This is a genomic window from Nocardia callitridis, from assembly GCF_039543305.1.
Taxonomy (GTDB): Bacteria; Actinomycetota; Actinomycetes; order Mycobacteriales; family Mycobacteriaceae; genus Nocardia; species Nocardia callitridis.
Window position 1 is genome coordinate 1 of sequence record NZ_BAABJM010000009.1, and the last position, 115343, is coordinate 115343.

Below are 115343 nucleotides of genomic sequence, written 5' to 3' on the forward strand. Positions count from 1 at the left end.
AGCTCCCACTGCCTGTCCGTCAGAACCCGATACCGATCACCGACCACCGTAGCCACGGCGAACATGATGCCCGCCACAACGACCTACCGCACACAGACCGCAAAACCCATTGGGAGACACGCCCTAGCGCGATCCCGGCCCCGAAAGCGGCGAGAGCGAGTGAGCGAGCATGCGCGGCCGATGAGGCGGGCAAGCGCCGAGCGCGCTGGCGGTCAATCGCGAGCGAGGTGGCAGGCGCGGTCAATGGCAAGTGAGCGAGCCAGGCAATCACGGGTGAGCCCTCGCGAAACGAGGGGCCCTCGACCCAACCTGGCACCCCAACACGACCTGCCCCCAACTCGACCACCTTTCAAGATCACCAGGACACACCACCCGCGCACACCACGCCTCGGACGCAACAGCATTCACCGAAACACCACACCCCGAAGATCACCAGGCACGAACCGCCCTCAACTGGATGCCCCTACGCCCACGAGCGACGCACCCCCAGCGGCAACCGCGACTCGGCTCCCACACCAAAGATCGCAAGATCACCAGGACAGCGACGTGCAATGAGCGGATGCGCGACGCAAGGATGTCCCGATGATCTTCGCCTTCGCTGGAGGCGCGGCCCGCCGCTGACGCCTCGGGCGCGAAGCGCCACCACCCCTGGTGCGCACCGCCCACCCCGAAGCCGAACGACGACGAAAGCGCCCGCCTACCCGCAAACGGCGGCGTGAACTTCCTGGCCACCAGGACAACAGCGGAGAATCGTCGGGTGTGGGGCGCCGTGTGGTCCTGGTGATCGTCGTGCAGGTGGGGTGTGGATGAGTTCGGGGGGTGTGGATAGGTGGGGGTGGTGGGAGGGGTGGGGGCTTTGGGGGTGGCATTGTTGGGGTATGGGGGAAATTGATGAACCGTTTTTGGGGAGTTGTGCGGTGCGGGGAGGGCGGGTTAGTCGGTGGGAGCTGCGTACGGGGTACTGGCGGGTGTATCCGGATGTGTATGTGCGCAAGGGGGTTCAGCTCGATGCGCGGGGGTGCTCGCGGCTTGGAGGTGGGCGAGAGGGGCGGGGGTGCTTGTGGGGTACTCCGCGGCGGCGATGCACGGATGCCGGTGGCTCGAGGGCAAACCGGCTGAGATCATGCTGCCCGGGCATGTCCGGAATCCCGGAAACCTTCGCGTCTATCAGGGCTCGGTCCTCGATGACGTGTGGTCGTCCCATGGAGTGCGCTACACAGGACCGGCGCGCACCGCATTCGACCTCGGCCGCCGCCTCCCGTTCTCCGAAGCTGTCGAGGTTCTCGACGCGCTCGCCAACGCCACTCACCTGAGACCGGATGCCCTCGAGCTGCTGCTCGAGCACCACCCCGGTTACCGCGGCAACGCGAACCTCCGAAAGGTTCTGCCCTACATCGACGGTGGCGCCGAGTCCATCCAGGAAACACGCACGCGGCTACTGCTGCGCCAGGCCGGATTTCCACCTCCGCAAACTCAGATTCCTGTCTACGATCACCATGACGAATTCGTCGCTCGTCTCGACATGGGTTGGCGCCGTTGGAAAGTCGCCGTCGAATACGACGGAGCCCACCACTGGACCGACCCCACCCAACGAACACGAGACATCAACCGCACCGCACACCTCGATGCCCTCGGCTGGACCCTGATCCGAGCCAACTCAACCCTCCTCACCAAAACCCCCCACCTAATCCTCACCCGCACCCACCAAGCCCTCACCACCCACGGCGCCCCCCTAACCAAACCCCCCACCCCACCCCCTGGTGACCGCCCCCCAGAAATTTCATAATCACCAGGACACACTGGCGGAGCGATCCGACAGCCGTCACCCCGACGCCCTGCTCACCGACAAGACCACCGGGCGGCGCGCCTCCGTGAGGCTCTTCTGGGCTCTCGGCCGACATCTACCCCAGAAGGCGAGACCTTCTAGTCACCAGGACATCTCACGGGCGACACACGAACCACGCCACCCCAGTGTCCTGGTGATCGAGGAGACCCGCACCCGAAGGGAACGCGCGACACCCAGGCGACGAGGCTCCGTGGGGTGCGGCCGGCCTCGGCTCCAGTGGGGTCTCGAGTCGAGACTGTCGGTCACCAGGACGTTCCGCGGGCGACAGCAGGACAGCACGACCCCAACGTCCTGGTGATCATGGAGACTCGCGTTTACGGAAGCGCGCGATGCCAAGGGTGCGGCTCTGCGAAGTCCGGCTGGCCCCGAAGCCGACACCTACCCAGGCGGGCCAGAGTCGAAATCTTCTGGTCACCAGGACATCTCACGGGCGGCGCTCGGACCACGCCACCCCAGTGTCCTGGTGATCGAGGAGGCCCGCGCCCGAAGGGAACGCGCGGCACCCAAGGCGACGAGGCTCCGTCGGCCTCGGCCGCAGAAGGGGGCAAGGCGAGAGCTTCTGGTCACCAGGACATCTCACGGGCGACACACGAACCACGCCACCCCAGTGTCCTGGTGATCGAGGAGGCCCGCGCCCGAAGGGAACGCGCGGCACCCAAGGCGACGAGGCTCCGTCGGCCTCGGCCGCAGAAGGGGGCAAGGCGAGAGCTTCTGGTCACCAGGACATCTCACGGGCGACACACGAACCACGCCACCCCAGTGTCCTGGTGATCGAGGAGGCCGCGCCCGAAGGGAACGCGCGGCACCCAAGGCGACGAGGCTCCGTCGGCCTCGGCCGCAGAAGGGGGCAAGGCGAGAGCTTCTGGTCACCAGGACATCTCACGGGCGACACACGGACGGCGCCGCCCTGGTGTCCTGGTGGTCGTGGGGCTCGCGTGCGTGCGAGCACCAGTGGGTGGTCGATGTGTGGGAGGCGGGTCGGGGGCGTGGCGACCTGGAGGTGGTGCTTACGGGTTGTCTGCCCGGGGGCGGGGGGCTTGGATATGTCGTCCGGGTCGGGGGCGTTGGGGGTGGGTCTTGTCGTCGGGGGGCTCGGGGGCGGGGGTTTGGGTCGTTCTGGGGTGTGGGGGTTAGGTGAAGGTGTTGCGGAGTTTGGTCCAGAGGCCTTGGGGTGGGTCTTGGGTGAAGGGGTCTTCTTCTAGGGGGGCTGCCGGGTCTACGGCGGTGCGGTATTGCATGATGTGGTACGGGGTGCCTATCGCTGTGTTCCATTGGGAGACAGCTAGGTTCAGATTCTCCAGGGTGGAGTTCGGCATGATGAAGCCGCCGTAGTTCTGGGGGACCGACTCCTGGGTCACCTCGGTTTTGGCATCCGACCACGGGCCGTAGGGGGCGGGGGCGGTGCGGGTTTCGATGTTCGCGGTGTCGGGGTTGAAGACGGCGAGGACCCAGGTGCCTTGGATTCGGCGCACGGAGGGTTCGCCGAAGCGGCCGGTCAGGGTGGCTGTGGGGGTGCCCGGGGACCATGTGCCGTCGATCCAGGTTTCGTATTTCGCCGGGTCGAGGAGTTGGTTTACCGCTACCCGCTGGAGGTAGAGGCCGTCAGTACGATGGCGGCCGTTCGACGTGCTGAAGCAGTAGGCGTATCCGTCGTGCACCTCCCATGCCTGCATCTGGAGGACATCGGTGTGGTCGGGGTTGTTCCACCAGCGGCGGTCCGGGTCTACCCAGGTTTTGCCGTAGTCGTCGGAGTAATACAGTGCGGCACAATTGGTTTCCCAGGTTTCGTCGGCCCAGTTGTTCACCGAGAACACGCTCATCCACTGTCGTGTGCCGATACGGAACCCGGCATTCGGGATCTGCGTGACCTCGCCGACGTACCACTCCTGATGCTTGTTCGGGATCAGCTCCCGCGCCGAGCGACCACCAACCGCACGCGTGATGTTCACCTCGGCGTCCGGCGCCACGAAGTCCGACTTCACCAGCAACGGACTGCGCCACCACCCCGGCGACCCCGGCGCACCGCCTTGGAAGGTGTCACCGAGCAGATACGCACACTCCCCGTTACCCATCCGCCAACCGACCCCCAGATCGGTACCCCCGATCTGCGCGAGCGGTGGACACGAGGTGCCGACCAGGTTCTTCACGAATGTCGCTGTCATGGATCCCGCTCCCCGTTGAGTTTTTGCGTCGCGGTCCGACGGTGGTACTTCCGCGCACGGAAGCCGTGCCTCCGGTCTACCACCGACACACCCGACGAGTTCCCACCGAGGATGACATGGTGGACCTACTCCTGGTCAACCATGCGCAGTGCCGGACACTAGGTGGTCCGCACTTTACTAACGAAAACCCTTGTACGCCTGACATATTCAGCTGCGAGGGCGCTTCCGTCCATTTCCTGTGCCAGAAATGCCACGGGACACCCGTCACACCCCATCACCGGGATCGAGCGGGCCGGGTCGAGCGGTGCGTGGATCAGGGGCGGACGACGGTCTCGCCGCTACCACCAGCGGAATTGTCACTCGTAGGGTGGGGCATCCGTCAGCTCCGCATGGACGCTGCGAGAACAGGTCCGGGCGAACCGACTCGATGTGGACGAGCCGTGCACGACAACGACAATCGCGGCGCACCGTCACGTTTCCCCGCCGTCATGCTTCCGGAGGATCGCATTCGGCGGGAATCGCCGAATTCCATTGTGCTGACGGTTATCCTGGTGGAGTATGTTCAGCATCGGGAGGCCGCGATGGGACTCATACCGCGTCGACGGAACCGCGTTCCGGCACATCTCGAACGTCGCCAACGGGATGCGCTGCGATTATTGGATACGGGCAGCAACTCCTCGGCCGAACTCGCGCTGACCGAATTGTCGATCGACGCCGAAGACCAGATCGGACCGGAGCACCCGTTCACGATCACCGTGATCGACACCATCGGAACCGCCTGCTACCAGCAGCGGAAATTTCCCACTTCGGCCCGATGGCACCGCGAGGCCTACCACCGCGCTATCGCGGCCCTCGGCCCCGAGCATCCCCTCACCCTGGGGGCCGGGCACAACCTGGGTGCCGCACTCGTGCTCATGCACCAGTGGACCGAGGGAGTCCCTCTCCTTCTGACCGTTCTGGAAGGCAAGAAGAAGGCGCTGGGGAGCGAGCACCCCGACACCCTGGACACCGCCCAGGCGGTCGGAGCCGCTCTGTTCAAGTCCGGCGACGCGCAGAGTGCCCTGTTCATCCTGGATCAGGCATACCAAACGGCCCTGCGTGCTTATGGATCCGACGATCCGACCGTGCTCGACCTGCGGCACAATCTCGATGTGGTGCTCCGCAATGCCCACTGAGCGATTCACCGACCGAACGGCCGAAAGAACCCTTGAACGTACGGTTCATCGAGCCTCGCGACGTCCCCCGCCGGGCCCGCCGCGACGACCCACCCTTCCCGCATCACAACGATTCGATCGGCGACGGCCAGCGCGACGAGCATCTGCACGTTCTGCGTAATGGTCAACACCGCGGGGCCGCTGTCGGCATATTTGCGCAGCGTCCGCCACACCGCCACCCCCGTCTCGGTGTCGAGGGACTCGGTTGGTTCGTCCACGACCAACAGGCTGGGCGCCGAGAGTAGCGCGGCCGCCAACGCCGCACGCTGAATCTGCCCGCCGGAATGCTGATCAGGATTCAGCTCCGACATTTCAACCGGATACCTCGCCGCCTCGCACGCCCGCTCGACACTCCACCGCCCGAACCGCTGCGCCCGCTCCCGCAACTGACCCCCCACCCCCTTCCCCGCCGCGAACGCCTCGATCCCCGCCTGCGGCAAGTATCCGATCCTGCCGTCCTCCCACAGCGCCCGCGCCGACCCCCCGACCCGAACTTCCCCAGAACTCGCCGCCGTCCCAGGCAAATGCCCGGTCAACGCCCGCGCCACCATCGACTTCCCACACCCGGATTCACCGAGCAGCGCGGTGATCTGCCGGTCAGGAACCTGGAGATCGATTGAGCGAAGGACAGTTTCGGACCATCGGCCCGTGTCGATGCGCACGGTGAAGTCGATCAACTCAGCGGTCATCTACCAGCCACTCCCCAAAAGTTCACCGCTACCCACAGTTCCGTGAGTTGGGACTGAGGATTGTTCCAGCGCCCCGCACCATCAGCCCACTCCCTTCGTGGGCAGCACGCGATCCGCGAAGCCAAGCACGGAAACCGGCCCCGGTCTCTCACGGTTCCGACACCGTCGTGAAGCTAACCCTCAACTCGTCCACAACAACCTCGAGTAAGATTCTGACTCGCCCGATCGAAAAAGTAACCTCTGAAAGCTTGCCAGCTATCCGACCACCCCCCTCAACCATATCTATCCGCTGCCCGATTTAGGAGCCAAAATCCCCACCGACCTCGGCAACGTCCTGCAACCCAAGCTGTTGATTCTCGGAAAGCAGTGCCACATCCACGGTGTCTGCGATATCGGATACTGAGATTACGTGTCGCGCATTGAGCTCATAGAGCTTGTAGGCAAGGTAGTCAGCGTCCGAGTCGTCTCCGCGGCCCCCGAGATTCTCTAGCACAGCGAGAACACCATCCACGCCACCGAATCGTGCCAGCGCCTCAGCTGCGTCAACCTCAACAGTTACGTTGTCATCGTCCAGCATCTCAACAAGCCTATCTTTAGCACGCAAATCTTCAATATTCTGCGACAAAACCACAACTGCGGATAAGCGAACTCCGGTGTTCTCATCGCGGGACGACGTGAGTGCATGTAGCAGATCTGATTCCAGATCGGAACTCATCAGGGGATCTCCTCCGGCAGAGCTGGTCGTGTAGTACTTGGATCCGTTTGAGTAAACACCCTCCCTGTTGCAGGGTCAGTGTGCCTCGTTATATCTACAACATGAGGCGTAGGTATATCCCTGCCCGCACCTTTGTCGTAGTGAGATTTTCCGGACAGATCTACCCGCTTAGTGGCGATTCCATCCGCATCATAGTAACTATACCTCGTAATATTACCCTGCGGGTCACGCTTCACTAGATAACCATTCCTTGGGCCATTTTCAGTTGGAAGGTTTCTCCGGGTCCAGGTGGTGGCATTGTCTAGTTCATTCTTCAGAGAATTCTTAGGAACCCGCTTGATCTTAGAACCTAAATTCTTCCCAAGGTCGATGATCCGTTGCAGCTTATCGCGGATCGTTTGGGTCGCCTTCTTCACCGCGACCTTTCTGATGAGGGCGACCGCTTCGACGATGTCTTTGATTCTGGTGGCGTACTTCCGGACCTTTTCGGCGATCTTGCCCGCGCGGAAGGCGGCGACGGCGGCGGCGCCGAAACCGGCGGAGAACGCGCCTGCGACAACGGAGAAGAGGAGGGTTACGGCGACTTCCTGGGCGATGTCTTCGGCCAGTTGGGTGAGCAGGTCTTTCAGGCGGGTGCGTAGGTCGTCGATGGCGGCCTTCTGCTCGCGGCAGGATTGGGCCAGGTCGGTGAAGGTGGTGATGACGTCTTCGGCGGCGGTCTTCATCTCGCGGAGGTCTTCGTCGATGAAGGATGCTTCGGGTGCGGTGACGGTTTCGAAGCTCCGCGCGACACCTTCGATTTTCGCTGGAAGTCCCGCGATACCACCGCTTTTCGCCAAAGCGTCCCAGATGTCGGCGGTAGCGAGGAGTTTGTCGGGGTCGCCGTCGGGGATCGGGATGCCCACCATGCTGGCCAGTTCGAAGCCGTCGTCGACCAGGCCGCCGCCCGGCCCGCCCGCCGATCCGGGGGGTCGCGGACAGGATCCCCAGGCGGGGGCCAGCGGTTTCGGTTCCACCGGTGCGGGACGGCTACTGCGCTTCTCGTGGTCGGCGACCGCGTAGTTGTATCCGGCCTGTTGCAGCACACCGGCATAGTTATCGACCGCCTGCACCAGGGAACCGGCCAGGTGATAGGCGTCCACCGCGATGACGTCGTAGGAGCTCGACCAGTCCTTGCACGCCCCGTGCCGTGCCACCCATCTCTGTGATGTCCGCCAGGTTCGTCATGTAGGTGCTGAAGTCGTGGTGGAAATCGACGGCGTAGGTGTGCAGGTTCGACCCGGACAACGCGTAGATCAGCGGATCGACATTGAACTGAGTCACGCGGACTCCTACCCTCGGCCGAGCATCCGAAGGTTCGCCTGGGCCGCCGAACTGTACCGGTCGTGTGCGGCGATGGCGGCCTGTTTCATCGCGGCGATCCCCTCGGCCACCTCGGTCGCACCGGTCATCCATTGCCGAAACGCGTCGCTTTGCGCGTCGGCTGCCGCGCCGTTCCAGTTCTGTTGCACGGCATCGATCCGCTGTTGCAGGCCCGACAGACTGTCGGACAGGAATCCCACGAAGCCGTCGACTCGCGTGGTGATCTGCTCCAGTTCCGCCAGATTTACCCGAAACGCTTGGGAGTCGGTCATTTCCACCCCTTGTTACGGCAGATCGAGCGAACTCGTCGTCTGCGCCCGTGTTCGGTCTTGGTCTTCGACCGCCTTACTCGCCACCCCGAGTAGCTCAGCCATCGCCGTCAGCGAGCCCAGCACCTCCGCGGCACCATGGCGAGCCTCGTCCCATCCCAGCCGGTAGGCGTCGGCCGATCCGCCCGTCCATGATTCGAGCAGCGTGGTGATATCGGTGTCCAACGACCGCAGACCATCGACCAGCGAATCAGCGGTCATCTGCACGAATTTTCCCGCGTCGGTCACCTCGGCGGGAACCATCGCGAAGTCTCCCGCAGTACCTCCAGGATTCGGCATACTCCCCCCTTCGATCGGTGCTCGCGAGTCTAATGCGGTGTTCGAGTGCGTGTGCGCGTTGGTGCACCCTATATACGCTCGGTGGTGGACTCCGATCACCATGCCACCCCGCGCGACGCACGAGCGCTCGACGCTTTTCAGCTCTCTCGAATCCAGCCACGGTGCCGCCGAATCGACGCTGAGTACGGCTCACCGCTACATATCCGTACTCACCCAGCGGGGACCACTCGGTAATGAGTTCTCTGCGTGAGGTATTCGAGCTCGGCGCGACCAGGGGCGACGGGAAGGTCGGGGGTTGCCGCGTTGACATCGAATAGGTCGACTGCCGCCGCGCGGGCCGCACCATCGAGAGCTTCGCAGGCGACGACAATGCGCGCGAATACAGGTCATCGACGGTGAATTGCTCGACCTCGCACACGGAGCTTTTTCATCCTCGTGCGGATTGACCTCGCGGTCCCGCAAAACGTGGATCGCCTTGGCCGGGGTGCCGGTCTTGTGCGGACGGATCTTGCTGCGAGCGAGTGGGTTCGACACATGACTCCGATGTGGCGAGCTGCTGGTCTGCCGGTGTAGCGGTCGGGAGTCTGCGACGGCCCAGGGACAGCTCTGTGGCCAAATCCTCGTAGGCGAGGGATATTTCGGCGAGGCGTTCCCAGGCGAACCAGAGGTCCCATTCGTCGTCTGCGGCCAGAGCCGCGTGGGCGGTGGCGGTGTAGTTGGCGATGCGGTCGATTACTGTGCCGAGGGTTTCGGAGTGTAGGTAGGCGCCGCCTGGTGGGCGGGGGAGGTTGGTGGCTGTCCAGCGGTCGATCGTGCGGATGTAGTCGGCGCGGGCGATGAGTCGTTGGCGGCATGCGGTGACTGTCGAATCATGCTGTATAGCAGTCGCATTCGGATACTCGCTCGACGCTCTCCGGCATCTGGAACGTTCTTCGCCGGCGGCGGTCGCCGCTGCCACGGACAGGGTGGTTTCCCACACCGCGTCGCACAGCGCTTCGCTGGTGGTGGCGGCTGCCTCGCACGGCAGTGCCGCTCGCGTGGCCTGGTGCAGCACGGTGAGAGCACGGGCGGCGAGTAGGAGGGGGTGGGCGGTGGTGGTTTCGCCTCGGCAGGCGCGCAGGAGGTCGGATCGGGTGGGGAGGCTCGGTGTCATCGGCAATTTTTCCTGGTAGTGCGGGCTCGGACCGCGGCGAGGAGTACCGCCCCGGAAGGGCGGAAGGTGTCGCGGGGTGGGATCACCCAGGCGCGGCGGGGGGTTCGTGCGTCCGAGGGTGAGGGCAGTGCGATGTCGGCGCCGAAGGGTGCGACGCAGATATCGAGGCGCATCAGTTCGGCGAACAGGTGGATGTCGGTGGGTAGGTCGGGGCGGCAGAGGAAAGTCCAACGGCGCGAACGGATGTGGGCGATCACCGGGCCGAGGGCGGCGCCGCGAAAGCGCATATCGTCGCGGACGAATTGGCCGAATCGGTCGGGCATGGTGATCGCGCCGACAACGCCCGCCTTGAGGATGATGCGGTCCGCGGTCGGGTCGACGCAGGCGGGTAGACCGCAGGTGCGGCGGTAGAACGCGCATTGCGAAACGGACGTATTTGCAAAAGCTGGGTACTCCATTCGAACCTCGACTTATCGTGAACGGTCGCTGGGTGCGCCCGGTGTAGACCTGAAGCCATTGTCGCCATTAAGCTTTCAGGCAGTCGAAGAACATGGCCGGTGCGCTCGCCAAGTACAGCACCGGAATTGCGCGGCGGGGACGTTCAGAAGTGTGGAACCAGGGGTGATTTCGCAAGGTTCCAAGGATTCCCGTCAAGAGGTTCCAGTTTGCAACCCACATACTCGAAACCCACGAAAGGGAACTCCCGTGACCCCCACCGGTTCCACCCTCCCCCGCCGCATGCTCGGCCGCCAGTTGCGCCGCCTGCGCGAAACCTCCGGAGTGAGCGCCGAAACCGCCCGCGACGCCATCGGTGTTGGGAAACAGACACTTTGGCGGATGGAGACAGGGCAGCCCGGGCGGCTCAATCCGTTGTTCATCGAGACGTTGTGCAGGGTGTATCGGGCCAGCGAGGAGGAGACGGAAGCGCTCCTCGGGCTGGTCGAGGAGACGAAGCGAACCGGGTGGTGGCACGCGTACGGGGACACCTCGCCTACGGATTTCAACCTGTTTCTTGGTCTGGAAGAGGCTGCCAAAAGGCTGGTATCCTACCAAACCACCCTCCTGCCAGTTCTTTTACAAACAGAGGCTTACCGCAGAGCACTCACCTGGGTCGACTTCCCCAGCTTACCCACGGAAGACGTCGAGCGACGCATCGAACTGTTCAGTCACCGGAAGGCGAGGTTGAAGGGCGCGACGAACCCATTGACAATGGAAGCAATCGTGGATGAATCAGTGATTCGTCGGACGATCGGCGGCCCGGCGGTCATGACTGATCAGCTCGAACACCTTGCGAGAGCCGGTGAGCAACAAAATATTTCGATACGTGTCGTGCCGCTCAGTGCGGATGCCTACTGCGGCCTGCGTGTCGGCCCATTCGTCATGCTCGAGTTTCCAAAGCATCCGACAGCACATCTCACGGAGCCACCAGTCATATACGTGCAGGGGTATACGGGCGACCTGTACCTTGAAAAGGCCGATGAAGTACGGCAGTACAAGCAGGCGTACGCCGACCTTCAACGGCGGTCACTGGACGAGACTCGCAGCCGAGCACTCATCCGCAAGGTCGCGAAGGAGCACGCCGCGTGAACGCTAACACTCCAAAAACCCTGTGGTTCAAGAGCAGCTACAGCAGCTCGGACAGGGACTGTGTCGAAGTCGCCTTCCTCGAGCAAGGCGCCGTCGGCGTCAGGGACTCGAAGAACCCCACCGGGCCAGCACTTGTCTTCGACTCGCGCGGCTGGGACACCTTTACGACCAACGTCGTACGCGGGCGGTTCTGCGAGTAGAACCTTCGGCAGGTTCATGTGGGCACGTTGCGCGGCCGGGCTTCCAGCCACACAGCGTGCCCAACGAGGAAGCTAGCCTCCGCTCGAGCAACCGCGACACGACCCACGGCAGAGACCTGCAACTGCTCGGCCTTCGACTCGCTTGCACGTCAGGAGCTCCGGCGGTAGCGTCAGTTCGAGCTGACTAGGGGGCGGAGAAGCCGGTCCAGCCCCGGTGCAATCAGGCAATGTACCGGCGTGCGAAGGTCTCGATGACGAGCAGGTCGAACTCCTTGCGGTTAGTGGTGCTAGCACTTGGCGCCGCTCTCACCTTGTCAGGGTGCGGATCATCCACTGATGGCGACCCGAAAGCCGAAGGTAGCGGGGATAATTCGGCCAGCCAAGAAGTTGCCGCCGACGTACCCACTGGTTACAACGCGTGCACCGACGTGCCCCAGTCCGTTATCGACTCTGAGAAGTGGCGCGGCGGCTCGATACCTGATGATTCGTACGCCTCTGGTGGAATTAAATGGAGGGGCTGTCAATGGGTAAAGGGAAACGGGTACTCAATAAGCATACGGACTACGAACATCACTGTTGACATGGTGCGCGAAAAGAACTTCCCGAATGCCCAGGAACTCACCCTGGGCACCAGGAAAGCGATTACTACACGGCAGATAGAAAATGTTCAATCAAATTGTGTGGTCAACGTGGAGATGAATGGTGGAAGTCTCGAGCTTGCCCTCGACAATCCGCCTGCGTCACGTGAGACCGGAAGCCTTGATGCTTGCGATCTCGTGAATGACGTTGCAGAGAAGGTCACTCCGTCGATCCCTGCCGCCGCGTGACTCATCGGCATCGTTCTTGAGCCCATGGGAGGGGACATAAGATATGAGCGAAGATAGTCAGCCTCGACCAATGGGCTCGCTGCTAAATTCAGCGCGCGATGGTCAGTTCGCAATCGAGATGAAGCCAGAAGATTTCATCTATTTAGATCGCGACTGCGAGCATTTCAAGGACCTAATTGTGCGAATCCAGGGCCTCGCAAGCGAGGTCTCACGACAGGGCACGTGGGGTTTGGGGGAAGACAACAAAAAAATGGTATCTGGGGGAACTTTGGTGAGTCGCTTCAAGACCAAAGCAGCGGGAGCCGGTGACGGCAACGACGTCAACGCGATCATGGCACAGCACTTCAAGATCGTTGAAGACATTCAAGAAGCTCACCGCCTAGTGCGAGAGCGCATCATGCAGAACGACAGCGACTGGGCAGCTGACTTCAATCAAAAGAACGAGACTCTCCCCGATCGCCCTCCGGTCGGACCGAAGGCTGGCCCGTACCTCCTCCCTGGCGGGAGCACGAGGTGAGCGGCTACGAACCACCGAGAATCCCTGGTGGCGGCGAGAATTCGAAGAGTTGGGATCACCACACGATCAAGAATTCCTTCGAACCGCTGAACCCGACGGACGCGCACGCGCAGGCGGACCAGTACTGGAAGATGCATCAACTGTGGGACGAGGGCGTCGAGACCTTCGCTCGCTCCATCCAGGCATCAATCGCCCAAGCCTGGTCCGGCCCAGCCGCCGAGGCCTCCAAAAAGTCCATCGCCGACTACACAACCGACGCCAAGAACCTGTCGCCAGCACTGGCTGAGCTGCACACTGGCGTTCGTGACGCGGCGAATGCGATCACCAATACCAAGAGTGCGATCCCCGGCGCGGTCGACACCTCATGGCCGACCGCAGGCTTCTCGCTTGGCATACACAACGCAGCCAAAAATGAGGCGAGTGAGGCGGAAGAGACCGCGCGGACGGCGATGACTGAGCATTACGTCACGCCGTTCGGTCAGGTCGACGGCAAGATCCCCGTGCTCCCAACACCTTTGCAACCCACCGACAAGCCTGACACTCCGGCGCCACCGGTCCCAGGCGGCACTCCCGGTGACAGCACCACGGGCCCAGGCGGACCGAGCACCCCCGGTGAAACCCCGGAAACCCCCACCGCTCCGGGCGACACAGACGGCGACGGCCAGCCCGACACTCCGCAGGAGCAGTCGACGCAGCAGGCCAGCGCGACAACCCCGAGCGCGACACCCACGTTGCCCACCGATCCGAGCGCCACAACTCCCGGCACCAACACACCCGGTGCGCCGAATACCGTTGCCGCGAGCACCACTTCGCCGAATATTCCGGGCGGCACCAAGCTGGGGTCGCCAGGTGGGCTCACACCGGGCTCACCGGGAGCACCGCAGCCGGGCAAGAGTCTTCCCGGTGTGCCGACGGCGCCTGGCACGCAGGGTAATCCAGCGGCGGCCGCCGCAGCCGCTCGTGGTGCGGCAGGGCCGGGGATGATGGGGCCCGGTATGGGGCCGGGCAAGGGGAAGTCGGAGGAGAACGAGCACAAGGCTCCCGAGTACCTGGTCACGCAGGAGAACACCGATGAATTGATCGGTGAGATTCCGAAGACGGTGCCCGGCGGTGTGATCGGCGGCGAACCACCCGCCTGATCGCACTCCCCCAGCACACCGGCCCGGCCCGCACCGGGCCGGTCGAGTTCGAGGCGTCCGAGCCGAAGCGGGCGCGAGCAGCCTGAGCGACGTCGGCGACGTGGCATGCGCAGATTGGATCGTAATGTCTGAATGGAAGTGGGACGCCGAGGATTTCGCGGCGTTGTGGTACGGCCCCGCGCACGACCGCTTTCCTCGACCGCTCCGCTTTACCAGTCGTTTCCCTTTGCGCGACCAGGCCGCCGCACACGCACGCGCCGTACGCGACCGCTACAGCCCCGACGAGATGGAGGAGATCCAACTCGCGTTGCACACCCTCGGCGCCTCCGATCTGCGGATCGAAATCTTCGGGGGCACAAGCAAACACAAGAACAGCACCGGTCAGCAAGACTTGCGCGAGTACCGCATCGTCGGCGCACGCACGCCCTATCGCGCCGTGACCCTGATGCAGCCGGGCACCGACCATGAGCACGGTCCGATCCGTCTGCGCATGATCCGCACCGAGGACCTGCCCGCACACCTCGTGAAGTCCATTCCCGCCTGCCAGCCCGGCTCCGAGAAGCCGCAAACCTTCCACCCCGACGAATTGCGGCCCCGCGGCGACAGCTACTTCGAAGACAATTCCCGCAACACCCCGCGCGAACGCTACGCCCGCCTCCTGCACCGCCCCCTCGACGGCCGAGGCTGCGCCCTCCTCTACGCCGCCCCGCTGCACTCCCGTCCGAAACCGTGGAATGTCCTGGAATGGCACGACATCACCGACGACGGCCGCTACACCGAACTCCGGGGCGAACACATCACTGTCCGCCCCACCGTCGCCGCCGAACTCTCCGGTCAGTTCGCGAACTGGCTCGAGCGCGCGAACAAGCGCCTCGCGGAAGCTCGGGACGACGCCTGGTGATCGCGACCAATCCCGGTTGGACAACAGCATAATTGGCATTGATGACACAGGGGGATCCATGAGGCGCAGCCTCACTTTTTGGCGCGCTGCCGCGCTCGGGCTGGGCACCGTCATGACATTGGCGGCGTGCGGATCATCTATCCCCGGCCGATCTCTGCCGATGCAAGCCGGGACGGAAGGCTCCGGCATGGCAGCCGAGGCGCCCGCAGGATTCAAACCATGTGACGACCTCCCCCAATCGTTCATTGACTCCGCACGATTGAAGGGGAAGATACTTAGCAATTCGAGCGCCTCAGGTGGCATTGAATGGCGCGGTTGCCAATGGACGACGTCGGATATTGACGTATTGGCCATTCATTCCACGAATATCACCCTCGATATGGTGCGGTGGAAGAAGTTTGCGTACACCCGAGACCTCGTGATCGACGGTCGACAGGCAGTGGTCACTCGACAACTCGAAGACACTCCGGACGAATGCCTCGTCAACGTGGAGTTGAAGGGTGGGAGCCTGGAGATCGTGTTCGACGGCTTCAGCTCCTCACGCGGACCCGCAGCTCTCGATTCTTGTGACTTGGCCGTCGACCTCGCGCAGCAGCTGGCGCCGTCACTTCCCGCAATGGCATAACACGCTGCATCGCTGCTGGCACAGCTGTGCCCGACCACTGACGACGGAGCAGACTCCTGCCAAACGATTCAGCCGGGCTCGTACCCGTCGTGGCAGATCAAGGAATCCTCGGTGCCGATGTCGCCGTCACCGCCGAGTGTGACGACTGGTTGGCAGTGCCGCCGCACATGAAACAGTCGCCGATGCTGCCGATCTGGGGCCAGCAGCAAGCCGAGATGATCATCCTTGCTGGTCAACGGAACTGCGGCGATCGCTGTTCAGCTATGTCGAACGCCAACTCTATGTTGCCGACACAGAGATGTTGTAACGTCAGTTGTGCAAAGGCGCATACCGCTCGGGCACTGCCGCTAGGTGCGTCCACTCCGCGAGTGAGCGGAATCTTGCAGCGCCCGAGGATATTTGGCTGGCCGCAGTGAATCAGTCGCTAGACGAGGAGTATGAAATCTTGACTCAGCAGCAGACCCACATACCCGCGACGAATTCGGCGACGCGGCGAGCCAAGTCATTCGGCGAGCACTCCAGACAACGCCAACTCTTCGCGTTGATCGTCGCGCCGATCATCTTCGGCGCACTCGCCGGACCGACGCTGAAATGGTCGGTGGTGGCGTGGTGGACAGTGCAGGTCATCGGTGTACTCGGCGCGATCCTCGCGGGGCACGAGCACCGATACGGGTGGTCGGCCGCCGCACGCGGGGCCGTTGCCGGGCTGATCGCCGCGGGCGTCGTGGTCGGAATCCACGCCGTCATGACCGGTGCCGACGTGAAGAGCTTCGACGCCGTGCCCTATCTGCTCCAAGCAGCCGCCGCATCCGCCGTGCTGCACCTGATCGGCGCCGCGCCCGGCAGGCTTCGTCGACGTATCGAGGAAAGGTAATCCCATGCGGGAATGGAATGGTTCGGTCGCCTTCATTACCGGAGGCGGTCAAGGGATCGGCCTGGGGATCGCGCGTGCGCTGAGCAAACGTGGCGTGCGGCTCGCCTTGGCCGACATCGACGCCGACGCATTGAAGCGCGCAGGCGAGGAACTCTCGCACGTCACCGAGACGCAGACGGTGCCGCTGGATGTCCGTGACCGCGACGCGTTCGCCGCTGCTGCCGATTCGGTCGAATCAGCCCTCGGCCCAGTCGATTTGCTGTTCAACAACGCGGGTATCGCACCGTCGGCGCCGGTATCGCAGTGGACCTACGAGAAGTGGGATGTCGCGCTCGGCGTCAACCTCAACGGTGTGATCAATGGTTTGCAGACATTTCTGCCACGCATGATCGAACGCGGCACGGGCGGCTATGTCGTCAATACCGGTTCGGGCGCGGGCCTGATCCCCAACCGGAGCGTGCTGTATACGACAGCGAAGTTCGCCGTGGTCGGGCTCTCGGAGTCGCTGCGGCTGGAGCTGAGTGAGCACGGCATCGACGTGAGCGTGCTGTGCCCTGGCCCCGTGAACACCGAAATCCTCAGCAACACCGGTTCGGTCGAAGCAAGTCTTTCCGTGCTCCGCGGCACGGAAGCCAGCAGAAACAGCGTGAGTTACCTGAAGAACGGCACCAGCATCGACGACGTCGGCGAGATGGTGATCGCGGGCATGCAGGCACGGGCGATGTGGATTCATACCGACGATTTCGTGCGGGACGTGCTGCGCACCAGAGTGGAAGCCCTCTTCGACTCTTTCCCCACTCCGGCGGGCGCGGAAAACGCCTGAGCGGTCGATGCCGAGGGCGGCTCACCCGTCGCGGTCGCCTTCGGTATCCCAGACATTGCGCAGATTCCTGTCGAACTCGGCGGCGACCATGCGCAATGCCTCGTCGAAATCGACACTCTCCCGGTCGACGAGCGCCTGGAGATGGATCCCGAACAGCGTTCCCGTGAACGCCACCGCGAACGCGCGCTCGCGTTTCGTGGCGATCTCGGGATCAACGGCGGCGGGACGCTGTGCGCGCAGCCAGAGTTCGAGGCGGCGACGGCGTTCGGCGAAGAGCTCGCGGTATTGGTCGTGCACGGGACCGGTGCTGGCCATGGCCTCGGTCAGCGCCATGAACACCAGTGTCGTATTGCCGGTCCGCACCCAGTTGGCGTAATCCTCGGCCAGTTCGGTGAGTGTCGGTGAGGTCGGGTAGGACTCCGGCGCCATCGTCCGGTCCAGTGCACGGTCGACCACAGCGATGAAAAGTCCGTGCTTGTTCTTGAAATGCCACGGGATAGAGCCACGACTGATCCCCGACAGTTTGGCGATATCGACGAACGACGTGCGGTCGAACCCGCGCTCGGCGAACAGCGACTCCGCCGCGTCGAGAATGCGTCGACGACTCTCGTCCCCGATCTCATCGATTCGTCGCCGCTCGTGTGTGCTCACAGGGTCATTCTGCCGCCCAAGAGCCTGCGCACACGAAAACGCACATCCCGCCACGATTTGTCGGCAGGAAGGGACAAACACCGGGAGCCGACAGCTCGACCTGGCTCGCAGCACCTGCCACACCGAGGGTGTTCGAATCAGCCACTGCGCCAAGGGAATAGATCGTGTCGCGGATCTCGGTCGGTCAGGCAGAATCAGCCGAAGATCTGATCCAGACGCTCGATTGTCAGCCTCCACAGTCGGACCACGCGGCTGCTCGGCGTTTCCCGCTCGGACCGCGACGACCACATCGTCGGTAAGAAATCCGAAGGTTCGGCGTCGCAGTGCGAGGAGGGCCTCAACGCGGGATCTCGCGCTGCGAGGCGTTGCGGACACCCTCCTCGGCATCTGATCCCGTCCGTGAAGCGTATTGCCGCGGTGACGATCTCGTCGCACAACCAACCACCCGCCTCGCGAGCCTGCGCGTGCGAGATGGATTTTGGGCCTCCCATCAGGACTTTGACCTAACAACTCAAAACTTACACGCGTTAGCTCTTGCGCTACGCGGGCTTACATGCGTAGGGTTACACCTGTTAGCTCAACAGCTCGGAGAACGGAAAGCTCATGACGAACAGCACTTCGGCTCAGCTTCTCTCGCTCCCGCCGCTGGCTCCCACGACATCGCACACCGTGAATCACACCCACAACTTGGAGGCTTCCGCCATGACCACCGCACTGCTCACCCGCCCCACCATCGCCACCCCGACCACCGTCGATACCGCCACGGTTACTCCCGCCACCGAGGCCACACCGGCCCCCGCCGTCACCAGCGACGGTGACGTCGACTACCGCGCCACCTACATCAGCTTCGGCCTCGCCTACCTCTTCGGCCACGGCTCCGCCGCCCTCGCCGGCGGCGACACCCCCCTCGTCGCCATGCCCGGCTGGATGCCCATGGCCCTACTCGGCATCGGCATGGCCATCGGCACCGTCAACGCCACCCGCGCCGCCCTGCGAGCCCAACGCGGCGCCAGCGACAACGACGTCCGCAGCGCAAAACTCCTCGGCATGTCCTGGGTCGTCGGCTTCACCGCCCTGTTCCTCGCCATCACCGGCCTCTCCGCCAGCATCGGCGCCCCCGAACTGCAAACCATGCTCTGGCCCGCCGGATCCGGCCTCATCGTCGGCCTCATCTACCTCAGCGAAGGCGCCACCCGCCGCAACACCCTGCACTACACCTTCGGCGCCTACCTCGCCCTCGTCTCCACCACCGCCCTCTTCTTCGGCACCACCGGCCTGTTCTGGATCCTCACCATCGCCGGAGGCGGCGGCTACGCCATCGCCACCCTCCTCGAATTCCGCCGCCAAGCCAACCGCCACACCCACCACTGACCCAAACCAAGACCAAACCACCACTGACACAAGGAGACTCCGATGATCTACCACACCAACCGCATGAGCCTGAAGAGCAATGTCACCCAGGAACAGCTCGACGAAGCGATGCGCCGGTTCCGTGAGCAGGGCGCGATGCCCATGGTGAAGTCCTTTTTCCTCGGACGCGAACACGGCACCGAATTCGACTGGGCCGCAGTCTTCGTCCTCGAAGACCTCGACGCCTATTGGGAATACCTCACCCACCCCAGCCACGCGAAGTCCCAGGAATACGGTGTCCCCCTGATGGAGAAGTTCGAGGCCTTCGACATCTCCGACGACCCCGACACCGAACTCACCAGCAAAATCGCCGACCTGCAACGCCGCAACTACGAAGCCGACCCCCACCTGGTCACCCTGATGTCGGGCCTGGCCTCCCACACCGGCAGCAGCGCACTCTCGCACACCGAGTGAATCGACACGATCGCCGACGCGAATGGGCACCTTCCCCACCGGGGACGGTGCCCATTCGCGTCGCCGCGAACACGACCACGCCGCGTAAACCGCTGCGCGAGTCCGTCAGTAACCTCGGCTACTCGACGTGCGGGAACACTTCGCGCGCAGTCGCCCGTCCGTCACCGAGTCGACAACCGGACGCACCACAACAACTCGGCACCAGACGAAGCCACTTCGCGGTGTACCGCCACGCGAACTCCCGCTCGTTGCTACGGCCAGTGAGAATCCGACCCCACTGGGTGCCGGGTCAGGTAGTCGATGGTGTTGCCGGTCGAATTCGTCGACCAAGCCCGCGCGGCAGGTAGGTAGGTTCGGCTGCTAGACGTGCGGTAAGACCTCGCGCACCAACCGCCGCATCTGCGCCGCCGAGTCGAACAGTGGATTGACCAGGATCAGTTCGGCTCCGGCCGCCGCTACCTCGCGCAGGCCCGCCACGCAGGTTTCCGCCGAACCGCAGACCGCGACGGGCAGCAGGGACTTGCCGAATTCGCCGTACTGGTAGATCAGCGCGTCGGCCATGCGTTCGCGGGCGCGCTCCACGTTGTCGTCCACCGCGATGTACACGCGCTTGGCAATGGTGAAAGATTCGGGGGCCCTGCCACTTTCGGCAAGTGCGGCGTGAATCACCGGAACCTCTTCGGCGAAGCGCGCCGTGGTCGCGGAACCCGCGCCGAAGAATCCGTCACCGTGCCGCACCGCCCGACGCAGTGCCGCAGCCTTGTGGCCACCGAACCACAGTGGCGGATACGGCTTCTGGAAGGGTTTCGGTTCCATCGTGGCGCCCTCGAGCTGCCAGAAGGTGCCGTTGTGGTCGATCACCGGTTGCGTCCACAACGCCTTCATCAGCGCCAGTCCCTCGTTGAAACGGGTGACGAGGTTGTCGGCGGGATCGACATCGAAGGCCGACAGCGTGGAATTGCGGCCGCCGAGACCGATTCCGACCTCCAGGCGTCCCCTGCTCAGCTGGTCGAGGGTGCTGAGGCGTTTGGCGAGGTGGACCGGGTTGTGCCGGGGCGTCACGAGCACCGAGCAGCCGAGCCGCAATGCTTCGTTAGTGGCGGCAGCGAAGGCCAAGGTTTCGAGCGGACTCAAACTCGACGCCGACCCGAGCACCTGCTCGGTCATCCACGCGCTCTCGAATCCGAATTCCTCGGCCTGATCCAGGTACGCACGCAGCTCGCGCGGCTGAAACGTGCCGTCGGCGGCGTGCTGTGGGATCGACGTCGCATAGCGCATGCGTTCGACAGTAATCCAGAACATCCCGTACCCGTCGACGCTTCGTCTCACGCCATGTCCGCACTCGCCGACGCACGACGGTCGAGCCGATGGCCCCAGCCGCGCGTGGGGTGGCGCCGAGGGACGGCTCGGCGGCACAGTCCGACGGGGTAGCTGAATCGACGCCGGGAATCGATTCCGTGAGGCGAGTTGGTGATTCTCTTGCGCGCCACGGTGGGCGGCGGTAGCGTCAAGACAGTGTTGTAGGGGGCGGGAAAGCCGGTCCGTCCCCTGCGAAGAGGGTAAATCCGGCGTTTCGAGGGGGTCGATGATCAACGAGTCGACGTTCCATCCGAGAGTCGCTGACACGTTGCCCGCACTCTCGCAGCGGGCGTTCTGATCGGCATCCCCCGGCGCTACTCGGATCTTTCCCTGCTCGGCGCCCGACCGGGAGCACAGGCACTCGGTCGACGACAGCACCCAGAACCACCCGACGCCCGCGCGCCTAAACCCCTCCTACGGTGCGCGGCGCGGCACCCGCCAGGACGTCGTGTTCTGTCGATCGGCAGAGCATGACGTCCGGCGGGTGCGTGTGGGCTCACGGAGAAACGAGAAGAGGCCGTAGCCGACAATGCGGTAGTCGCTGAGAAGCAGTCGGCACAGGCCGATTCGGGCTGATACCAGGGCTGTTGGTAGTTGGTGGCGCGGAAGTCAGGATGTCGCAGGCTGATCGGCGGTCGTCGCGCCGGAGGCGATATCCGGGGCCAGTGGGGAGATAGCGGTGAGAATGTCGGCGATGATGTCGCCGGGCACGCCCGCCTCCTTCAACGCATCACCGAGATGTCCTGCCACCAAACCGAAATGGTGCATGGTGATGCCGCGACCCTGATGGACCTGCTTCATCGGCGCACCGGTATAGGGCTCTGGACCGCCCAGCGCCGCGGCGAAGAATTCGACCTGCTTGCCTTTCAACCTGTTCATATTCGTGCCGCTGAAGAAGCCGGCCAATTCGTCATCGGCCAACACCCGGACATAGAAGTCCTCGACCACCACCTCCAGCGCCTCGTGACCGCCGATCTTGTCGTAGATCGGCGTGCTGTCCGCGGGGGGTGCGGTCTCTGTCTTGCTCTTCCCGAGCCAGGAGGGCTTTCGCATGCGACAAGCACACCACCTGTGGGTTGCGTCACCATTAGGTCGATGTCGCGGTGCGATTTCCCCCGGTAGCGGGTGAATTACCCACATCTCACCGCGGCGGCAATGCCGATGAGATGTTGCGGCAACATGGGTCGGCGCCGCGAAGTATCCCCCGAGAGGATCGGCGAATCGCCTGTTCACAGGCTACCCACCGGGCACCCCGGCGACCATCCCGTACCCGAGCTGAGCCCGGCCCCGCACGCGGTTCGGCGAGCGCGACCAAGCAGACCTGCCGAAGAAGTGCGTGCTCAGCCGAGCGACCCCAAGCTGATACCGCCTACTCCCCCTGTCGACAGGATGATTCGCACCCGGCACACAGGGGTCGAGGGTGTGACGGTGGGTGTGCTGTCGGTGACGGCGAGGTTCCAGTCGCAGCGGCCCCACACACCGGCAACCGGCGGCCGCCGCCTTCCCAGCACAGTCTCGACGACCCGCCGACGACACGTCGGCGCCGCCCCGGCAGACGTTCCGCACGAAGGACTTTCGTGACTCTCAGCGACCGAATTCGGCCCAGAGGTCGGGGAGGAACCCCGCGAGGTGGTTCATTTCGGCGCCGCAATGCGCGAGGAGGTCGCGGGCGAAGTCCAGGTCGAGGATGGCGTTTCGCAGCAGTTCGGTCGAACCACGTCGCAGGGCCTGTTCGGTGTGCACCGGGTCGAGCGGGTGCAGCCCCGGCACATTCAGGTAGAAGCGGCTGCGCATTTCGGCGCCGTCGGCGGTGGGGCGAACTTGGTGGGCGAGCCAGCCGAGATCCACGGGGGCGACGCTGCTGCCCACCCGCCCGTAGATCACGGTGCTGCCCTCCGGCACCGCGATCGCACCGCTGGCCGGGTCGCGGAAGGTGATGGCCAGTTGCTCCATCCGGTCGCCGATGTACTCGTCGACGAAAGTGGTGTTGTCGATGTATTTTTCGCGATCGGAGACCGGCCACGCGGTGCGGTCCTCGGCCAGTGCGGCGAAGGAGTGCGCGTCGGGGTGCCACAACTTGTAGCGCGCCGATTCGGTGGAATGCCAGCCGAACCACCAGTCCCACATCACGGCCGTCACGCCGGGCATCGGGGTGAGCGCGGCGACCCAGAGCACACCGTCGGCCGATTGGCCGTAACCGCATTCGATCTCGGAGTAACCGGGTTCGGCGAGATCTTCGGGCAATCGCGACAGCGACGGAATCCGCTCGGGGGCGATGGGGCCCGCGAGGGCGTCGGTGATCCGCTGCGGCACGGGTGCGGTGTGCGAGACGAAATACTTTGCGTAAGGCAGTTTTTGATCGTCCTCGGTGTATCCGAGATAGCGCACGTTGGGGTCTTGCGCGTGCGCTCGCGCGGCACCGGCGAAGGTGAGACCGAGAGCGGCCGCGGCGGCCAACTGTAGCGATGTGCGCCGGGTGACAGTCGGCATGTGAACCTCCACGCGCGCGGAATCAGTTTCTCAACATCCGTTGAGTTCTCAACGGATGTTGAGAGTAGGGACAGGCGGCGACTACTGTCAACCACATGCGAACGGGTGACCGGTGACGGCCGAGCGACGCCGAACGATCGCGGACGCGGCGCTGCGGGTGCTGGCCACCGCCGGCCCACGCGGGCTCACCCATCGCGCGGTCGACGCCGAGGCCGGACTCAAGCCGGGTGCGGTGAATTACCACGCGCCCAGCAAGTCTCGGCTACTCGACCTGGCCGTCGAGCGCCTGTTCGACCTCGACATCGACACCGCCGCGACGACCTTGCTCCTCCCGGAGACCACGCCACCGAACCCCGAAACGATGAGCGAAGCGCTCGTCGGTTTCGTGCGCGAGATGACCGCTCCCGAGCACGTCTACCGCGTGCGAGCCCGGCACGAACTCCTCGCGGAGGCACTCCGAAACCCTCGGCTGCACCAGCTGTTCGCCGCTCAGCGCGCCGCCTTCGTGCACTACGCGGGCCAACTGCTCACCCGGATGGGCTGCCCGTCGGCCACACCGCACGCCGATTTGCTCGTCGTCTTCATCGATTCGTTGTTGACCAGGCAAGCGATGATCACGGCCGAGCCGTTGACCGTTCCCACGCTTCGTACCGCCGCACAACGTCATCTGCGGTCGTGCCTCGAACCATGAACGCGGCTCTGGCAGTGGAGAATTCCGGCCGAGGGTCGCGCGGTCAGTGAGCCGCGGCCGACTCCACCAGTTCGGCGACTTCGGTCGGATGCGACACCAACGAGGCGTGCGAGGCGGGGATCTCGCTGGTGGTGGCGCCCATTCGCTGGGCCATGAAACGTTCCGAGGACGCCGGGATCACGCGGTCTTCCCCGGAGACCAGATACCAGCTCGGGGTGTCGGCCCATGACGGTGGGCCCGACGGCTCGAGGTTGGCCACGACCGCGATGGAGTGCTGGCGCGCGCTCATCTGCGCCGCCGTCTCGGGAGTGACATCCTGAGCGAAGACATCGTGAAAACGGTCCGGTGCGACGAACGCGTCGAGATTGCGGCCGGCGAGCCCGCGCGGGTCGTCGACGATCTTCAACTGGAGTGCGGGCGGAAGCAATTGGCTGCCAGGGAAACGGATCGGATCCAATGCCAACTGCGCGAATTCGCCCCGCACCGGCGCGAAGGCGGCGATATACACCAGCGATTCGACCTTGGGGTCGTGCACATTGCTGATGACGGTGCCGCCGTAGGAATGTCCGACAAGAACGACGGGACCGGCAATCGCGTCCAAGGTGCGCTGGATGGCGGCGGCGTCGTTGGCGGGGCCGCGCAAGGGATTCTCCGGGGTGACCACCGAATATCCACGCGCACGGAGTTGAGCGGCGACACCGTCCCAACTGCTGGAGTCGGCGAACGCGCCGTGTACCAGCACGACGGTGGGTAACGGTGCCGCGGTGGCGGGCGTCGCGGCGATCGTCGTCGCGACGGCAATGGCGAGCGCGGCGACGGCGGCGCGCAGAGCACGAGAAATGTTCATCATCGTCCTGTCTGCTTGTCGTTGGATGCGTGGCCATCGAGCGATCCCGAGGCCGAACAATCAGCGCGAGAGAAGAAGCAGAGCGAGAGCAGCGCCGGGCCGAGTCCACTCGAACTCATCGACGCAGCGAAATCGTAGACCGTTGACCTGGTCTTCGGCAGCGAGTTCGCGCAGACGCATGCGGGGCGCCGGATACCGAACTTACGGCAGCCAGCTGGTCGTCGGCGAGAACGCCGACGGCGTCGCTCGCATCCTCGGGGTGGTTCACCTGAACGACGTCGTGAAACCCGGTATGCGCCAACGGTTCGAGAAATGCGGCGGATGGATATCCGCACGGTGATGGTCACCGGGGCCAACCCGCGCACCGCTGCGGCGATCGCCGCCGAGGGCCCAGAGTGGCGAACCGGATACCTCGCGCAGCGCAAGGTCGAGCGTTGGAGCCGGGACAGTTGATCAGCGCCCGGAAGAAAACCTGAACCCGTCGAGCCGAGCCCGACTAAATAATCGAACACCCACTACGTACGCGCCACGCTCGCGGTGCGGCGCGCAGCAGCGGAAGCGAACCAGGAAAGGGCCGCCGGTGGTGCTTACACGTGGTCGCTGACGACCTTGGCATGCTTGCCCGCGAGGGCATCGAGACCGAGCATCGCCAGCAATGACTGGCAATCATCGGCGTTCTGTGAATAACTCGCGACGGTGCGGGCCGCGACGGCGCTCTGTCGCGCTGTCTCTGCTTTCTCCGCTGCCCGCGCCTCGGCGAATTCGCCCGGTTCATGGATGAGGGTGATGTGTCTTGCCGACGACATGAGTCTCCTTGAGGTTGCTCGAAGCCTACGCCAAGGCCATATGCCAGCGCAGCGCAACCGAACCGAGACCTGACGCCTATCAGTACGCGTTAGCTATAGCAGCAGGTCACGCACTACGCCATCGGCCAGTAATCGGCCACGATCGGTGAGTATCAGCCGATTCCGCGCTCGTGTCGCCAACCCGTCGGCGATCACGCGTTCGGCGGCACGCAGACCCGATGCGTCGAGGTCGGTGAGCGGCAAGCCGGTACGCAGACGCACGGCGAGCATCACGCGTTCGGTATACCGTTCCTGCTCGGTGAGCGCTTCCCAACCGGCCGAGGGCAATCCACCCCGCGCGACGCGATCGGCATAGCGCGCAGGATGTTTGACATTCCACCAGCGCACTCCCCCGACATGACTGTGTGCGCCGGGACCGGCGCCGAGCCAATCGCCACCGTCCCAGTACCCGAGGTTGTGTCGACAGGCCGCCGCGTCACTACCGGCCCAGTTGGACACCTCGTACCAGGTCAGTCCCGCCGCCGACAGTCGCGCGTCGATGCGTTCGTAGCGAGCGGCGAGTACGTCGTCGTCGGGCGCGGGCAGTTCACCCTTGCGCACCTTGCGGGCGAGCGCGGTGCCGTCCTCCACGATCAGCGAGTAGGCGGAGACATGGTCGACACCGGCGTCTAGCACCGCGTCCAAGCTGGCATCGAGGTCGGCGTCACGTTCACCGGGCGTTCCGTAGATGAGGTCGAGGTTGACGTGCTCGAAGCCCGCCGCGCGCGCCTCGCGGGCCGCGGCGACCGCGCGACCAGGGGTGTGCGTGCGATCGAGCACCCGCAACACGTGCTCGGCCGCCGACTGCATCCCCAACGACACCCGCGTGTACCCCGCCGCGCGAATGCGGGCGAAGAACTCCGGCGAGGTGGATTCCGGATTGGATTCGGTGGTCACCTCGGCGTCGTCGGCGAGCGTGAAGTGCGCGCGCACCGCGTCCAGCACCGAGGCCAACCCGTCGCCACCGAGCAGCGAGGGTGTGCCACCACCGACGAAGACCGTCGAGACCTGCGGCGTAGCGCTCGGCAATCCATCGAAAACTTCTGCCGCAGTGGCTAATTCACCGCGCAGCCCGTCGAGCCACGATTGCGTCGACGCCGAACTGCCGAGCTCCCCCGCCGTATAGGTATTGAAGTCGCAATACCCGCACCGGGTGGCACAGAACGGCACATGCACGTAGATCCCGAATGCCCCGCCCCCGAAATCACGAAGTACCGGCACCGACACCTCGGCCCCGGTACGCGCAGACACGGCAGAACTCACCGCACCAGTCTGCCGCCCCGCACCGACGGACCCCACCGCGCCCCCGAGACCGACCAGAACCGGGTCGGCCCGACACGCTCACACCGGCCGACGAGAACGGCTTCGGGCGGCGGCGAGCGGGGACCGTGTGGGTGCGGACGGGTGACAGCTTCACTGTGGCGACGTTCACAACTCGGGTTCATGACGTATCACCCTGGGCCGATCGGCCGTCGAATATGACCGCAATCACACATATTTCGCGGCATCCTGGGAATTTCCCGCGATATTGCGGAAAATAGCCCCTTGGGGTCGGAACAGCCGCGCTGACATGGCACAATGGCTGCCATGCGTGTTGAAGGAGTGCGACTTGTGGCCCGGCGCCACGTCGACTTCAAGCGCGTATGCAGTGCCAGCTGTCTGCCCGGTCGTCACCGGTAGCTCAGCGGCACCCTGTCCTGGATCGACCCGATCCCGACGTCCACCGGTTCGCTGACACCGCCAAGCGCGAGCCAGCCCCTCGCGCCTTCAGCACGGATGTTCGACCCACCCCGCAGGAGCGACCCCATGACGTCGAGTACCGACGCAGGTCCCAACGACAAATCAGTGTCTGACGATTCGGTGTCTGACAGTTCAGCGTCCGACAATTCAGCGTCGGACGCCGAACGCGAAGCGCAGCTCGAGCGCGTCGCGGTCGAACGCGAACGCCGAGCGGCCGAACGCCGCGCACGGGCGCGTGACGGCCGAGCGGACAAAACCCCCACCGCACGCACCGGGAAACCGGTGCGCCGCAAAGCCGAAGGCCAATGGGCCCTCGGCTACCGCGAACCGCTCAACCCCAACGAGCAGGCCAAGAAGGACGACCACCCGCTCAATGTGCGGGATCGGATCGAGAACATCTACGCCCACACCGGTTTCGCCGGGATCGACAAGGGCGACCTGCGAGGCCGTTTCCGCTGGTGGGGCCTCTACACCCAGCGCGAACAGGGCTACGACGGCACCTGGACCGGCGACGAGAACATCGACCTGCTCGAAGCCGAATACTTCATGATGCGGATCCGCTGCGACGCCGGTGCGCTCAGCACCGAACAGCTGCGCACCCTCGGCGGAATCTCCACCGAGTTCGGCCGCGACACCGCCGACCTCTCGGACCGGGAGAACGTGCAGTTCCACTGGATCGAAGTGGAGAACGTCCCGGAGATCTGGCGGCGCATCGAATCGGTCGGCCTCAAGACCACGCAGGCGTGCGGCGACTGCCCGCGCGTGGTCCTCGGCTCGCCGCTGGCCGGAGAATCGTTCGACGAGGTCCTCGACCCCACCTCCGCCATCGACGAGATCAACCGGCGCTACATCGGCAAAAAGGAATACTCCAACCTGCCACGCAAGTTCAAGACCGCGATCTCCGGTCAGCAGGACGTGGTGCACGAGATCAACGACATCGCCTTCATCGGCGTGAACCACCCCGAACACGGGCCCGGCCTCGACCTGTGGGTCGGCGGCGGCCTGTCCACCAACCCGATGCTCGCCAAGCGCGTCGGCGTCTGGGTGCCGTTGGACGAGGTGCCCGACGTATGGGAAGCGGTGGTCTCGCTGTTCCGGGACTACGGCTACCGCCGACTGCGCACCAAGGCGCGCCTGAAGTTCCTGATCAAGGACTGGGGCATCGAGAAATTCCGCGAAGTCCTCGAAACCAAGTATCTCGAGCGCAAGCTGATCGACGGACCGGCACCCGCGCAGCCCACCGCGACGATCGACCACGTCGGCGTGCAGAAGCTACGCAACGGCACGAACTCCGTCGGCTTCTCCCCCATCGCGGGACGCGTCTCCGGCACCATCCTGACCAAGGTCGCCGACGCCGCGCAACGCATCGGGTCCGATCGGGTTCGGTTCACGCCCTATCAGAAGCTGATCGTGCTCGACGTGCCCGACGACAAGGTCGAGGAACTCATCGAGGAATTGGCGCCCATCGGATTGGAGGCGCGGCCCTCGGTGTGGCGGCGAAACCTCGTCGCCTGCTCGGGAATCGAGTTCTGCAAGCTGTCGTTCGTCGAGACCCGTAAGCGCTCGCAGGCGCTGGTCCCCGAGCTCGAGCAGCGCCTCGCGGACCTGAACTCCCAACTGGACGTGCCGATCACGATCAACATCAACGGCTGCCCGAACTCGTGCGCGCGCTCGCAGATCGCCGATATCGGGTTCAAGGGACAACTCGTCACCGACGACGAAGGCAACCAGGTCGAGGGCTTCCAGGTGCACCTCGGCGGCACGCTCGGCTTCGAGGCCGCGTTCGGCCGCAAGCTGCGCCAGCACAAGGTGACCAGCGCCGACCTCGGCGACTACGTCGACCGGGTGGTACGCAACTACATCAAACAACGTCAGGACGGAGAGCGGTTCGCGCAGTGGACCGTTCGCGCCGAAGAAGCCGATTTACGGTAGCGCCCGCCTCGGGCGTGGTGACGGGAGATCTATCGTGACAACCACATTGGCCGGAAAGTTGGCCGAGGACGAGCTGCGAGCGATCGCAGAACAAGGCGCCGCCGAGCTCGGCACCGACGCGTCGACCGCAGACCTGCTGCGCTGGACCGACAAGACATTCGGCAACACCTACATCGTCGCCTCGAACATGCAGGACGGCGTGCTGGTTCATCTCGCCGCCGAGGTGCACGCCGGCGTCGACGTGCTGTTCCTCGACACCGGGTACCACTTCGCCGAAACCATCGGCACCCGCGACGCCGTCGAAGCGGTGTATGGGGTGAACGTGGTGAACGCCGAGCCCGAACACAGTGTCGCCGAACAGGATCGGATCCTCGGCAAAGACCTGTTCGCCCGCGACGCCGGGGAATGCTGCCGCCTGCGCAAGGTGGTACCGCTGCGACGCTCGCTCGGTGGTTACAACGCCTGGGTTACCGGCATTCGTCGGGTGGAGGCGCCCACCCGCGCCAACGCGCCACTGATCTCGTTCGACGAGGCATTCGGATTGGTGAAGATCAACCCGATCGCCGCATGGTCGGACGAACAGATGGACGACTACATCGAGCGCCACGGCATCCTGGTCAATCCCCTGGTGGAGGAGGGATACCCGTCCATCGGCTGCGCACCGTGCACCAAGAAGCCGGAACCGGGCTCCGATCCGCGCAGCGGACGCTGGGCCGGTCAGGCCAAAACCGAATGCGGGCTACACCAGTCATGACCGACACGATCCCGAGTGAGCTTATGAACCAATCCGAACCCGAGAACGTCGGTTCCACCGTGTCTTCGGTCTCCGAGTCCTCCGTCTCCGAGCCTGCCGGCCCGGCAGCCGACACGGCGACCCGACGATCGCTCGGCATCAGCGATTTCGACACCCTCGCCGCCCTCGAATCCGAGGCCATCCACATCTTCCGCGAGGTAGCCGGCGAATTCGAGCGCCCGGTCATCCTGTTCTCCGGCGGCAAGGACTCCACGGTCCTGCTGCACCTGGCGCTCAAGGCGTTCTGGCCGGCGCCGCTGCCGTTCGCGCTGCTGCACGTCGACACCGGGCACAATCTGCCCGAGGTGCTCGCCTTCCGCGACAAGGTGGTCGAACGCTACGACCTGCGCCTGCACGTCGCCAGCGTGGAGGACTACCTGGCCGACGGCAGGCTCACCGAACGACCCGACGGCATCCGCAACCCCTTGCAGACCGTCCCACTGCTCGACGGGATCAGTGAGCACCGGTTCGACGCGGTATTCGGCGGCGGTCGACGCGACGAGGAACGCTCGCGCGCCAAGGAGCGAATCTTCTCCCTGCGCAACGCCTTCGGACAATGGGACCCGAAACGGCAGCGTCCCGAACTGTGGAACCTCTACAACGGACGGCACGCGCCGGGCGAACACGTGCGCGTGTTCCCGCTGAGCAACTGGACCGAGCTCGACATCTGGCGCTACATCGCCCGCGAGGACATCGACCTCGCGAGCATCTACTACGCACACGAACGGCCCGTCTACCAGCGCGACGGCATGTGGATGACACCCGGCGTGTGGGGTGGACCGGCCGAGGACGAACAGCTGGAGACCAGGTCGGTGCGCTACCGCACCGTCGGCGACGGCTCGACCACCGGCGCCATCCTGTCCGAAGCAGGCGACAACACGGCCATCCTCGCCGAGGTCGCCGCCTCCCGATTGACCGAACGCGGCGCGACCCGCGGCGACGACCGGGTCTCCGAGGCCGCCATGGAAGACCGCAAACGAGAAGGTTATTTCTGATGTCCGACCTATTGAGGCTGGCCACCGCCGGTTCCGTCGACGACGGCAAGTCCACGCTGGTCGGACGTCTGCTGTTCGACACGAAATCCGTGCTCGCCGACCAGATCGACGCCGTCACCCGCGCCTCGGTGGACAAGGGCTTGGCCACCCCCGACCTCTCGCTGCTGGTCGACGGTCTGCGCGCCGAACGCGAACAGGGCATCACCATCGATGTGGCCTACCGCTACTTCGCCACCCCACGGCGTTCGTTCGTGCTCGCCGACACCCCGGGACACGTGCAGTACACCAGGAACACGGTGTCCGGCGCGTCGACGGCGCAGCTGGTGATCCTGCTGGTGGACGCGCGCAAGGGTGTCATCGAGCAGACCAGGCGACACGCGGCGGTGCTCGCGCTGCTCGGCGTACCGAAACTGGTACTCGCGGTGAACAAGATCGATCTGGTCGACGACCCCGCCACCGTGTTCACCGAAATCTCCGCCGAATTCAACCAGCTCACCGACAAACTCGGCTGGTCGAGCGAGGACGTGCTGGAGATTCCGGTCTCCGCGCTACACGGCGACAATATCGCCACCCGCTCGACGAATACTCCGTACTACACCGGTCCTTCGCTGATCGAGCACCTGGAATCGGTGCCCGCCGACGCCGACAGCACCGGCGAACATTCGCTCGGCCTGCGATTCCCGGTGCAGTACGTGATCCGGCCGCGCACCGCCGACCACCCCGACTACCGCGGCTACGCGGGACAGATCGCCGCGGGTGCGGTGGCACCGGGCGACGCGGTCGTCGTGCTGCCCTCGGGGATTCGGACCACCGTGGAACGCATCGACACCCCCGACGGTGAACTCGCCGTGGCCCAGGTGGGGCGCAGCGTGACGTTGATCCTCGCCGACGACGTCGACATCTCGCGGGGCGACATCATCGCCTCGGTCGCCGACGCACCCGAACCACTGGAGAGCTTCGAAGCCACCGTGTGCTGGCTCGGTGACAAGCCGTTGCGCCCCGGTGCGCGGCTACTGCTCAAGCACGGCACCCGCACCACGCAAGCCATCGTCGCCAGCCTGATCGAACGGTTCGACGAGCAACGCCTCGTCGCCGCGGAGAATCCGGAATCGTTGCAGCTCAACGATATCGGTCGCATCGCCGTGCGGGTGGCCGAGCCGATCACCGCCGACGACTACCGCGTCAACCGGCACACCGGCAGCTTCTTGCTCATCGATCCGGCGGGCGGGAACACCCTCGGCGCCGGACTGGTCGGGGACGTGCTTTCCTCGGTCGAGGTCGGTGCCGGAGTCTGAGATGAACGATCGTCGACCCGCACTGATCGCGGTGGCACACGGCAGCCGTGATCCCCGCTCGGCAGCCACCATGGCGGCGGTTGTCGATCAGTTGCGGGCCGCTCGCCCCGATCTCGATGTGCGACTGGCGTTCCTGGACCTCTCGGCCCCTTCGGTCGAGCAGGTGGTGGATGCCGTTGCCGCACAGGGACATACACACGCCGTGGTGACGCCACTGTTACTCGGCAGTGCTTTTCACGCCCGCGTCGACCTGCCCGGCCTCTTGGCCTCGGCAGGCGCGCGCCACCCTGGTCTGCGACTCGTCCAAGCCGACGTGCTCGGCCCCGACGAGCGCTTGATCGCGGCACTCCGTGATCGCGTGACAGCGGCGTCACGTCCGGGAAACCACCGACTGGGTGTCGCGGTAGCAGCGGTGGGATCGTCCTCCCCCGAGGCGAATACCCGCACCGCCGAGGTGGCACAACGCCTGTCCTCCGACACCGGCTGGCACACCCACATCTGCTTCGTCACCACCGAACCCTCTGTCACCGAAGCGGTTTCCCGCCTACGCACCCGAGGCGCCACCGAAATCCTGCTCGCCCCCTGGTTCCTCGCCCCCGGCCTACTCACCGACCGACTGAGCCGAGCAGTACCCGACATACCACTCGCGGAACCGATCGGCCCACACACCGCCCTGACCGAGGTCATCCTCGACCGCTACACGTCAGCGAGCCCCGTAGGGCTGCGCCTCAGCGCCTGAACACTTGGCCACAGAACGACTCTCAACGCAGCAGTACCCGACGCAACACCCGGCGGCGCAGACCGGCCCACACGCCACCCTCACCGTAGTTCTCCTGGACCGCTATGAAACCCCCGTCACGGGTTTGGGACCGCGTCCAGTCTTGGAGGAGATGGCCGTCATCATGTCGAAGCGTTATCCCCGAGGTTCGTGAAAGGGCGTGCGTCTGGCTCTCGAACGTTTGAATGAGCTGGTCTGAAACCGAAACCGGACCCTTACCCGTGACTGTTCAGCCGAGCCGTATTCGTTGATCCAGATTCCCAGCCACGTGTGGAGCGTTCGTGTCCATCCCTTCAGGCTGCCGATACCGTGACCACACGGCCGGAAGTGGCGGAACTGCCATCTTTGGCAGTTTTTCGGACAGCTTCTCGGGTTGCCGTCGTGGTTGGACGCTCGACTATCTCCAGGTCCGTCACCACTCGGCGCTAGTGGCTGCCGCGTGCGCCGCCCATGCCGCCGCTGTGTGAACCGCCGGAGGTGCCGCCGCCGAGGGAGCTCCCACGCGAGGACAGGCCGCCGGAGGGTGAGCTGCCGGTTCGGCCGGTGGAACCGGTGTGTGAGGTCGAGCCGCCGGTGGAGCCGCCGAATTTTCCGGAAGAGTTTCCACCGGAAGGGGTTGCGCCGCTCGACGGGCTGTTCGAGGACTTGCCGGACTGATTGGGCGAGGAGTGGTTGCCGAGAGAACCGTTCCGGGTGGTGGCGCCGGTGGAGTTGTTCCGGGACGATTCGGTGCCGCTCGCGCCTGTCGAGAGGCCGCCGTTGTTGCTCGCACCGCCTGAGTCGGCGCCCGTGTCGGAGCCGGTCCCTATGCCGGTCCCCGCTCCGTTACCGGTCCCTGTACCGGTGCCTGTCCCGGCACCAGTACCCGTACCTGTTCCGGCATCCGGCCCTACCCCGGTCCCGGCATCAGTGTCCGTACCTGTCCCGGTGTCGGTGCCGGTATCCGACCCGGCACCAGTGTCCGTGCCTGACCCGGTGTCCGTCCCTGCCTCAGTACCTGTGCCTGTGCCCGGAGCAGATCCGGCGCCGGGCGAGGTGTCGGATTCGCCGGAAGACGGTGTGCCGGTGGTGGTATCGCTCGACCCATCGGGGATATCCGGCAGGTCGGGTGCGTGGCCGGTCTGGTTGCCCGCGGGAGAAGGGACGGAGACACCGGTGTCGGTGTCGTGGTTGGTCCAGCCACCATTCGACGGGTTTCCGGCCGAGGTGTCCTTCGGGGTCTTATCCGCGGCGTCGGAGGCAGCCCCACTCGTCGAATCACCGTGCGACACCGGCTTCGTCGCACCGCTGTCCGTAGCGGGGGGCGGGTCGGTGGGTTTGTCGTCGTCGGGCGGCGTCGGCGCTTGCGTCGCCGGGACAGGGAGTCGCTTGACGAACGGCATCGGGTTCACGAAGTACGCGGGATCGGAGTAGTCGCCGCTCTTGGCGCGCTTGGGCACCGGATGGTTCTCGGTGGGATTGTGACTTTCGAAGCTGTGTCGGCTACCGCCGGAAGGCGAAGACTCCTGCCGCACACCCTCGTCGGTGGACGTCGAGTACGGCGTCACGTGCGCCGCGGGGGTAATGAAGCGGCCGTAGGCGGAGGTCTTCGGCGAGCCGGTGGATGTGCCGGAAAGCCAGCCGGACGCGGGCACCGCCGTCCATACCGGTGCGACACTGGTGCTGCTGTCGAGCAGGGCACCGGCGGTGCCGAACGGACGGTTCTGCAACGGCGACAAACCGGGGTCGCCACTGGGACCACCGAAAACCGTCGCCGCCGACATCGCTACCGCGGAAACCACTGCGGCACTGGAGAAGACCGCAACCCTCGGCGCGCTGTGCCGGCCCTCCGACGCGCCGAATCCCGCCGTCTTCGCCGCCATGATCGCCGCACCGGCGGAGATGGTCTGACCGGGGTCGGTGGAGATCACCACGGGGCGACCGAGTTCGGCGACCGTCGCGGCCACCTCGGCCGGACGTGCGGCACCGCCGACCAACAGGATGCGACTCACGTCCGACATGGTGATCCCGGCGCGACGAACCCCGGAACGCACTACCTCGAGCGAATCACGCACGTGCGTGACGCGCAGTTGGTCGGTATCCACCATCGACAATCCGGAGACCGACGCCGTAGCGCCCGACTCGGTGTCGCGGGCATAGCGCGCGATCATCGCACCGAGCGGCTTGCCACCGAAATCGTATGAGCGGACCGGGTTTCCGACCATGGGGTGGTTTTCCCAGTCCGATCCGACCCGTACCACGGTGACATCGAGACTGTTGCCGCCGAGGTCGTAGACCAGCACGAAGCCGGGTTCGAGCGGACCGTGCTCGTGTTCGAGCCATTCCGCCGCGGCGACCGGCTCCGGAATCAAGCCGATCTCACGGGCACCGGAGAGATCGAGCGCCTGCCGAAGCAGCGCCACCTGCTTGTCGGAATACGTTGCGGGGTAGGTGGTTACCGCCGCAGTACCCTCGTCGTCGGTCGGCTCGGCGGCACGCAGGTTGTGCACAACGGCGGCGACCAGGTTGGCCGGCGACCAGATGCGCCCGCCGATGATCACCGGTTCGGGATCACGCGTCAGATCGGCGAAATCCGTTACCGCCGAGGTGAATTGCGGGATACCCCCGATCCGAATACCGCCGGTGCTGTCGAACGTCACCGCCGTACGCCTGGCGCGGACGATCGGCCGAGGCCGCTCGCCGGTCACCGAAGCACTCATCGAGTTCACTGAACCGATGCTGAAACCAAGACCTGTGGTCAATTTCGCTATCCCGTCAACGCACCGTGACCACGTCCAGCACCAAAGCACCATGTGTCCGCGGTCGTCTCCAAACAGCCACCACAGATTAGCTGGAAGGCACCGAATTAGAAACTGAATCGATGCGAAAAATCCGCCAAGAAGATCAAATCTTGGCGTAATGCCTGGTAGGACACGTAAATTCGATTCACACGCAGTCCACCCATTGTCAATCCAATTGCAGGAAAAGCGCTTTCGCAACCTGTCAGCAATCTCGTGAATTCCCGCGATAACCGACACGGCGTCGGTTTTGGCGCACGCCGAACCACCCACCCTCGCGCCACTTACCGGCCGGTAACCAATACATTGCGGCAGAGCGTTTTTCACAACGGCATCGACACGATGCCGCTAGATGACGCGTCAAACGCGACGACGAAATCCCGCCAGCATCACTACCCACCCCTGACTTGAATCGACTGGGCGAGGCCACCACAGGGGCGGAATCGCGAAGCGGGAAAGGAACGACGAATGACCGCACGGTTCACAGATCGGGTCGTACTCATCACCGGCGCCAGCTCGGGAATCGGCAAGGCGGTGGCACTGCGGGTCGCCAACGAAGGCGCCACGGTGGTGCTCGGATCCCGGGACAAGGACACGGGCGAAGCCACCGCCGCCGAACTGCGTGCGATCGGCAGCAAGGCATTGTTCGTGCCCACCGACGTCACCGTCGACGCCGATATGGCCGCGCTCACCGCCGCGGCGGTGTCCGAATTCGGCCGACTGGACGCGGCGTTCAACAACGCGGGTGCGATCACCGCCTTCGGCCCGGTGTCGGCGTCCGATCCCACCGGCGTGGCAACCGACGGGTGGCAAGCCGAAATCGCGCTCAACCTGACCAGCGTGTATTACGGTGTGCGCCATCAGGTTCCGGCGCTGCTGGCCTCCGGCGGCGGGGCGATACTGAACAACGCGTCGAACCTCGGCATGGTCGGCATGGCCGGGTTGGCGCCCTACTCCGCCGCCAAGCACGGCGTCATCGGGCTCACCAAATCGACGGCCATGGAGAACGCCGAACACGGCATTCGCGTCAACGCGTTGGTCTCCGGCGCGGTGGACACACCGGCATTCCGCGCGACCACCGGTGCCACACCCGAAGGCAAAGCCGGGATCGTCGCGTTGCACCCGATGGGGCGCCTCGGCACGCCGGAGGAGATCGCGACGCTGTGCGCCTACCTGCTCAGCACCGAGGCCAGCTTCGTCACCGGTGCGGCACTGGCCATCGACGGCGGCTTCACCGCACGGTAGGGCTCAGGCGCGGGCGAGGAGGCGACGCAGCAGTCCCGGTCGCTCCGAGCCCGCGCCGCTGGCCAACACCTCCGGGCGACGCGCACGCACCAACCGATCGAAATCCGCTGCGCTACCAGCAGGTTCAGGCAGCCGCCCCGCGTTGAAATCGTCCGCGAGAAAGCGCACCGTCTCCTGCGCACAGGACTTGTTCGTCCCGATGAACCCGGTCGGCCCCCGCTTGATCCAGCCGGTGACATAAGCGCCGGGCAACACAGCACCCTCGGCCCGCTCCAACACTCGACCACCCAGGTTCGGGATGACACCCGCAGCGTCATCGAACGGCATGCCGGGCACCGGAACACCGCGATAGCCGACGGACGTGAGGACCAGACCGGCGGCCAAGCGCCGCGTCTGCCCCGTCGCGACCGCCCGGGTGCGACCGTCGTCGGTGCGGACGAGTTCGGTGCGTTCGATCTCGAGGCCGTCGGCCCGTTCGGCACCGAGAACGGCGGTCGGCGCGGCGAAATAACGGAACACGATGCGCTTACGGTCGCCGAACGGACGGTCGGCGACGCTGCGCAACAACTGCAACTTCCGCTCGACCTGGTAGGAATTTCCGGCCAGCCCCTCGTCCGACTCGGGCAGCGCACCCTCGATCGCGATATCCACATCGGCGCCGAGCAGCCCGACGAATTCGGGGACCGTGAACGCGGACTCCAGCGGACCGCGCCGACCGAGTACAACGACTTCCCGAATCTTGCTCTGCCGCAATGCCGCCAAGGCGTGCGGCGCGATCGCGGTGTGCGCCAACGACTCCGGGTCGCTGGTCAGGATGCGCGCGACGTCGAGTGCCACATTGCCGTTACCCACGATCACCGCGCGCTCGGCGGAAAGGTCGAAATCGCGGTCGGCGTGCTCGGGGTGGCCGTTATACCAGGCCACGAAGTCGGTCGCCGACACCGTGCCGGGCAGACCCATGCCGGGAATATCGAGCTTGCGGTCGGTGGACGCACCGACCGCGTAGATCACCGCGTGGAAATGTTCGCGCAGCTCGTCATGCGAAATATCGCGTCCCACTTCGAGATTCAGGTATGAGCTGAACCCGGGCTGGGCCGACATCACGTCGAAGAGTTCGCTGACCTTGCGCGTCTTCTCGTGGTCCGGCGCGACGCCGTGGCGCGCCAAACCGTAGGGCACGGGAAGACGATCGAACACCGTCACCGCGACGTCCGGCTGGGTGAGCAGTTCATCGGCCGCGTACATCGCCGATGGGCCGGAGCCGACGATCGCCACGCGCAGGGGTTGGCGCTCGGTGTGGATCTCGGCGGCCTCGATCGGCCGGGCCAACAGCCGCCGCGGGCGCACCTGCCGATAGAAATCGGCGTTGATCTCGATGAACGGCTGCTGCTCCTCGGCCAGTCGGCCCATGGGCAGAATAGCGTCGACCGGGCAGGCCTCCGCGCACGCGCCGCAGTCCACACACGACTTGGGGTCGATGTAGAGCTGATCGGCGGTGGCGAAGTCCGGCTCGTCGGGCGTCGGGTGAATGCAGTTCACCGGGCAGGCGTACACACACGACGCGTCGCTACAGCACGACTGGGTGACGACGTAGGGCATCGCGCTCAGGCGACCTTGCCGCGCAACGGCTCCGAACGGTACCGAGTGGTGTGGCCGTCGATTCCGCACAACTTCCACATCGCCTTGGCCACCGGGTTCATCAGGCCGAGCTCGGTGGCCAACGTGCGCACGTCACCGAAGAAGTCGCTGAAGGTCTGCTTGGACTCCTTCGAGCCGTAGAACAGGTCCTTGCGCACCTCGTCCGGGATATCGAACTTACGGAAGAACGAACGTGGCGGGGTGAAGATCGACCGGCCGAGAATCCGCATCACCAGCGGCATGGCCAGCGAAAGCACACCCTTGTAGAACTTGTTCACCTCGGGCACGTGCGTCTTCAGGAACTCGTGCGCGAAGGAGATGTGGCGCGCCTCCTCGGCGACGTGGATAGCCATCACGCCGCGCATGATCGGGTGCACCTCGTCGTCGGAGCGCAGGACCTGCTTCTGGATGTGATCGATCGGCTCCTCACCGGCGAGCACAGCCATGAAGAACAGATTCGGCAGCAGCGCGGCCACCGGCGCCCCGATCAAACGGAAGAACCGCGTCCCCGGACCCATTCCCGGCACGTCGATACCGATCCGGTTCACCATCTCCTGGAACATCAGGGTGTGGTTGTGCTCCTCGATCATCTCGTGGGAGCAGTAGCGGAACTCGGGCGAGCCGTTGGGCAGACCGAAATTGTGCACCGACATGCCGCTGATCAGGATCGTCTCGAACTGCAAGCCGACCTTGGCGACATTGGCCTGGCGATACTTGCCGATCTCGATCTGACGCTCCTCGGGCAGCGCCAGGTACCACGGGTGACGACCGATCAGGTCGGCCGAGGCGGGCAGGATCCAGCGCCGCGCCCCGGCGTCGGGGGCGAAGTCGGGATTATCCCAATCGATGTCCTCGAAGGGATCGAAGTGCTTGTTGACCGAGCCCTCGGAGAGCAGCAGAAGCTTGGCGGCGTACTCCTGCGCCTTCGCCAGATCCGGATCGATCGTCGGATCGGTGTCGGTCGTTGGCGTCACAGCTGTGGACATCGTCGTCACTGCCTCTCCTAGGCTTGGACTGTTTATCTGTAATCCATAGTTACAGCAAAGACGAGTCACGTCAACATTCCCGGCCCGAACCGGTCGCGAAAACTGGCGTGGCGCGCACCGGAATCGGTACGCGCCACGCCACGGTCTCTCCCCAGATTTACTGCCCCAGCTGCGGCAACTCCACAATCACCCCGTCACCGGGCAAGCCGAGCATGAGCGCGGCGGCAATCGCCGACAGCCCCGCCGCGGAAGCCACCCTGGTGAACCGTTGCCTGGTACGGCGCGAGAATCCGGCCGCGCGACCCACCCCGCCCTGTGCGTCGGACTCATCGTCGGCGTCCCGCACAGGCCCCTCGGACTCCTCGACCGCATTCCTGCGCGCGATGAGGGCCGCACCGTCGGCGATGGTCCGCTCCGGATCCGGTGCGGCCATGACCGGTCGCGCCAACTCGGTGGCCAACACCTCGACCACCTCGGCCGGGCGCGCGGCGCCGCCGACCACCAACACACAGTCGACATCGGCCATCGTCACATCCGCCGACCGCAGGCACCGGTACACCAATTCCAGCGAGCCACGAATATGCCTGGTCCGCAATTCCTCCGGCGTAGGCACCGGCTCGGTGCCCGCGATCTGGCCGGGACCCCGCCTGGCGCGCGCCACCATCGCCCCGTACGCCCTGCCGCCGAACTCGGTGGAGCGCAACGACTCTCCGACAATCGGATCGGGCGGGCTGCCAGGCCCCACTCGAACCAACGTGACATCGAGGCCGCCACCGCCGAGGTCGTAGACCAGCGTGAGGCCGGGCATCATCGAGCTGCGTTCGGACTCCAGCCAGTGCGCCGCCGCCACCGGCTCCGCGACCAACTCGACCTCGGTGAGCCCGAGTTCGTCCAGCGCATCGCGTAGTTCCTCGACGTGCTCGTCGCTGTAGCGCGCCGGATAGGTGACCGCGATACCGACCTCGGGGTCGAGCTGCTCGGCCAAATCCTCGCCGATCACCTTGTCGGCGACCACCGCGATGAGATCCGCCGCCGAAAGCATGCGGTTGCCGACCCGCGCACTGGGCGCCGAACGCTGCGTCAGATCCGCGAATTCGGTCACCGCGCGACCGTGCTTGGGAATCCGACCGACTCGAACCAGTCCCGCGCTGTCGAACGTGAGCGTGGTCCGCCGGGTGACCGCCTTCGGACGCGCGGCGACGCGGGTGTGCCTGGCGAACGAGGGAGGGCGGCGCCTTCGCCCCGGCGGAGCCTTGGCCGAAGTACTGTCCGCCAAGGCCGAAACCGTGTTCACCGTGCCAATACTCAAACCGAGACCAACCGCCATCGCAATCCACCTGATCGCCGAGCCGATTTGCTTCGAACGGGTAAAGGCAACCACCCCGCGACCGTCCTGCCAACCACCGGACAACCCATTGTCCGCAGAGCGCCTGTCCTTGACACCCGCCCACAGACGCCTGCTCACGCGAGCATTCGCCACACCTCACCCGGGACCGCTTGGCGCACGCGAGATTTCGCCGATGACCGGTCCACATTTGCCGAACAGTCGCGTTTCGCCGGATCTAGCTGGGCGGACACCCTGATCGACGACGACACCCACCGAGGCGGTCGACACCGTCGACCGCCTCGGCCAGAGAACCCGGCGATACCCGCCCAAAATCTGAAGTACACGTGTGTAGGAATCGCCGAAAGATGCTCAGTCGCTGGATATTTCGTCAGCTACCTTCCAGCATCGGCACCTCGTTTCCGCCGATCGGCGCTGTCTTGTTCCCGCCGACCCGCCCTGTGACACCCTCGGACTCAGGACGCATCAGATCCGACACCATCTGCGCGGCCTGATCGGCCCACTGGTCGTACAACGTCGGAAAACCCGACCGCTGCGCCGCCTGCGCCGCCTGCCACAGCGGAATCTCCGCATAGGCGGGCGCGCGATCGAGCAACTCGTCCAGGAACGCACCCGTGGCATACCGCAGATCGGTGACCTCTTCCGGAACACCCCACCCCTGCGAGGGACGCTGCTGGAAGACACCCAGTGAGTCGTAGTCCACGGCGACGGTCAGGTTGCGCAACAACGACTCCTGCAATGCCGTCGCCACCGAGATCACCGCCGTATAGACCGGCAGACCGCGCTGACGCACCACCTCGACGATCGTTCGCGCGTTGTCCCACTGCTCGGGATTCGGGGTGAAATGCTGCTGATCGCCCACCACGCCCTGTGGAAGCAAGCGCTCCTTCGTGATGTCGGCGTAAGGATCTGGAATCGGCGGTGGCGCGGCGACAATCGGCGGCGCCACACTGGAAAGCAACGTGTCGTGCACAGCAACGCCCAGCTCGAGAATTTGTGCCGAAATCGGATCCGGCGACGGTGTGACTGCCCCGGCCACACCGGCTTGGAAGATCACGGCAACACAGGCAGCGGCCTGAGCGAGAATTACCCGTTTTCGAATTGACATGGTGATCGATCAACTCCTCGTCACCGACAACGCACCCGCCCTGACGGGGTGAAACCCCAGTTCCAGGCAGGTCGAGCGGCGGCGATCGGGCGGAAACGCCCCTGCGGACGCACCGCGTTCGACGACCAGATGTGAATGCTGAAATCGGATCACGTCCCGATAAATACCGGAACCCCATTGCGTGTGTTCGCATTCAGGACACTAGAAGAAGTCGAAACGTTATATCGCGCCCGACACGCCACAAACACGCACGAAAATTTCGGTAAGCCGGACGAATTCGCGCACACCGTCCAGCACGGGAACTCAGAATCGGCCGCTGCGCGGGGATTATCCCGCGGGAAGTTCGGGAACCCTTGTCGCCCGCGCATACACGGTTTCGCCCTCGGCCAACCGCAGCGCCGCCGCATCACCCCTGGTGATCTGCGCGGCAAACAACTCACTGGTCGCGGCGTTGCGCATCTCCACGCGTACCTCGAATCCGAGGTGCACCACCCGATCCACCGTCGCCCTCGTGACACCGGCGGACTCCGCGGTCCCCTCGTGCTCGGCCGAGGACATGCTCGGCTCCCGGCCCACCCGAATATCGTGCGGGCGAACCAAATGTCCGTTCAGCCTGGCCACCGCACCGAGGAAGGACATGACGAACTCGTTGGCCGGGCGATCGTAAACATCCTCGGGACTGCCGATCTGCTCGATCCGGCCCTTGTTCATCACCGCGATCCGATCGGCCACATCCAACGCCTCCTCCTGGTCGTGGGTGACCAGGACCGTGGTGACGTTCACCTCCTCGTGCAACCTACGCAACCAAGCACGCAGGTCGGCACGCACTTTCGCGTCCAACGCGCCGAACGGCTCATCGAGCAACAGCACCTGCGGATCCACCGCCAGCGCGCGTGCCAACGCCATGCGCTGACGCTGACCGCCGGAAAGCTGTGCGGGGTAACGATGCTGGAAGCCATCGAGGCCGACGATGCCGAGCAATTCGTCGACCCGCTTCGCGATCTCCGGCTTCGGGCGCTTACGGATCTTCAAACCGAACGCCACATTGTCGCGCACCGTCATGTGCTTGAACGCGGCGTAATGCTGGAACACGAACCCGATATCGCGCTTCTGCGGCGCCACCGTGGTGACGTCGTTGCCAGCGATGCTGACAATGCCCGAATCCAACGTCTCCAACCCGGCGATCGAACGCAGCAACGTCGACTTACCCGAACCCGAAGGGCCGAGCAGCGCGGTCAACTCCCCCGAGGGAATGTCGAGGGTGACGTCGTCGAGCGCGGCGAACGAACCATAGTTCTTGCGCGCGTTGGTCACGGTGATCATGCGTCGCCTCCGGCGGGGGTCATACGGTGGGCACGGGCGCTCACTTGGCACGCTTCCGTTCGAGCAAGGACATCAGCAGCAACGTCAGCACCGCGATGCCCATCAGCAACGTCGCGGCGGAATAGGCGCCGAAGGTGTTGTGATCGTTGATGTATCGGCTCTGCACCAACAACGTGAGCGTGAGCGATTTACCCGGTAGCGCCGAGGACACCATGATCACCGCGCCGAACTCGCCGAGCGCGCGCGCCACGGTCAACACGACACCGTAGGTGAGTCCCCACCGGATCGCGGGCAGCGTGATCAGCCAGAAGGTCTGCCACTTCGAGGCACCCAGCGTCGCGGCGGCCTGCTCCTGATCGTCGCCGATCTCGTGCAGCACCGGCTCCACCTCACGCACCACGAACGGCAACGTGACGAAGATGGTGGCGATCACCATGCCGGGCAGGTTGAAGATCACCCGCAGGCCGAGGTCTTCGAGGCCGCCGAACCAACCGCCCGCACCCCACAGCAGGATCAGCGCGACACCGACCACCACCGGTGACACGGCGAACGGCAGATCGACGATGCCCTGCACCAGGGTGCGGCCGGGAAATTTCCCTCGCACCAACGCGATCGCGGTGACCACACCGAAGACCACGTTCAACGGAACGACGATCACCACGATGATCATCGACAACTGGAACGCGGAGATCGCGGCGGGCGTACTGATCGAATCGATGAACGCGCCGAGACCGTCACCGAACGTGCGCCACAGGATGATCAGCAGCGGAAGCAACAGCAAGACGAACAGATATGTCAACGCGACCGTCCGCAACGACAGCCGCGCCCAAGGAGCCAGTTTCATCGAGCTGCCTGCTCCCTGCGCACGCTGCGCTGTGCCAACAACCGCAACACCAGCAACGCCGCGAACGAGATCACCAACAACGCCACCGAGACCGCCGCCGCGTTGATCGGACGGTCGATCTCGATCTGCTTCTGGATGTACTGCGACGCCATCTCGGTCTTGCCGGGAATCGCGCCGCCGATCAACACCACCGAGCCGTATTCACCGATCGCGCGCGCGAAGGCAAGCCCACCGCCGCTGATGATCGCCGGGGTGAGCGTCGGCAGGACGATCCGACGAAACGTGGTCCAGTTGTCGGCCCCGAGCGACAGCGCCGCCTGCTCCACCTCACGGTCGACCTCGATCAGCACCGGCTGCACCGAACGCACCACGAACGGCAAGGTCACGAACGCCAAGGCCACCACAAGGCCCGGCGCGGTCGCGTTGAGACGGATGTCGACCGGGCTCTGTGGGCCGTAGAGCGAAAGCAACACGATGCTCGCCACGATCGTCGGCAAGGCGAACGGCAGATCGATCAGCGCGTTGACCAAACCCTTGCCAGGGAAATCGTCCCGAACCAACACCCACGCGACCAGCGTCCCCATCACCACGTTGATCACCGCGACGACCAAGGAGACCAACACGGTGATCCGCAACGATTCCAGCGCCGCCGGTGCGGTCAACGCACCCCAGAAACCCGACCAGCCCTCGTCGAACGAGGTGACGGTGAGCGCGGCCAACGGCAGCAACACGATGATGCTCAACCACAACACGGCCGTGGCGATCCCGAGCGGACCGACCGAGCCGGTCACCCGCAACCACGACCAGTCGCGCCCCCCGGCCGGGGTGGCCGCCGATCCCTCGGTGCCACCGGGTGCCGGGGTGAGACCCATTCCCGCGCTGCTGCTTTCAGTCACTGTTCGTCCCGAATCCCGTGCGGGTGCTTACTTCGTCGCCCGGTCGTAGATCACCGCGACCGAACCGGTGTCAGGGGCGAACAGCGCGCTGTCGACACTCTTCCAGCCGCCGAGGTCATCGATGGTCCACAGCTTCTCCGGGGTCGGGAAGTCGTCCTTGTACTCCTCGGCCACCGCGGGGTCGACCGGACGGAACCCGGCCTCGGCCCATGCCTTCTGTCCCTCGGTGGTGAACAGGAAGTCGCGGAAGGCGACGGCCTTCTCGCGCTGCTTGCTGTTGTTCAACACGGCGACCGGGTTCTCGATCTTGAATGTGGTCGGCGGATTGATGTGCTCGATCGGGTCGCCGTTACGCTCGGCGAAAATCGCCTCGTTCTCGTAGCTCAGCAGGACGTCACCGGTGCCCTGGAGGAAAGTCTCGGTGGCCTCGCGACCGGACTTCGGCTGCACCTTCACGTGCTCCTTCGACACCAACTGGCCGAGGTAGTCCAGGCCCGCCTGCGGGTTCTTGCCGCCGTCGCTCTTGGCCGCGTACGGCGCGAGCAGGTTCCACTTCGCCGAACCCGAACTGAACGGGTTGGGGGTGACCACCTCGATGCCGGGCTTCAGCAGATCGTCCCAGTCCTTGATGCCCTTCGGGTTGCCCTTACGGACCACGATCGAGACGACCGAACCGAACGGGATCCCCTTCGTGGCGTCGGCATTCCAGCTCGGATCGACCAAACCGGCGTCGACGAGACGGGTGATGTCGGGTTCCACCGAGAAGCTCACCACGTCGGCGGCGACCCCGTCCTTCACCTTCCTCGACTGGTCACCCGAGGCACCGTAGGACGGCTGGACCTGCACGTCCTTGCCCGCGTCGGTCTTCTGGAATTCGGGAACCACCTTGTCGAAGCCCGGCTTGGGGACGGCGTAGGCGTAGAGGTTCAGCGTGCCCGCGCTGCCGTCACTGCTCGATCCGCCGACCGTGTCGCTGGCGCCACCACCGCAGGCGGTGAGAGCGAGGGCCGCAGCCGCCGTGACGGCGACGGCGGCGTAATAGCGGGGACGGGCAAGCCGAGATCTGCGAAACATGGTGGGTTGGACCCTTTCTACGGACCGCGACCGGCTTCGCGAGCCGAAGACCGGTGGCGGAGGAGAAAATGCGACAGGTGGCGCTACTGATTCCGGCCTGGTGGCCGCGGGCTGCCTCTGGAAAGTTGCGCCAGTCTAGGGGGCGGGGACAGCAGAGGAGTCCGGGACGTCGTCAGCGACAGAGAATGTCCGCGACCGCGAGATCACCGATAGCGATCAGCGCCAATTCATGGCGGATCTGCGGTACGGCACTCGAGAACACCTGCAAGACTCTAGCAGAGCACTGGACACAAGTCCGAATTGAGAGTTTCCAGGCAGAAGGGCGGTTTCATCCCATGACCGCGAGTTCGGATAGCGGTTTTTCGACACCCACCGAAGCGGCGGACCGCCTCGATTCAGCTCGTGATCAGCCAGGCGACAACGACGAGCACGATCAAGGCGACAAGGGCCAGCTGGACGCGTGATCTCGGCATTACCGTGCACCGCTCTGCGCCGGATGTCGCACCAAGGCGACCTCGTCATCGATCCCGTCGCGCACAGGTGCGGGATTCGTCGTCACCGCGGCATCGTTCTGCCATTGTGGCGCGGTCGGCGACGGCCGATCGTGGCGCTGGTCGAGCAGGCGCAGCACGGCGCGCAGTACCCGGTCCAGCACGTAGGCGATGGCGAAACTGATCGGCACCATCCCGACGAGCACCACCAGGAACTGCGGAATGAACGGCAGTCCGGCTACCCAGAGCTCGAAACTGTCCCACCAACCCGCGACGCGATGCACGACCCCAGCCTAGTGCGTCGAGGACACCGCGCACCAAACCCGCCCACCACGTCGACTCGCGACGCCGTAGCCAGGCGTGATGGACAGCGGTGCCGGTGCGGCCCGAAGATGAAGGGATGGCGTCTACCGATGATCTGACCGTTGCCGAACCCGACGACCTTCCGGTGCCGAGCGCGTTGACCGGGACGGCCAGCCACGCCTCGGCACCCCCGATCGAGGATTACGCCTTCCTTTCCGACTGCGAGACCAGCTGTCTGATCGCCAGCAACGGGTCGGTGGAGTGGATGTGTCTGCCGCGGCCGGACTCCCCCAGCGTGTTCGGTGCCATGCTCGACCGCAGCGCGGGGCACTTCCGGGTCGGCCCGTACGGCACCGCCGTGCCCGCCGCACGCAGATACCTGCCCGGCGGAATGATCCTGGAAACCACCTGGCAGACCAACACCGGCTGGCTCATCGTGCGCGACGCGCTGGTGCTCGGCCCGTGGCACAACAACGACCAGCGCAGCAAGACCCACCGCCGCACCCCCGTCGACTGGGACGCCGAACACACGCTGCTGCGGACGGTGAAATGCGTCAGCGGCACGGTGGAGCTCGAGATGAGCTGCGAACCCGCCTTCGACTACCACCGCGCTACCGCGCAGTGGGAATACACCGGCAAGGTCTACGAAGAGGCCACCGCGGTGCGCGCCGACGACTCCAACGCCGGCCCCGCACTCACCCTCACCACCGATCTGCGGATCGGTATCGAAGGCCGCGAAGCGCGCGCACGCACCAGGATGAGCGAAGGCGACGCGGTGTATGTGGCACTGACCTGGTCGGAACTGCCCGCACCCGCGACCTTCGACGAGGCGACGCAAAAGATGTGGCAGACCACCGAGTGCTGGCGCCAATGGATCACCCTCGGCAAATTCCCCGATCACCCGTGGCGCGACTACCTGCAACGCAGCGCGCTCACCCTGAAGGGCCTCACCTACACCCCCACCGGCGCACTGCTTGCCGCCGCCACCACATCGTTGCCGGAAACCCCTGGTGGACAAAGGAATTGGGATTACCGCTACAGCTGGGTTCGCGACTCCAGTTTCGCACTGTGGGGGTTGTACACCCTCGGGCTCGACCGTGAAGCCGACGACTTCTTCGCCTTCCTCAACGACGCCACCACCGGCGCCAACGGCGAAGCCATCCCGCTGCAGGTGCTCTACGGCATCGGCGGCGAACGCCAAATCACCGAAAACACCCTCGACCACATGGCCGGATACGACCACGCCAAACCCGTCCGAATCGGCAACGACGCCTACAACCAGGTGCAACACGACATCTGGGGCACCATGCTCGACGCGGTGTATCTGCACGTGAAATCACGCCAACAGGTTCCGGAGACACTGTGGCCGTTCCTGGAACGTCAGGTGCACGCCGCGATCACACACTGGCGCGCACCCGACCGCGGCATCTGGGAGGTCCGCGGCGAACCGCAACACTTCACCTCATCGAAGATCATGTGCTGGGTGGCCCTGGACCGCGGCGCCAAACTCGCCGAAATGCACGGCCAACTCGAAAGCGCCACCGAGTGGTACGCCATCGCCGACCAGATCAAGGACGACGTCCTCGCGCACGGGGTGAGCGCCCAGGGCGTCTTCACCCAGACCTACGGCGGCGACACCCTCGACGCCTCCCTCCTGCTCGCGGTGCTCACCCGATTCCTGCCGCCCGACGATCACCGGATTCGCGCCACCGTCCTCTCGATCGCCGACCGGCTCACCGAGAACGGCCTCGTCCTGCGCTACCGCACCGAGACCACCGACGACGGATTGTCCGGCACCGAAGGCGCTTTCACCATCTGCTCGTTCTGGCTGGTGTCGGCGCTGGTCGAGATCGGCGAACTCGAACGCGCCATCCACCTGTGCAAGCGGCTACTCGGCTTCGCCAGCCCACTGCGGCTCTACGCCGAGGAAATCGACCCGCGCAACGGCAACCACCTCGGCAACTTCCCGCAAGCGTTCACCCACCTGGCGCTGATCAACGCCGTCACGCACGTGATCAGGGCCGAGGAAGCCCGCTACACCGGGCAATTCCGGCCCGCGCACAGCCCCGCGCGTCGACCACGCTGACCGCGCCGCACGGGGCCGATCAGTGGGTTCTGGTCGGGCGAGGAAAGGCTGACCGGTGCGCCGGTGAGCACCTTCGACGCCTGGCGTGCATCCGATTCCCAGGGGTGATCGTGCGGAAGACGGTTCTGTCACCGGGTTGCACTGCTCCGCGCGCGACCTCGGCCAACTGCCCGTCCGGGCTCACACCACCGTGGGCGATTTCCACGCTGGCGCTGCGTCGTTCAACGCTGCGGCATTCGGCGCAGGGTCGTCGGGAATTGGCCGATGCGGCCCGAACGACGTACCGGCGCGTGGCATGAGTGAGACAAACGCGCCGGTGAACGCCAGCCCGCCCGCGTGCCACCTCGGACGCCGACCCCGGCCGACGGTGCAGTCGGCTATAGCGCCGAGGGGATGTCGTGCGGGTCGAGCTCTGATCGATACGGTCGCCGCCGGGTTACCTTGGGCTCGAACATGATTCGATGCCTAACCGGCGACCAGTGCGTCGGCCCGCTCGCGCAACCCGCGCACCCTGGTCAAATGCCCGCCGATCTCGGCGCCGCGGCGCTCGCCGTGCTCGCCGTACTGCTGTTCGGCCGCGCGCAACGCGTCATCGGCCGAACGCGCGACATCCGCGGCGATCTCGGTGAAGTGGTCACGCAACACCCGCTGCATGGTGCGCAGCCGGTTACGCGATTCCTTGCCCATCTGGAAGACCACGTCATCGACCAATCGCGCGACGGCGACCTTCGCCTCCGCGCGCCGACGCTGCTGACGGTTGCGTCGGTCCTCGAACAACGCGTTGATGCCGAGCAGCAACGCCGCACCCCCGGAATACCAGTTCACCAACGACAAGCCGAGCAGGCTGGTGATGACGCCCACCATGAGCAGGCCACCGTAGGAACCCCGCAACACACTCAAAGCCTGTTGCGTCACACTGGTTTTCGCACTCTCCAGCGGTTCGATCGGCTGCACCGATTCGAGCACCTCCGCCGGGTCGGCCAAGCGCAGATCCGGCAGCTGCACCGCACGGTTGTCGGCGGGAAAGCGACCAGCGACCTCCTCGGACAAGTCGACGGCACGAAAATGCGCCAGCTCGAAGTTCTCCTCGACCGCGTCGCAGATCCGGCCATCGAGCTCGGCACCGAATTCCTTCCAGCGGTGCGCGGGATCGGACTTGGTGATCTCGGCCTCGGTGTCACGCACCAACGCGCGCAGCCGACTGCGCAGATCGTGCTCGACATCGGCCATCAGCTCGGCGCAACCATCGGTGAGCGTGACCTGCCAGCTCGCACTGCTCTGGCGCAACTGCTCGGCCTGATCACGCGCCGCCTTCAGCTTCGCCGTCCGCTCGCCGCGTCGACGCGGATCGTTCGCCGCCTCGGCCTCGGTGCGCAACGCGACAACGAGATGATCGGCGACCAACCGGATATCGCGCACCGCCGCTTCGACCGCGACCGCGTCGGCACGCGCCACCACATAGTCACGCAGATGGTCGATGAGCTGCGGCACCCCGGACTCGATGTCGCGCTGATAACTGCCGTACAGCCCGGCCTCTTTGTGCATCTCGGCCGAGACCGGCGCCACCGCGAAACTCAAACCGACCTCGTCGAGCAGCTCGCGGTTGCGCTGCTGCACCTCGCCCCAGTGCGGGTACAGGTCGATCTTGTTGAGCACGCAGATCACCGTCGGGCAAATGCGCTCGACGCGCTGCAACTGCGCGATCTGCTCCATCGTCAGCTCCGCGCTGGCGTCGCCCACATACAACACCGCGTCGGCGGCGGCGACCATCGACCAGGTCGTGGCGTCGTCGGCACCGCCGGGAGCGTCCATCACCACGACACCGTCGGCCAGCAAGGGACTCGGCTGGGTGAACTCGGCGCGCACCACATTCGGTGTGGCCAGCGCGGGCCCCGGATGCAGCGGATCAACCGGTGTTCGTTCCGTGCGACCGTTGCCGGTATTACGGACGAGGGTCGCGGTGGGTTCGGGTCCGTACTCGACGATCACCGGAACGCTCAGGTCACTGTCGGTGGCACTCACCACGGTGCCGACCACGCTGTTGACCAGCGTGCTCATACCATTCTTCGGCGAACCGACGACAACGATCCTGACCCGAGGATCGCTCACCCGCGCCCGCACCATGTTCAGGCGGCTTCCGAGATCCTCGCGCCCCACGAAACGGGTCTGTTCGCGCAGTTCGTCGAGAATCCGGATGAGCGGCGCCATCACGTCGGGGTGCTTCACCGTCGCGGCCTTCAGCCCGGCTGCGGCAGACAAACCCTCTCCTAACCCTGGGTGCTCTCGGTGGGACGACCCCGGTAGACACGCTGTCTCCGGGCTCCTCCCCCGGAGCCGATTACAGGAACACGATATCCAGTCCGTCCGGGTGCGCGTGATGCGCATCGGCGACGGCCGCGTCCGGCGACACCCCGCCGGGCAGGAGCGTGCCCGAGTGCATGGCCAACACCGAGGTGTTCGAATACAGCGAAAGGTGTTGGTCCGCACCGTCGTCCACCGCTTGAACCAGTGGGAACGGTGCGTCTATCGCGCCGACGTGCGGCAACGTCGCGTTCGGCACCGGCGCCTGCGAAGGATGGATCGCACCCGGTTGTACCTGGGTATGCGGCTGCGTGCCCGCCGACGGCGTGTCCACCGTCGGTACGCTCGCGTGCGAAGGGACCGACACCGTGGGCGCCGAATCACCCACGGTCGGTGCGTCATAGGTGGGCGAATCCACCGACGGCGCCGTGGTGACGTCATCGACGCCGGTGGGCATATCCGAGGTGGAATCGCCGGTCGGCTCGGTGGTGCCCGAGCCGTAATCGGGTTCGGTGGTGGCACCGGAATCGACATCCGTCGTGGTGGTCGCGCCCGCGGAGCCGGTCGTCTCGTCGGAATCGGAGGAGTCGTCACCACCACCGACACCGGTGCCCCCGGTCGTGGTGGTCGCGTCGTCACCCGAGGTGGTCGACGACGGCGCGTGCGTCGTGGGAGCCGTGCTCTGACCACCGTGGGTCGTGGTCGCCGACCCGTCGGCGCCGCTGGTCGACCCCGGGTGCCCCGCCGAGGTACCCGGCGTCTTCGTGACGCTGTGATCGGTGCTGCTCGGACCGGTCGTCGACGTGTGCTCGCCGGAGGTGGTGGTCGACGGCGATTTGCTCGTCGTCGGTGAACTCGGTGTCGTACTCGGCGAATGCCCGGTCTGATCGTCGGAATCGCGGTCGGGACGCTGCCTGCCCGGTGCGGGACGCACCGCGTGATCCCACGCCGCGGGCAAACCGGCGGCGGGCACCGTCAACACCGAAGGACCCTCCGACGAACCCAGCACGCTCGCGACCGGATTGGAGGCCACATCCGGTTGGATCGTGGTTTGCAGCGGCGTGGCCGCCACCACCGGGGGCGGCGGCGCGGGAGCCATCGCCGGCGCTACCGGAGGCGCGGCGATCGGCGCGGCAGCCGCCGGCGCCGGCGCAACCGGGGCGGGCGCGAACGGAGTGGGCGGTGCGACCGGACCCACGCCACCCGGCGGCACAACCGACGTACCCGGTGCTCCCGCCGACGCGGAATGTCCGGGAACACCCGACGACGACTCGGCGCCGGTGCGGCTGCCATCCACACCGACACCGTCGGGAATCCGGGTGCCATCGCTGAGGTAATCGGTGAAATCGTCGAGCTGATCACCCACCTGCCCCGCCCCGAGATCCACCTTCATCTCGGAACTGAACTGCACACCCTGTGGTCCGACCGAGAAATCCACATTCCATTCGGTGCCGACGAAGATCCCCCAGTGATCACCGCCAGCCCCCACACCATCGAACGGGTCGCCGGGGGCCTCCTGCGCCGGACCGCCCGCGCTCGGCGACGCCGAGGGGGCATCGAACACGCCGGTACCCGGTCCGGTGAATCCGTGCGCGCCGGGCATGCCGAAACCATGCCCCGCGGGACCGAGGCCATGACCGGGCACACCGAAACCGTGCGCGTCGGACTCGTCGTCGACGTCCTCGGACCGTTCCTGTTCGATGCTGTCCGCGGTAGCGCTCGGCGCCGACAGCCAGGAACCGGGATCGAAGGGACTCGAATCGCTCACCAGCTGCGCCGAATCCGTCCGAAGGGTGGGAATGCCGGGCAGCTCGGGGACCTGCGGGAGACCAGGAACACCGTCACCGACCTCCGGCCACATGCCGTGCCCCGCGCCCGGCGCCTGCTGGTTGTGCGGCAGTTCGGGCAAGCGTGGGATCTCGGGCAACTGGCCGATCCCCGGCAACCCACCACCGTCGGGCAGGAAACCGTGTTGCTGCGGGTGGATACCGCCCGGCACCGGCGGCGGTGCGGGCAGGTCGGGATCGGGAACCCCCGGCACGAACGCGTCGGTGCCGTCGTAGTCGTCCATGCCCGGCACGTGCAGGTTCGGGCCGCCGTATCCCGGCGCGAACCCCGGCACCGGGAAGGTGGGGTTGTTCACCATCGTCGACACATCGGGATTCGTGATGGGCTCCGGCTCGACCACGTCGGGGAAGGTGATCACCGGACTCGGTGCGTTCGGCTCGGGGTCGCTGTTGTGCGCCCACCCGGTATGCCAGCTGTCGAGACGTGATTCGCCGGGCTGCGCGGGAACGCCACCGCCGTTCGCCGCGATCAGCGCACCGCCGGTCACATACGCACCGCCGCGCGCGACCCGCGCGACACCGGTGGCCACACGGTAGGCGGTATCCCCCGCCGCGGTGGCACCTTCGGCCACCGCACCCGCCTCATCGACCGCTTCGCCGTCGTCGAAGGGCAAGTCGCGCGTCATAGAAACTCCACTTCAGGTGTCGGACATCCTCACTTCGCCAGCCCCGACCCAGTGAAGATCAATCCCACAATATTTCGAGGCGGCGGCGCTGTCACTTTCGCGACGGCGAGCACACAGGGGCTGTGCCGAGCGACACAACTTTGCCACCGGCGCATCGCCAAGGGAAGCCCTAATTCCTTTGGCACACTTGCGCCGCCACCACGGGCCTACTTCTTGGGCTTGTCCGCCGCCGCGTCCGAGGACAACGCCGCGACGAACGCCTCCTGCGGAACATCGACCCTGCCGATGGTCTTCATCCGCTTCTTGCCTTCCTTCTGCTTCTCCAACAGCTTGCGCTTACGGCTGATGTCACCGCCGTAGCACTTGGCGAGAACATCCTTACGGATAGCTCGAATATTCTCGCGCGCAATGATTTTCGAGCCGATCGCGGCCTGGATCGGCACCTCGAACTGCTGGCGGGGAATCAGCTCACGCAGCTTGGTGGTCATCTTGTTGCCGTAGGCCTGCGCCGCGTCCTGGTGCACGATCGCACTGAACGCGTCCACGGCCTCACCCTGCAACAGAATGTCCACCTTCACCAGCTTCGCGACCTGCTCGCCCGCCTCCTCGTAATCGAGGCTGGCGTACCCGCGCGTGCGCGACTTCAGCGAGTCGAAGAAGTCGAAGATGATTTCCGCCATGGGCAGCGTGTAGCGCAATTCCACCCTGGTCTCGGACAGATAATCCATGCCACCGAGCTCACCGCGCCGTGCCTGGCACAGCTCCATGATCGAACCGATGAATTCGCTCGGCGCGATCACCGTGGTCTTGACGATGGGCTCGAAGACGTTGCGCACCTTGCCTTCCGGCCAGTACGACGGGTTCGTCACCACCTGCTCGCTGCCGTCTTCCAACTCCACCCGGTACACCACATTGGGTGCGGTGGAGATCAGATCCAACCCGAACTCCCGCTGCAACCGTTCGCGGGTGATCTCCATGTGCAACAGGCCGAGGAAGCCACAGCGGAAACCGAAGCCGAGCGCGACCGAGGTCTCCGGCTCATAGGTCAGCGCGGCGTCGTTGAGTTGCAACTTGTCCAGGGCATCACGCAGATCCGGATAATCCGAACCGTCCACCGGGTACAGACCCGAGTACACCATCGGGCGCGGTTCGCGATATCCGGTGAGTGGTTCGGTGGCACCGTTGCGTGCCAAGGTCACCGTGTCACCGACCTTCGACTGACGCACATCCTTCACGCCGGTGATCAGATAACCGACCTCGCCGACCCCGAGGCCCTTGGTCGCCTTGGGTTCCGGCGAGACGATGCCGATCTCCAGCAACTCGTGGGTCGCGCCGGTCGACATCATCTTGATCTTCTCGCGCGGCAACAGTTTGCCGTCGACCACACGCACATAGGTGACCACGCCGCGATAGGTGTCATAGACCGAATCGAAGATCATCGCGCGGGCCGGGCTGTCGGCGTCACCGACCGGGGGCGGCACCTGCTCGATCACCTGGTCGAGCAACTCCGGCACACCGACGCCCGTCTTCCCCGACACCCTGAGTACGTCGTCGGGTTCGCAGCCGATGATGTGGGCGATCTCGGCGGCGTAGCGATCGGGATCGGCGGCGGGCAGGTCGATCTTGTTGAGCACCGGAATGATCGTGAGGTCTTTGTCCAACGCCAGATAGAGATTCGCCAGCGTCTGCGCCTCGATGCCCTGTGCGGCGTCGACCAGCAGCACCGCGCCCTCGCAGGCCTCCAAGGCCCGCGACACCTCGTAGGTGAAGTCGACGTGGCCCGGCGTATCGATCAGATGCAGCACGTAGTCGGTGTCGTCGACCTGCCACGGCAGCCGCACGTTCTGCGCCTTGATGGTGATACCGCGCTCGCGCTCGATATCCATCCGGTCCAGATACTGCGCGCGCATCTGCCGGTCCTCGACCACTCCGGTCAACTGCAGCATGCGATCGGCGAGCGTCGACTTGCCGTGGTCGATGTGCGCGATGATGCTGAAGTTCCGAATCCTGGCCGGATCGGTAAACGTCGTGTCGGCGAAGCTGGCGGGCACTCCACTCCTCATGGGTCGGCAAACTGCGCACCATCGTCCCATGCGCTCGGGCGACCCGACGCCACCGGTGCGTCGACCCGCCTCCCGACCGACGTGACACCCATGGCAGGGCGCGAACACGGAGGCATCGTTATCCTGCACAGATGGCTCGCGGTTGGAATTCTCTCGGCAAACAGCTCAGCGTGATCGCCAAGGAGCAAGGGCCGAAAATCGTGCGCAAGCACGGCCCGAAACTGATCGAGCGCCTGGTGGGGACGCTGAACCAGCGGCAAGAACCGAGTGGCGTCACGGTACGACCGACGGCCTCGACACCGGTGCCGACCGCCGAACGCGCGCGACGCATCGTCTACGCGCCGCAACTCAACGGCCGCGCCGACCCCGGCGAAATCGTCTGGACCTGGGTGCCGTTCGAAGAAGACCCGAGCAATGGCAAAGATCGGCCGGTGCTCGTCGTCGGTCGAGACAAGAAGACCCTGCTCGGCTTGATGCTGTCCTCGAAGGCCACGCGCTCCGACGACGCGAACTGGGTGGGAATCGGCACCGGCAGCTGGGATCACGAAGGACGACCCAGCTGGGTACGGCTCGACCGAGTGCTCGATGTCCCGGAGGACGGCATCCGGCGCGAGGGCGCGATCGTGGATCGCAAGACCTTCGACCTGGTCGCCCACCGCCTCTGCGACGAATACTCCTGGCACTGACCCGCATATGGCACTGACCCGCATACGCGAGACGGCCGAGAACCTGCGGTTCTCGGCCGTCTCGCGGCTGTGGCGGGTGTACCGGTCAGGAGTTCACGTCGCGCGAGCGCCCGTAGATCAGCCCGTAGACGAGCGCGCCGAGCGCGCCGCCGATGAGCGGGAAGATGATGAACGCCCACAACTGCCCCATCGCGCCGCTCTGATAGGGCGCGACCGCGATACTGCGGGCCGGGTTGACCGAGGTGTTGTCCACCGGGATCGAGATCAGGTGGATCACCGCCAAGGTGAGGCCGATCGCCAGACCCGCCAGCGGCACATCCGAGAGCTGATCGGTCGACGACAGGACCACGAACACCAGGATCGCGGTCAGCATGATCTCGATGATGATCATCGCCGCCAGCCCGTACCCGTTCTCCACGACCACCTCACCCAACGGACCGGTCTTGGCCGAAGGACTGTGCGAGCCCCACCCGTTGGCGGCGAGGCCGTCGGTCGAACGGTCGTAGGAGGGGAGGTTCTTCGCGATCGCGAACAAGACCAGACCGGCGATCAGGCCGCCGATCACCTGCGCGATCAGATACCCCACCGCACTCATCGGCGAGAGCCGACCCAGGAGCAGGTGTCCGATCGTGACCGCGGGATTCACATGGCAGCCGGAGATCGGACCGATGGCGTAGACCAGGAAAAGCAGGGTGAATCCGAACGCGAGCGCGATGCCGAGCGGTCCGACCCGGTCACCGGCCAGCACCGCGGTTCCCGCACCACCCATCACCAAGACGAAGGTGCCGAGCGCCTCGGCGCCCCATTTCTTGCTCTCGGGTACCGGATGATGCTCGATACCCGCTTCGGCGATTTCCTGAGCCGTTGGAGACATCTGTCCGCCCTTCCGCATTCGCCAGACAAGTGTGTGGTGCCAGCCGCGATACCAGAGCAATCGGACATAACCGTCCGACCTGGGACGTTACGCGAGTCGGGTGATCTCTACAACGAATTCGCCACCCGCCACCGACAAGCGAGAGAAAATGGTGATCGAAGCGCGCACCCAGGTCGCGACACCCGCCGATTTCATCGCACGAACGGCTGCTGGTACCCTCGACCTTCGGCATTGCGTTCACCCGTTTTCGGCGGGTATGTCGCATGCGTAGAACTTTTCCAGGCATGAAACCACTCAGCGACAGGAACACGAGGAAACAGGCGTGGCCAACATCAAGTCCCAACTGAAGCGGATCCGTACCAACGAGGCGGCGCGTCAGCGCAACCAGTCGGTGAAGTCCTCGCTGCGCACCGCGATCCGTAGCTTCCGCGAGGCGGCGGCGTCGGGCGACAAGGCCGTGGCCACCGAGCGTCTCCAGTCGGTGAGCCGCAAGCTGGACAAGGCGGCCTCGAAGGGCGTCATCCACTCCAACCAGGCCGCCAACAAGAAGTCGGCACTCGCCCTGGCGCTCAACAAGATCTGAATTATTGCCCTCCGGGGCACCCGCGGTCGACGACAGGCGCACCCATTCGGGTGCGCCTTTTTGGGGTAATGGCCTGACCGGCCCACCGCTTGCGGTGTCTGCCCAGACAGCTACCATTCGGCACATGGTTACCGTGTACGCCAATCAGACCGTGGTCCGCGCCGAAGATCTGCCGGACGTGATCCGCGCCGCCGAGGTGCTCGGCATCGGTCTGCGCATCGAAAACGTATTGATCCCGATCGACGACGAAGGCAACGTCTCCCTGGAGTGGGTTGTCACCCGCGACGAGGAAGTGCCCGCCTACGAGGAGTGGGAGGGCCGCTACGAGGAGCCCTCCGAGGAGGACGAGGAGACCGCCGCGAGCTTGGTCCTCAGCGCGCTCAGCTCCGTCGAATAAGCCCGTCTACCTCACTCGGATACCGCCGCTGCCTCCGGCTCGGCCACGAGCCGGTCCAGCGCCCGCTGTGAGACCTCGTCCGCGGCGCGATAGATGATCACCCGCTGATCGGGTTCCCGCAGCGGCAGCAAGACCTCGTAATCCACCACGACGCGGCCGACCGTGCGATGAAACAACTGCTTGCGACCTCGTCCCTGCACCCGAACATCGTGCCTGGCCCACGCCGCCTGGAACTCGGCGCTGTGCTCGGTGAATTCCGCGATCAGGTCGGCAAGCACCTGGTCGTCGGGATGACCGGCCCAGGCCGCACGCAGGTCCGCGATGCCCTCGCGGATCGTGCGCTCGCGCTCCACATAGAAATCCCGCATGCTCGGCTCCAACAGGCACAGCCACATGGAGTTGCGATGACGTTCGGGCAAGCTGGCGAAGTCGATCACCAACGTCGCCATCTCGGTGTTCCACGCCAACACATCGAAACGATGGTTGACCACCATCGCCGGGCGTGGTGACAGATCGTCGACCAACTGCGCCAACGCCGGGGTCGGCGCGGTCGCCGGTTTCCCGACGCTGGGCGCACGTTGCCGCGCCAGGGCGAACAGGTAGCCGCGCTCGTCGTCGGTCAAGCGCAGAGCCCGCGACAACGCCGTCAGTACCTCCGCGGACGGATGCAGTCCGCGCCCCTGCTCCAGCCGAACGATGTAGTCGATACTCACCCCGGCCAACTCCGCCACTTCCTCGCGCCGCAGCCCCGGCGTGCGCCGCTGTCTGCGCGCGGGCAGCCCGAGATCCTGCGGGTTCAAGCGCTGGCGGCGATCACGCAGGAAGGCCGCCAGTTCCCTGGTGGTGTTCACGGTCGGAGTCATCGTCGTCAATCCTACGGCTGCCTGGTACCGGCTTTCCCAGGAAGATCTTTCCCTTACCGTGTCCCGCGCACCGCTCCAGACTTGTGTTCAGCGGCAACGCAATCGGCGCGAGCCGCGATACGACTTAAGGAGCTGGACATGTCCGGAGCCAACACCCTCGATTCCTACCGGCTGCTCGGCCGCTCGGGACTTCGGGTGTCGCCACTGTCTCTCGGGACGATGACCTTCGGCGCCGACTGGGGCTGGGGCGCGGATAAAGACGAGGCGCGCAAGATCTTCGACACCTACCTCGATCGGGGCGGGAACTTCATCGACACCGCCAATCAGTACACCAACGGCACCGCCGAGCAACTTCTCGGCGAATTCACCGCGAGCAATCGCGAAAGCCTGGTACTGGCAACGAAATACACCATGCTTCGCCGCAAGGGCGACCCCAATTCCGGTGGTAACCACCGCAAGAGCATGTTCGCCTCGGTGGAGGCGAGCCTGCGGCGATTGAACACCGACTACCTCGACGTGCTGTACCTGCACGCCTGGGATTTCCGCACACCCGTCGAGGAAATCCTGCGCGGCATGGACGATCTCGTACGGGCGGGCAAGGTGCTTTACGTCGGTATCTCCGATGCGCCCGCATGGCAGGTCTCCCGGATGCAGGCGATCGCCGACCTGCGCGGGTGGTCGCCGCTGATCGCCTTGCAGATCGAATACAGCCTGCTCGAGCGGACCGTCGAGCGCGAACTGATCCCGATGGCGAAGGAGATGGGCCTCGGCGTCGTCCCCTGGTCCCCGCTGGGCAGCGGGGTACTCACCGGCAAGTACACGGCCGCCGATCTCGCACACGAGGCCGAGGGTTCGGCCGAGGGCACACGGAAGAACGTCGCCGCCGCCAACGGGTCGCTCACCGCACGCGGACTCGCGATCGCCGACGTGGTCGGGCAGGTGGCAGCCGATCTCGGCAAGTCCCGCGCACAGGTCGCCCTCGCCTGGACCCTGCTCGACCCCGGTGTCACCTCCACGCTGATCGGCGCACGCACCGCCCGACAGTTGGAAGACAACCTCGGCGCACTCGACATCGAATTCGACAGCACCCACCTGGCCACACTCGAGCAAGCCAGCGCCGTCGACCTCGGCTTCCCACACCATTTCCTGGCCAGCGCGATGTCGCGCAGCGTGATCTACGACGATCTCGAAGTCGAAACGCGCCGCTGAGAAGTCGGTGGGAGACGAGCCGTGGCGGCATGGAGACCATGCTGAGAGCCGGTCACGGGCGAGCACAGGTCTCGGCGTCTTTCTGGCCAGCGCGATGTCGCGCAGCGTGATCGACGACGACCTGGAAGTCGAAGCGCACCGCTGAGCGTCGGTGGGAGACGACCCGGGGCTGCACGGAGACCGCTGAGAGCCGGTCACGGGCGAGCACAGGTCTCGGCGTCTTGTGCAGCCCGAGCACGAGTTCTTACTGAAGAGCCGGGTTCCAGCACTGTGCGGTGGGGCAAGTTTCCGTCACGGAGGTTCGTGGCGGGCCGCGGTTACGGCGTGGCGTGGCGTGGCGGGCCGCGATTACGGCGGTGGCGTGGCCAGCCACGATTACGGCGGTGGCGTAGCCAGCCACGATTACGGCGGTGGCGTAGCCAGCCACGATTACGGCGTGGCGTGGAGGTCGAGGATTCGGCCGAGGGCGTGTTCGAGGGCGTAGGAGGTGTCGACGGCGCCGCCTTTGACGTCCGCGTTCAGGGTGGCGACGATCTGCAGGGCGGAGCCGATGCTGCGTGAATTCCAGCCGCGTGCTTGGGCTTGCGCTTTCTTCACCTTCCATGGGGGCATTCCGAGTTGCTGTGCGAGCTTGAAGGGGTCGCCGCGGCCCGCGGAGCCCACGCGCGCGATGGTGTGGACCGAATCGGCGAGGGCGTCGGCGAGCAGGACGTGTGCGACGCCGCGGTCGTTGGCCCAGCGCAACGCCTCCATCGCGGCGGGGCGGTCGCCCGAGACGGCGAGCTCGGCGACATCGAATCCGGTCACCTCCGCTTTTCCGGAGTAGTAACGGCGTACCGCGGCGACATCGACCTTTCCGCCGGTGTCGGACACCAATTGCGAAGCCGCCGCGGCTAATTCACGCAGCTCGGAACCGACGGCCTCCACAACGACCTGAACGACCTCGCCGGATACCCGCGCACCCGCCGCGCGGAATTCGTTGCGCACGAACTCCATTCGCTCACCATTCTTGGTGATCTTGGCGCAGTCGTGCACCACCGCGCCCGTCTTCTGCAACGCGGGCACCATGGCCTTGGCGCGCCCACCACCGGAATGCAACACCACCAGCACCACGCCCTCGGGCGGGTCGCCCGCGGCGGCGGTGATCACCGCGACGGCATCCTTACCCGCCTCCGCCGCCGATTCGAGAATCACCACCCGATCCTCGGCGAACAGCGAAGGACTCAGCAGCTCCGCCAGCTCCGCGGTACTCGCGTCGCCCGCACGGAGCCGATCCACCGGTACTCCCTCCGCGTCCGGCGCGACGGCGCGCACACCGGCGGTGATCTCGGCGATCGCCCGTTCGACCAGCAATTCCTCGTCGCCGAGTACCAATTGCACCGCGGCGGGCCGCTCGCTCATGCCGCCGCTCCCCGCACCGCCGAAACCCCGGCCCCCCGCCAAGAACCCGCCCGACCGTCGACCCCGGCGACGTGCGACGGCGCCACTCGATAACCCCCACTGCTGTTGGTTCGCTCGCTGCCCTGGCTCACCCCTGTGATCCTACGGTCCGCCACCGACGCCTCCGCGCAGCGTCACGAGCGTCACGGGTGACGCGGGGTGACGCGGGGTGACGCGGGTGCGCACCACAGAACGTCGGGAGTCCTGCCACAGACGCCGTGACGGCAACGGCCACCGACCATGCCCTCGGCACCGGGCGTCGATCCGTGGCTGCGGTCATGGCCGGTCTTACTCGCCGATGTCGTGCCCTCGGTCGTCGACAACCGGTGGTACCTGGTGGAATCCGACGACACCGCGTTGTCGATCGCACCGTCCTTTCGGCCGCGGCGACTGCTGGGGGTAGCCGGTAGTAGGGGTCACCGGCGCGCAAGGGGCGTGCCGCCGCGTCGGCGGTGGACCGTCGCGCAGTAGAGATCGTCGACCGCGCAGATCGTGCGGGTGCGATCGCTGACCCAGTCGAACCCGCCGACCCGAGCGCCACCCGCGCCCGCGCCCGGCACGACCGGGCCGACCTGAATGTCGGTGGGCGAACGACGCGGGTCGCGAGCGCGGTGGATAGCTCAGGCATTGTCGCGGTGCCCCGCGGTGATCAACCGGAGGTCGTTGGCGGTGCCGAGGACCAGAATGTCTCCGCTCCGGTCGGTACGGGCGATGGTCGCGCCGCGGTCGGTGAGGGAAGTCAGGATGCCGGGGTTCGGGTGGCCGAAGGTGTTGTCGGCGCCGACACTGACGACGACCAGCCGGGGGTTTACGGCGGCGAGGAATTCCGGTGCGGTGTTGCGGGATCCGTGGTGCGGGAGTTTCAGGATGTCGGCGGCCAGTGGGCTGCCCGCGTTCAAGAGCGCACGCTGCGTGGGGGTTTCGATATCACCGGTGAGCAGGACGCGCCCGGCAGCGGTATCGGCCGCGATCACCACCGACCGCGCATTGGCGCCTTCCCCTTCGTCGCCGGGTACCGGACGTGGGCCGCCGGGGAGGGGCGCGAGCACATTCAATCCGACGTCCCCGAACCGCAATACCTGCCCGGCCGACAACTCGACCAGCGGAACACCCGCCTGCTCCGCCACTGCGAACACCTGCGCCCACCCGTCCCCAGCCGACCCCTCCTCCCCGGGGCTTCTCCGTTCCGTACGCATCTGGCCGCCCACAGCCGTGCCAGCCACTTCACCGGCCCCGTCCACCGCACGCACTCGTCCGCCGCCGGTGGTGGTAATCGGCCACCGCGCCGACAACGAATCCCCCTGGGTCCCAACGGCGCGCAGCTGCGGCCTGCCTCCGGCAGCCGACGAGTAGTCGGCCGGTGATCGCGGAGACCGACACCACCGGAATCGGGCGCATCCTGAGGTGGGAACCGATGCTGTGCGCGGGTGGTGCGCCGAGGTCGAGCAACACACGGTTGGCCAGCGGGCCTCGCGTCCGCCGTCGTCGTTCCGGTCTGCCCGCCGCCCTGCTCCTGCGCCGACGAGGTCAGCCGATCGACCCGGCCACCGCGCGGCCGACGAGAACTCGGCTTTCCTCCTGTGCCCCTCGCTCGCTCGTCTCGATGCCCGGGAAGACCCACCCGAGCGCGACACCGGCAGCGAACGCCCGACAACGTCCCGATGTTGCTCCCACGCAGGGTTTCTCGGTCCGACCGCCGCCGACGGGTCGACCGCAGGCGGCACGTCGTCACCGATCCGATCCGTGCGCACTCGTGCCTCCCACCTGCTGGCGAGCACAGGCCGATGCGAACCGTGCGACGCCGGTGAGCCCTTGCCGAAATTTCTCCGGCGCACACCCTCGATGCTGTTCGACGCGACATCCGTGATCTCGTAGCGCGCGAACTCGGCGCGGGTAAGGGCTGATTCGTCATCGGCCGGCGAATTCGGCGGCGTCGATCGTTCCGTCGGAGAGCGTGCGCTCCAGCCGGGGCGGATGTCCGCAGCCGGGAGCAGCGTAGCGACGGCCGCGCTCCCACCCGGAATAGCGAATGGTTCCGGGTGTGTGACAACAGGTTTCACGACCGCTCCGGAATTCTCGGGCCGTTCGTGCGCCCCGATGCCGATCGCGGACACAGTACGACCTGCCAGGGCGCCGGTCAGTCCGCCGATGTGGTCGGCGTGTGGGTGGGTGAGGACCAGGAGCGCGATGTGCTTGATGTGGAGGCGATCCAGGCACGCACGCATCGGCTTCGGTTCTTGTCCGGTATCGATCACCACGGCGGAGCCGTCGCCGAGGGACAGAGCGAGTCCGTCACCTTGGCCGACATCGCAGACCGCCAGCGCCCACCCGCTCGGTGGCCACCCCGGATGCCAGATGCGCACCGGGATCAATACCGAGACCACGCCCAGTACCGTCGCCAGCACGATGCGGCGCAGCGCGGGCAGCCGCAGTACCGCGATGCCGAGGACCACGAGCAGGCACGCGAGCAGGCCACCACCGAGCCCACCCGGTACGGCGACCGTGGCGCCCGGCACCCCTGCCGCGTGTTCGGCCACGAACAGCACCCACCACATCGGTGGCGCCGCGCACCGCAGGATCACTTCGGCCAACGGTTGCCACAGACACGACAGCACCGCACCGGCGGCGCCGATCACCGTGATCGGCGCGACCACCGGCGCGACAAGCACATTCGCGACAATCGCGACCAGACTCACCTGTCCGGTGAGCGCGACCATGAGCGGGGTGGTGACCACGAAGGCGCCCGCCGAGACCGCGACCACTTCCGCCGGTGTGCGCCACCATCCGCGTGCGCGCAACCAATCGGCCCAGCTCGGCGCCAAGAGGATGAGACCGCCGGTCGCCACGGCCGACAGCGCGAACCCGGCGGAGACCGCCAGTGCGGGCCAGAGCGCGAGAAGTCCGATGACCGCCGCGCACAATGCGGGCAGCGCCTGCTTGCGCCGACCGGTCACCACCGCGAGCAGGGTGATCGCACCCATCGCCGCGGCGCGCAACACACTCGGGTCGGGGCGCGCGACGATGACGAACATCAGCAGTGTCGCGCCCGCGAGCGCCGCGGCGACGCGCGGCCCCAGGGTGAGCGCACGCACCACGAAGAGCACAGCGGTGAGCAGGATCGTGAAATTCGCTCCGCTGACCACGCAAAGATGTTGCAGGCCGGAAGTTTTGAATTCGTCACGTACCTCGTCCGACAGGTGTGACACATCGCCGACGACCAACGCGGGCAGCAACCCCGCCGGGTCGGGCGAGAGTGCGTGCTCGGCCGCCGACGCGAAACTCGCCCGCATCGATCCGGCGGCGCGCTGCCACCACGGCAATGTGCCGATCACCTTCGGTGGCCCGGTGGCTCGCAGCGCCACGATGGTGAGGTCGGATCGACTCGGCGCGCTCACTCTCGCGAGGAAGTCGAGTTGATGTCCCGGCGACAGCGTGGCCCACTCCTGACCCGCCGCAAGGATCACCACTTCGCCGCCCGCGCGAACGGTCGCGCCGCCGAGACGGTACTCGCGCAGGTCCGCGCGCACGACCCATTGCTGTTCACCGCCGAACGCCGCCCCGCGCAACGGTTTCGGGTCGTCGACCGGTATCGCCACCACGTGCAGCGAGCGTCCGATCGCCGCGCGCAAGGGATGTGTCTGCGCGCGATGCTCCCGCCACGCACCCGCCAGTGCGAACCCGATCCCGAGCACCACCGCCGCCAAGGCGACCACGGCGACCGCCCGTGACCGCTCTGCGCGGTGCGCGACCGACCACAGCAGCAGCACCCACAACCCGATCGCCGCCACCACCAGCGCACCGGCCACCAGAAGTCCGGCCACCCAACCGAGGGCCAGCGCCACGATCGTCACACCCCAGCAACACAACGCCGCAGGCAGCAGCCGCGCGTCCAGCGGCGGCGACTCCGCTCCCGCCGAGGACGACGCTCGATCGGGGCGAACAAGTTCCCCCGCCGGATCGGAAGGACCACGTACGGCACTTCCCGGCCTGCTCACGCTCCGACCACCGACCGTGCGTGGCACCGTGAGACGCGCTGCCCACCCAACGACCGTGGCCCAGACCTCGTGCCACGATGAGCGCCCGAACGATCGATACGGGCGCCTGCCAGCACGCGGCTTCGCGTTGCCGTACCCAGCCCGGTCGGGCAGATTCCCGCGACCCGAACCGCTCGCTGACTCGACAACGAACGCCAAGCCCCCGTCATACCTTCACCACATCGCGCAGTCGGGCGAGCCTGGCCGGGCCGATGCCGTCGACCTCGGCGAGTTGGTCGACGGAGGTGAAGCGGCCATTGCTGGTGCGCCATGCGATGATCGCCGCCGCGGTGACCGGGCCGACTCCGGGTAATGCGTCGAGTTCGGCTTCGGTGGCCGTGTTGAGGTCGACCGTGGTGTTGGCGCTACCTGGTTTCGCCTGTGCGGGAGAGCTTCCCGGCCCTGCCGGTTGCCCCGAACCGGAAGCGGGTGCGCCCGAGCGTCCGCCGGAACTGATCGTCGTGCTCCCGAGCTGGGGCGGACCCGAAACCGGGCCAGGTGGGCCGACCAGCACTTGGTCGCCATCGAGCAGCCGTTGCGCGAGATTCAAGCCGGTCAAGTCCGCGCCGTCGCGCGAGCCGCCCGCCGCCGCGACGGCGTCGGCGACCCGCGCACCGTCGGGCAATCGGACCAGGCCGGAACGGTGCACCAAGCCGACCACACTGATCACCAATTCGGTAGGTGTGGGTGGCTGCGGAGTCGGCGCAGCGACTGGCACGCCACCATGGGTCAGCGGATCGTCGGCCGCGCGGGTGGCCGTCGCTGTCGTCGATCCGAGGGCGGGCAGCGGTGCGACCGCCGCGGCGACCGGGCGCTCGCGGAAGGCCACCACACCCGCGACCACCACCGCCACGATCCCGACGACCACCATGGCGCGCACGCCTCGACGCCCAGGGTCCACCATGGCGCCGCGAAAGCGCTCCGGCACCAGCCGTTCCCGCCATGACCGGTCTTCGGGCTCGGTCAACCAGCTCGGTGTACGGATCGTCCCCGCCTCGTCGGGTTCGGCGGCGGCATGATCCGCGTCGACCGAAGCCTGACTCCGTGCGGTGCCGGGTAACCGCGTGAGATTCCACCGCCCCGAGGACATCCCGTCGTGCTCGACGTCGCCGCGCGGACGCGCACCCTCGCCCGCGACGCCGAGTCCCACCGTCCTGCTCGCGCCGACCCGGTCGGTCAGCGCGCCCATCCGCTGCCGAACTCGTTCGCGCTCGTCCTGTCGTGACATGTCGGCGACGCTAACCGGATCGGACCCCGAAAGATCCGCTCGCACCAGGCACTTCGTCAAACCTGTTGATAACTAACCACTGTGCACAACTCGCCGACGACACGCGGCGAACACCGACTAGGCGGGGATGACGACCACGCCGACCGCACCGACCCCGAGGTGCACGGCCAGCGTGGGACCGAACTCCGTGACAATGAGTTCCCGCAGGTCGGGCAGCTTCTCCCGCAATTGGCCCGCGACGGTGTTCGCCGCGTCCTCGGCACCCAGGTGCTGCACGGCGACGGTGGCACCCGCACCGTGCGCGGATTCGACGGCCGCGGCCACGAGCTTGGCGTACGCCTTGGAACGCGTGCGCACCTTTTCCCGCAGCTCCAGCCGACCTTCGACGATCTGCAACAGCGGCTTCGTCACCAGTTCGCTGCCGAAGAAACTGGCGGCGGCCGACAGCCTGCCGCCCCTTCGCAATTGTTCGGTGCGATTGACCAGGATGAATGTGCGCGCCTCGCGCGACGCGGACACCGCGGTGGCGTAGACCTCCGCCAGCGGCGCACCGGTCTTGGCTCGTCGGGCCGCCGCCAGCACCGGAAGACCGGTCGCCAAACCCGCACCCAGCGAGTCGACCAGGTGCACCCGATCCTCGGCGGCCATCTCCCGCACGGCCTGCCTGCCCGCCTCCCAGGTTCCCGAGAGCTGACGCGAAAGATGTACCGCGACAACGCCGTCGCCGTCGCTGCGGGTCAGCGCCTGTTCGTAGACCGCGCGCAGCTCCCCCGGCGACGCACCCGAAGTGCTGACCGCGTCCGAGCCGTAGTCGATGTCGACAGCGTCGATTCCCTCGCGGATCGCCTGGTCACCGACCAACACGTGCAGCGGAACGACGGCGATCGCCAGCTCGTCGACGAGGTCAGCAGGCAGGCTGGCGGACGAATCGGTGACGACCACGACGGCCACGGACTACCGAACCTCCTGCAAGGTCTTCACCATCGCGGTGGCGACGGCGGCATGACCCGCCCAGCCCCAATGGATTCCGTCCGGATTGGCTTCGCCGGAGAAGACGTCGTCTCGGACCGCTTCGCCGAGATCGACCAGCGGCACCGAGGTGCGCGCCGACCATTCGCGCAATGCGCGCACCGCGCGGGGACGACCCGAATGCACCCGACCGTATGCCTCGCAATTGTGCACCGAGGGCAGCACGGCGACGACCGGCAATTCCGGCCGAAGGTAGGCCAGCGCGGCACGGGAACGCTCCAGGTAGTCCACGCTCACCTTCGGTGGAAGCGCCACCGGGCGACCGAGTTTCGAGAGTTTCGGCTGCAACCAGCCGTAGCAGCCGCGTACCACCCGACGCAGCCCGGGTGGGCGAACGTAGCGAATGAGTTCACGCAGCGCGGTCGGCAGCGGCGAGGGCAGGGTATCCATGCCGCCGACGGCGAAGACCACCGCGCTCGCCTTGGGTACCGCGGCCCAGACCCGAGGGTCGCCGATCAACGCCCAGTACGCGTCGCGTTGGGTCCAGCCGATACGCCCGATCAGCTCGATGTCCCAATCCAGTTCCGCGCCGACCAAACTCGGCCAGATCTTCGGGTGATCCGCGGGCAGACCGCCTTTCGGACCGAAGTACGACAGCGAATCGGCGATCACCAAGAGCACGGGTCGTCCACTCGCGGGTGTCTCGTTCGAGCCGCTGGCCGCATCACCGGAGCTCGCCTCGACGCTCGAAATCTCGACGGTGGACACGTCGGGGCTCGAAACCTCGACGTCAGAAGCGTCGAGGTCATCCGACGTCTCGATACCGGAACTGTCAACGCTGGAGCTGTCAGTACTGGAAGTATCGGCATCGGGCGCTTCGGTCCGGGAAGCGTCCGCAACCTCGACGCCGACCCGTTGATCGTGCCCCACATCGGCGCCGTCACCGACCGCGGCAGCGGATTCCCTTGCCTCCGCCACCGATTCACGACCGGACTCGTCTGTCCCGACCACGCTTGGCGCCGCATCGGACGTCGAGTCCTCCGCGATGACCGAATCCGCTGGCTCGGCAGGAGACTCCGGCGAAACCAGCGCCGCCGAAACCGCGTCACCGGATTCGCTTGCCGGAACCTCTGCCGGCGAGGAGCTTTCGGCCGGTTCCGCACCGGCGGATTCGTGCGCCGGCTGCGGCGGGCGATCGGTCGCCGCGACGGCGGAAGGCTCCTCGGCCGCCTCCCCGTCGTCGAGCGAGAGCACGTTCGAGGCGGCGGTGGTATCCGAATCGACCACGTCGACATCGGGGTTCGCCGGTGCCGGGGTCGGAGCAGGCCCGAACAGCGCGTCCGGGATCGCACGTTCCGGCTTCGCCGAAACACGCCGGAACAGTTCGTCCGGCACCTGCCTGATCGGATCTTCAGAGGACATCCGGGGCCACCTTCGCAGCTGCGTTCCACACATCGAGTCGCCACGCGGGCTGCTCGATGCTCTCGACGTGGCTGCTCAGCTGTACCCAGCTGGTATTGGCCAGTCCACCGAGGGCAGGCCAGTTCTTCGCGGGCAGGTCGAGCAGCGCAGCCGTGAGGGCGGCGATCAGCCCGCCGTGCGCAACCAGGATGATAGACCGACCGGGCCAGTCCTGCCGCTCGACCAGCAATTCCCGCACCACGGGCAGCGCACGCGCACCCACCTCCAGCTTGCTCTCGCCGCCGGGTGGCGTGAAGGCGGCGTCGAGCCGCCATTCGGCGCGCGCACCGGGATATCCGGCGTCGACGTCGAGGTGGGTCAAGCCTTCCCACTCCCCGAGACTGGTCTCCCGCAAGCGCGGCTCGGGCACCACCTCGAGCGAGCCGTATTCGGCCAGCGCGGAAGCGGTATCGAAAGCACGGCGCAGATCCGAGGAGATCAGCGCGATCGCATTACGCGAAACCAGTTCCCGCGCCGCTTCTTTCGCCTGCCGCCGCCCCAGCTCGGTGAGATCGGTATCGATTTGTCCCTGCATCCGATCGGCGGCATTCCATTCGGTTTGCCCGTGCCGCAACAGGATCAGGGTTCTTACCCGCGCGTTCCGGTGGGTCCGCGCGTCGTGTTCGGCCAGACTCACTCGCTGTCGTCCTCCGCGACCGGGTCGGCTTGCACGGCCGCCTGGCCGATTCCCTCGACGGGAACGGCCGGGCAATCCTTCCAAAGCCGTTCCAGCGCATAGAAATCACGCTCGTCACTGTGCTGAATATGCACCACGACATCCACGTAATCCAGCAGCGCCCACCGGCCTTCGCGGGTGCCTTCGCGACGCACCGGCTTGTGCCCCGCGTCGCGCAGCTTCTCCTCGACATTGTCGACGATCGCGTTGACCTGGCGCTCGTTCGGCGCGGAGGCGATCACGAAACAGTCGGTGATCACCAACTGCTCGGACACATCGAGCACCACCACATCGGTCGCCAGCTTCGCGTCCGCGGCGCGAGCCGCGATGCGCGACATCTCGATCGCCTCATCCGTTGCGCTCATGCTCGCACCTCGCCGCTCTCACTCAAGCTCCGCTACCTTCCGTCCTGCGGGCACATACAAGTGCCGCTTCGATATGTACTGCACCACGCCATCCGGAACGAGGTACCACACCGGCCGGTTCTCGGCGGCGCGACGGCGGCATTCGCTCGAGGAGATCGCCAACGCCGGGATCTCGATCATGGTCACCGCATCGGCAGGAAGATCACGCAGATATTCTTCGAGATGGTCGGTGTTCAGTTCGTACCCTGGACGGCTCACCCCGACGAACTTCGCCAGTTCGAACAGTTCGGCCCAATCCTGCCATGTGAGGATGTTGGCCAACGCGTCCGCTCCGGTGATGAAGAACAGGTCGGCCTCTGGATGCTGACTGCGCATCTCGCGCAAGGTGTCCACGGTGTAGGTGACCTTGTGCCGATCGATGTCGGCACGGCTGACCGAGAAACGCGGGTTGGACGCGGTCGCGATCACGGTCATCAGGTAGCGGTCCTCGGCGGGACTGACCTGCTTATCGACCTTCTGCCATGGTTGCCCGGTGGGAACGAAGACCACTTCGTCCAGGTCGAAGCGGTTGGCGACCTCGCTGGCCGCTACCAGGTGACCGTGATGAATGGGGTCGAAGGTGCCACCCATCACGCCGAGCCTCGGGACGCGCCGGCCTGTCTCGTGCATGAGAGCCGAGCTTAATGGGTGCGCTCAGAACTGGAACCGGTAGCACTCGTCGACGTGACCGGCGCCGCACAGCTCGAGCATCGCGGCCAACTGTTCGTGGGTGTCACGGAGTTCGTCGGCGAGCCAGGACAAGGCCGCGTCCTCGGGTACACCATCGTCGTCCTCGGGTACACCATCGCCTCCTGACAGGTGCGTCAGATCCGCGAGCAGCCCCCGCATCGTCGCGATCCACGGTCGGTGCTCGTCGCCCTCGCCCGCACTCCGCAGCTGCGACCACGCCGCCGCGCGCGTGCACCGCGCGTATTCGTCGAGCCGACCCACCCGCAGCCACAGCTGCGCCGCACGCAGATACGACTGCCGCGCGTCCCCCGCTCTCCCACGCGTGAGCCGCCGAACAGGCGAGCTCGGCGAGCAGATCGGCCTGTCCCGGTTCGTGCTCGAGCAACCGCGCGGCCTCCGCGAAATGCCACACCGCGTCGCTCGAGCGGCGCACGGCGGCGAGCGACCGCGCGAACTGCGCTCGAACGATCGCGGACTCGGCCGCCGGATACGGTAGTTCCTCGCCCGCCAATGCCTGTTCGAACAGGGCGACCGCCTCGCCGTGGCGGGTGGCGCGGGCCAGCGCACGCGCGGCGACCACGGTGTAGTGGCGCACGTTCTGGTCCGACAGGCCCGTCCATGCTGTCGCCGCGCGGACCGCGGCTTCCGCGAGGTCCACGTCGCGGTCGGGTTGCGCACAGATCGCGATGACCAGCTGCGAACTCAGCGTGGCGCAGACGTGCGCGGCCAGCGCGCCCGTGCCGAGGACGATGGCCTCCCGGAAGTGCGCTTCGGCCAACTCCGGCGCCTCAGCCAGCCGCGCGGCACCGAGTTCGGCCAGCCGCCGCACCTCGGCCTCGCGATCGCCCTCGAAGTGTTCCGTCGTGTACCCATACCCATTGTCGGGCGGATTCCGAATAACCGTGTGCACCAACGCATCTCGATCCCCTGATGAACCCGCGTCGCCGGTGTTGCTCCGCTGGCACCTGGCAGCCGCACGCCGCGCCTCCTCGCCGCGTCCCGGCGTAGCGACACCGTTGTCCACCCACGCGCTGTCTCGCGACCTGTTGCTCATAGTCGGAAAGTCTGCGCACCCGCGCCAACGATTCGCTTAACGAAACCTGATCGACCCTGTGCGCGGGGACCCCGCCGCGATCACACCGGCAACAGCCGCGAGACCACCGCCGTCAATTGTTTCGCCGAACGGCATTCATGCATCTCGATGACCTCGCGATAGCGCTCGGCCGCGGAATCACCCGAACCCCACTGGCCGTGTCGCTCCGGGTTGAGCCAGTGCGCGTGCTTGGCGACCTCCACCAACTCGCGCAGCGTATCCACCTCCGGGTCGCGGTAATTCGTGCGTGCGTCGCCGAGCACCAGCAACGAACTCCGACTGGTGATGGCCGTGGGAAACTCTCGCGCCATCCCGAGCAGCGCGCTGCCGTAATCCGAGCGGCCGTCCGGACCGACGACGCTGGCCTCGTTGAAGATCCTGGCCATCGCGGTATCGGCAGGAAGACCGGGATCGAAGAATTCGGTCACCTCGTCGACCTGGCCGACGAACGCGAAAATCCTTACCCGCGAGAACTGTTCGCGCAGCGCGCTCACCAACGAGACCGTGAAACTGCTGAACCCCGCCACCGACCCCGACACATCGCACAGCAGCACCAGCTCCGGGCGACCCGGCCTCGGCTTACGATTGACCAGATCGATCGGCACACCACCGGTGGACATGGATTTGCGCAGAGTGCGACGCAAGTCGATCTCGCCGCGGCGCGAATGACGGCGCCGCACCGCCAGCCGCGATGCCAGGATGCGTGCCAAACGCTGGGTACTGCGGCGCAATTCGTCCAGATCCGATTGCGAAGCGCGCAGGAAATCGACCTCTTCGGCTTGCCGACCGATGCTGTAGCTCGCGACCCGATCCCTGCCGATCTGCTCGGCTTCGCGACGCCTGGTCTCCGCCTCGACACTCGACCGGAAACGATTGATGCGCCCACGGGCGACCCGCTTGGCCACCTCGGAGTCGAATCCGTCGTCCGGCGTCGCGCCCGCCATACCGGCCAGGATGCGCGCCAGCAGCGTCTGTGGCTGTAGGTCCTTGAGCGCGCGATACGCGGAATACGAAGGGCCACGCGCGGATTCGTAGCGCCCGACCTGCTCGACGATCTGTGCGGCAAGCGTGTCCAACCGCTGGGTGGCCTGCCCGGACTGTTCGGCCAGCTCCTCGATCAACAATTCGGCGAGCAATTTGCGCAGCGCTGGGATGTCGACCTCACCGCCGGGCTGACGCGGCACCTCGATGTCCTCGGAATCGACGGTTCGCTCGCCGAGCGCCGAGGGAAACCACAGATCGAACAGGCCGTCGAAAATCGCCCGATGCGTCGCACGCCGCAGCAGCGAGCACGCGAGGCCCTCGCGCAAGGTCTCCCGGTCCAGCAGATCGAGCACGGTGAGCACCCGGCCCGCGTCGACGGTCTCCGACGGACCGACCGGGACACCACGCGCGCGCAGGGCCGCCACGAAACCCACCAGATGACCGGGCAGCCCGTGCGGCGGGCTCGGCGCGGGCACCGTTGCGGCCGACACGATCAGGCCAACTTCAGCTCAGCCAGCGCACGCTGGTGATCGCTCTGGTGCTTGAGCACGACGCCGAGGGTGGCGCGTACGGCCTCGTCGTCGAGGTCGGCGAGCCCGAGGGCGAGCAGAGTGCGTGCCCAGTCGATCGACTCCGCGACCGAAGGCAGCTTCTTCAACTGCATCTCGCGCAGCACATGCACGATGCGCACCAGCTTGCTCGCCACCTCGGTGGACAGTTCGGGAACCCGACTGGCCAGGATGCGCCGCTCCAACTCCTGGTCGGGGAAGTCCAGGTGCAGATACAGGCAACGCCGCTTGAGGGCCTCGGAAAGCTCACGGGTCGCATTCGAGGTGAGCAGCGTGAACGGGCGCCGACTCGCGGTAATCGTGCCCAGCTCGGGGACGGTCACGGCGAAATCGCTGAGCACCTCCAGCAGCAGTCCTTCGATCTCGACGTCGGCCTTGTCGGTCTCGTCGATCAACAACACGGTGGGGTCACTGCGCCGAATCGCGGTCAGCAGCGGACGCGAGAGCAGGAACTCCTCGGTGAACACGTCGGACTTCGTGTCCACCCACTCGTTGTCGCCGGAAGAGGCCTGGATGCGCAGGATCTGCTTGGCGTGGTTCCACTCGTAGAGTGCGCGCGCCTCATCGACCCCTTCGTAACACTGCAGCCGCACGAGTTCGGCACCGGAGGTCTGCGCGACCGCCCTGGCGAGCTCGGTCTTCCCGACCCCGGCGGGGCCCTCCACCAGCAACGGCTTACCCAGGCGATCGGCGAGAAACACCGACGTCGCCGTCGCCTTGTCGGCCAGGTAACCGGTGCTGGCCAGCCGCGCGATCACATCCTCTACCGAGGCGAAAATCGGCTCTTGCACTACATCGGTCACGTGCGAGTTCCTTTCCTTCGGACTGACGCCCTAGACCGGCCTGGTCTGGCCGTCACCCCAGACGATCCACTTGGTCGAGGTGAGTTCCGGCAAGGCCATCGGCCCGCGTGCGTGCAGCTTCTGGGTGGAGATGCCGATCTCGGCGCCGAAGCCGAACTGCTCGCCGTCGGTGAATGCGGTCGAGGCGTTCACCAACACGGCCGCGGCATCCACCCGCTGGGTGAACGCCTGTGCCGCCGCCGACTCACCGGTGACGATGGCCTCGGTATGGCCGGTGCCCCAGGAGTTGATGTGCTCGATCGCCTCGTCCAGGCCATCGACCACCTTGAGCGCGATGTCCAACGACAGATACTCCTCGCCCCAGTCCTGCTGGTCGGCGGGCACCAGCCCGGGCAGGTCACCGTGCACGGTGACGCCGTGGCGTTCCAGCGCCTCGATCAACCTCGGGACGGCAACGGTGGCGATCGCGTCGTCGATCAGCACCGTCTCGGCGGCATTGCATACGCTCGGCCGCCGCGTCTTGGCGTTGATCAGGATGCTCTCGGCCATGTCGAGGTCGGCGCCGGCGTGCACGTAGACGTGGCAGTTGCCGGTTCCGGTCTCGATGGTCGGGACGGTGGCGTCGCGGACGACCGCATTGATGAGCCCGGCGCCGCCACGCGGGATCACCACGTCGACCAGTCCACGCGCCTGGATGAGATGGGTGACGCTGGAGCGGTCCGCACTGGGCAACAACTGCACCGCATCCGCCGGAAGTCCCTGTGCCAGCAGCGCTTCCCGCAACACTTCGACGAGAGCGGCATTGGAATGCGCGGCCGAGGACGACCCGCGCAGCAGCGCGGCGTTCCCCGATTTGAGCGCGAGCCCGAAGGCATCGACGGTGACGTTCGGCCGTGCCTCGTAGACCATGCCGAGCACGCCGAGCGGCACACGCACCTGACGCATCAGCAACCCGTTGGGCAGCGTCGAACCACGCAGGACCGTGCCGATCGGGTCGGGCAAGGAGGCCACCTGGCGCAGTCCCGAGGCGATGCCGTCGATTCGTGCGTTGGTCAGCCGCAAGCGGTCGAGCAAGGAATCCTCGGTCCCGGAGGATTGCGCGGCCAGCAGATCCTCGGCGTTGGCCGCGAGCACGGTGTCGGCGGCGGCGAGCAGCGCATCGGCCGCGGCGTGCAGTGCGTCGTTCTTCTGCGCCGTGGTGAGCTGAGCGAGCACACGTGCGGCGACACGCGCCCTCCGTGCTGCGCCGTGCACCACCTCGCGCGTGTCAGGATCGGCCGTCGTTCCTACCGTCATGGGTCCCAGACTACGCACCCGGTTCGGTGCCCATCGAACCGATTCCGGCGGGACACCGCGCCGATCGTGTCCTGTTCACGCGAACGACTACGGTCGGAAACCATGACCGCCGATTCGGACATCCCCGTCGTCGCCGTGCTCGGCAGCGTCAACATGGATCTGGTCACGACGACCCGACGACGCCCCGAACCCGGCGAGACCCTGCTCGGCACCGACTTCACGACGGTGGCCGGGGGCAAGGGCGCCAATCAGGCGATCGCGGCTCGTCGTTGCGGCGCCGACGTGCGGTTTCTCGGCGCGGTCGGTGCCGACACGTTTGGCGTGGAACTCACTGCCGCACTGCGGGATTCATCACTAGATGTGAAGCTTCTCCGCAGCGAACCCGGCCCGAGCGGGGTAGCCAGCATCGTGGTCGACGAAGCAGGCGAGAACAGCATCATCGTGGTCGCGGGCGCGAACTCGCGGATGACCGAACTCTCCCGCGCGGAACTCGACGCCATCGCCGAGGCCGATATCTTGCTGTGCCAGTTGGAGATTCCGCTCGAGACGGTCGCCGTTGCGGCGCGTCACGCACGGCACAACTCCACCACGGTCGTACTCAACCCCTCGCCCGTTCAGCGCCTTCCCGCCGACATGTGGACGAATATCGATGTGGCAGTGGTTAATTCAGGTGAGCACGAGAAGCTCGGCAGCGACCTCGACATGGTCGACCACGTGGTGATCACCCGAGGCGGCGACGGCGCGGAATATCGCGGCCGCGACGGCGCACGACTGTCTCGGCCGAGCCCGAAGATCACCGTTGTCGACACCACCGGCGCGGGCGACGCCTTCACCGGCGCACTGGCCGCCACCTGGCACAAAGGACCCGAATTCGCCATGAGCTGGGCGGTTGCGGCAGGGTCGCTGGCTACGACCACGCTCGGCGCGAGCAGTTCCCTGCCCACCGAGTCGGCCGTCGCCGAACTGCTGCGCCGCGAGCGCGACACCTGACCGCACGCGGGTGCGCGGCATTAATTCGCGTGCACTCGACAATGCCCGTCTCTACGGTGAGAGGACCGAAAGAGAGGACGTCATCATGTTTCCCGTCGAGTTGCACGGCACCCGTGCGCGGACGTTGATGTGGGCACAGGAGCAGGCGATCGAACCGGAAGCGCTGCGACAGCTGCGCAATATCGCCGCGCTGCAATGGGTCCACGGCGTGCGCGTGATGCCGGATGTGCACCTCGGCAAAGGTGCCACCGTCGGGTCTGTGATCGCGATGCGCGACGCGGTGTCACCCGCGGCGGTCGGTGTGGATATCGGATGCGGCATGGAGAGCGTGAAAACCGATCTCACCGCGGCCGATCTGCCAGACAACCTGCGCGGATTGCGGTCACGAATCGAACGCGCTGTGCCGGTGGGCTTCCATGCGCACGACCGTGCGGTCGATGTCGACAGGTTGCGCCCGCGCGTCGCCGCGTCCGGGGCGAACACGGCGACACTGAGCGCGGGCTGGGCCAGGTTCTGGAGTTCCTTCGGCGAACTGCACGACGGCGTGCAAACGCGAGAATCGAAGGCGCACAAGCAGATGGGTTCCCTGGGTGGGGGAAACCATTTCATCGAACTGTGTCTGGACCAGGACGACGCGGTGTGGATTCTGTTGCACTCCGGCAGCCGCAATATCGGCAAGGAACTCGCCGAGCGACACATGGCGATCGCCCGCGCCTTGCCGCACAACACCGGCCTGCCGGACCGCGACCTGGCCGTTTTCCTTGCCGGCACCGCCGAAATGGCCGCCTACCGACGCGATCTCACCTGGGCGCAGGAGTATGCCGCGCGTAACCGCGCGGTGATGCTCGCGCTGGTGTGCTGCGCGGTGCAGGACGAATTCGCCGAGCGCACAGTGCGTTTCGATCGACCGATCTCGTGCCACCACAACTACGTTTCCGAAGAGCTGATCGACGAAACACCGATGCTGGTGACCCGCAAGGGTGCGGTTCGCGCCGGGGCGGGCGACTTGGCGCTGATCCCCGGCTCGATGGGAACGCGGTCCTATGTCGTGCGCGGCAAGGGAAACCCGGACTCGTTCCAGTCCGCCTCGCACGGGGCCGGTCGCCGGATGAGTCGCAGCGCCGCCAAGCGCCAGTACACCGTGGCCGACCTGGTCACGCAGACCGAAGGGGTCGAGTCCCGTAAGGACGCGGGGGTGGTCGACGAAATTCCCGCCGCCTACAAGAACATCGACGACGTGATCGCGGCGCAGCAGGACCTGGTGGATGTGGTGGCGACGCTGCGTCAGGTGCTCTGCGTCAAGGGATAGCGGTGGAACCCGTTTCGTGCCTGAGGTTTTCCGGCACGAAACGGGTCAGCGGTCGAGGTCGTCGGCGGGTCAACGCTTGCGCAGCGTCGCGGCCAGTGCCGCACCGATCAGCAGCAGTCCGATCACCACGGATAAGCCGTTCTGTAACCAATTATGCAGGGCCAGTAGATATTCGCCCGACAGGATCGGCAGCTTCTCCACCTGCCGAAAGGTGTCGTTCGGAAAGAAGATGTGCATCGCCGCCGGGACGATTCCCCAGATCAGCCCCGAGATCGCGGTGCCGACAGGGGAATACGCGGCCAGCGCGACCACGAAGAACAGCAAGACCGCGCCGCCGATGATCTGCGAGTTCGAACTCCATCGATCGGACGCGTTGCCCGAAACCACCCAGCCACGACTCTGCAGCGAACCGTGTGCGACGAGCAGCACCCCCGCGGGAGTCGCCACCACCCCGAGCAAGGTCCCCAGCAATGCCCGCCCGAAACCACTCCTCGACTGGAACTGCGCGCCCGGCGGCGCCCACCCCGGCGGCGGTCCATAACTGCTCGACACTGATCGGCCCTCCTCCGGATCGCGGGTAGCGGCGATCCTCCTCGGCTCATTCTGCGTCCTCCCGCCCGATCGTGCGCGCGATATCGCCCGCGTACGCCTCGGAAACAGGGACGCGCCCCGACGCGGGCGGGGAAATCTGTCGGTACCGTCGGGCACGATGGAGCACATGACTACGGCGACCGATGTCCCGGAGCTCGACCTCAGCGCACCTGATCTGCGCGAACGTGCCGAACAGCTACTCAGGGAGCTGGCGGGGCCCGAAGCGCGCCTGCGCGAAGACCAGTGGACCGCGATCGAGGCGCTGGTGGTGCGGCGGCGGCGTGCGCTGGTGGTGCAGCGCACCGGCTGGGGCAAGTCCGCGGTGTACTTCATCGCCGCCAAGCTGCTGCGCCGCGCGGGCCGCGGCCCGACGGTGATCGTCTCGCCGTTGCTGGCGCTCATGCGCAACCAGGTCACCGCCGCCCAACGCGCGGGCGTGACCGCCGCGACGATCAACTCCGGCAATGTCACCGAGTGGGACGACATCCACGCCAAGGTCGCCTCCGGCGAGGTCGACGTGCTGCTGGTGAGCCCGGAACGGTTGAACAATCCCGACTTTCGCGATCAGGTGCTGCCCAGACTCGCCGCCGACGCGGGCTTGGTCGTCATCGACGAGGCGCACTGCGTCTCGGACTGGGGACACGATTTCCGCCCCGACTATCGCCGTATCCGCACCCTGATCGCCGACCTCGGTTCCGAGGTGCCGGTGCTGGCCACCACCGCGACGGCCAACGACCGAGTGGTCACCGACGTCGCCACCCAGATCGGCACCGACACCCTCGTCCTGCGCGGCACACTCGACCGCGAATCACTGCACCTGTCGGTGGTCCGGTTCGACGATCCGATCGAGCGCACCGCGTGGCTCAGCGACCGCCTGCGCGACCTGCCCGGCTCCGGCATCATCTACACCCTCACCGTCGCCGCCGCGCACGACCTCGCCGACGTCCTCACCACGCACGGCCACACCGTCGCCGCCTACACCGGGCAGACCGACCCCGCCGAACGCGAGACGCTCGAAGGCGCGCTGCTCGGCAACGAGGTGAAAGCGCTGATCGCCACGTCGGCGCTCGGCATGGGGTTCGACAAACCCGACCTCGGGTTCGTGGTGCACGTGGGCGCACCGTCGTCGCCGATCTCCTACTACCAGCAGGTGGGTCGCGCGGGGCGAGGCACCGCGCGCGCCGAAGTGGTGCTGCTGCCCGGCCCCGAGGACAAGCGGATCTGGAGTTACTTCGCCTCCGTGGCCTTTCCGCGCGAGCACGTGGTGCGCTCGGTACTCGATGCGCTCGAGCAAGATCGCGCGTTGTCGACGGTGGCGCTGGAGCCCTTGGTCGAGCTGAATCGCTCCCGTTTGGAGATGGTGCTCAAGGTGCTCGACGTGGACGGCGCGGTGCGTCGCGTGCGCGGCGGCTGGCTGAACACCGGCGAACCCTGGGAGTACGACACCGAACGCTACGAACGCCTGGCCGAGGCCCGTGAGGTCGAGCAGCAGGCCATGATCGACTACCAGTCGCTGTCGGGCTGTCGAATGAACTTCCTGCGACGCCAACTCGACGACCCAGGACTGCCTGCGGGCGAACTGAATACACCGGGGTGCGGTCGTTGCGACAACTGCACCGGCGCCCATCCCGACACCACCGTCGCCGCCGAGTCCGTCGCGGCGACCCGCGCCAGGCTCGATCGGCCGGGACTGAATCTCGCACCACGCAAGCAGTGGCCGACCGGGCTGGCGAAACTCGGAATCCCCTTGTCGGGCAAGATCACCGGCGGCGCCGAGACCGGCAGGGTACTCGGTCGACTCACCGATCTCGGGTGGGGACAGCGGCTGCGTGCCCTGCTGGACGCGCCCGACGACCCGATCCCCGATACGGTCTTCGACGCCTGCGTCGCCGTGCTGCGCGAATGGGACTGGACCCAACGACCCTCGTCGGTGCTCGCGTTCGCGTCACCGCGATATCCGGTACTCACCGCGACGCTCGCCGCCCGCCTCGCCGAGGTCGGGCGCCTCGACGACCTCGGCACCCTGTACCCCCGGCCCGATCACCCGCCGGTCTCGGCCGCCAACTCCGCACACCGCGTCGCGGGGCTGTTCGATTCCTGGGAGGTCCCCGACCTCACCCACATCAGCGGCCCGATCCTGCTGGTGGACACCGTCACCGACACCGGCTGGACCATGACCGTGGCCGCGCACGCCCTGCGCGCCTCGGGAGCCGACGCCGTCTTGCCGTTCGCCCTGGCCACACCGACATGACCGGCACCCATTCGACCCCGGCCGCCTGGCACTTCGGCTAGGGTCGGGGCCGTGGCCAGCACCGCGTCGTCGGCCATCGAACTCGACGTCGGCGACCGCACGATCCGCATCTCCAATCCCGGCCGGGTCTACTTCCCGGAGACCGGGGCGACGAAGCTCGATCTGGTCGAGTACTACCTCAGCGTCGGCGACGGCATAGTCCGGGCATTGCGCGACCGGCCCTGCATGCTGCACCGGTTCCCGAAGGGACTCAGCGGCGACAAGGTGCACCAGAAGCGGTTACCCGCCGGTGCGCCGGACTGGCTCCCCACCGTGCGAGTCTTCTTCCCGCGCTACAAAAGACACGCCGACGAACTCGCCGTCCGCGAGCTCGCCGACATCGTGTGGTGCGTGCAGATGTCCACGGTCGAATTCCATCCGTGGAACTCCCGTGCCGCCGACACCGAGAGCCCGGACGAGTGGCGCATCGATCTCGACCCGATGCCGGACTGTCCCTGGTCACGGGTGCAGCGCGTGGCGGGTGTCGTGCGCGAGGTGCTCGAGGAGATCGGCGCCGTCGGCTGGCCGAAAACCTCGGGCGGACGCGGCATGCACGTGTATGTGCGGATCGCGCCGCGGTGGGGTTTCGCCGACATGCGCCGTGCCGCGCTGGCCTTCGCCCGTGAGGTCGAACGCCGGGCGCCCGCCGATGTCACCACCGCGTGGTGGCGGCGCGACCGCGACCCGAAACTGCTGTTCGTCGACTACAACCAGAACGCGCGCGACCACACCATCGCCGCCGCCTACTCGGTGCGCGGCGTACCGGAAGCCACCGTCTCGACACCCGTCGAATGGGCCGAGATCGCGGACATCGAACCGCGCGACTTCACCATGCGAACCGTCCCGCCGCGGTTCGCGCAGCTCGGTGACCTGCACGCGGGCATCGACGATGCGGTGTTCGAGCTGGACCGGCTGCTCGAATGGGCCGAGCGCGACGAGCGCGAGTCGGGTGCGGAACCGACCGACCTGGACGAGGGATAGCCGGGCCACCAACTCGTCTCACACCGCTGAACCGCCGTCCGCACGCGGTGCTACCGTCGCCATGGACAATGAATTGCCAGCGGTTCGCCGTGTCGTGACCAGGCCCGCTGTTGGGCACCCGAAGGAGATCGTATCCATGAGTGAACACAGCGAATCCGCCCCGCGCACACCGATCGCGGTGGGACCGAATACTGCGCCGCCGCCCCTGTTGGACAAGGCGATCACCGAGGCGGGCGCCACCGTCGCCGACCTCGACGGTGCGCACGGCTTGATCTGGGTCGGCGGGCCCGGCGAGTTCCCCGACGAGCTTCCGGAATCGGTGCGGTGGGTGCAGTTGCCCGCCGCCGGTGTGGAGGACTGGTTCAACGCGGGGATCTTCACCGAGCATCCGAATGTTCAATTCACTTCTGCCGCAGGCGCTTTCGCTGCAAGCGTCGCCGAACACGCGCTCATGTTGCTGCTTGCGGGCGTGCGTTACCTACCCGAACACCTGCGCGCGGGCAGCTGGCGCCAGCACGATTTCTTCCCACACGTCGACACGTTGCGCGGAAAGACCGTCACCATCGTCGGCGCGGGTGGCATCGGCCGCGCGCTCATTCCCCTGCTGCTCCCGCTCGGTGCGCACGTCATCGCGGTGAACCGTAGCGGTCGGCCCGTGACCGGCCCCGGCATCCCGGACACCGTGGAAACCGTTGCCGCGCAACACCTCGGCCGTGTGTGGCCGCGCACCGATCATGTGGTCGTCGCCGCTCCCGCGACTCCCGCGACCCGTCATCTCGTCGGCGCGGCGGAACTGGCCCACCTGAAGCAGTCTTCCTGGGTGATCAACGTCGCCCGCGGCAGCCTCATCGACACCGACGCCTTGGTCACCGCACTCGCCGCCGGTGCGATCGGCGGCGCCGGTCTCGACGTCACCGATCCCGAACCGCTCCCCGACGGACACCCACTCTGGGTGCTACCGAATGCCATTGTCACCCCCCATGATTCGAACCCTCCACAACTGCGCCTCGCCGCCTTCGCCGACCACGTCGGCGAAAACGTCGCCCGCTTCCGCGAGGGCCGCGATCTACTCGCCCCGGTCGACCCGGATCGCGGCTACTGACCGAGCCGTCCGGCATGGTGGATCACCGATAGTCGAGCGGGCACGGAAATTTACAGCGTCGGAGCAGAGGGTGACGTCTCGGTAATCACGTGGTGCGGCACACATTCCGTACGTGCCCTGGTGCGGACGCGACCGACACCGCGACTGCGGCGCGCCACCGGCTATCCGAACGATTACTCGGTCGCTACTCGGCCTTGCCGCGGCGAGGCCGTATCGATTTTCGCGCAGGACCCCGCCGGGGAACCTACCCCTCGGCTGCGAGGACCCAGGACGTGCCCTCCTGCGCCGACGACATCCCCATTCCGCGCACCCCGCCGCAGCCGATGTGCTTGTTAGCGGCCAACTACTCGCGCAACTCGCCAGCGGAACACGGACGCGCGTAGCCGCCACTGTCATCGGCCGCAAGGAACTCGCCCCGAGCGATGCACATCCTTACCTCGAGGAAGACCACGGGTCGGCGCACCGAATCACAGGTGTACGCGCACGAATTCGCGGAAGGAGCGTGGGATGCGGCCGGTGACAGCACGCACGGTATCGGTGACGCGGTCTTCGGTGCCCGCTCGGATGTCTTCATCGAGTTCAGCGAGCAGCTTGGCGAATTCCACCGGGATACCGGAATCCTGGTAACGAGCAACGGCTTCGGCGGTCGAGATCGCGCGGTGGACGATCGGGCGGCCGAGGTGTGCGCTGAGAATCGCCGCCGTATCGGCGTAGCTGAGCGCTTCGGGCCCGGTCAGCAGATGCTCGGTGTTGTGCGGCGTCTCGTCGACCAGCGCATGTCCCGCGACCGCGGCGATATCGGCGGGGTCGATGAACGCGACACGCCCCTCGCCGGTCGCGGTCGCGATCGCACCGGTACGGACACCGTGGGCGACCACGTGGTCACCGAGAAAGTTCTGCATGAACCAGGACGGGCGAAGCACCGCCCATTCCGGCATAGTCGCACGCACCAGCTCATACAGTGCTCCCGTTCCGGTCGACGCGGCATCCACCGCGGAAGATCCGAGTAGAACGACGCGTCGAACCCCCTCTCGCGCAGCTACTTTCAGAAAGAGCTCGACAATCGGCACCGGCTGCTCGACCCCGATCGGCGCCACCAGATACACGGCGCGAACGCCACGCAAGGCTGGCGAGTAGCTCGCCCGGTCCCACCAATCGAACCGCACCGTCCTCGGATCCGGTCCAGGAGTACGAGTCGCGAGCCGAACCGGCACCGACCGACCGCGCAGGAATTCGACGACGCGCCCACCGGTGGTGCCGGTCGCACCGAGCACCAATACGTCATTCACGGCTGCCACCGAAGGTGCGCGTCAGCTGATCGACGCCGCCGACGATGTCACCGACGGCGGCGGGTCGCGGTGATCACGGTGCGTGACAGCGAGATTCAGAGCTACCGCGACTACTGGAGCCTGTTGCAGGCACTCGGCGCGACACCTGACCCGCCACGGTAGTCAGGACCGCGCCGCGAGGTCGACCGGCACGAGTCCACTCCATCCACCAAAACCACTGTCCCCCAGCTGGTCACCACCCCGTTCCTGTCGGCGACTACTGATAGCTTTTCCGCATGCCCTCAGTTCAGCACGAGACGATGATCGATCTGTTCCGGCAGCGTCCCGAACTGGCCGCGGAACTGCTAGCCCTCGTGCCGGACCGACTCGACAGCCCATTACCCGAATACACCCATGCCCGTATGGATTCCGGTGACTTCCCGGACATCACCCCCACCGAATACCGCGCCGACGCGGTCGTGGTCCTGACCTCCGAGGCTTCGACCCCGGACACCGCTGTCATTATCGAAGTCCAACTCCGCCATGACAAAGACAAAGCGTGGAGTTGGCCGGTGTACCTCACCACGCTGCGCGCTCGACTGCGCTGCCCCACCGTCTTGATGGTTCTGTGCCCGGACAAGACGTCCGCCGCCAAATCCCGCACCCCTATCACCATCGCCCCTCGGTGCACCCTCGAACCGATCGTCATCAGCCCCGAGGAGGTACCGGTGATCACCGACCCCGCGACAGCGTCCGCGAACCCCGAACTGATGGTGCTCTCAGCCATCGCCCACAGCAGACACCCCGACCGCGCCACCATACTCGACACTTTTGCCACCAGCATGCTGACCACCCCCGACCGCGCGATGTACCTTGAACTGGTAACGGCGATCCTCCCCAAGGCAGCCCGAAACATCCTGGAGACCCTCATGAATACCAAGTACGAATACAAGACCGAGTTCGCACGGACGTACTTCTCCGAGGGCGAAGCACAAGGTGAAGCGCGCGGTGAAGCACGGGGCGAAGCGAACGCGCTGCTCAGAATCCTCAGGAAGCGCGGCCTCCGGATCCCTGAGGACGTAGCAGCCCGGATCGAGTCCGAGACCGACCTCGATCAGCTGAACACCTGGCTCGACCGAGCCATCGACGCCGATACCGTCGATGCAGTCTTCGCCGACTGACTCAGCGGTCGTCCACGCGGAGTGTCGAGCCGCTGAAGACGCTCCGCGCGGATGTGGCCGCGTGCCGTGCGGAGGTCGGAGACTGCGTTCGAAACTCTCGAGGGAAGGGGTGTCTCACCCTTTTCAGAAGGCTCGGATCGGACGCAACGCAGGCGGTCCGAGGGCGTGCGGCGGGAGGCTAGGTGCGGTCGATGTCGCCGGTGCGGGAGGGGATGGCGTCGAGAGTGGCGAGGGTTTCCGGGGGGAGGGTGATGTTGCCCGCGGCCACGTTTTGGTCGAGGTGGTCGGGGTTGGCGGTGCCGGGGATCAGGAGGATGTTCGGGGCGTGGTGCAGTAGCCAGGCGAGGCCGATTTGGGATGGGGTGGCGGTCGCGGCGTCGGCGGCGGCTCGGACCGCCGGTTCGTCGGTGACCTTCGGCAGGCCGGGGTAGGCGCCGCCGAGTGGGAAGAACGGGACCCAGGCGATGTTTTCGGCCGTGCAGAGCGTGAGCATCTCCTCGTCTTCGCGGGCGAGCAGGCTGTAGGCGTTCTGCACGCAGGCGATGCCCGCGGGCAGGGCTCGGCGCAGGCTGTCGGCACGCACGGCGCTGAGACCGATCGCACCGATCTTGCCCTCGTCACGCAGCGCGATCATGACGGCGAGTTGATCGTCCAAGTCGACCAACTGGTCACCCTCGGCCCGCAGGCCGGGGCCGATTTCGGCGCGACGCAGGTTCACCAGCGAGATCTGATCGACGCCGAGGCTGGCGAGGTTGCTCTCGATATCGGCACGCAGTTCCTCGGGACGTTGCGCCAGACGCAACGGAATATCGCCGTCGGGATCCGGCGTCGCGCCCACCTTGCTGGCGACGAGAACGTCGTCGAACGGTCGGATCGCTTCGCGGAGCACACCGTTGGCGGCGCCGTAGAACTGGGCGGTGTCGATGTGATCGACGCCGAGTTCGATCGCACGCCGCACGATCGCCACCGACTCGGCGTGACTGCGATCGCGTAGCTGCATGGCGCCGTAGCCGATGCGGGAGACGGTCCGACCCGCGAGCGGATACGACCCGCCTGGACGCGGCTTACCCGCGGCTGTGGTGTCGGAAGAATCGGTGGGTGTCATGTGAGTCCCCTTCTGTGCGACGATGACAGTAAGCGGAGGATCCTCCGCAATGTCGACCATAGCACTACCGGAGGTTCCTCCGTTTTGAGTTCAGGTAAAGCACCACGACAAGCGAACACGCCGCCCGCCGCCGCGCCCGCGCGTGCCGACGCACGACGCAATCGGGAGAAACTGCTCACCACCGCACGCGTCGCGTTCGCCGAGGCGGACGCGACGGCGGGCGCGGTCGCGCTCGAAGTCATCGCCCGCGGCGCCGGGGTCGGTATCGGCACCCTCTACCGCCACTTCCCCACCCGCGAGGCGCTCGTGGAGGCTGTTTACGCCGCCGAACTCGACGATGTCACCGGTTGCGTTCCCGCGCTCCTCGCGCAGTACCCACCGGACCGCGCGCTACGCGCATGGCTGGACCGCTACGCCGCGTTCATCGCCGCCAAGCGCGGAATGATGGACATCCTCCGCGCGGGCTGGGCATCGGGCACGATCGCGACACCGACCACGCGAGAACGCATCACCGCCGTGATCGGCGACATCCTCGTCGAGGGAACGCGAGCGGGGTTGTTCCGCGCGGACGTGGCCCCGGAGGACGTCACCGCGATGATCTTCGGGATCTTCCTCGCCACGTCGTCCAACGGATCCCGGGAGCAGACCGGACGCCTGCTCGACCTGGTCATCGACGCGTTGCGTCCCGGCCGCGCGACAGGGGGATGACACCGCCGCCGCGCGGACAGCTACGCCGAAGAATCGGCTGCGGCTGACGAACTCCATGGCGCCCAGCGGAACTCGGGTCTGCCACGTTCCGCGCTGCGCCGAAGCGCGGGCCGACACACTGCCACCGCACCCGACCCGCCAGACGCAACCACCCAACGACAGACAGCATCACCACAATCCGATGCGCTCCAAAACCCAAGCGCGGGCCACCGGCGACCACAACACCCCACTGTCAGACGAAATCACCCCACGACCGACAGCATCACGACAATCCGGTGTGCTCCAGGACCGAGCCCACCAGCGGAGCCTGCGCGTCACAGCTGGCGGGCGACGTATCGCCGAGTGCCACCGTGGACTTGCCGGGAGTCGGTTTGACGGTGACCGCGACCACCACATCGGTCAACTGCACCCAGACGTCACAATTGCCGCTGCGCTCGAACGTCGCCGTCGCGGGTTTGTCGTTGATTCGCAGCGCGCGTGGCGGCGCGACGGCGGGCGGTGGCGACGGCGGAGTCGGCGCGCCCGCGCCGAGACCGATCTCGAAACGCACCATGCCGTAGGGATCGGTGTAGGCGCAGCCGGTGTGCGTTTCGTCGTCGGTGCGCTGAGTTTTCAGCAAGGAAGGGTTATCGGCGATCCGATCGAGTTGCTGGTTTTCGACCAGGGCGCACGGGTCGATATCGCGCCAGTTCGGTTGCGCGGACGCCGAAGTGACGGTTGAACAGCCCGTCACCGCTACACCGAAAGTGAGCAGTAGCAACGCTGTTGGCCGACTTCGCACGCCGTTGCCCCGTTTCGGCCAACGCACCTGGTCGGTAAGCTCCCCTGCTGTCGGGATTCTCCGCATGGCCCCCTCCGATATCTCGCACGTCAACGGCCAGATCGTAGCAGCGCCATCGCCGCTACGTCGTGCCACATGAAGAGACCGAAAAGGGAAGAACCCCGGGCGTATTCGGCGATGATCGGCGATTCAGCTCAGGTCGACACGACTCAGAATGGAACCGATCAGCGGCTTCTGCGCGTCACAGCTGACCTGCGAGGTGTCGGCGGTGTCGATATTGGTTTTGCTGCGCGCGACCTCGATGCTCACCGTGAGCTGAGCCTGGGAGTACCGGGTGAAAACGCTGCACCGACCGCCTCGTTCGGCCGTGACGGTGACATGCCGTCCTTCGAGATCGAAGGTGCGGGCGGGTGGATTGCCGACCGGATCTTGCGGGGCCCGGCTCGAATCACTCGCGCTGGCAACGTCACCCACGATGCTGATCTGTAGGTAACGGTCCCAATGGCAGCCGGGACCACCGTAATCGGAACGAATGGGTTCGGTGACCGCTTGGTCGGCGCCGCTCTGATCGAGTTTCGCGACCTGATCGGCGTCGGCGAGGGAACACGGGTCGACGTCGCGCCATGCCAGCGACGTTTCTTGTTCGCCAGCACACCCACCGACCAGCGCGGACAGTGCGACCATCGCCGCAGCAGTTCGGAAACGATTCCGCTCTGAAATTCCAATAACGAACTGCCGCAACACTTCTACTCCCACACGACTACCGAACTCACCCGGCAAGGGTAACAGTGCGTATGTCATGGAGTTACCACCGCGGGCCGTCGCGGCCTCGCCGCGCCGAACCCCTGTCGACCTGGATAAACAGAAGGAGAAGAAGGGGTCTCACTTGTGTATCGACACGCGGGGCAAAGTCCCGGCGCCGGGCGTCCTCCGTGCCACCGCACGCATCAGGTGAAGCCGAGAACTCATCGCTACGACAGGGGCGCACGCGACCGATGAATTCAGCACCGAAACGGCGTCCTCATCACTATGGAAACCAAAAATCTGGCGCAACTGTATGAATTGCCCGCCTTGGCGTGGGGCCCGGTCCGAGCGCAGTTGGACCAGGGTTTCGATCAGGTCCCGGAGCGCGCGGGTGCGGCACGACAGACAACGTGGCTGACCACGACCAATCAGGACGGGAGCCCACACACCACACCGGTGGGCGCGGTGTGGATCGATGACGCGTTCTGGTTCCAGAGCGGTGACGGTGCGCGCAAGGCGCGCAATATCGTCCGCGACCCACGCTGCACCATGAGCGTGTCGATCGCGGACTACGACGTCGTCGCCTCGGGCACGGCAGCCAAGATCGATGACCCGAAGGCGGTCGAACGCGTGGTGGCGCGCTGGTTCGCCGGTGGCTGGCCGGTGCGGGTCGACGAAACGGGCTACGGCTTGACGGCGGAGTTCAACGCTCCGTCGGCGGGACCCGCGCCGTGGTTCGTCTACCGACTCACCCTCGACAGTGCGACGGCGCTGCAGACCTCGGCACCGGGCGGTGCCACACGCTGGCGCTTCTGAACGCACCTGACGAGCGTGCGGCGTGACGTACGCTCCACATCGACCCCATTCGGGTGCTTGTGCGCAGTGTGCTGACCGTCGACGAGGATGGAGTCACCATGGCGTCGCTTCTGTCATTGCCGCCGCTACCACTGGTCCGGGCGGTAGATCGGCTGCGCGGACTACTCGGGACCACCTACCGTGCGCTGGTGCCGGGCCACGTCGCGCTGCTGGAGATGCTCGGCGCCGGTTTCCTCACCCAGGCGATTCACGCGGCGGCGGAGCTGGGCGTGGCGGACGCACTGGCGGACGGCCCCCGCGACGGCGCGGAGCTCGCGCGGACCGTCGGCGCGGACGAGGACGCGTTGCGTCGACTGATGCGGTTGCTGACGAGCGAGGGGATCTTCGCCGAAGACAAGGGCGGCAAATACACCCTGACGCCCATGGCGCAGCCACTGCGTAGTGACTGCGAGGTCTCACTGCGCGACACCGCGCTGTTCTTCGGCTCGACTGTCCACCGCGAACATTGGTCACATCTGGTGGACGCGGTACGTACCGGCGAGCCGGTGGGCGAAGCGTTGGACGGCATGCCCTTCTTCGACCTCGTACGCAAAGATCGAAGCCTCGGTGAGATCTTCGATCGCGGCATGACCAGTATCGGGTCGTTGTCGCTGGAGCCCCTGCTCGCGGCCTATGATTTCGGCGCCTTCGAGACGATCGTGGATATCGGCGGTGGGGAGGGCACGATGATCGCCGAAATCCTCGGGAAGGCACCACAATCGAAGGGCGTGCTGGTCGATCTACCCGAGGTCGCGCAGTCCGCGCGGACTCGCCTCGCCGAATTAGGTCTCGCGAATCGTTGTGCGGTGGAGAGTGGTTCGTTCTTCGAGTCGGTGCCGGAAGGGGGCGACGCGTACCTGCTCAAGCACGTTCTGCACGACTGGTCGGATGACGACGCGGGCAGGATCCTCGGCACGGTGCACCGCGCGATGTGTCCGCATGCCCGGTTGCTGATCATCGAACTCGTTGTGCCGGAGGATGATCAACCGCATCCCAGCAAGTTCATCGACCTCGAGATGCTGGTGAACACCGGGGGCCGAGAGCGTACCGAGGCCGAGTATCGAGAGTTCTTGGCAGAGCACGGTTTTACGCTCACCCGAGTGGTTCCGACCGTGTCGCCCAACAATATTCTGGAAGCTCGGTTGTCCTAGACCTCGAAGTACCCGCGGCGGTCACCACCCTGACCGTGGTCGCAGCGCCACGGGAGGGACATTCGACCGACCGGACCGACCGGACATTCGGACATGGGCCGGTCTTCGCTCGGCCGAGCAGGTGACCCCGCGGCGGGGCAGGTTCGGCCGCCAGCCCCAGGCTGCCGAGCCCCGCGCAGACCAGCTCGTCTTGCCGATTCCGACCGATCCCCGCACGTCAACGCCCCCATTTACCAGCCTGCACCAAATGTGCCATTGACAACTGGCACATTCATGGATGATTCTGAGCGCATGACAAGGTCACCGTTGACCTCCGTCCCCGACGTCCCCGCGACGCCGTCGACGCGAGCCATCGTCGCCGAGGCGGCGACCCGAATCGGGCTGCGGCCACTCAACTGTGCGATTCCGATGAACCCGCCGGGCGTATGGTTCGCGCGCAAGCTCATCGCCACCCTGATGACCGTCGGCGGCGGGCCCGTGCCGCGCGGCACCACGATCACCGCCGTTCGCGCGGGAGCGGTTCGGGGCGAATGGGTCCGCGCGCCCGGGGTCGGGTTCGGCCGCCGCGCCGTCTATTACCTGCACGGCAGCGCGTATGTGATCTGCTCGGCGCAGACGCACCGCACGCTGGCCGCGAATCTCTCGCACAAGACCGGACTTCCGGTGTTCGTCAGCGATTACCGACTGGCTCCCGAGCATCCATTTCCGGCAGCGGCCGACGATGTGGCGGCGGGCTACCGATGGCTGCTCGACCGCGGCATGGCCCCGGAAGATCTTGTCATCGCCGGTGATTCGGCGGGCGGCCACCTAGCTCTCGATCTGCTGCTGGAGAACGCGCGGGCCGGACGAGGACAGCCCGCGGCGGTGACCATGTTCTCGCCGCTGTTCGATCTCACACTCGGCCTCGCCGCCGAACAGCAACGGCGACGGTCGGATCCGCTCATCTCCGCACAGGCGGCCAGCCGCATGCCGAAGACCTACACCCGTCATGTCCCCGACGACACTCCACGGCTGCGCCTGCGCATTCCCGACGGTCTCACGCTGCCCCCGATGCTCGTGCAGGTAGGCGGCACCGAAATGCTGCTGGCCGACGCCCACGCGATCCGCGACCGGGTGCGCGCGGCGGGCGGCCGATGCGAGCTGGAGGTGTGGCCGGGCCAGATGCATGTATTCCAAGCGCTGCCAACGCTGATCCCCGAGGCCGGGCCCGCCCTCGACCGCGCAGCCGACTTCCTGCGCGCCGCACTGGCCGCCACCACGTCCGAAGAAAGGGTGAGCTGACATGCTCGGACTGGAAAACCTCTTACCCCAGGGGTTTCGACCGAAACGCACACACAACGCCCGCGCGGTGGTGACCGGCGCCGGCAGCGGCATCGGCCGCGCGTTCGCCCTGGAGATCGCCCGGCGCGGCGGCCAGGTCGTCTGCGCCGACATCGATGAGGCCCGTGCCGACGATACTGTCGCCCTGATCGAGCGCGACCATCCCGGCGCCGCGCACGCCTTCCGCTGTGACGTCTCCCAACGCGCCGACGTGGAGACCCTCGCGCACTTCGCCGATTCGCTGTTCGATCGTCCGCTCACACTGGTGATCAACAACGCGGGCGTCGGTATCGGCGGAAAACCGGTCGGACGCATCGGATTCGACGATTGGGAATGGGCGCTCGGCATCAATCTGTGGGGTGTGGTGCACGGCTGCGAGGTCTTCACCCCTCGACTGCGCGCGGCCGGATACGGCGGCGTCATCAATGTGGCCTCGGCGGCAGGATTCGCCGCCGCGCCCTCGATGGCGGTCTACAACGTGTCGAAGGCCGGAGTCCTGTCGCTGTCGGAGACCATGGCCGCCGAGTTGAGCGGCAGCGGGGTCGCGGTCACCGTGCTGTGCCCGACCTTCGTGCGCACCAATGTCGGCAAGGACGGTCGGATCACCGACGGTTCCGCTCGCTTGGTCGAAAACCTCATGCGCTGGACCGGATTCACCCCGGACCGCGTCGCACGCGACGCCCTCGACGCACACGACCGCGGCAAGTTGTACGTGCTCCCGCAGCTGGACGCGAATGTGGTCTGGCAACTCAAGCGGCACTTCCCCGCCCAATACACCTACGTCCTGGGTCTGCTGGACCGCCTTCTGCCCCAGGATGATTCGACTGACGACCGGACAACGGTCACCGAAAGAACAGGAGTCTGACATGGCCATCACGATGGACTTCGACGACATGCTCGCCAAGATCAAGGACCGGCAGTGGGCGCTGGCCGATATCGACTGGGACGCGCCGGGGACGGAGACGATCAGCCCCGAACTGCACGCCAAGCTCAAGCCGTTCATGGCGGATCTGATGTGGATCGAGAACGTGGGTGCGCGCGGTTTCGCCGCCATGGCGAAGAAAGCGCCCACCGAGACCCTGCGCGAGATCTACCGGTACTTCCACGCCGAAGAACAGCGCCATGCCAATGCGGAACTGGCGTTGATGCGGCGCTGGGACATGCTCGACGGTGACGAGATTCCGCAACCGAACGTGAACGTCAAGCTGGTCATCGACTTCCTGGACAAGTACGCCGACGACATGTCGCTGTCGTTCCTCGGCACGGTGATCCCGATGCTGGAGGTCGCGTTGGACGGCGCGCTGGTGAAGTTCATCATGGACGAGATCGAGGATCCGGTCTGCCAGGACACGTTCCGCAAGATCAATTCCGACGAATCCCGGCATCTGGCCGTCGATTTCGCGGTGATGGACCTGCTCGGCCACGCGCAGATGCGCAAGCTGCTGATCGAGTTGGTCGGCGGCTGGACCAAGCCGTCGCTGATCATCGGCGTGCTGAGCTATGTGCCGCTACTGAACAAGATGCGCGACAACATCGTCGCGATGGGCGTGGACGAGCAGCGCCTCTACCGCGCGCTGGAACGCTACGGCAATGTCGGCGAGCGCAGTGAGTTCGCGCGGCGGCTACCGATGTATCAGCTGGTGAAACGGCATGGCAACTGGGTGATCAACCGCGACAGCCCCTATCACCTCGTCGCCGACGCACTGGTCAAAGTGACCGCGCGGGTGCCGAAGGCGTTGCTGCGCAAGGACCCCACGTGGTCCAAGGAAATCACCTACGAGCCCGCGGCATGAGCAACACGGCGGGCACACACCCGCGCACCATCGACGTCGCGATCATCGGCGGCGGTTTCGCCGGGATCGGCGCCGCGATTCGCTTGAAGCAACGCGGAATCCACGATTTCGTCATCCTCGAACGCGGCACCGCCATCGGCGGTACCTGGCGGGACAACACCTACCCCGGTGCGGCGTGCGACATTCCGTCGCGGCTGTATTCCTACAGCTTCGCGCCCAATCCGGAGTGGTCGCACACATATTCGGGCAGCGATGAGATCCTCGGCTACATCCAGACGATGTCCGCCGAATTCGGACTCGCACCGCATTTCCGGTTCGGCCACAACGTCACCGGCATCGTCTTCGACGAGGGGGCCGGACGGTGGGACGTCGGCATCGAAGGCGACACCGAGAACGTCCGCGCACGCACCGTGGTCCTGGCTTCCGGCCCGCTGGCCAATGCGGGATTCCCGAACATTCCCGGCATCGACGACTACGCCGGACACAAAATTCACAGTGCCCGTTGGGATCACGACTACGACTTCACCGGCAAGAAGGTCGCCGTCATCGGCACCGGGGCCAGCGCGGTGCAGATCGTCCCGGAACTGGTCGAGCGTGCCGCCTCGGTGAAGGTCTTCCAGCGCACGCCGGGATGGGTGCTGCCGAGGGTGAACCGCCGCACCAGCCCGGTGACCAAGGAACTGTTTCGCCGCGTTCCCGCCGCCGAGCGGCTCAGCAGGCAGGCCTGGTTCTACGGGCACGAGTCGGTAGCGCTCGGCGTGGTCTGGAAATCACCGCTGACCAGGGTCGTCGAACTCGTCGGCCGCGCGCAACTGCGGCGCCAGGTGAAGGATCCGTGGCTGCGCCGTCAGCTCACCCCCGAATTCCGCGCTGGCTGCAAGCGGCTGCTGATGACCGACGACTACTACCCCGCGTTGCAGCGCGACAACTGCAAGCTGGTGACCTGGCCGATCGTTCGGCTCGCCGAGCGCGGCATCCGCACCGCCGAAGGTGTTGAGCACCAGGCTGATTGCATCGTGTTCGCCACCGGATTCGAGGTATCCAAGGCGGGAACGCCGATCCCGATCGTCGGGCGCGACGGCAGGGTGCTCGCGCAGGAGTGGTCGCGCGGCGCCTACGCCTACAAGAGCGTCGCGGTGTCGGGATACCCGAACCTGTTTCTCACCTTCGGGCCGAACTCTGGTCCTGGCCACAACTCGGCACTGGTGTACATGGAGGCACAGATCGACTATCTGGTCGGTGCGATCGACACCGTTCTGCGCGAGGACCTGCACATGCTCGACGTGCGTCAGGAGCGTCAGGACCGCCACAACGCGGCGATCCAGCGTCGCCTCACCGCGACCACCTGGAATTCCGGTTGCCGCAGTTGGTATCTCACCGAAGACGGTTTCAACGCGACGATGTATCCGGGTTTCGCCACGCAGTACGTCAACCAACTGCGCACACTGGAACTCGACGACTACGAGGTAGTGGCTCGGCGTGCCGACCACGAGGCCGACGCGATACCGATCGCCTAGCCGTAGGCGGGCCGCCGACACGAACGTCGGGTCGACGAGCACGGACGATAGACTCCTACCCGCGAGAATTGTCTTGTCGGCGGCCACGCGCGGCGATGAATCAGGGAGGTGAGATCGACGCCGGAATACCGGATCGATGACCTCGCGCGCGCCGCGGGCACCACCACCCGCAATGTGCGCGCCTATCAGGAACGCGGATTGCTGCCACCGCCGGTCGGTAAGGACGGCAGGGCCAGCATCTACGGCGACGGGCATCTCGAACGCCTGCAATTGATCGACGCGCTGCTGCAACGCGGTTTCACCACCGCGCACATCGCGGACTTCATCACCAGCTGGGAGACCGGCAAGGACCTCACCGAGGTGCTCGGACTCCAGCACGCGGTCACCGCGTCCTGGGGCGAGGACGAGACGTTCGAGGTGCCGAGGGAATTGGTCGGCACCATCCTCGGCACCGACTCCGACGAGCTGGTGCAGCGGCTACGGGAGATGAATCTCGTTCGCCTGGAAGGCGATACGGTCGTCTTCACCGAAACCCAGCTGCTCACCTCGTTCGCCGAACTGCACGAGTACGGCTTGGAGCTCGGCACGCTGATCGACATCCACGCCGAGGTCGCCGACCGGGTCGACGAGATCGCGCAGATCATGATCACCGCGGCCAAGCAGCACATCGTCGACGAGCGCGGTCCGGGCTGGCTGCCCGACACCAGCGACGAGATCGCCGAGACAACCACCATGCTCAATCGGATGCGCGAGCTGGCCGTGACCTCGGTGCAGGCCGCGCTGGCCCGTTCGCTGGACGAGACCTTGCGCCAGCAACTCGGCGACTACCTGGCCACCGCCGCCGAACGCGACCGTCAGCAGGCGCGCCCGTGACCCCGGCTCACGCGGGCGCCAACGAGGCACCGGTGGTGATCCCGAGCGCGCCGCCGAACAGACAGGACGCACGCATCGGCTGGTCGACGGGTGTCGGGGTCGACACCGAACCTCGGTAGGGACCGTAGACCGGGACCACCTGTCCCGGCGGGACGAAGAAGCCCTGGCATTCGGTGGAGAGCACATACCGGCCGGTACCGCTGTGACACAGCGCGGCGGCGTCGGTGACGCCCCGGTCGACGAAGCAGTCACCGGAATCGGCCGAGGCCGTCGCGGTGCCCGCCAGCGCGAAACCGGCGGCGAGCAGGGTGAGACCCACACCCGCCGCGATCCGGCGTGGGTCGAAAGGTGCTGCGCCCCTGATTGACTCGTTCACACCGAATTCCCTTCTACGCGGACGTTCGTGCCTGTTCGTTACCCCGATGAACAGCCGGCGAGATGGGCATCCTCGCTGGTATGCGCATCGATCGTCGCTCACCGGCCATTTCATCAGACCCGCGGCGCGACGTCGAGCAGGACACCCGTTCCAACGGTGGGGAATCACCGAGCCCTCACCCGCGAGTGAGCACCAACGCCTGCGCGATCAGGGTCAGATACAGCGTGAGAATGAACAAGACGGCCGCGACGACAGGATGCTCCGCGCGGCGCGCGGCATGGAAACGCCAACCAGCCCATGCGGGAAACAGCAACAGCACCAACGGAATCCAGGCAATCACCGCACCGATGCCGGACTGATCCCATGGCCGCACCAACACCAGATCCACCAGCACCGCCACCGCAGCGCACCCCAGCGCGGCACCGGCACTCCCGTTGGGGCCCAACATATTCGAGTAGAACAACTGCCCAGGTACCGGTTCGCGGACGGTCTTCCTCGCGAATTCGAACTGGAGGAACGCCCCCGCGAAAATCACCGCGACCGCCACCAGCGGCCACCGCGTGAGCACCTGACCGGTACCGATCGCCGACACCACCACATACGCGGTGACCAACAGCTGCACCGGATAGGTGACCACCAAACTCACCAGAATGTTCGTACGCACGGTGTGCGAGAGCGACTCCCACCCCCACAGTGCCAGGCCGTAGGCCATGGCCACCGCGATCATCACCGCCGACCCCACCGAGAGCGCGAACGAGGCCGCGACCGCGCCGACGGCGATCACCCCCATGGCGGCGCGTAAGTCGCCGGCGCGCACCGCGCCGGTGACCAGCGGACGATCCGGGTTGTGCACGCGGTCGTAGTCGAGATCCTTCTGCTCGTCCACCATCCGCAGATACAGCAGCACGAACGCGACGATCACGATTCGCAGCAGCGTCGCGCCGCTCGGTGTCCACGCCGTGTCGGGTCGGGTCACCAATGCCGCCGTAGCCTCCAGCGCGAGCACCCAGACGATGCCGTAGAGCAGGTAGTGCGGCTTGTACATCACCACGGTGAACCGAACGATCCTGGCGACCGACGCGAGCACCCCGGTCGGTGCCGCGGCGGCCTCGCTCATCGACGCCCCCGATCCGGCAGCGTCGCCGCCTCGACCTGGTTATCCGGCAGCGCACATTTCTCCGACAACAGTCGCGCCACCGGAACCATCGGCGTCGTCGGCGCCTGGTCCCCCGCGATGCCGAGCCGACGCAGCACCACCGTTGCGGTGTGTTCGCCCATCAGATCGAATCGGCTTCCGCATCGCCGCCGTCGGCGACGAGATCCGCGTCGGCCACCAGATCGTCTTCGGCGAATTCCAGATCCAGCTGCGCGGCAACCACACCCGCCTGCCGGATTTCGCAGTGGATCTCGGTGCGTTCGGCCTGCTCGCCCACCACCCGCGCGACGCATTCCGCGGGCAGATCCAGTTCGACGAACTGATCGAACGCGCTGGCCACACAGTCCAGGCGCGGACGTTGCTCGAGCACCATGGCCAACGCGGTCTGTCGACAGGCCTCGATCAGCAGGGTGCCAGGCACGTGGTCGAGTTGATGATCGAACAGGAACGGGTGGCCGAGGTCGGGCGCCAGCGTCGCCCGCGCGGTATCACCGCTGAGCTCGGGTGCTCCGATCACCACATTGCGCCAGTTCTCCCGACCCACCGCCGCCGCACTCGCCCGCTCGGTGCGCGCGAGAGCACCGGCGAACGGGCCGAGGCCGAGGCTGTCGCGAAACGAGGTGCGCAAACCGTTCCAGTGTCGCGGGGTGGTCCAGGAGAACGATCCGTCGACCGTCATCATCGAGGCGCCGTCGCGCTCGATCTCGATCACCATGTCGAGGCCGGTGAGCGTCTCACCGCGGCGATGCTGGCGGGGCGCGCGAATACGCATCACGAGATCCGCTGGCGCCAAACCGATTTCCCACGCCGAGGTGGCCGCACCGGTGCCGTTGAAGGTACGCACCAGAAACGCCATCTCCGGTCCGACACCGTAGAACTCGTGGGTGAGCGCGATCGCGGCCTGGCGCGCGGCCTCCATTACCAGCAATGGGTCGTGGCGTAGCCCGAGCGAACCCGCGTGGTCACCGTAATAGGCATGCATCCTGGGTAACTGGGCGCCGACCAGGAATTCGTCCTCGGCGACGGAGTCCATCGAGGTGACGAACACCTCCGATACCGCGCATCGGTGCGCGAGCTCGCGCGAAATCGTGCGGCTGTGGCGTGCGGTGGTCACCGCATGAGCATTCACAGTCCAGCCTCCAACCAATCGTGTGCCGACACCGGTCGCAACATCTGTGCGCCCGTTCCGGTTCGCATGGGCAGTACGTGGGAACCGAGCACGATCACCGACCAAGGGTCGAGGTCGAGATCGCGCTCCCACGCGGCGTACAGCAGTCGCGCGCAGTCACTGTCGGAGACCGGATCGAACTCCGAGCCGACCGTGGCACCCGAGCGCGCGACATCGCGCAGAATGCGCGCGGTGGCCTCGGCCCGATCGAAACCGCGCGCGGGCGTCGCCGCGTACAGCTGCTCGGCGAGGATCTTGGTCTCGGCCGAGCGCTCGCCACCGATCCCGGCCTGACTCAGCACCACGGTGCGAGTGCGTTCATCGAAGTACACCGACAGCTCACGCAGGACATCGGCGGGATCGTCGGGTGAATGCACGAGATTCAACAGGTAGTTGTGCCTACCGAGCAGATACCGCAGCTGGCCCGGCACGCGCTTGCGCGGATCGGTAGGCCCCTTCGACTCCGCCAGCCGGATCGGCACCGGCACCTGGCCGTCGCGCCCGCGCACCAGCAGCACCAGCACCTCGGAGATGCCGACCAACAGGTCGGCGAGGCGGCGGCGCTCCGGCGAGGCGATATTCCACGCGAAATACCACAGTGCCCGAGCCAGGTGCCGGTCGACGGGAATCCTGGCGCTGGTGACGACCTGAAAGTCGTTGTCGGCCAACCACTGCAACGTCGGCTCGAGCGCACGGGCGACGATCGCGTCCGGCTTGAGCAACAAGATCGAGTGCGATCGCGCGAACTCCTCGGCATCCAGATCGAATCGATCGAGATGTTCGACGGTCTCCTGGAAGTAGGTGTCGCCGAGATAGGCGGCCACCTTGGCCGGCTGCGGTGTCAATCGCTCGAGCAGGGCGCGCAGTTCTTCGGTCTGTGGGTCGTTGGTCATCGGCGCACTCCTGCGGACCGGTCGTCGGCGAGTATCTGCTCGATCGAGGGCAGCGGCGCACCGAGATATCCGGACTCCAAGCAATAGTCCAGCAGTAGCCGCAGATAATCCTTGCCGCTGGCGGGTGAACGCGTCCCGAGCAGCGCGTCGGCGTTCGTCGTATCGAACACCAGCCGCCGACGAAAATAGCTGGTGTAGAGGCAGCCGATACGCCGGTAGTACTCGCGTTCGACCGGCTCGAGATCCGACTCGGCGAACGTCGCCTCCGGCACGAACGTCGCGACCTCGAAGGACGGATACTCCGCGAGCACGTCGGAGACCTCACGCAACGACAGCGTGTCCCGCCCCACCGCGTGCACCGTACGGCCCTGCGCGGAGTCGAAATCGAGCACCGCGGCGACCACCACGGCGGCGACATGATCGACGGGCGCCAGCGACAGCGTCGCGTCGTAGCGACCAGGCAACGAGCGCAGTTTGCCCTCCACCATCAGCTTGACGACGGTATAGAGATTCTTGTACTCACGGATCGCGCCGGTGTCGCTGGCTCCGGTGACAATGCCGGGGCGCACGATCGCCCAGCGCAGGTCCGGTTGCGCCCGCACCAGCTGCTCGGCACGAAACTTGCTGTCCTCGTAGCCGTTTCCGAAGGACTGTTCGCCGTCGGACGCGTCCTCGGTGATCGTGCCGCCGCGCATGCCGCACACGTAGGCGGTGCTCACCTGCACCAGCGGGACATCCCACCGCCGTGCCAGTGCGATCGCGTTGGCGGTGGCGGCGACATTCAGTTCCTCGTAGTCCCGGTCGGAGGCGTCGAACGCCGTCGTGGCCGCACAGTGCACGATCATGCCGACACGCTGGGACAACTCGGCGAGGTCGCGCTCGGCCATGCCGAACTCCGGCAGCCGGATGTCACCCTGCACCGAGGTGCCCGGCGTCACCACCGTCGCGTCGTTGCGGACGATCGCCGAATTACTGTGCAGCACAGCGCACACCGGAACGCTCGCGGCCAACAGGCGCGCCACCACCTCGGCGCCGACCAAGCCGCTCGCGCCGGTGATCAGTACGGTGTCGCGGTCGCTCATGCGCGTCCCTCCTCGGCGAGGCTCGTCGTGACGAGGGTGACGACATCGCCGACGCGACGCACGCCGAACAGTTGTTCCGGTCGGTAGCGGGGCAGGTCGAAGGTGCGCTCGAGCACCACGGTCAGCTCCATCAGTCGTAGCGAGTCGAACCCGATGTCTTCTATCAGCCGCTGCTCGGCGTCGAGGTCGGTACGGGGTTCGGGGGCCATCGCGCCGATCAGCGCGCGCACCCGTTCGGCAGGATCCAGCACGTCGCCGGTGGTCATGACAGCTCCGTTTCACGCAGATGAGGTTGGTGCCCACCGGAATTCAGCAGGTCCCTGGCTTCATCGATGGGCAGGTCGGTATTGAGGTAGCCGGCGATGCGCAGCCAGTCGTAGCTGATCGCCAGGGTGCGGCGCCACTGCTCGCGGGAATCGAACGAGGCGGGGAATCCGGTCGCGGAGCCACCGGCGGCCACCCAGCGCACCAGTGCCACGAATTCGTCCACCGCGCTGAGCCCGGCGATCGCGTCCTGCCCCGCGTCGAGAATCCGCGAGAACCGCACTCGCTGGGCCTCGGCCAGACTCGCGAGCAGGTCGTCGCGGCGCATGGCATGGGTGGGCAGCAGCCGCCGGATCGTCGCCGCCGCGGCCACATCGGCGGGCAACGGATGAATACCGAACGCCGACAACAGGACTCGAACGCTCATGGCGATCAAACGGTGCGCCGCGATATCGGCGACGCCGCCTTGCGCGTTCTTCACCGCGCCCGCGAGATCCTCGCGCGCGTTCTCCAGCACGATATTGGCCCACACCAGATTCAACGCGCACTCGGTGAACCGCAGGGCGGGCAGGGGCGAGAGCGTCGCGATCGTGTCCTCCCTGGCCGCACCGAGGATGCCGAGAGCGGGCGCGAGCGAAGACGGCACCGGCGTCATGGGGCGCAGCTGCGCGCACATCGCCAATGCGGGGGCGATCACTTCGCCTCGACGCCACTGCAATCCGACGAATCCGAGCCGAACGAACTCCGCGAGCTCCTCGGTGATGTCGCGGCGCGCGCGAGCGAGCACGTCGGCCACCGAATGCCGGAACACCACCGACCGCCAGGCGCGAGCGCCGTTGTCCGACAGGACGAATACCTCGCGTTCGCCACGCAGGACATGCACTCGCCCGCCGATCGACCAGGTCGTGACGCCGGGAACCCTGGCGAACACAATCTGGTGCGGATCGTCCTGAACACCGTCGACGCCGAGCTCCTCGGCCAAGTCGAGCGCGCGCGCCCAGGTATCCGGTGCGCTCACCGAGGTGTCCACGGCGACGAGATCGCGGTAGGTGCCGATGGGTGCGTGCGCACCGAGCCGATCGAGTTGGCGTGGCAGCCATTTGGTTTCGACATACGTTTCGCCGCGCCGCGCCGCCCACCCCTTCATCGCCTGCGTCAGGCCGTCACGAAGCCAGTCGGCGGCTTCGTCCTCGGCCCGCAAGGCGTGTAGCGCCACCGCGTGACGCAACGCCTGCCGAGCGCGCGCGAACCACCAGTCCGCGACGATGTCGGCGAAGCCGCTGTGTTCGAGCAACCCGCGCAGCGCGGCGACCTCGGTAGCACCGTCGGGACTGCGCACCACCGTGGCGCGCAGGAACCGCTGACACCGATTGAGCACGTCTTCGTCCAACTCGGCGACGCTCGCCGCCTCGGCGACCCTGCGCAATTGTCGACGCAATTGCGCCGTCGAGCGCGTCCGCACCTCCACCCGGCGACCATCGATGAACAGCACGGTCGGCAGGGTCGGCAGCTCCTCGTCACCGGGGGTGAGCACGAGGAAATCGACGTCGGAGCCGTCGTTGCCGAACCCCTCGGCCAACGAGCCCTCGAACAGCACCGACGAACCCGAGGCCACCTCGACGCTCACCAGCGCGTGTGCCAGCAGTTGCTCGATCCGCGCAGGTGGCAGGGTCGGTCGCGGCAGCGAATCCGAACTCGAATCCTGCTGCGCCGCAGTACTCTTCAGTGCGGCGGCGGTGCCGTCCACCTCGTGCACCACCGCGTCCGGCAGCAGGCCGTCGCGATACTGCTGCCACATGTGCCTGCGCCGCGGCTTGCCGCTCGAGGTCCTTCGGATGATGCCGCGCGGCCCCGTGACGATAGTGACCGTCTGCGCGGGACCGAGCTCACCGCGAATGATCTTGCGCGCCTGACTGATCCACTCACCCGGCGCCGACTCGGCGAACAAGGCGATGCCCTGGGCACCCGCCTCGGTGATCGCCACGGCGGCGAGCTTGCCCTTGGTGATCCCGGTCTCCTGCGACACCCGTGACTCGATGTCTTCCATGAAGACCGACCTGCCACGCACCTTCAGGCTCGACCCCATCCGCCCGAGTACGAAAACCTCGTCGCGATAACGGAATCCGGCGTCACCGCTGTAGAGCGCACCGTCGAGAATCCTGGTCGACCCTGAGCCGGTATCGCTGTAGCCCAGCGCCACCGAGTCGCCGACCACCACCATCTCCCCGAGTACACCGTCGGGCAGCTCGCGACCCTGCTCGTCGACCACGCGCACGGTGGATTCCGGGGTGGAGAAGCCGAGACCGGTGATCCAGCCGGCACCGTCCACCCGATGGGTGTCGTCCAAGGCGCGCTCGTCCAACACCCGCACCGGCTCACCGAAGCGCAGCGCCGGGTTGTCCAGGCGCAACGCGGTGATCGGACGACCGCGTGCCGAGGAGGTCACCATCAGCGTCGCCTCCGCGAGACCGTAGGCCAGCGTATAGGCGTTCGTCGAAAAGCCTTGGCGGCCTGCCAGTTCGGCGAAAGACTGGAGATCGGCGACCTCCACCGGCTCCGACCCCACCGCGAGCGTGCGCCACCCCGACAGGTCGAGATCGGCAATCTGCTCCGGAGTCACCCGGTGGGCGACATAACCCAGTGCGAACGACGGCGACGGCGAATGCTGTGCGTGCGCCATCGCACGCAACCAGCGCACCGGGTCGCGGACGAACTGGTCGGGGCGCATCAGATACAGATTGCCCTGGTTGGTCACCGTTGTGAGGAACGCGCCGACCAAACCCATGTCGTGATACAGCGGCAGCCACGACACCATCGCCTCGCCGGGCCGCCAATCGACCAACCGGGAGATCATGTCGATGTTGTTGGCCAGATTGTGCCAACTCACCCGCACACCACGCGGCGCACCCGTCGACCCCGAGGTGAATTGGAGCAACGCGCACTCGTCCTGTTCACCGAGCACCCTGGTCGCCGGTGCGGGGGCCAAGGTGGCCACATCGATCACCAACGGCTCATCGGCGCGACCCGCCGCCGTAGCGGCCTCGCGCACGAACGACACGAACTCCGGCGAGGTCACCACCAGGCGCGGCGCCGACTGCTCGAGAATTCCCGCGATATGCGCGACGATCTGCGCCATGTCACCGAACATGGGCGGCGCGACCGGGGTGAACACCCCGCCACACGCCCACACCGCATAGAAGGCGGACACGCAGGCGAAACCGGTCGGCATGATCACGCACGCACCGTCGCCGCTGGTCATGCCGTGTGCGCGCATCAGTTCGGCGATCGCCCACGCCTGCTCGGCGAGCTCGGCGTAACTGCGAAACTCCCAGCCGTCGGACTCGTCGGCCAAATGGATTCCCGTATCGGTCGCCGGGTCGACGAGCCACCCGCGTACGGCCGCGACATCCCCCACTCGCGCGACATCGTTGTCATGCATCCCGCTGATCTCCTTCGGACAGCACAGTAACCGTCCCATTCGTTCCATCGACCCGAATTCGCATCCCGGTTCGCAACCGCTTCGTGACGTCCTTGACCTGCACCACCGTCGGGACGCCCAGCTCACGCGCGACGATCGCGACGTGGGTGAGCGGGCTGCCGCGCTCGATCACCAGCGCCGCCGCCGACGGCAACGCCGCGACCCAGCCCGGATCGGTGCGGTAGGCGATCAACACCCCGCCCGCCACATCGCGCGGCTCGTCGACGATCACCGAATCGCCTTCGGCGACACCTGATCCGGACGGCGTTCCGGTGAGCACCGTGCCCGCTGTGGCCGCGGGGGTGTCGGTGACCGGCACCCAGCCCTGCTGCGCCAATTCCGCCCGTGAGAACGTCGCGCCCGTCGTCACGAACCGTGCCGGTGCGACGAGCTCGCAATCCCTGGCGCGCTGCGCCTTTCGAGCCGCGATCAGTGCGCGCAACCCGGTGGTGTCGGCGCCCTCGTAGCTGCCACGCAACTCGTGCACCGTCAGGAAGAAGACATCGGCGAACTCGTCGATCACCCCGCGCGCGGCCAAATCACGGCCCATCACCCGGATCATCCGCTTCACGATCCCGAAGGCCCTCGTCCGGCAGAACCGCAATCGTTCGCGATGGGCGGCGCACCGAGAAACCTTGCCGCGCAACCGTTCATAGATCCCGCGACGCCAACCCCTCAGGTGCGCGTCGAGGTACTCCTCGGCCTCGTCGCCGTGCCCGAGCGGCGCGTCCGGCAGCGCGCTGCGCAGCATGACGAACAGGCTCGACGGGTCCTCCCGCAGGTCGGGGGTCTCCAATTTCAGCTCGTCCAGGCTGCGATAGCCGTAGCTGTCGATATAGGCGTCGACCGCGGCACGGAAGGCGGGGTATTCGGCGATCGCGGGGTAGATCTGTTCGGGCGCTGTCGATTTCACCAACTCCGCCAGCTCGCGGTCGGCGCGCACCAGATCGGCCAGCTCACTCATCGCGCGGGCGGGTTCGGCCGACTCCACATCCGCGCCGGGTCCGACGACGGCGTAGAGGAACCATTCCGGCGCCTTCGGCAGAAATAGCTTGGTGAGCAGGAACATCAGGCCCGTGCAGGTGAGCAGGATGGCGTCGAGCACCATCAGCGGACCCCACCGCCGCACCAGATCGTCATCGACCGTGCGATAGGCGGTGTAGGCCTGTTCGCCCGTCATCGTGGTGTAGTCCATGGCGTCGTATTCGTCGTAGACGCGGTAGAACTCCGTCATGAAGTTCTCGATCATCTCGTCGATACCGGTCAACCGACGCCAATAGGTCGCCGTGGTGACCACGCGCGAGCGGAGCCTGCTCCACGGCGAGTCGAAGGTGAACGGGCGCAACGTCTTCGCGATCTCGTTCGGCAACGGTTCGGCCACGCCGAGCGCGGCCTCCAGCACCTTGCGGTTGAGCGGGTAGCCCGGCGCGATGCCCACCATCCGGTACCAGTGCAACAGGTTGTAGTAGACGCGGCCGTGAAAGTAGCCGAGCAGCACCGGAGTCCACTGCTCGGTCTGGCGCACCTGCGCCGCCGGCACCTTCAGCGACCGCGCGTAGCCGTGATACACGCGACCGTAGATATCGGCGGCGGTGGTGTAGGTCAACGGCGAGGTGACGCCGTTGAAACTCTCGATGATATTGGAGTTGTCCCAGATGCGCTGCTGACCCGCGGGGACCTGCTCACCGGCACCGCGCAGCAACGCGGTCTCCTCGGCGCCCCGCTCGGCCACCGTCGAGGTGATCGGGCGCGCCTGCAACAACCAGAGACCGTCGTCATCGATTGCCCACTCCACGTCCTGCGCGGCGCCGAAGCTGGCCTCCAGCTTGCGGCCCCATTCCACGAGTTCCTCGATCTCGGCCCGCGCCAGTGCCGAGCGTGCGCGACGCTCCGGCTCCACCGCACGCACCGCGACGCCGGACGCGCCGGTCGCGGTGTAGGACTGCTCCTTGTCCCCCACGGTCGTCTCCAGCACCGCGCCCGTGACCTTGTCGATCACGATCGAATCCGCGTCGACCGCACCCGAGACCAAGCCCTCGCCGAGGCCGTAGACCGCGCTGATCACCAACTCGTCGGCCCCGCCGCTGATCGGGTTGGCGGTGAACAACACACCGCTGGTCTGTGCCGCGACCAGCCGCTGCAACACCACCGCCGCCGCCGAGGGCAACGCCTGCGCATGGGCGAACGCGTAACGGATCGAACGCTCGGAGAACGCCGAAGCCCAGCAGCGCCGCACTCGGTCGAGCACCTCGTCGATTCCGTGGATGTCGAGGAAGGAATCGAACTGTCCCGCATACGAGTAACCGGGGCCGTCCTCGACCGGCACCGAGGAGCGCACCGCGATCGCGCCACCACCGAGCCGGTCGTAGGCGTCGGCGATCAAGGCACGCACGTCTTCGGCCACCGGCGCGGCGACGATCGCCGCGCGCAGCGCCGCACCGGCGGCAAGGGCCGAATCGAGGGCACCCTGCTCGGTAACGCTGATATCAGTGAGTTCGGCCAGGGCCGCGGTGAGCCCGGCGTCCTTCTCGAAGCGCGCGAACGTCTCGATGCCGAGCACATTCCATTCGGGGACGCGGAAACCCCCTTCGTGCAAGCCGAGTAACCCTCGGGCCTTGCCACCACCCTCGGCAGCCATCGTCGCGGAATCGGTCCACGGTCCAAGCAGTCGCACTGCGTTCTCTCCCATCGGCCCCGACCGGCGCCGTTCTCCGGTTCGCCTCTTGCGTTCAACACCCGAACACCCGGCACTACCTACCGGACACATTTCACGAGGTTCTTGGGATATATCCCTGTATTTCCCGGGTCGTTAACCGATACTGCCAAGGGCACAGTGTCGCCGCCGCGCGAGCGAACGGGTGTGACCGCTAGGCTGCCCTGGAGTGTCGGTGGGTTTGTGAGGATGTGATTCGGCAGTGGGTTGGACGTTCACTCCCGATGAGTTCGCCCACGTATGGCGCGAAACCGACCTCGACCGCCACCCGTTCCCCTTGCGGATCCTCGAAACTCCTCGCACCGAGGACGAGGCGCACAAGCTGCGCCAACGCCTCGATGAGCAATTGCCGAGCGGGGCCGATCCCGACCTCACCGCCTGCCTGCGCATTCTCGCGGCACCACACACCAGGATCGTGGCCGTCGGCGGTACCCACCAGCGCGGCCACGAAATCCGCCTGCTCGCCGGGGTCATCTACAACCGCGCCGTACTCGCCGTACAGCAACCAGGATCGAGCGCGGAATTCGGTGGCCACGTGGGCATCTCGATCGGTCACACCGGCAAACTCGGCGCACGGATCGCCGCGCTGCTGCCGGAGGCCGACGCGGGACGCCACCGAGCCAGAACCGCGCCCGCCGACGCGGTACGCGACGAGGAGTCGGTGATCGCCAGTCAGCCCGCGGCGCCGCGCATCCGCAGGCTGCTGCTGCAACCGCACACCGCCGAAGGACACATCCGCATCGAACCCCGGCTGGACCGTCCGACACCGCCGCCACCGATTCACTACACCTGGTTCGACGTGGCCGACGACGGCCGCTACCTGATCAAGGCGGGCGAGCAGGTGCACATCACGCCGGCGAGCACCGAGCAGATCGGTGCACAGCTGCAAAAACGCATTCCTGCGTAAGCCCGACGGCCAGATGCCAACCGGCAACACCTGCTGCCCTGCCTACCGCTTGCCGCTACTCTGGTCGAACGAACCGATCTCAGGGGTGCGCGATGATGATCGATACCAGCCGAGCCGATATCGCCGGATTCAAGCAGGCGGCGCAGGCAGGGTCCGTCCAGTTCGACCCGGACGCGGCGCGACGGTGCGCCGAAATGTACGACCACCAGGCCGACCGGCTGCTCTACCTCCAGCAACAGCTCGAAACCACCTCGGAGTTGGGCGGATTCGGCGGATTCGTCTCCGCGCAACAGTTACAGGCCGGGTTCACCCACAAGGCACGTGACGCCGCGGCGCTGCTCGATCACTACATCGAAGCCGCCTACCGCATGAAGGAAGCGTTTCTGCTCAGCGCGGGCCTTTTCGAAGAGGCCGACGCCGCCAACGCCGCCGCGCTGCGCGCCATCGAGACAAGGGCACCACGATGACCGGCAACGATCCCGACTACATCAGCTCGATGGAGCACTTCGAGTCGATGCGCCACGAGGAGATCTACGCCAAGGCGCAGCAAATCGACGCCGAACAGGTCCTGCGCGCCTCGGCCACCTGGCTGGAGGTCGCCGGGACCCTCACCGCGTCGTTCCCGCTCACCCGCGACACCGTCGACCGCGAGATGAACTCGGTGCAGTGGCAGGGCGCCACCGCCGACGCCGCCTACGAGAGCACGCGCAGCTTCGCCGCCTCGGTCGATGAACTCGCCGGGATCATGACCGAGGTCAGCGCCAGGCTCGGCGGTGTCGCCGCGGCCGCCGAAGCGGTGAAGCTCGCCGTGGTACCACCCGGCACCTCGGGGCCCGTCGGCGCGATCGCCGAACTGCTCGAATCCGCGCACGTGATCGATGCGCAGGCCGCCCAGGAAGTGCTACGGCAAGAAGCCGTGCTCGCCATGAACATGGTGTACAAACCCGCCTACCGGCTGGCGGGTACCGGCGTTCCCGCGCTGCCGCCGCCCCCGCTGCAGCGGGACGCACCGCAGGGACAGCCACGGACCAACGGCCACGCGGTCGACCCGAGCGTGACCGCACCCGATACCGAGACCGTCCCGGTCACACCCGCGCCGAACGCTGCCGAGCCGAACGCGCCGGAACACCGAGCACCCCGGCAGAGCGCGCCGGAAACCCCTGACCCCCAAGCCACTCCGGCCCCTGTCCCTTCCCCCGCGCCCGCGCCGTCGTCCGAGCAGCCGACACCGCCCGCGCCGACAGCGCCAGCACCGCCGACGCAGGCACCGACACCCACCCAGGAGCCGACGCAGGCACCGCCGACGCCGGACGCGCAAGCGCCGCTGCCGACAGCTCCCCCGATTCCCGAGGTACCCGACCCCGACCTCCCGCAACCACCACCGATCCCGGACCAGGGCGAGGCACAGGAACCGCTCCCGATCCCGGAACCCGAACAGCCACAGGCGCCCCCGCCCATCCCCGGTGCGGGCGAACCCACCCTCACCGACCCCGGCGGCCAGCCGGGCATCACCGGTCCCATCCCGGACCCAGCCAGCCAGAACCCACCGTCGACCACCAACCAGCCGGGGGTCGTGCCCTCCAAACGGTGAGATAGTCGGCAGACCGTTTCCGTGTTCGGCCCGGGCCGAGAACGGCGGCATCCTCGAAATGACACAGCGGAGAAGTGCCAGGCCGCTACTCGGCACCAATCACTCGGCGCGGTATCGCGGCTCGGCGACAGCGCGTCGTATCCGCATGACGCCGATGGTTTGTGCGTTCGTGCCGGCGCACATGGCCCGCGCGACGCGGAGAGCGGGCACGAACCGCATCACCCGTTGCATCGATCGGCGGAGACTTCAGACGCCCAACGGTGGTCTCCGGCGGCGAAACGTGCCGCGATACAGCAACCGCCATTCGCGTCATCGGTAGTGCGCCTGCATGACCGCGCGACTCCCACGCGGGCGAAGCCGCCGCTCTGCCGCACCCACGCCTGGCCGCGCTGCTCAGCAGCATGCCCGTCGGCAGCCCGATCCGACACAGTGCATGTCCCCCACGTTTGGCGCGAGCGGGCTGGCGACCGAACACACGGGTCAGGAAAGCGATCTCCACGCCAACCCGAACGTGGCTGGCCGCGCAGATTCATGTTCGGCTCGTTCGGCCCTGCCTTGCGCGCGGCGACATCAGGCCGAAGGCGCCCACTCCGAAAGGTACGCACGGTAGGTGCCCAATGGCAGCGCGGCGTCGTACACGAGCTGACCCGACGGCGTGAATTCGGAGATGTGCGCGGCCGAACCCCAGCCGACGAGGGTGTTGCCGTTGGGCAGTGTCTGGGCATTACCCATGGCGTAGGCCGTCAGGTTGGCGGGATGAACTTGCTTGCGCAGCAACGACGCTCGGCCCGCGTCCACGTCGAGCCGAATCCACTGCACGTCGGAGAGGCCAAGGGTGGTGCGGCCGCTGGAGTTGTTGTCGAACAGGCGCAGGGTCGTCGGGTCGGCGAACTCCGCGTCGTGCTGGAAGGCGAACTCGACACCGGGCTCCAGCGCGAACGACGAACGCTTGCCACCCAACTGCCAGTTGATCTCGCCGGTCTCGATGTCGACGTCGTAGACCGTGGAGGTGTTGCGCAACGAGATCACCAGATCGCCGTGCGGATCCAGTGCGATCGAATTCATGTGAAACGGATCGTAGGTGCTGGCGCCGGGCAGCAGGCCCGGCTCGGTGCTGTCGGTCAGCGGCACGTGCTCGGCCGCGCTCCAGCGCAGCAGCACTCGCTTGCTCGCCACATCGACCACCGAGGCGACGGTGTCGAACATCTTCGCGTCCTTCGGCCCGCCGATCGCGGTGAGATCCGCCGACACCTCCTCGTACGAGGTGATCAGCGCGCGGCCGTCCTCGGTGAGCCGGAACTCATGCACATCGGACCCGGAAATCCCTGGCGCCGAGATCTTTTCGATGATGTTGCCGTGCTCGTCGGCGATATAATCGGCACCGGATCCGTGCCCGGCGACCGTGCTGCCCTGCCACCAGGTCAGCACCCGCTTGCCCTGATAGGTCTGGGTACGGAAGTTCGACACGTCCTGGCCGGGCGGCGGCGTGTAGCGCCACACCTCATGACCAGCCTTGTCCAGCACGATATTCGCCGCCGCCACGGCGGGCAGCGGCGCCAACGCCTGCGCGACCCCCGGCACGAGAGCAGCGGCACTCACCCCGTTGGAGTAATAGACATAGCCGGGCGCACCCGAGGGCTCGTTCACCGTCACGGTGTAGGCCAACGCCGCGACCGGCGGGCTCGGCAACAGCGGCGCCGACAGCGCCGACGGTGCGCAGAGCACGATACAAACGGCCGACAACACCGCGGCCCGCCGCACCCGACGGGAAAGAACGTTCATCCGAGATTCCTGGCTTTCTGCGGTTCGCATCTCGATCACGCGGCGATCAGGACACGGTCGAGACTCAGACCTTGACCAGATCGTCGGCGTGAATTACCGGACGCTGCATAGTATCCGGTAACTCCACGGTGGACCGACCGAGCATCCCGGAAAGCTCGGTGTTGTCGTATTCGACTACGCCCCTTGCGATCACCCGATTGTCCGGCGACACCAGATCCACCACGTCACCACCGTAGAAACGCCCACGCACGCCGGTGATCCCCGCGGCGAGCAACGACCGTCGACGACATGCGACGGCCTGCACGGCACCCGCGTCGAGCAGGACCGCACCGCGGCTGTCGGCGGCATGGCGAACCCAGAACTTACGCGCGGACAACCGAACCGGGCGCGCGGCGAACGCGGTGCCGACCTCGCCGTCGGTGAGCGCGGCTGCCGCCGAGTCGGCGGCGGCGAGTAACACGGGCACCCCCGCGTCGGCGGCCAACCGCGCGGCCGACAACTTCGAGGCCATCCCGCCGGTGCCGAGCGTGCCGCCGCTCCCGGCGATCACGCCGTCCAGATCCGCACTGCTGCGCACCTCGGGGATGAAGTTCGCCGATCCCTTTCTCGGATCACCGTCGTACAAACCGGAAACATCCGACAGCAGCACCAACGCGTCGGCGCCCACCAGATGCGCGACCAACGCGGCAAGCCGGTCGTTGTCGCCGAAGCGGATCTCCTCGGTCGCCACGGTGTCGTTCTCGTTCACCACCGCCACCGCACCGAGCAGCCGCAACCGATCCAGCGTGCGCTGGGCATTGCGGTGATGCTCGCGACGGGAGAAGTCACCCGCGCTCAGCAACACCTGGCCGACCGTGCGCTGATACCGCGCGAACGACGTGCCCCACGCATGGGCCAACGTCAACTGCCCGACACTCGCCGCGGCCTGTTTGGTGGCCAGATCACGCGGACGGCTGGTGAGCCCGAGCGGCGCCAACCCGGAACCGACCGCACCGGAGGACACCACCACCACATCCGAGCCCGCACGCATACGCGCCTCGACGGCGTCGACCAAACGATCCAGCCTGGCGGTGTCCAACCCGCCCGGCAAGCTGGTCAGCGCCGAGGAACCGATCTTCACCACCACCCGGCGCGCGGTGACGATCGACCGTCGCGCCGCACTGAAACCTGACGAATCCGCCCCCGCGGCCACCGAATTCATAGACACAGCGCCCGCACCCCCTGCGCGCCAACCGAATACACGGCGCCTGGTACGCGGGGTGGCAACGGATGTGGAATATGCGGCGCCCCAGCGCATTCGGTTGTCAACCGCAACGGCATGTTCGCGCCCATATCCCTGTCCTGTCCTCAGTCTCTGTCGTCGTCGGCGTCCACGTCGTCGGCCGGTGGGAGGTCGGCCTCGCCCGACGGCTTGTCGCCGACGAGCCCACGACGCACCCGCGAGGCGTGCTTACGCTCGGCCGCACCGATCCGTTCGTTCTGCTCGAGCCGAATATCGGTGCCGCGCCCCGTCGGAACCCGCTCGATACCCGCCGAGATCTGCGGCTCCCACTCGAAACTCACCGGACCGATGGTGACCGGCGCACCCGGCTCGGCGCCCTGCTTCACCAACTCGGCCTCAACACCGAGGCGCGCCAAACGGTCGGCGAGATAGCCGACGGCCTCGTCGTTGTCGAACTGCGTCTGGCGTACCCACCGTTCCGGCCTGGTGCCGCGCACGATGAAACCGCCCGGCTCCTCCGGGTCGGCGTACACACTGAAACCGGACTCGTCCACCGCGATCGGCCGAATCACGGTGCGCTTCGGCGCCGCCTTCGGGTGCGCTTCGCGATACTCGCGTACCAGATCCGCCAACGCGAATGTCAACGGCCGCAACCCCGCCCGGCTCACCGCCGAGATCTCGAACACCGGCCAGCCACGCGCGGAGAACTCGTCGTGCACCATCTCGGCCAACTCGGCGCCATCGGGCACATCGGTCTTGTTCAAGATCACCACGCGCGGACGACCGGCGAGGTCGCCGAGATCGTCGTCGGCACTCAGCGCGGGCTTGTACGCCGCCAACTCGGCTTCCAGCGCGTCCACATCCGACACCGGATCGCGACCCGGCTCCAGCGTCGCGCAGTCGACCACATGCGCGAGCACCGCGCAGCGCTCCAGATGCCGCAAAAAGTCCAACCCCAGCCCCCGCCCCGCACTCGCACCGGGAATCAAGCCGGGCACATCGGCGACGGTGAAGGTGGTGTCACCGCTGGCGACCACCCCGAGGTTGGGCACCAACGTGGTGAACGGGTAGTCGGCGATCTTCGGTTTGGCCGCCGACAACACCGAGACCAGCGACGACTTCCCCGCGGAAGGGAAACCGACCAACCCCACATCGGCGACCGACTTCAGCTCGAGAACGAGCTCCAGCTCCTCGCCCTCCTCACCGAGCAGCGCGAAACCCGGCGCCTTACGCGCCTTCGACGCCAATGCGGCATTGCCGAGCCCGCCGCGACCACCCCTGGCCACGATGAATCGATTGCCGGGGCCGACGAGATCGACCAGAACGTTGCCCGCTTTGTCGAGCACCACGGTGCCATCGGGCACCGACAGCATCAGTTCGCCGCCCTGCTTGCCGTCGCGGTTGCTGCCCTCCCCCGGCTTGCCGTTGCCCGCCTTGGCATGCGGATGGAAGTGGAAA

107 protein-coding genes and 1 pseudogene (1 of these 108 running past the window's edge) are annotated in these 115343 nt (G+C 66.4%); 46 read left to right on the forward strand and 62 right to left on the reverse strand.

What is annotated here, in order from left to right; all coding sequences use genetic code 11:
- Positions 1-1054: 1054 nt before the first annotated feature.
- Positions 1055-1786 carry an endonuclease domain-containing protein gene (locus ABEA50_RS29180; RefSeq protein WP_345499583.1) on the forward strand — a complete coding sequence of 244 codons (732 nt, stop codon included), beginning with the start codon at positions 1055-1057 and terminating at the stop codon, positions 1784-1786.
- A 1190-nt stretch (positions 1787-2976) separates the two neighbouring features.
- On the opposite strand, the gene ABEA50_RS29185 is transcribed toward ABEA50_RS29180, so the two are convergent.
- Entirely contained in the window at positions 2977-4008 is a 1032-nt protein-coding gene (locus ABEA50_RS29185) for a DUF4185 domain-containing protein (protein ID WP_345499584.1), read from the reverse strand.
- 581 nt (positions 4009-4589) lie between these two features.
- Between ABEA50_RS29185 and ABEA50_RS29190 the strand changes: the two genes are divergently transcribed.
- Positions 4590-5183 carry a tetratricopeptide repeat-containing protein gene (locus ABEA50_RS29190; protein WP_345499585.1) on the forward strand — a complete coding sequence of 198 codons (594 nt, stop codon included), beginning with the start codon at positions 4590-4592 and terminating at the stop codon, positions 5181-5183.
- Positions 5184-5188: 5 nt separating this feature from the next.
- Here ABEA50_RS29190 and ABEA50_RS29195 read toward each other — a convergent pair whose 3' ends face one another.
- From ABEA50_RS29195 to ABEA50_RS29230, 8 genes are all read right to left on the reverse strand, one after another.
- On the reverse strand, positions 5189-5911 hold the full coding sequence (locus ABEA50_RS29195; protein ID WP_345499587.1) for an ATP-binding cassette domain-containing protein: 723 nt from the start codon (positions 5909-5911) through the stop codon (positions 5189-5191).
- A gap of 298 nt (positions 5912-6209) precedes the next feature.
- Positions 6210-6626 carry a HEAT repeat domain-containing protein gene (locus tag ABEA50_RS29200; RefSeq protein WP_345499588.1) on the reverse strand — a complete coding sequence of 139 codons (417 nt, stop codon included), beginning with the start codon at positions 6624-6626 and terminating at the stop codon, positions 6210-6212.
- Positions 6626-7768 carry a polymorphic toxin type 24 domain-containing protein gene (locus tag ABEA50_RS29205; protein ID WP_345499589.1) on the reverse strand — a complete coding sequence of 381 codons (1143 nt, stop codon included), beginning with the start codon at positions 7766-7768 and terminating at the stop codon, positions 6626-6628. The genes ABEA50_RS29200 and ABEA50_RS29205 overlap by 1 nt, the downstream gene beginning before the upstream one ends.
- Positions 7722-7949: a hypothetical protein gene (locus ABEA50_RS29210; protein ID WP_345499590.1), complete on the reverse strand. Its 228-nt coding sequence runs from the start codon at positions 7947-7949 to the stop codon at positions 7722-7724. The genes ABEA50_RS29205 and ABEA50_RS29210 overlap by 47 nt, the downstream gene beginning before the upstream one ends.
- An 8-nt stretch (positions 7950-7957) precedes the next feature.
- A complete protein-coding gene (locus tag ABEA50_RS29215; protein WP_345499591.1) occupies positions 7958-8260 on the reverse strand; it encodes a WXG100 family type VII secretion target in 303 nt (100 codons plus the stop codon).
- Positions 8261-8272: 12 nt separating this feature from the next.
- Positions 8273-8596, reverse strand: a complete 324-nt coding sequence (locus ABEA50_RS29220) for a WXG100 family type VII secretion target (RefSeq protein ID WP_345499592.1) — start codon at positions 8594-8596, stop codon at positions 8273-8275.
- A 427-nt stretch (positions 8597-9023) separates the two neighbouring features.
- On the reverse strand, positions 9024-9749 hold the full coding sequence (locus ABEA50_RS29225; RefSeq protein ID WP_345499593.1) for a DUF4254 domain-containing protein: 726 nt from the start codon (positions 9747-9749) through the stop codon (positions 9024-9026).
- Positions 9746-10207, reverse strand: a complete 462-nt coding sequence (locus tag ABEA50_RS29230; protein WP_345499594.1) for a DNA-directed RNA polymerase subunit beta — start codon at positions 10205-10207, stop codon at positions 9746-9748. Before ABEA50_RS29230 ends, ABEA50_RS29225 begins: the two co-directional genes overlap by 4 nt.
- Positions 10208-10454: 247 nt before the next feature.
- Here ABEA50_RS29230 and ABEA50_RS29235 point away from each other — a divergent pair, with 247 nt between their 5' ends.
- The 7 genes from ABEA50_RS29235 to ABEA50_RS29265 all read left to right on the forward strand — a co-directional run bounded on the left by ABEA50_RS29235 (position 10455) and on the right by ABEA50_RS29265 (position 15545).
- Complete coding sequence (locus ABEA50_RS29235) at positions 10455-11336, forward strand: helix-turn-helix domain-containing protein (RefSeq protein WP_345499596.1); 882 nt, start codon at positions 10455-10457, stop codon at positions 11334-11336.
- Positions 11333-11536, forward strand: a complete 204-nt coding sequence (locus ABEA50_RS29240; protein WP_345499597.1) for a DUF397 domain-containing protein — start codon at positions 11333-11335, stop codon at positions 11534-11536. The genes ABEA50_RS29235 and ABEA50_RS29240 overlap by 4 nt, the downstream gene beginning before the upstream one ends.
- A gap of 251 nt (positions 11537-11787) precedes the next feature.
- A complete protein-coding gene (locus tag ABEA50_RS29245; RefSeq protein ID WP_345499598.1) occupies positions 11788-12363 on the forward strand; it encodes a DUF3558 domain-containing protein in 576 nt (191 codons plus the stop codon).
- A 43-nt stretch (positions 12364-12406) separates the two neighbouring features.
- On the forward strand, positions 12407-12880 hold the full coding sequence (locus ABEA50_RS29250; protein ID WP_345499600.1) for a hypothetical protein: 474 nt from the start codon (positions 12407-12409) through the stop codon (positions 12878-12880).
- Positions 12877-14019: a WXG100 family type VII secretion target gene (locus tag ABEA50_RS29255; RefSeq protein WP_345499601.1), complete on the forward strand. Its 1143-nt coding sequence runs from the start codon at positions 12877-12879 to the stop codon at positions 14017-14019. Before ABEA50_RS29250 ends, ABEA50_RS29255 begins: the two co-directional genes overlap by 4 nt.
- A gap of 124 nt (positions 14020-14143) precedes the next feature.
- Positions 14144-14920 carry an ESX secretion-associated protein EspG gene (locus tag ABEA50_RS29260; RefSeq protein ID WP_345499602.1) on the forward strand — a complete coding sequence of 259 codons (777 nt, stop codon included), beginning with the start codon at positions 14144-14146 and terminating at the stop codon, positions 14918-14920.
- A 58-nt stretch (positions 14921-14978) separates the two neighbouring features.
- The gene (locus ABEA50_RS29265; RefSeq protein WP_345499603.1) at positions 14979-15545 is read left to right on the forward strand and encodes a DUF3558 domain-containing protein; all 567 of its coding nucleotides are present in this window, start codon (positions 14979-14981) and stop codon (positions 15543-15545) included.
- A 68-nt stretch (positions 15546-15613) separates the two neighbouring features.
- Here ABEA50_RS29265 and ABEA50_RS29270 read toward each other — a convergent pair whose 3' ends face one another.
- Entirely contained in the window at positions 15614-15781 is a 168-nt protein-coding gene (locus tag ABEA50_RS29270; protein ID WP_345499604.1) for a hypothetical protein, read from the reverse strand.
- Positions 15782-15990: 209 nt separating this feature from the next.
- Here ABEA50_RS29270 and ABEA50_RS29275 point away from each other — a divergent pair, with 209 nt between their 5' ends.
- Both ABEA50_RS29275 and ABEA50_RS29280 read left to right on the forward strand, forming a co-directional pair.
- Complete coding sequence (locus tag ABEA50_RS29275; protein WP_345499605.1) at positions 15991-16419, forward strand: hypothetical protein; 429 nt, start codon at positions 15991-15993, stop codon at positions 16417-16419.
- A 4-nt stretch (positions 16420-16423) separates the two neighbouring features.
- Positions 16424-17242 carry an SDR family oxidoreductase gene (locus ABEA50_RS29280; protein ID WP_345499607.1) on the forward strand — a complete coding sequence of 273 codons (819 nt, stop codon included), beginning with the start codon at positions 16424-16426 and terminating at the stop codon, positions 17240-17242.
- A 21-nt stretch (positions 17243-17263) separates the two neighbouring features.
- Here the strand turns inward: ABEA50_RS29280 and ABEA50_RS29285 are convergent, their stop codons facing one another.
- The gene (locus ABEA50_RS29285; RefSeq protein WP_345499608.1) at positions 17264-17893 is read right to left on the reverse strand and encodes a TetR/AcrR family transcriptional regulator; all 630 of its coding nucleotides are present in this window, start codon (positions 17891-17893) and stop codon (positions 17264-17266) included.
- A gap of 702 nt (positions 17894-18595) precedes the next feature.
- Here ABEA50_RS29285 and ABEA50_RS29290 point away from each other — a divergent pair.
- The gene (locus ABEA50_RS29290) at positions 18596-19264 is read left to right on the forward strand and encodes an ABC transporter permease (protein WP_345499609.1); all 669 of its coding nucleotides are present in this window, start codon (positions 18596-18598) and stop codon (positions 19262-19264) included.
- A gap of 42 nt (positions 19265-19306) precedes the next feature.
- On the forward strand, positions 19307-19717 hold the full coding sequence (locus ABEA50_RS29295; protein WP_345499610.1) for a Dabb family protein: 411 nt from the start codon (positions 19307-19309) through the stop codon (positions 19715-19717).
- Positions 19718-20077: 360 nt separating this feature from the next.
- Here the strand turns inward: ABEA50_RS29295 and ABEA50_RS29300 are convergent, their stop codons facing one another.
- The 3 genes from ABEA50_RS29300 to ABEA50_RS29310 all read right to left on the reverse strand — a co-directional run bounded on the left by ABEA50_RS29300 (position 20078) and on the right by ABEA50_RS29310 (position 23566).
- A complete protein-coding gene (locus ABEA50_RS29300; protein ID WP_345499611.1) occupies positions 20078-20995 on the reverse strand; it encodes an LLM class flavin-dependent oxidoreductase in 918 nt (305 codons plus the stop codon).
- 690 nt (positions 20996-21685) lie between these two features.
- Positions 21686-22129, reverse strand: a complete 444-nt coding sequence (locus ABEA50_RS29305) for a group I truncated hemoglobin (protein WP_345499612.1) — start codon at positions 22127-22129, stop codon at positions 21686-21688.
- A gap of 531 nt (positions 22130-22660) precedes the next feature.
- Entirely contained in the window at positions 22661-23566 is a 906-nt protein-coding gene (locus tag ABEA50_RS29310; RefSeq protein WP_345499613.1) for a DAPG hydrolase family protein, read from the reverse strand.
- Between the two features lie 112 nt (positions 23567-23678).
- On the opposite strand from ABEA50_RS29310, the gene ABEA50_RS29315 reads away from it, so the two are divergent.
- Positions 23679-24257 carry a TetR/AcrR family transcriptional regulator gene (locus ABEA50_RS29315; protein ID WP_345499614.1) on the forward strand — a complete coding sequence of 193 codons (579 nt, stop codon included), beginning with the start codon at positions 23679-23681 and terminating at the stop codon, positions 24255-24257.
- Positions 24258-24300: 43 nt separating this feature from the next.
- On the opposite strand, the gene ABEA50_RS29320 is transcribed toward ABEA50_RS29315, so the two are convergent.
- Entirely contained in the window at positions 24301-25104 is an 804-nt protein-coding gene (locus tag ABEA50_RS29320; protein ID WP_345499616.1) for an alpha/beta fold hydrolase, read from the reverse strand.
- A gap of 205 nt (positions 25105-25309) precedes the next feature.
- Between ABEA50_RS29320 and ABEA50_RS29325 the strand changes: the two are divergent.
- Positions 25310-25491: pseudogene (locus ABEA50_RS29325) on the forward strand (HAD family hydrolase); the annotation flags it as partial.
- A 200-nt stretch (positions 25492-25691) separates the two neighbouring features.
- Here the strand turns inward: ABEA50_RS29325 and ABEA50_RS29330 are convergent.
- Both ABEA50_RS29330 and hemW read right to left on the reverse strand, forming a co-directional pair.
- Positions 25692-25910 carry a hypothetical protein gene (locus ABEA50_RS29330; protein WP_345499617.1) on the reverse strand — a complete coding sequence of 73 codons (219 nt, stop codon included), beginning with the start codon at positions 25908-25910 and terminating at the stop codon, positions 25692-25694.
- A 93-nt stretch (positions 25911-26003) separates the two neighbouring features.
- Complete coding sequence (gene hemW, locus ABEA50_RS29335; protein ID WP_425577747.1) at positions 26004-27200, reverse strand: radical SAM family heme chaperone HemW; 1197 nt, start codon at positions 27198-27200, stop codon at positions 26004-26006.
- A gap of 336 nt (positions 27201-27536) precedes the next feature.
- Between hemW and ABEA50_RS31080 the strand changes: the two genes are divergently transcribed.
- From ABEA50_RS31080 to ABEA50_RS29360, 6 genes are all read left to right on the forward strand, one after another.
- Entirely contained in the window at positions 27537-27629 is a 93-nt protein-coding gene (locus tag ABEA50_RS31080) for an Ms4527A family Cys-rich leader peptide (protein ID WP_425577741.1), read from the forward strand.
- A 126-nt stretch (positions 27630-27755) separates the two neighbouring features.
- On the forward strand, positions 27756-29621 hold the full coding sequence (locus ABEA50_RS29340) for a nitrite/sulfite reductase (protein ID WP_345499618.1): 1866 nt from the start codon (positions 27756-27758) through the stop codon (positions 29619-29621).
- 34 nt (positions 29622-29655) lie between these two features.
- On the forward strand, positions 29656-30375 hold the full coding sequence (locus ABEA50_RS29345) for a phosphoadenylyl-sulfate reductase (protein ID WP_345499619.1): 720 nt from the start codon (positions 29656-29658) through the stop codon (positions 30373-30375).
- Positions 30376-30398: 23 nt separating this feature from the next.
- The gene (cysD, locus tag ABEA50_RS29350; protein WP_345499620.1) at positions 30399-31409 is read left to right on the forward strand and encodes a sulfate adenylyltransferase subunit CysD; all 1011 of its coding nucleotides are present in this window, start codon (positions 30399-30401) and stop codon (positions 31407-31409) included.
- Entirely contained in the window at positions 31409-32704 is a 1296-nt protein-coding gene (locus ABEA50_RS29355) for a sulfate adenylyltransferase subunit 1 (protein ID WP_345499621.1), read from the forward strand. The genes cysD and ABEA50_RS29355 overlap by 1 nt, the downstream gene beginning before the upstream one ends.
- A 1-nt stretch (position 32705) precedes the next feature.
- Complete coding sequence (locus ABEA50_RS29360) at positions 32706-33443, forward strand: sirohydrochlorin chelatase (protein WP_345499622.1); 738 nt, start codon at positions 32706-32708, stop codon at positions 33441-33443.
- Positions 33444-33907: 464 nt separating this feature from the next.
- On the opposite strand, the gene ABEA50_RS29365 is transcribed toward ABEA50_RS29360, so the two are convergent.
- Positions 33908-36181, reverse strand: a complete 2274-nt coding sequence (locus tag ABEA50_RS29365; RefSeq protein ID WP_345499623.1) for an Hsp70 family protein — start codon at positions 36179-36181, stop codon at positions 33908-33910.
- Positions 36182-36727: 546 nt separating this feature from the next.
- On the opposite strand from ABEA50_RS29365, the gene ABEA50_RS29370 reads away from it, so the two are divergent.
- Positions 36728-37504, forward strand: coding sequence for an SDR family NAD(P)-dependent oxidoreductase (locus tag ABEA50_RS29370; protein ID WP_345499625.1), 777 nt, complete (start codon positions 36728-36730; stop codon positions 37502-37504).
- A 3-nt stretch (positions 37505-37507) separates the two neighbouring features.
- On the opposite strand, the gene ABEA50_RS29375 is transcribed toward ABEA50_RS29370, so the two are convergent.
- The 9 genes from ABEA50_RS29375 to ABEA50_RS29415 form a co-directional block, all read right to left on the reverse strand.
- On the reverse strand, positions 37508-39103 hold the full coding sequence (locus ABEA50_RS29375) for an FAD-dependent oxidoreductase (RefSeq protein ID WP_345499626.1): 1596 nt from the start codon (positions 39101-39103) through the stop codon (positions 37508-37510).
- A gap of 5 nt (positions 39104-39108) precedes the next feature.
- Complete coding sequence (locus ABEA50_RS29380) at positions 39109-40128, reverse strand: AurF N-oxygenase family protein (protein WP_345499627.1); 1020 nt, start codon at positions 40126-40128, stop codon at positions 39109-39111.
- A gap of 157 nt (positions 40129-40285) precedes the next feature.
- Positions 40286-41422 carry an Hsp70 family protein gene (locus ABEA50_RS29385; RefSeq protein ID WP_345499629.1) on the reverse strand — a complete coding sequence of 379 codons (1137 nt, stop codon included), beginning with the start codon at positions 41420-41422 and terminating at the stop codon, positions 40286-40288.
- A gap of 421 nt (positions 41423-41843) precedes the next feature.
- On the reverse strand, positions 41844-42581 hold the full coding sequence (locus ABEA50_RS29390) for a hypothetical protein (RefSeq protein WP_345499631.1): 738 nt from the start codon (positions 42579-42581) through the stop codon (positions 41844-41846).
- Between the two features lie 327 nt (positions 42582-42908).
- Positions 42909-43904, reverse strand: a complete 996-nt coding sequence (locus tag ABEA50_RS29395; RefSeq protein WP_345499632.1) for a sulfate/molybdate ABC transporter ATP-binding protein — start codon at positions 43902-43904, stop codon at positions 42909-42911.
- Between the two features lie 40 nt (positions 43905-43944).
- Entirely contained in the window at positions 43945-44748 is an 804-nt protein-coding gene (gene cysW / locus ABEA50_RS29400; protein WP_345499633.1) for a sulfate ABC transporter permease subunit CysW, read from the reverse strand.
- Entirely contained in the window at positions 44745-45620 is an 876-nt protein-coding gene (gene cysT / locus ABEA50_RS29405) for a sulfate ABC transporter permease subunit CysT (RefSeq protein ID WP_345499784.1), read from the reverse strand. The genes cysW and cysT overlap by 4 nt, the downstream gene beginning before the upstream one ends.
- Before the next feature lie 51 nt (positions 45621-45671).
- Positions 45672-46718 (reverse strand): sulfate ABC transporter substrate-binding protein, encoded by a 1047-nt coding sequence (locus tag ABEA50_RS29410; RefSeq protein ID WP_345499635.1) that lies wholly within the window; start codon positions 46716-46718, stop codon positions 45672-45674.
- A gap of 172 nt (positions 46719-46890) precedes the next feature.
- Complete coding sequence (locus ABEA50_RS29415) at positions 46891-46980, reverse strand: Ms4533A family Cys-rich leader peptide (RefSeq protein WP_345499637.1); 90 nt, start codon at positions 46978-46980, stop codon at positions 46891-46893.
- 73 nt (positions 46981-47053) lie between these two features.
- On the opposite strand from ABEA50_RS29415, the gene ABEA50_RS29420 reads away from it, so the two are divergent.
- Positions 47054-47182: a hypothetical protein gene (locus ABEA50_RS29420; protein ID WP_345499639.1), complete on the forward strand. Its 129-nt coding sequence runs from the start codon at positions 47054-47056 to the stop codon at positions 47180-47182.
- 8 nt (positions 47183-47190) lie between these two features.
- On the opposite strand, the gene ABEA50_RS29425 is transcribed toward ABEA50_RS29420, so the two are convergent.
- On the reverse strand, positions 47191-47493 hold the full coding sequence (locus ABEA50_RS29425; RefSeq protein ID WP_345499641.1) for a hypothetical protein: 303 nt from the start codon (positions 47491-47493) through the stop codon (positions 47191-47193).
- A gap of 116 nt (positions 47494-47609) precedes the next feature.
- Here ABEA50_RS29425 and ABEA50_RS29430 point away from each other — a divergent pair, with 116 nt between their 5' ends.
- Positions 47610-49598 carry a glycoside hydrolase family 15 protein gene (locus ABEA50_RS29430; RefSeq protein WP_345499642.1) on the forward strand — a complete coding sequence of 663 codons (1989 nt, stop codon included), beginning with the start codon at positions 47610-47612 and terminating at the stop codon, positions 49596-49598.
- A 465-nt stretch (positions 49599-50063) separates the two neighbouring features.
- On the opposite strand, the gene ABEA50_RS29435 is transcribed toward ABEA50_RS29430, so the two are convergent.
- The 3 genes from ABEA50_RS29435 to lepA all read right to left on the reverse strand — a co-directional run bounded on the left by ABEA50_RS29435 (position 50064) and on the right by lepA (position 56435).
- Positions 50064-51857, reverse strand: a complete 1794-nt coding sequence (locus ABEA50_RS29435) for a dynamin family protein (RefSeq protein WP_345499643.1) — start codon at positions 51855-51857, stop codon at positions 50064-50066.
- A 79-nt stretch (positions 51858-51936) separates the two neighbouring features.
- Positions 51937-54372: a hypothetical protein gene (locus ABEA50_RS29440; RefSeq protein WP_345499645.1), complete on the reverse strand. Its 2436-nt coding sequence runs from the start codon at positions 54370-54372 to the stop codon at positions 51937-51939.
- Between the two features lie 206 nt (positions 54373-54578).
- Positions 54579-56435: a translation elongation factor 4 gene (gene lepA / locus ABEA50_RS29445; protein WP_345499646.1), complete on the reverse strand. Its 1857-nt coding sequence runs from the start codon at positions 56433-56435 to the stop codon at positions 54579-54581.
- A 131-nt stretch (positions 56436-56566) separates the two neighbouring features.
- On the opposite strand from lepA, the gene ABEA50_RS29450 reads away from it, so the two are divergent.
- Entirely contained in the window at positions 56567-57121 is a 555-nt protein-coding gene (locus ABEA50_RS29450) for a type II toxin-antitoxin system PemK/MazF family toxin (RefSeq protein ID WP_345499647.1), read from the forward strand.
- 85 nt (positions 57122-57206) lie between these two features.
- On the opposite strand, the gene ABEA50_RS29455 is transcribed toward ABEA50_RS29450, so the two are convergent.
- Positions 57207-57995, reverse strand: coding sequence for an aquaporin (locus ABEA50_RS29455; protein ID WP_345499648.1), 789 nt, complete (start codon positions 57993-57995; stop codon positions 57207-57209).
- 322 nt (positions 57996-58317) lie between these two features.
- Between ABEA50_RS29455 and rpsT the strand changes: the two genes are divergently transcribed.
- Together rpsT and ABEA50_RS29465 are read left to right on the forward strand one after the other, a co-directional pair.
- Positions 58318-58578 carry a 30S ribosomal protein S20 gene (gene rpsT, locus ABEA50_RS29460; RefSeq protein ID WP_345499650.1) on the forward strand — a complete coding sequence of 87 codons (261 nt, stop codon included), beginning with the start codon at positions 58318-58320 and terminating at the stop codon, positions 58576-58578.
- Between the two features lie 124 nt (positions 58579-58702).
- The gene (locus ABEA50_RS29465; RefSeq protein WP_345499651.1) at positions 58703-58975 is read left to right on the forward strand and encodes a hypothetical protein; all 273 of its coding nucleotides are present in this window, start codon (positions 58703-58705) and stop codon (positions 58973-58975) included.
- 11 nt (positions 58976-58986) lie between these two features.
- Here the strand turns inward: ABEA50_RS29465 and ABEA50_RS29470 are convergent, their stop codons facing one another.
- Positions 58987-59838 (reverse strand): helix-turn-helix domain-containing protein, encoded by an 852-nt coding sequence (locus tag ABEA50_RS29470; RefSeq protein ID WP_345499653.1) that lies wholly within the window; start codon positions 59836-59838, stop codon positions 58987-58989.
- Positions 59839-59976: 138 nt separating this feature from the next.
- On the opposite strand from ABEA50_RS29470, the gene ABEA50_RS29475 reads away from it, so the two are divergent.
- Positions 59977-61047 carry an aldo/keto reductase gene (locus ABEA50_RS29475; protein WP_345499655.1) on the forward strand — a complete coding sequence of 357 codons (1071 nt, stop codon included), beginning with the start codon at positions 59977-59979 and terminating at the stop codon, positions 61045-61047.
- 429 nt (positions 61048-61476) lie between these two features.
- On the opposite strand, the gene holA is transcribed toward ABEA50_RS29475, so the two are convergent.
- A complete protein-coding gene (gene holA, locus ABEA50_RS29480; RefSeq protein WP_345499656.1) occupies positions 61477-62448 on the reverse strand; it encodes a DNA polymerase III subunit delta in 972 nt (323 codons plus the stop codon).
- Positions 62449-62727: 279 nt separating this feature from the next.
- On the opposite strand from holA, the gene ABEA50_RS29485 reads away from it, so the two are divergent.
- Positions 62728-62958, forward strand: coding sequence for a hypothetical protein (locus ABEA50_RS29485; protein WP_345499657.1), 231 nt, complete (start codon positions 62728-62730; stop codon positions 62956-62958).
- Positions 62959-63107: 149 nt separating this feature from the next.
- Here ABEA50_RS29485 and ABEA50_RS29495 read toward each other — a convergent pair whose 3' ends face one another.
- The 11 genes from ABEA50_RS29495 to ABEA50_RS29545 all read right to left on the reverse strand — a co-directional run bounded on the left by ABEA50_RS29495 (position 63108) and on the right by ABEA50_RS29545 (position 76694).
- Entirely contained in the window at positions 63108-66482 is a 3375-nt protein-coding gene (locus tag ABEA50_RS29495; protein WP_345499659.1) for a ComEC/Rec2 family competence protein, read from the reverse strand.
- Between the two features lie 205 nt (positions 66483-66687).
- Positions 66688-67611, reverse strand: coding sequence for a ComEA family DNA-binding protein (locus ABEA50_RS29500; RefSeq protein WP_425577748.1), 924 nt, complete (start codon positions 67609-67611; stop codon positions 66688-66690).
- Positions 67612-67866: 255 nt separating this feature from the next.
- Positions 67867-68700: a DegV family protein gene (locus tag ABEA50_RS29505; RefSeq protein WP_345499662.1), complete on the reverse strand. Its 834-nt coding sequence runs from the start codon at positions 68698-68700 to the stop codon at positions 67867-67869.
- A 3-nt stretch (positions 68701-68703) separates the two neighbouring features.
- Entirely contained in the window at positions 68704-69399 is a 696-nt protein-coding gene (octT, locus tag ABEA50_RS29510) for a diglucosylglycerate octanoyltransferase (protein WP_345499785.1), read from the reverse strand.
- 730 nt (positions 69400-70129) lie between these two features.
- A complete protein-coding gene (locus ABEA50_RS29515; RefSeq protein ID WP_345499663.1) occupies positions 70130-70816 on the reverse strand; it encodes a histidine phosphatase family protein in 687 nt (228 codons plus the stop codon).
- A complete protein-coding gene (gene rsfS, locus ABEA50_RS29520) occupies positions 70813-71220 on the reverse strand; it encodes a ribosome silencing factor (RefSeq protein ID WP_345499665.1) in 408 nt (135 codons plus the stop codon). The genes ABEA50_RS29515 and rsfS overlap by 4 nt, the downstream gene beginning before the upstream one ends.
- 18 nt (positions 71221-71238) lie before the next feature.
- Positions 71239-71889, reverse strand: a complete 651-nt coding sequence (nadD, locus tag ABEA50_RS29525) for a nicotinate-nucleotide adenylyltransferase (protein ID WP_345499667.1) — start codon at positions 71887-71889, stop codon at positions 71239-71241.
- 103 nt (positions 71890-71992) lie between these two features.
- Positions 71993-73003 (reverse strand): hypothetical protein, encoded by a 1011-nt coding sequence (locus ABEA50_RS29530; RefSeq protein WP_345499669.1) that lies wholly within the window; start codon positions 73001-73003, stop codon positions 71993-71995.
- Positions 73004-73083: 80 nt separating this feature from the next.
- Positions 73084-74517: a vWA domain-containing protein gene (locus ABEA50_RS29535; RefSeq protein WP_345499670.1), complete on the reverse strand. Its 1434-nt coding sequence runs from the start codon at positions 74515-74517 to the stop codon at positions 73084-73086.
- Positions 74518-74519: 2 nt separating this feature from the next.
- Positions 74520-75398, reverse strand: coding sequence for an AAA family ATPase (locus ABEA50_RS29540; protein ID WP_345499671.1), 879 nt, complete (start codon positions 75396-75398; stop codon positions 74520-74522).
- A 30-nt stretch (positions 75399-75428) separates the two neighbouring features.
- Positions 75429-76694 carry a glutamate-5-semialdehyde dehydrogenase gene (locus ABEA50_RS29545; protein ID WP_345499672.1) on the reverse strand — a complete coding sequence of 422 codons (1266 nt, stop codon included), beginning with the start codon at positions 76692-76694 and terminating at the stop codon, positions 75429-75431.
- Between the two features lie 102 nt (positions 76695-76796).
- Between ABEA50_RS29545 and ABEA50_RS29550 the strand changes: the two genes are divergently transcribed.
- Together ABEA50_RS29550 and ABEA50_RS29555 are read left to right on the forward strand one after the other, a co-directional pair.
- Positions 76797-77684, forward strand: coding sequence for a ribokinase (locus ABEA50_RS29550; RefSeq protein ID WP_345499673.1), 888 nt, complete (start codon positions 76797-76799; stop codon positions 77682-77684).
- Positions 77685-77769: 85 nt separating this feature from the next.
- The gene (locus tag ABEA50_RS29555; RefSeq protein WP_345499674.1) at positions 77770-78993 is read left to right on the forward strand and encodes an RtcB family protein; all 1224 of its coding nucleotides are present in this window, start codon (positions 77770-77772) and stop codon (positions 78991-78993) included.
- Between the two features lie 69 nt (positions 78994-79062).
- Here ABEA50_RS29555 and ABEA50_RS29560 read toward each other — a convergent pair whose 3' ends face one another.
- Entirely contained in the window at positions 79063-79545 is a 483-nt protein-coding gene (locus tag ABEA50_RS29560; protein ID WP_345499675.1) for a hypothetical protein, read from the reverse strand.
- Positions 79546-79711: 166 nt separating this feature from the next.
- Between ABEA50_RS29560 and ABEA50_RS29565 the strand changes: the two genes are divergently transcribed.
- The 3 genes from ABEA50_RS29565 to ABEA50_RS29575 all read left to right on the forward strand — a co-directional run bounded on the left by ABEA50_RS29565 (position 79712) and on the right by ABEA50_RS29575 (position 83957).
- Positions 79712-81835 (forward strand): RecQ family ATP-dependent DNA helicase, encoded by a 2124-nt coding sequence (locus tag ABEA50_RS29565; RefSeq protein WP_345499676.1) that lies wholly within the window; start codon positions 79712-79714, stop codon positions 81833-81835.
- Between the two features lie 51 nt (positions 81836-81886).
- Positions 81887-82855: a non-homologous end-joining DNA ligase gene (gene ligD / locus ABEA50_RS29570; protein ID WP_345499678.1), complete on the forward strand. Its 969-nt coding sequence runs from the start codon at positions 81887-81889 to the stop codon at positions 82853-82855.
- A 136-nt stretch (positions 82856-82991) separates the two neighbouring features.
- Positions 82992-83957 (forward strand): D-isomer specific 2-hydroxyacid dehydrogenase family protein, encoded by a 966-nt coding sequence (locus ABEA50_RS29575; protein WP_345499679.1) that lies wholly within the window; start codon positions 82992-82994, stop codon positions 83955-83957.
- Between the two features lie 467 nt (positions 83958-84424).
- On the opposite strand, the gene ABEA50_RS29580 is transcribed toward ABEA50_RS29575, so the two are convergent.
- The gene (locus ABEA50_RS29580; protein WP_345499680.1) at positions 84425-85246 is read right to left on the reverse strand and encodes an NmrA family NAD(P)-binding protein; all 822 of its coding nucleotides are present in this window, start codon (positions 85244-85246) and stop codon (positions 84425-84427) included.
- Between the two features lie 275 nt (positions 85247-85521).
- On the opposite strand from ABEA50_RS29580, the gene ABEA50_RS29585 reads away from it, so the two are divergent.
- Positions 85522-86406 carry a hypothetical protein gene (locus ABEA50_RS29585; protein WP_345499681.1) on the forward strand — a complete coding sequence of 295 codons (885 nt, stop codon included), beginning with the start codon at positions 85522-85524 and terminating at the stop codon, positions 86404-86406.
- A 178-nt stretch (positions 86407-86584) separates the two neighbouring features.
- Here the strand turns inward: ABEA50_RS29585 and ABEA50_RS29590 are convergent, their stop codons facing one another.
- A complete protein-coding gene (locus ABEA50_RS29590) occupies positions 86585-87511 on the reverse strand; it encodes an aldo/keto reductase (RefSeq protein WP_345499682.1) in 927 nt (308 codons plus the stop codon).
- Positions 87512-87595: 84 nt separating this feature from the next.
- Here ABEA50_RS29590 and ABEA50_RS29595 point away from each other — a divergent pair, with 84 nt between their 5' ends.
- Positions 87596-88219, forward strand: coding sequence for a TetR/AcrR family transcriptional regulator (locus ABEA50_RS29595; RefSeq protein ID WP_345499683.1), 624 nt, complete (start codon positions 87596-87598; stop codon positions 88217-88219).
- A 262-nt stretch (positions 88220-88481) separates the two neighbouring features.
- Here ABEA50_RS29595 and ABEA50_RS29600 read toward each other — a convergent pair whose 3' ends face one another.
- Together ABEA50_RS29600 and ABEA50_RS29605 are read right to left on the reverse strand one after the other, a co-directional pair.
- Positions 88482-88952, reverse strand: a complete 471-nt coding sequence (locus tag ABEA50_RS29600; RefSeq protein ID WP_345499685.1) for a hypothetical protein — start codon at positions 88950-88952, stop codon at positions 88482-88484.
- Positions 88953-89189: 237 nt separating this feature from the next.
- Positions 89190-89684, reverse strand: a complete 495-nt coding sequence (locus tag ABEA50_RS29605) for a hypothetical protein (protein WP_345499687.1) — start codon at positions 89682-89684, stop codon at positions 89190-89192.
- Between the two features lie 345 nt (positions 89685-90029).
- Here ABEA50_RS29605 and ABEA50_RS29610 point away from each other — a divergent pair, with 345 nt between their 5' ends.
- The 7 genes from ABEA50_RS29610 to ABEA50_RS29640 all read left to right on the forward strand — a co-directional run bounded on the left by ABEA50_RS29610 (position 90030) and on the right by ABEA50_RS29640 (position 97253).
- On the forward strand, positions 90030-90560 hold the full coding sequence (locus ABEA50_RS29610) for a pyridoxamine 5'-phosphate oxidase family protein (RefSeq protein ID WP_345499688.1): 531 nt from the start codon (positions 90030-90032) through the stop codon (positions 90558-90560).
- A gap of 98 nt (positions 90561-90658) precedes the next feature.
- Complete coding sequence (locus tag ABEA50_RS29615; RefSeq protein ID WP_345499690.1) at positions 90659-91750, forward strand: methyltransferase; 1092 nt, start codon at positions 90659-90661, stop codon at positions 91748-91750.
- Positions 91751-92041: 291 nt separating this feature from the next.
- Positions 92042-93031: an alpha/beta hydrolase gene (locus ABEA50_RS29620; RefSeq protein ID WP_345499691.1), complete on the forward strand. Its 990-nt coding sequence runs from the start codon at positions 92042-92044 to the stop codon at positions 93029-93031.
- Position 93032: 1 nt separating this feature from the next.
- Positions 93033-93935, forward strand: a complete 903-nt coding sequence (locus ABEA50_RS29625) for an SDR family NAD(P)-dependent oxidoreductase (RefSeq protein ID WP_345499693.1) — start codon at positions 93033-93035, stop codon at positions 93933-93935.
- 7 nt (positions 93936-93942) lie between these two features.
- Positions 93943-94863: a ferritin-like domain-containing protein gene (locus tag ABEA50_RS29630; RefSeq protein WP_345499786.1), complete on the forward strand. Its 921-nt coding sequence runs from the start codon at positions 93943-93945 to the stop codon at positions 94861-94863.
- Positions 94860-96380: a flavin-containing monooxygenase gene (locus ABEA50_RS29635; RefSeq protein WP_345499694.1), complete on the forward strand. Its 1521-nt coding sequence runs from the start codon at positions 94860-94862 to the stop codon at positions 96378-96380. The genes ABEA50_RS29630 and ABEA50_RS29635 overlap by 4 nt, the downstream gene beginning before the upstream one ends.
- A 108-nt stretch (positions 96381-96488) precedes the next feature.
- Entirely contained in the window at positions 96489-97253 is a 765-nt protein-coding gene (locus ABEA50_RS29640; protein ID WP_345499695.1) for a MerR family transcriptional regulator, read from the forward strand.
- A gap of 7 nt (positions 97254-97260) precedes the next feature.
- Here the strand turns inward: ABEA50_RS29640 and ABEA50_RS29645 are convergent, their stop codons facing one another.
- The 9 genes from ABEA50_RS29645 to ABEA50_RS29685 all read right to left on the reverse strand — a co-directional run bounded on the left by ABEA50_RS29645 (position 97261) and on the right by ABEA50_RS29685 (position 108359).
- Positions 97261-97629 (reverse strand): hypothetical protein, encoded by a 369-nt coding sequence (locus ABEA50_RS29645; protein ID WP_345499696.1) that lies wholly within the window; start codon positions 97627-97629, stop codon positions 97261-97263.
- 175 nt (positions 97630-97804) lie between these two features.
- Positions 97805-98746, reverse strand: coding sequence for a UbiA prenyltransferase family protein (locus ABEA50_RS29650; RefSeq protein WP_345499698.1), 942 nt, complete (start codon positions 98744-98746; stop codon positions 97805-97807).
- Positions 98743-98907, reverse strand: coding sequence for a hypothetical protein (locus ABEA50_RS29655; protein ID WP_345499699.1), 165 nt, complete (start codon positions 98905-98907; stop codon positions 98743-98745). The genes ABEA50_RS29650 and ABEA50_RS29655 overlap by 4 nt, the downstream gene beginning before the upstream one ends.
- On the reverse strand, positions 98907-99899 hold the full coding sequence (locus tag ABEA50_RS29660; protein WP_345499701.1) for a ScbA/BarX family gamma-butyrolactone biosynthesis protein: 993 nt from the start codon (positions 99897-99899) through the stop codon (positions 98907-98909). The genes ABEA50_RS29655 and ABEA50_RS29660 overlap by 1 nt, the downstream gene beginning before the upstream one ends.
- Positions 99900-99910: 11 nt before the next feature.
- Positions 99911-100846 (reverse strand): nucleoside-diphosphate kinase, encoded by a 936-nt coding sequence (locus ABEA50_RS29665; protein ID WP_345499702.1) that lies wholly within the window; start codon positions 100844-100846, stop codon positions 99911-99913.
- Positions 100843-101928, reverse strand: a complete 1086-nt coding sequence (locus ABEA50_RS29670; RefSeq protein ID WP_345499704.1) for an SDR family oxidoreductase — start codon at positions 101926-101928, stop codon at positions 100843-100845. The genes ABEA50_RS29665 and ABEA50_RS29670 overlap by 4 nt, the downstream gene beginning before the upstream one ends.
- Entirely contained in the window at positions 101925-102194 is a 270-nt protein-coding gene (locus tag ABEA50_RS29675) for an acyl carrier protein (protein ID WP_345499706.1), read from the reverse strand. The genes ABEA50_RS29670 and ABEA50_RS29675 overlap by 4 nt, the downstream gene beginning before the upstream one ends.
- Positions 102191-105631 (reverse strand): AMP-binding protein, encoded by a 3441-nt coding sequence (locus tag ABEA50_RS29680; RefSeq protein WP_345499708.1) that lies wholly within the window; start codon positions 105629-105631, stop codon positions 102191-102193. Before ABEA50_RS29680 ends, ABEA50_RS29675 begins: the two co-directional genes overlap by 4 nt.
- A complete protein-coding gene (locus ABEA50_RS29685) occupies positions 105624-108359 on the reverse strand; it encodes a phosphoenolpyruvate synthase (protein ID WP_345499710.1) in 2736 nt (911 codons plus the stop codon). Before ABEA50_RS29685 ends, ABEA50_RS29680 begins: the two co-directional genes overlap by 8 nt.
- Before the next feature lie 226 nt (positions 108360-108585).
- Here ABEA50_RS29685 and ABEA50_RS29690 point away from each other — a divergent pair, with 226 nt between their 5' ends.
- The 3 genes from ABEA50_RS29690 (at position 108586) to ABEA50_RS29700 (ending at position 110881) form a co-directional block, all read left to right on the forward strand.
- Positions 108586-109290 carry an ESX secretion-associated protein EspG gene (locus tag ABEA50_RS29690; RefSeq protein WP_345499712.1) on the forward strand — a complete coding sequence of 235 codons (705 nt, stop codon included), beginning with the start codon at positions 108586-108588 and terminating at the stop codon, positions 109288-109290.
- Positions 109291-109385: 95 nt separating this feature from the next.
- Positions 109386-109757 carry a hypothetical protein gene (locus ABEA50_RS29695; RefSeq protein ID WP_345499714.1) on the forward strand — a complete coding sequence of 124 codons (372 nt, stop codon included), beginning with the start codon at positions 109386-109388 and terminating at the stop codon, positions 109755-109757.
- A complete protein-coding gene (locus ABEA50_RS29700) occupies positions 109754-110881 on the forward strand; it encodes a hypothetical protein (RefSeq protein ID WP_345499716.1) in 1128 nt (375 codons plus the stop codon). The genes ABEA50_RS29695 and ABEA50_RS29700 overlap by 4 nt, the downstream gene beginning before the upstream one ends.
- A 570-nt stretch (positions 110882-111451) precedes the next feature.
- Here the strand turns inward: ABEA50_RS29700 and ABEA50_RS29705 are convergent.
- From ABEA50_RS29705 to obgE, 3 genes are all read right to left on the reverse strand, one after another.
- The gene (locus ABEA50_RS29705) at positions 111452-112663 is read right to left on the reverse strand and encodes an arylsulfotransferase family protein (RefSeq protein ID WP_345499718.1); all 1212 of its coding nucleotides are present in this window, start codon (positions 112661-112663) and stop codon (positions 111452-111454) included.
- A 64-nt stretch (positions 112664-112727) separates the two neighbouring features.
- Complete coding sequence (gene proB, locus ABEA50_RS29710) at positions 112728-113864, reverse strand: glutamate 5-kinase (protein ID WP_345499787.1); 1137 nt, start codon at positions 113862-113864, stop codon at positions 112728-112730.
- Between the two features lie 146 nt (positions 113865-114010).
- Positions 114011-115343, reverse strand: the 3' portion of a protein-coding gene (gene obgE, locus ABEA50_RS29715; protein WP_345499719.1) for a GTPase ObgE. It continues 176 nt past the right edge of the window; the window shows 1333 of its 1509 coding nt (coding positions 177-1509); the start codon falls outside the window, past its right edge; its stop codon occupies positions 114011-114013.

Excerpts from the sequence above, each read along its gene's own strand:
- ABEA50_RS29390 (WP_345499631.1), bottom strand. The coding sequence starts at position 42,581 with ATGTCAATTCGAAAACGGGTAATTCTCGCTCAGGCCGCTGCCTGTGTT.
- ABEA50_RS29195 (WP_345499587.1), bottom strand. The coding sequence starts at position 5,911 with ATGACCGCTGAGTTGATCGACTTCACCGTGCGCATCGACACGGGCCGA.
- ABEA50_RS29265 (WP_345499603.1), top strand. The coding sequence starts at position 14,979 with ATGAGGCGCAGCCTCACTTTTTGGCGCGCTGCCGCGCTCGGGCTGGGC.
- ABEA50_RS29705 (WP_345499718.1), bottom strand. The coding sequence starts at position 112,663 with ATGAACGTTCTTTCCCGTCGGGTGCGGCGGGCCGCGGTGTTGTCGGCC.
- cysD (WP_345499620.1), top strand. The coding sequence starts at position 30,399 with ATGAACCAATCCGAACCCGAGAACGTCGGTTCCACCGTGTCTTCGGTC.
- ABEA50_RS29380 (WP_345499627.1), bottom strand. The coding sequence starts at position 40,128 with ATGTCCACAGCTGTGACGCCAACGACCGACACCGATCCGACGATCGAT.
- ABEA50_RS29465 (WP_345499651.1), top strand. The coding sequence starts at position 58,703 with ATGGTTACCGTGTACGCCAATCAGACCGTGGTCCGCGCCGAAGATCTG.
- ABEA50_RS29555 (WP_345499674.1), top strand. The coding sequence starts at position 77,770 with ATGTTTCCCGTCGAGTTGCACGGCACCCGTGCGCGGACGTTGATGTGG.
- ABEA50_RS29230 (WP_345499594.1), bottom strand. The coding sequence starts at position 10,207 with ATGGAGTACCCAGCTTTTGCAAATACGTCCGTTTCGCAATGCGCGTTC.
- ABEA50_RS29680 (WP_345499708.1), bottom strand. The coding sequence starts at position 105,631 with ATGCATGACAACGATGTCGCGCGAGTGGGGGATGTCGCGGCCGTACGC.
- ABEA50_RS29550 (WP_345499673.1), top strand. The coding sequence starts at position 76,797 with ATGACCGCCGATTCGGACATCCCCGTCGTCGCCGTGCTCGGCAGCGTC.
- ABEA50_RS29360 (WP_345499622.1), top strand. The coding sequence starts at position 32,706 with ATGAACGATCGTCGACCCGCACTGATCGCGGTGGCACACGGCAGCCGT.
- ABEA50_RS29475 (WP_345499655.1), top strand. The coding sequence starts at position 59,977 with ATGTCCGGAGCCAACACCCTCGATTCCTACCGGCTGCTCGGCCGCTCG.
- ABEA50_RS29635 (WP_345499694.1), top strand. The coding sequence starts at position 94,860 with ATGAGCAACACGGCGGGCACACACCCGCGCACCATCGACGTCGCGATC.
- cysW (WP_345499633.1), bottom strand. The coding sequence starts at position 44,748 with ATGAAACTGGCTCCTTGGGCGCGGCTGTCGTTGCGGACGGTCGCGTTG.
- ABEA50_RS29220 (WP_345499592.1), bottom strand. The coding sequence starts at position 8,596 with ATGCCGAATCCTGGAGGTACTGCGGGAGACTTCGCGATGGTTCCCGCC.
- ABEA50_RS29650 (WP_345499698.1), bottom strand. The coding sequence starts at position 98,746 with ATGAGCGAGGCCGCCGCGGCACCGACCGGGGTGCTCGCGTCGGTCGCC.
- nadD (WP_345499667.1), bottom strand. The coding sequence starts at position 71,889 with ATGCACGAGACAGGCCGGCGCGTCCCGAGGCTCGGCGTGATGGGTGGC.
- ABEA50_RS29695 (WP_345499714.1), top strand. The coding sequence starts at position 109,386 with ATGATCGATACCAGCCGAGCCGATATCGCCGGATTCAAGCAGGCGGCG.
- ABEA50_RS29700 (WP_345499716.1), top strand. The coding sequence starts at position 109,754 with ATGACCGGCAACGATCCCGACTACATCAGCTCGATGGAGCACTTCGAG.
- ABEA50_RS29575 (WP_345499679.1), top strand. The coding sequence starts at position 82,992 with ATGAGTGAACACAGCGAATCCGCCCCGCGCACACCGATCGCGGTGGGA.
- ABEA50_RS29395 (WP_345499632.1), bottom strand. The coding sequence starts at position 43,904 with ATGATCACCGTGACCAACGCGCGCAAGAACTATGGTTCGTTCGCCGCG.
- ABEA50_RS29370 (WP_345499625.1), top strand. The coding sequence starts at position 36,728 with ATGACCGCACGGTTCACAGATCGGGTCGTACTCATCACCGGCGCCAGC.
- ABEA50_RS29320 (WP_345499616.1), bottom strand. The coding sequence starts at position 25,104 with ATGAACATTTCTCGTGCTCTGCGCGCCGCCGTCGCCGCGCTCGCCATT.
- ABEA50_RS29245 (WP_345499598.1), top strand. The coding sequence starts at position 11,788 with ATGACGAGCAGGTCGAACTCCTTGCGGTTAGTGGTGCTAGCACTTGGC.
- ABEA50_RS29615 (WP_345499690.1), top strand. The coding sequence starts at position 90,659 with ATGGCGTCGCTTCTGTCATTGCCGCCGCTACCACTGGTCCGGGCGGTA.
- ABEA50_RS29200 (WP_345499588.1), bottom strand. The coding sequence starts at position 6,626 with ATGAGTTCCGATCTGGAATCAGATCTGCTACATGCACTCACGTCGTCC.
- lepA (WP_345499646.1), bottom strand. The coding sequence starts at position 56,435 with ATGAGGAGTGGAGTGCCCGCCAGCTTCGCCGACACGACGTTTACCGAT.
- ABEA50_RS29685 (WP_345499710.1), bottom strand. The coding sequence starts at position 108,359 with ATGGGAGAGAACGCAGTGCGACTGCTTGGACCGTGGACCGATTCCGCG.
- ABEA50_RS29455 (WP_345499648.1), bottom strand. The coding sequence starts at position 57,995 with ATGTCTCCAACGGCTCAGGAAATCGCCGAAGCGGGTATCGAGCATCAT.
- ABEA50_RS29620 (WP_345499691.1), top strand. The coding sequence starts at position 92,042 with ATGACAAGGTCACCGTTGACCTCCGTCCCCGACGTCCCCGCGACGCCG.
- ABEA50_RS29310 (WP_345499613.1), bottom strand. The coding sequence starts at position 23,566 with ATGCCGACTGTCACCCGGCGCACATCGCTACAGTTGGCCGCCGCGGCC.
- ABEA50_RS29340 (WP_345499618.1), top strand. The coding sequence starts at position 27,756 with ATGACGTCGAGTACCGACGCAGGTCCCAACGACAAATCAGTGTCTGAC.
- proB (WP_345499787.1), bottom strand. The coding sequence starts at position 113,864 with ATGAATTCGGTGGCCGCGGGGGCGGATTCGTCAGGTTTCAGTGCGGCG.
- ABEA50_RS29545 (WP_345499672.1), bottom strand. The coding sequence starts at position 76,694 with ATGACGGTAGGAACGACGGCCGATCCTGACACGCGCGAGGTGGTGCAC.
- ABEA50_RS29590 (WP_345499682.1), bottom strand. The coding sequence starts at position 87,511 with ATGACACCCACCGATTCTTCCGACACCACAGCCGCGGGTAAGCCGCGT.
- ABEA50_RS29375 (WP_345499626.1), bottom strand. The coding sequence starts at position 39,103 with ATGCCCTACGTCGTCACCCAGTCGTGCTGTAGCGACGCGTCGTGTGTG.
- ABEA50_RS29185 (WP_345499584.1), bottom strand. The coding sequence starts at position 4,008 with ATGACAGCGACATTCGTGAAGAACCTGGTCGGCACCTCGTGTCCACCG.
- ABEA50_RS29250 (WP_345499600.1), top strand. The coding sequence starts at position 12,407 with ATGAGCGAAGATAGTCAGCCTCGACCAATGGGCTCGCTGCTAAATTCA.
- ABEA50_RS29675 (WP_345499706.1), bottom strand. The coding sequence starts at position 102,194 with ATGACCACCGGCGACGTGCTGGATCCTGCCGAACGGGTGCGCGCGCTG.
- ABEA50_RS29305 (WP_345499612.1), bottom strand. The coding sequence starts at position 22,129 with ATGCGAAAGCCCTCCTGGCTCGGGAAGAGCAAGACAGAGACCGCACCC.
- ABEA50_RS29440 (WP_345499645.1), bottom strand. The coding sequence starts at position 54,372 with ATGACGCGCGACTTGCCCTTCGACGACGGCGAAGCGGTCGATGAGGCG.
- ABEA50_RS29300 (WP_345499611.1), bottom strand. The coding sequence starts at position 20,995 with ATGCGCTATGCGACGTCGATCCCACAGCACGCCGCCGACGGCACGTTT.
- ABEA50_RS29280 (WP_345499607.1), top strand. The coding sequence starts at position 16,424 with ATGCGGGAATGGAATGGTTCGGTCGCCTTCATTACCGGAGGCGGTCAA.
- ABEA50_RS29420 (WP_345499639.1), top strand. The coding sequence starts at position 47,054 with ATGACCGCGAGTTCGGATAGCGGTTTTTCGACACCCACCGAAGCGGCG.
- ABEA50_RS29565 (WP_345499676.1), top strand. The coding sequence starts at position 79,712 with ATGACTACGGCGACCGATGTCCCGGAGCTCGACCTCAGCGCACCTGAT.
- ABEA50_RS29585 (WP_345499681.1), top strand. The coding sequence starts at position 85,522 with ATGCCCTCAGTTCAGCACGAGACGATGATCGATCTGTTCCGGCAGCGT.
- ABEA50_RS29215 (WP_345499591.1), bottom strand. The coding sequence starts at position 8,260 with ATGACCGACTCCCAAGCGTTTCGGGTAAATCTGGCGGAACTGGAGCAG.
- ABEA50_RS29625 (WP_345499693.1), top strand. The coding sequence starts at position 93,033 with ATGCTCGGACTGGAAAACCTCTTACCCCAGGGGTTTCGACCGAAACGC.
- ABEA50_RS29610 (WP_345499688.1), top strand. The coding sequence starts at position 90,030 with ATGGAAACCAAAAATCTGGCGCAACTGTATGAATTGCCCGCCTTGGCG.
- ABEA50_RS29470 (WP_345499653.1), bottom strand. The coding sequence starts at position 59,838 with ATGACTCCGACCGTGAACACCACCAGGGAACTGGCGGCCTTCCTGCGT.
- rsfS (WP_345499665.1), bottom strand. The coding sequence starts at position 71,220 with ATGAGCGCAACGGATGAGGCGATCGAGATGTCGCGCATCGCGGCTCGC.
- ABEA50_RS31080 (WP_425577741.1), top strand. The coding sequence starts at position 27,537 with ATGCGTGTTGAAGGAGTGCGACTTGTGGCCCGGCGCCACGTCGACTTC.
- ABEA50_RS29290 (WP_345499609.1), top strand. The coding sequence starts at position 18,596 with ATGACCACCGCACTGCTCACCCGCCCCACCATCGCCACCCCGACCACC.
- cysT (WP_345499784.1), bottom strand. The coding sequence starts at position 45,620 with ATGGGTCTCACCCCGGCACCCGGTGGCACCGAGGGATCGGCGGCCACC.
- ABEA50_RS29450 (WP_345499647.1), top strand. The coding sequence starts at position 56,567 with ATGGCTCGCGGTTGGAATTCTCTCGGCAAACAGCTCAGCGTGATCGCC.
- ABEA50_RS29295 (WP_345499610.1), top strand. The coding sequence starts at position 19,307 with ATGATCTACCACACCAACCGCATGAGCCTGAAGAGCAATGTCACCCAG.
- holA (WP_345499656.1), bottom strand. The coding sequence starts at position 62,448 with ATGAGCGAGCGGCCCGCCGCGGTGCAATTGGTACTCGGCGACGAGGAA.
- ABEA50_RS29410 (WP_345499635.1), bottom strand. The coding sequence starts at position 46,718 with ATGTTTCGCAGATCTCGGCTTGCCCGTCCCCGCTATTACGCCGCCGTC.
- ABEA50_RS29670 (WP_345499704.1), bottom strand. The coding sequence starts at position 101,928 with ATGAGCGACCGCGACACCGTACTGATCACCGGCGCGAGCGGCTTGGTC.
- ABEA50_RS29655 (WP_345499699.1), bottom strand. The coding sequence starts at position 98,907 with ATGGGCGAACACACCGCAACGGTGGTGCTGCGTCGGCTCGGCATCGCG.
- ABEA50_RS29330 (WP_345499617.1), bottom strand. The coding sequence starts at position 25,910 with ATGTCGTCGGCAAGACACATCACCCTCATCCATGAACCGGGCGAATTC.
- ABEA50_RS29190 (WP_345499585.1), top strand. The coding sequence starts at position 4,590 with ATGGGACTCATACCGCGTCGACGGAACCGCGTTCCGGCACATCTCGAA.
- ABEA50_RS29665 (WP_345499702.1), bottom strand. The coding sequence starts at position 100,846 with ATGACCAACGACCCACAGACCGAAGAACTGCGCGCCCTGCTCGAGCGA.
- ABEA50_RS29365 (WP_345499623.1), bottom strand. The coding sequence starts at position 36,181 with ATGAGTGCTTCGGTGACCGGCGAGCGGCCTCGGCCGATCGTCCGCGCC.
- ABEA50_RS29260 (WP_345499602.1), top strand. The coding sequence starts at position 14,144 with ATGTCTGAATGGAAGTGGGACGCCGAGGATTTCGCGGCGTTGTGGTAC.
- ABEA50_RS29605 (WP_345499687.1), bottom strand. The coding sequence starts at position 89,684 with ATGGTCGCACTGTCCGCGCTGGTCGGTGGGTGTGCTGGCGAACAAGAA.
- ABEA50_RS29430 (WP_345499642.1), top strand. The coding sequence starts at position 47,610 with ATGGCGTCTACCGATGATCTGACCGTTGCCGAACCCGACGACCTTCCG.
- ABEA50_RS29530 (WP_345499669.1), bottom strand. The coding sequence starts at position 73,003 with ATGAGCAACAGGTCGCGAGACAGCGCGTGGGTGGACAACGGTGTCGCT.
- ABEA50_RS29355 (WP_345499621.1), top strand. The coding sequence starts at position 31,409 with ATGTCCGACCTATTGAGGCTGGCCACCGCCGGTTCCGTCGACGACGGC.
- ABEA50_RS29500 (WP_425577748.1), bottom strand. The coding sequence starts at position 67,611 with ATGTCCTCGGGGCGGTGGAATCTCACGCGGTTACCCGGCACCGCACGG.
- ABEA50_RS29485 (WP_345499657.1), top strand. The coding sequence starts at position 62,728 with ATGCCCTCGGCACCGGGCGTCGATCCGTGGCTGCGGTCATGGCCGGTC.
- ABEA50_RS29225 (WP_345499593.1), bottom strand. The coding sequence starts at position 9,749 with ATGACACCGAGCCTCCCCACCCGATCCGACCTCCTGCGCGCCTGCCGA.